Annotated in this window: 113 protein-coding genes, 1 pseudogene and 1 riboswitch (3 of these 115 only partly in view); of the genes and pseudogenes, 57 read left to right on the plus strand and 57 right to left on the minus strand. The window is 73.7% G+C overall.

Annotated features, from left to right (window positions below):
* The 7 genes from SCATT_RS01300 to SCATT_RS01340 all read left to right on the plus strand — a co-directional run.
* Window positions 1-1259, plus strand: partial view of a hypothetical protein gene (locus tag SCATT_RS01300; RefSeq protein WP_239013292.1) — the 3' portion only. Its footprint begins 814 nt before the window's first position; the window shows 1259 of its 2073 coding nt (coding positions 815-2073); its start codon lies off the left edge, out of view; its stop codon occupies window positions 1257-1259.
* Window positions 1260-1273: 14 nt separating this feature from the next.
* Window positions 1274-2476, plus strand: coding sequence for a hypothetical protein (locus SCATT_RS40690; RefSeq protein ID WP_407696643.1), 1203 nt, complete (start codon window positions 1274-1276; stop codon window positions 2474-2476).
* Entirely contained in the window at window positions 2431-4422 is a 1992-nt protein-coding gene (locus tag SCATT_RS01310; RefSeq protein WP_014141063.1) for a DUF6603 domain-containing protein, read from the plus strand. The genes SCATT_RS40690 and SCATT_RS01310 overlap by 46 nt, the downstream gene beginning before the upstream one ends.
* 52 nt (window positions 4423-4474) lie before the next feature.
* Window positions 4475-5017 carry a hypothetical protein gene (locus SCATT_RS01315; RefSeq protein WP_014141064.1) on the plus strand — a complete coding sequence of 181 codons (543 nt, stop codon included), beginning with the start codon at window positions 4475-4477 and terminating at the stop codon, window positions 5015-5017.
* 69 nt (window positions 5018-5086) lie between these two features.
* Window positions 5087-6547, plus strand: a complete 1461-nt coding sequence (locus tag SCATT_RS01320; RefSeq protein ID WP_014141065.1) for a polymer-forming cytoskeletal protein — start codon at window positions 5087-5089, stop codon at window positions 6545-6547.
* A gap of 53 nt (window positions 6548-6600) precedes the next feature.
* Window positions 6601-7929 carry a hypothetical protein gene (locus SCATT_RS01325; protein WP_014141066.1) on the plus strand — a complete coding sequence of 443 codons (1329 nt, stop codon included), beginning with the start codon at window positions 6601-6603 and terminating at the stop codon, window positions 7927-7929.
* A 1011-nt stretch (window positions 7930-8940) separates the two neighbouring features.
* A complete protein-coding gene (locus SCATT_RS01340; RefSeq protein WP_014141068.1) occupies window positions 8941-10125 on the plus strand; it encodes a zinc-dependent alcohol dehydrogenase in 1185 nt (394 codons plus the stop codon).
* Window positions 10126-10140: 15 nt separating this feature from the next.
* Here SCATT_RS01340 and SCATT_RS01345 read toward each other — a convergent pair whose 3' ends face one another.
* Together SCATT_RS01345 and SCATT_RS01350 are read right to left on the minus strand one after the other, a co-directional pair.
* Complete coding sequence (locus tag SCATT_RS01345; protein WP_014141069.1) at window positions 10141-10758, minus strand: TIGR03086 family metal-binding protein; 618 nt, start codon at window positions 10756-10758, stop codon at window positions 10141-10143.
* Between the two features lie 100 nt (window positions 10759-10858).
* Window positions 10859-11875: a M56 family metallopeptidase gene (locus tag SCATT_RS01350; protein WP_014141070.1), complete on the minus strand. Its 1017-nt coding sequence runs from the start codon at window positions 11873-11875 to the stop codon at window positions 10859-10861.
* Between the two features lie 243 nt (window positions 11876-12118).
* Here SCATT_RS01350 and SCATT_RS01355 point away from each other — a divergent pair, with 243 nt between their 5' ends.
* Window positions 12119-13333 (plus strand): cytochrome P450, encoded by a 1215-nt coding sequence (locus SCATT_RS01355; protein WP_014141072.1) that lies wholly within the window; start codon window positions 12119-12121, stop codon window positions 13331-13333.
* Between the two features lie 127 nt (window positions 13334-13460).
* On the opposite strand, the gene SCATT_RS01360 is transcribed toward SCATT_RS01355, so the two are convergent.
* Together SCATT_RS01360 and SCATT_RS01365 are read right to left on the minus strand one after the other, a co-directional pair.
* Complete coding sequence (locus SCATT_RS01360; protein ID WP_014141073.1) at window positions 13461-14267, minus strand: hypothetical protein; 807 nt, start codon at window positions 14265-14267, stop codon at window positions 13461-13463.
* A 196-nt stretch (window positions 14268-14463) separates the two neighbouring features.
* Window positions 14464-15990 carry an LCP family protein gene (locus SCATT_RS01365; protein WP_014141074.1) on the minus strand — a complete coding sequence of 509 codons (1527 nt, stop codon included), beginning with the start codon at window positions 15988-15990 and terminating at the stop codon, window positions 14464-14466.
* 168 nt (window positions 15991-16158) lie between these two features.
* Here SCATT_RS01365 and SCATT_RS01370 point away from each other — a divergent pair, with 168 nt between their 5' ends.
* The 3 genes from SCATT_RS01370 (at window position 16159) to SCATT_RS01380 (ending at window position 19446) form a co-directional block, all read left to right on the plus strand.
* Window positions 16159-16827 carry a response regulator gene (locus tag SCATT_RS01370; protein ID WP_014141075.1) on the plus strand — a complete coding sequence of 223 codons (669 nt, stop codon included), beginning with the start codon at window positions 16159-16161 and terminating at the stop codon, window positions 16825-16827.
* Between the two features lie 223 nt (window positions 16828-17050).
* Window positions 17051-19228 carry a sensor histidine kinase gene (locus tag SCATT_RS01375; RefSeq protein ID WP_014141076.1) on the plus strand — a complete coding sequence of 726 codons (2178 nt, stop codon included), beginning with the start codon at window positions 17051-17053 and terminating at the stop codon, window positions 19226-19228.
* A 17-nt stretch (window positions 19229-19245) separates the two neighbouring features.
* On the plus strand, window positions 19246-19446 hold the full coding sequence (locus SCATT_RS01380) for a hypothetical protein (protein ID WP_014627285.1): 201 nt from the start codon (window positions 19246-19248) through the stop codon (window positions 19444-19446).
* Window positions 19447-19512: 66 nt separating this feature from the next.
* On the opposite strand, the gene SCATT_RS01385 is transcribed toward SCATT_RS01380, so the two are convergent.
* Together SCATT_RS01385 and SCATT_RS01390 are read right to left on the minus strand one after the other, a co-directional pair.
* Complete coding sequence (locus tag SCATT_RS01385) at window positions 19513-21261, minus strand: carbohydrate binding domain-containing protein (RefSeq protein ID WP_014141077.1); 1749 nt, start codon at window positions 21259-21261, stop codon at window positions 19513-19515.
* Window positions 21262-21502: 241 nt separating this feature from the next.
* A complete protein-coding gene (locus SCATT_RS01390; protein ID WP_014141078.1) occupies window positions 21503-21742 on the minus strand; it encodes a chaplin in 240 nt (79 codons plus the stop codon).
* Window positions 21743-22108: 366 nt separating this feature from the next.
* On the opposite strand from SCATT_RS01390, the gene SCATT_RS01395 reads away from it, so the two are divergent.
* From SCATT_RS01395 to SCATT_RS01410, 4 genes are all read left to right on the plus strand, one after another.
* Window positions 22109-22480: a hypothetical protein gene (locus tag SCATT_RS01395; protein WP_014141079.1), complete on the plus strand. Its 372-nt coding sequence runs from the start codon at window positions 22109-22111 to the stop codon at window positions 22478-22480.
* A gap of 336 nt (window positions 22481-22816) precedes the next feature.
* The gene (locus SCATT_RS01400; protein ID WP_014141080.1) at window positions 22817-23743 is read left to right on the plus strand and encodes a trypsin-like serine peptidase; all 927 of its coding nucleotides are present in this window, start codon (window positions 22817-22819) and stop codon (window positions 23741-23743) included.
* A gap of 117 nt (window positions 23744-23860) precedes the next feature.
* Window positions 23861-24550: a hypothetical protein gene (locus SCATT_RS01405; protein WP_014141081.1), complete on the plus strand. Its 690-nt coding sequence runs from the start codon at window positions 23861-23863 to the stop codon at window positions 24548-24550.
* A gap of 181 nt (window positions 24551-24731) precedes the next feature.
* Window positions 24732-27134 (plus strand): phosphoketolase family protein, encoded by a 2403-nt coding sequence (locus SCATT_RS01410; protein ID WP_014141082.1) that lies wholly within the window; start codon window positions 24732-24734, stop codon window positions 27132-27134.
* A gap of 28 nt (window positions 27135-27162) precedes the next feature.
* Here the strand turns inward: SCATT_RS01410 and SCATT_RS01415 are convergent, their stop codons facing one another.
* Both SCATT_RS01415 and SCATT_RS01420 read right to left on the minus strand, forming a co-directional pair.
* Window positions 27163-28374, minus strand: a complete 1212-nt coding sequence (locus tag SCATT_RS01415; protein ID WP_014141083.1) for a cytochrome P450 — start codon at window positions 28372-28374, stop codon at window positions 27163-27165.
* A gap of 51 nt (window positions 28375-28425) precedes the next feature.
* Window positions 28426-28629, minus strand: coding sequence for a ferredoxin (locus SCATT_RS01420; protein ID WP_014141084.1), 204 nt, complete (start codon window positions 28627-28629; stop codon window positions 28426-28428).
* A gap of 240 nt (window positions 28630-28869) precedes the next feature.
* On the opposite strand from SCATT_RS01420, the gene SCATT_RS01425 reads away from it, so the two are divergent.
* The gene (locus tag SCATT_RS01425) at window positions 28870-29337 is read left to right on the plus strand and encodes a MarR family winged helix-turn-helix transcriptional regulator (RefSeq protein ID WP_014141086.1); all 468 of its coding nucleotides are present in this window, start codon (window positions 28870-28872) and stop codon (window positions 29335-29337) included.
* A gap of 194 nt (window positions 29338-29531) precedes the next feature.
* On the opposite strand, the gene SCATT_RS01430 is transcribed toward SCATT_RS01425, so the two are convergent.
* Window positions 29532-30779, minus strand: a complete 1248-nt coding sequence (locus SCATT_RS01430; RefSeq protein ID WP_014627286.1) for a S53 family peptidase — start codon at window positions 30777-30779, stop codon at window positions 29532-29534.
* 466 nt (window positions 30780-31245) lie between these two features.
* Window positions 31246-32487 (minus strand): S53 family peptidase, encoded by a 1242-nt coding sequence (locus SCATT_RS01435; RefSeq protein WP_014141088.1) that lies wholly within the window; start codon window positions 32485-32487, stop codon window positions 31246-31248.
* A 541-nt stretch (window positions 32488-33028) separates the two neighbouring features.
* On the opposite strand from SCATT_RS01435, the gene SCATT_RS01440 reads away from it, so the two are divergent.
* Entirely contained in the window at window positions 33029-34912 is a 1884-nt protein-coding gene (locus SCATT_RS01440; protein WP_014141089.1) for an acyltransferase family protein, read from the plus strand.
* Window positions 34913-34947: 35 nt separating this feature from the next.
* On the opposite strand, the gene SCATT_RS01445 is transcribed toward SCATT_RS01440, so the two are convergent.
* Window positions 34948-35931, minus strand: a complete 984-nt coding sequence (locus SCATT_RS01445; RefSeq protein WP_014141090.1) for a helix-turn-helix domain-containing protein — start codon at window positions 35929-35931, stop codon at window positions 34948-34950.
* Window positions 35932-36210: 279 nt separating this feature from the next.
* Here SCATT_RS01445 and SCATT_RS01450 point away from each other — a divergent pair, with 279 nt between their 5' ends.
* On the plus strand, window positions 36211-36972 hold the full coding sequence (locus SCATT_RS01450) for a G1 family glutamic endopeptidase (RefSeq protein ID WP_014141091.1): 762 nt from the start codon (window positions 36211-36213) through the stop codon (window positions 36970-36972).
* A 67-nt stretch (window positions 36973-37039) separates the two neighbouring features.
* On the opposite strand, the gene SCATT_RS01455 is transcribed toward SCATT_RS01450, so the two are convergent.
* Window positions 37040-37852 carry a DUF1345 domain-containing protein gene (locus SCATT_RS01455; protein ID WP_014141092.1) on the minus strand — a complete coding sequence of 271 codons (813 nt, stop codon included), beginning with the start codon at window positions 37850-37852 and terminating at the stop codon, window positions 37040-37042.
* A 42-nt stretch (window positions 37853-37894) separates the two neighbouring features.
* Window positions 37895-38578, minus strand: a complete 684-nt coding sequence (locus SCATT_RS01460) for a response regulator transcription factor (protein ID WP_014141093.1) — start codon at window positions 38576-38578, stop codon at window positions 37895-37897.
* Window positions 38579-38678: 100 nt separating this feature from the next.
* Between SCATT_RS01460 and SCATT_RS01465 the strand changes: the two genes are divergently transcribed.
* Together SCATT_RS01465 and SCATT_RS01470 are read left to right on the plus strand one after the other, a co-directional pair.
* Window positions 38679-39881 (plus strand): UDP-N-acetylglucosamine--N-acetylmuramyl-(pentapeptide) pyrophosphoryl-undecaprenol N-acetylglucosamine transferase, encoded by a 1203-nt coding sequence (locus SCATT_RS01465; RefSeq protein ID WP_014141094.1) that lies wholly within the window; start codon window positions 38679-38681, stop codon window positions 39879-39881.
* Window positions 39878-40882 (plus strand): SDR family NAD(P)-dependent oxidoreductase, encoded by a 1005-nt coding sequence (locus SCATT_RS01470; RefSeq protein ID WP_014141095.1) that lies wholly within the window; start codon window positions 39878-39880, stop codon window positions 40880-40882. Before SCATT_RS01465 ends, SCATT_RS01470 begins: the two co-directional genes overlap by 4 nt.
* Window positions 40883-40937: 55 nt before the next feature.
* Here the strand turns inward: SCATT_RS01470 and fahA are convergent, their stop codons facing one another.
* The 5 genes from fahA to SCATT_RS01490 all read right to left on the minus strand — a co-directional run bounded on the left by fahA (window position 40938) and on the right by SCATT_RS01490 (window position 45673).
* Complete coding sequence (gene fahA / locus SCATT_RS01475) at window positions 40938-42164, minus strand: fumarylacetoacetase (protein WP_014141096.1); 1227 nt, start codon at window positions 42162-42164, stop codon at window positions 40938-40940.
* A gap of 85 nt (window positions 42165-42249) precedes the next feature.
* Window positions 42250-42402, minus strand: a complete 153-nt coding sequence (locus SCATT_RS38420) for a hypothetical protein (RefSeq protein ID WP_014627290.1) — start codon at window positions 42400-42402, stop codon at window positions 42250-42252.
* A gap of 264 nt (window positions 42403-42666) precedes the next feature.
* Window positions 42667-43197 carry a winged helix-turn-helix domain-containing protein gene (locus SCATT_RS01480; protein WP_014141097.1) on the minus strand — a complete coding sequence of 177 codons (531 nt, stop codon included), beginning with the start codon at window positions 43195-43197 and terminating at the stop codon, window positions 42667-42669.
* A 442-nt stretch (window positions 43198-43639) separates the two neighbouring features.
* Window positions 43640-44281 carry a restriction endonuclease gene (locus SCATT_RS01485; RefSeq protein ID WP_014141098.1) on the minus strand — a complete coding sequence of 214 codons (642 nt, stop codon included), beginning with the start codon at window positions 44279-44281 and terminating at the stop codon, window positions 43640-43642.
* A 138-nt stretch (window positions 44282-44419) separates the two neighbouring features.
* Window positions 44420-45673 (minus strand): acyl-CoA dehydrogenase family protein, encoded by a 1254-nt coding sequence (locus SCATT_RS01490; RefSeq protein ID WP_014141099.1) that lies wholly within the window; start codon window positions 45671-45673, stop codon window positions 44420-44422.
* Between the two features lie 151 nt (window positions 45674-45824).
* Here SCATT_RS01490 and SCATT_RS01495 point away from each other — a divergent pair, with 151 nt between their 5' ends.
* A complete protein-coding gene (locus SCATT_RS01495; protein ID WP_014141100.1) occupies window positions 45825-46472 on the plus strand; it encodes a TetR family transcriptional regulator in 648 nt (215 codons plus the stop codon).
* A gap of 27 nt (window positions 46473-46499) precedes the next feature.
* On the opposite strand, the gene def is transcribed toward SCATT_RS01495, so the two are convergent.
* A complete protein-coding gene (gene def / locus SCATT_RS01500; RefSeq protein ID WP_041824326.1) occupies window positions 46500-47045 on the minus strand; it encodes a peptide deformylase in 546 nt (181 codons plus the stop codon).
* Between the two features lie 273 nt (window positions 47046-47318).
* Between def and SCATT_RS01505 the strand changes: the two genes are divergently transcribed.
* The 5 genes from SCATT_RS01505 to SCATT_RS38860 all read left to right on the plus strand — a co-directional run bounded on the left by SCATT_RS01505 (window position 47319) and on the right by SCATT_RS38860 (window position 51921).
* Window positions 47319-48557, plus strand: coding sequence for a MurT ligase domain-containing protein (locus SCATT_RS01505; protein ID WP_014141102.1), 1239 nt, complete (start codon window positions 47319-47321; stop codon window positions 48555-48557).
* Between the two features lie 64 nt (window positions 48558-48621).
* Window positions 48622-49350: a type 1 glutamine amidotransferase gene (locus tag SCATT_RS01510; RefSeq protein WP_014141103.1), complete on the plus strand. Its 729-nt coding sequence runs from the start codon at window positions 48622-48624 to the stop codon at window positions 49348-49350.
* 156 nt (window positions 49351-49506) lie between these two features.
* Window positions 49507-50532, plus strand: coding sequence for a 6-phosphofructokinase (locus SCATT_RS01515; RefSeq protein ID WP_014141104.1), 1026 nt, complete (start codon window positions 49507-49509; stop codon window positions 50530-50532).
* 132 nt (window positions 50533-50664) lie between these two features.
* Entirely contained in the window at window positions 50665-51660 is a 996-nt protein-coding gene (locus SCATT_RS01520; RefSeq protein WP_014141105.1) for a cytochrome c oxidase assembly protein, read from the plus strand.
* A 90-nt stretch (window positions 51661-51750) separates the two neighbouring features.
* Complete coding sequence (locus SCATT_RS38860; protein WP_014141106.1) at window positions 51751-51921, plus strand: hypothetical protein; 171 nt, start codon at window positions 51751-51753, stop codon at window positions 51919-51921.
* Window positions 51922-51946: 25 nt separating this feature from the next.
* Here SCATT_RS38860 and SCATT_RS01530 read toward each other — a convergent pair whose 3' ends face one another.
* On the minus strand, window positions 51947-52348 hold the full coding sequence (locus SCATT_RS01530; protein ID WP_014141107.1) for an SSI family serine proteinase inhibitor: 402 nt from the start codon (window positions 52346-52348) through the stop codon (window positions 51947-51949).
* Window positions 52349-52561: 213 nt separating this feature from the next.
* Between SCATT_RS01530 and SCATT_RS01535 the strand changes: the two genes are divergently transcribed.
* Entirely contained in the window at window positions 52562-53278 is a 717-nt protein-coding gene (locus SCATT_RS01535) for a lysophospholipid acyltransferase family protein (RefSeq protein ID WP_014141108.1), read from the plus strand.
* On the opposite strand, the gene SCATT_RS01540 is transcribed toward SCATT_RS01535, so the two are convergent.
* From SCATT_RS01540 to SCATT_RS01580, 9 genes are all read right to left on the minus strand, one after another.
* On the minus strand, window positions 53250-53834 hold the full coding sequence (locus SCATT_RS01540) for a DUF1707 SHOCT-like domain-containing protein (RefSeq protein ID WP_014141109.1): 585 nt from the start codon (window positions 53832-53834) through the stop codon (window positions 53250-53252). The genes SCATT_RS01535 and SCATT_RS01540 overlap by 29 nt on opposite strands.
* Before the next feature lie 183 nt (window positions 53835-54017).
* Window positions 54018-55625, minus strand: coding sequence for an alpha/beta hydrolase (locus SCATT_RS01545; RefSeq protein WP_014141110.1), 1608 nt, complete (start codon window positions 55623-55625; stop codon window positions 54018-54020).
* A 213-nt stretch (window positions 55626-55838) separates the two neighbouring features.
* Window positions 55839-56636 (minus strand): urease accessory protein UreD, encoded by a 798-nt coding sequence (locus SCATT_RS01550; RefSeq protein WP_014141111.1) that lies wholly within the window; start codon window positions 56634-56636, stop codon window positions 55839-55841.
* Entirely contained in the window at window positions 56633-57325 is a 693-nt protein-coding gene (gene ureG, locus SCATT_RS01555; RefSeq protein ID WP_014141112.1) for an urease accessory protein UreG, read from the minus strand. Before ureG ends, SCATT_RS01550 begins: the two co-directional genes overlap by 4 nt.
* 48 nt (window positions 57326-57373) lie before the next feature.
* Window positions 57374-58087: an urease accessory protein UreF gene (locus SCATT_RS01560; protein ID WP_014141113.1), complete on the minus strand. Its 714-nt coding sequence runs from the start codon at window positions 58085-58087 to the stop codon at window positions 57374-57376.
* A 67-nt stretch (window positions 58088-58154) separates the two neighbouring features.
* Window positions 58155-59876: an urease subunit alpha gene (locus SCATT_RS01565; RefSeq protein WP_014141114.1), complete on the minus strand. Its 1722-nt coding sequence runs from the start codon at window positions 59874-59876 to the stop codon at window positions 58155-58157.
* A complete protein-coding gene (locus tag SCATT_RS01570; protein ID WP_014141115.1) occupies window positions 59869-60222 on the minus strand; it encodes an urease subunit beta in 354 nt (117 codons plus the stop codon). The genes SCATT_RS01565 and SCATT_RS01570 overlap by 8 nt, the downstream gene beginning before the upstream one ends.
* A 14-nt stretch (window positions 60223-60236) precedes the next feature.
* Window positions 60237-60539 (minus strand): urease subunit gamma, encoded by a 303-nt coding sequence (locus SCATT_RS01575; protein ID WP_014141116.1) that lies wholly within the window; start codon window positions 60537-60539, stop codon window positions 60237-60239.
* Between the two features lie 299 nt (window positions 60540-60838).
* Window positions 60839-61147, minus strand: coding sequence for a type II toxin-antitoxin system Phd/YefM family antitoxin (locus SCATT_RS01580; protein ID WP_041824329.1), 309 nt, complete (start codon window positions 61145-61147; stop codon window positions 60839-60841).
* Window positions 61148-61221: 74 nt separating this feature from the next.
* Between SCATT_RS01580 and SCATT_RS01585 the strand changes: the two genes are divergently transcribed.
* From SCATT_RS01585 to SCATT_RS01595, 3 genes are all read left to right on the plus strand, one after another.
* A complete protein-coding gene (locus tag SCATT_RS01585; RefSeq protein ID WP_014141118.1) occupies window positions 61222-61875 on the plus strand; it encodes an ATP-dependent Clp protease proteolytic subunit in 654 nt (217 codons plus the stop codon).
* 5 nt (window positions 61876-61880) lie between these two features.
* Window positions 61881-62189 (plus strand): hypothetical protein, encoded by a 309-nt coding sequence (locus tag SCATT_RS01590; protein ID WP_014627295.1) that lies wholly within the window; start codon window positions 61881-61883, stop codon window positions 62187-62189.
* Between the two features lie 302 nt (window positions 62190-62491).
* A riboswitch (cyclic di-AMP (ydaO/yuaA leader) is annotated at window positions 62492-62658 on the plus strand.
* A gap of 4 nt (window positions 62659-62662) precedes the next feature.
* Complete coding sequence (locus SCATT_RS01595; RefSeq protein WP_014141120.1) at window positions 62663-63136, plus strand: C40 family peptidase; 474 nt, start codon at window positions 62663-62665, stop codon at window positions 63134-63136.
* Window positions 63137-63173: 37 nt separating this feature from the next.
* On the opposite strand, the gene SCATT_RS01600 is transcribed toward SCATT_RS01595, so the two are convergent.
* Both SCATT_RS01600 and SCATT_RS01605 read right to left on the minus strand, forming a co-directional pair.
* Window positions 63174-63635, minus strand: a complete 462-nt coding sequence (locus SCATT_RS01600) for an ATP-binding protein (RefSeq protein WP_014141121.1) — start codon at window positions 63633-63635, stop codon at window positions 63174-63176.
* Window positions 63636-63832: 197 nt separating this feature from the next.
* Window positions 63833-65053 carry an 8-amino-7-oxononanoate synthase gene (locus SCATT_RS01605; RefSeq protein ID WP_014141122.1) on the minus strand — a complete coding sequence of 407 codons (1221 nt, stop codon included), beginning with the start codon at window positions 65051-65053 and terminating at the stop codon, window positions 63833-63835.
* Window positions 65054-65200: 147 nt separating this feature from the next.
* Here SCATT_RS01605 and bioB point away from each other — a divergent pair, with 147 nt between their 5' ends.
* The 4 genes from bioB (at window position 65201) to SCATT_RS01625 (ending at window position 69548) form a co-directional block, all read left to right on the plus strand.
* Window positions 65201-66361, plus strand: coding sequence for a biotin synthase BioB (gene bioB / locus SCATT_RS01610; RefSeq protein ID WP_014141123.1), 1161 nt, complete (start codon window positions 65201-65203; stop codon window positions 66359-66361).
* Window positions 66354-67658 (plus strand): adenosylmethionine--8-amino-7-oxononanoate transaminase, encoded by a 1305-nt coding sequence (locus tag SCATT_RS01615; RefSeq protein ID WP_014141124.1) that lies wholly within the window; start codon window positions 66354-66356, stop codon window positions 67656-67658. The genes bioB and SCATT_RS01615 overlap by 8 nt, the downstream gene beginning before the upstream one ends.
* A gap of 2 nt (window positions 67659-67660) precedes the next feature.
* Window positions 67661-68407 carry a dethiobiotin synthase gene (bioD, locus tag SCATT_RS01620; protein WP_014141125.1) on the plus strand — a complete coding sequence of 249 codons (747 nt, stop codon included), beginning with the start codon at window positions 67661-67663 and terminating at the stop codon, window positions 68405-68407.
* 487 nt (window positions 68408-68894) lie between these two features.
* Window positions 68895-69548, plus strand: coding sequence for a class I SAM-dependent methyltransferase (locus SCATT_RS01625; protein ID WP_014141126.1), 654 nt, complete (start codon window positions 68895-68897; stop codon window positions 69546-69548).
* Window positions 69549-69561: 13 nt separating this feature from the next.
* Here SCATT_RS01625 and SCATT_RS01630 read toward each other — a convergent pair whose 3' ends face one another.
* A complete protein-coding gene (locus tag SCATT_RS01630; RefSeq protein ID WP_014141127.1) occupies window positions 69562-69942 on the minus strand; it encodes a hypothetical protein in 381 nt (126 codons plus the stop codon).
* On the minus strand, window positions 69939-70226 hold the full coding sequence (locus SCATT_RS01635; protein WP_014141128.1) for a toxin-antitoxin system HicB family antitoxin: 288 nt from the start codon (window positions 70224-70226) through the stop codon (window positions 69939-69941). Before SCATT_RS01635 ends, SCATT_RS01630 begins: the two co-directional genes overlap by 4 nt.
* 173 nt (window positions 70227-70399) lie before the next feature.
* On the opposite strand from SCATT_RS01635, the gene SCATT_RS01640 reads away from it, so the two are divergent.
* The 6 genes from SCATT_RS01640 (at window position 70400) to mug (ending at window position 76231) form a co-directional block, all read left to right on the plus strand.
* On the plus strand, window positions 70400-70849 hold the full coding sequence (locus tag SCATT_RS01640) for a GNAT family N-acetyltransferase (RefSeq protein ID WP_014141129.1): 450 nt from the start codon (window positions 70400-70402) through the stop codon (window positions 70847-70849).
* 62 nt (window positions 70850-70911) lie between these two features.
* Window positions 70912-72261, plus strand: a complete 1350-nt coding sequence (locus SCATT_RS01645; protein ID WP_014141130.1) for a hemolysin family protein — start codon at window positions 70912-70914, stop codon at window positions 72259-72261.
* Window positions 72261-73307 carry a hemolysin family protein gene (locus SCATT_RS01650; RefSeq protein ID WP_014141131.1) on the plus strand — a complete coding sequence of 349 codons (1047 nt, stop codon included), beginning with the start codon at window positions 72261-72263 and terminating at the stop codon, window positions 73305-73307. The genes SCATT_RS01645 and SCATT_RS01650 overlap by 1 nt, the downstream gene beginning before the upstream one ends.
* A gap of 34 nt (window positions 73308-73341) precedes the next feature.
* A complete protein-coding gene (locus tag SCATT_RS01655) occupies window positions 73342-74145 on the plus strand; it encodes an SGNH/GDSL hydrolase family protein (RefSeq protein WP_014141132.1) in 804 nt (267 codons plus the stop codon).
* Window positions 74146-74231: 86 nt separating this feature from the next.
* Entirely contained in the window at window positions 74232-75665 is a 1434-nt protein-coding gene (purB, locus tag SCATT_RS01660; RefSeq protein ID WP_014141133.1) for an adenylosuccinate lyase, read from the plus strand.
* Window positions 75662-76231, plus strand: a complete 570-nt coding sequence (mug, locus tag SCATT_RS01665; protein ID WP_014141134.1) for a G/U mismatch-specific DNA glycosylase — start codon at window positions 75662-75664, stop codon at window positions 76229-76231. Before purB ends, mug begins: the two co-directional genes overlap by 4 nt.
* 35 nt (window positions 76232-76266) lie before the next feature.
* Here the strand turns inward: mug and SCATT_RS01670 are convergent, their stop codons facing one another.
* Window positions 76267-76980 carry a 5-formyltetrahydrofolate cyclo-ligase gene (locus SCATT_RS01670; RefSeq protein WP_014141135.1) on the minus strand — a complete coding sequence of 238 codons (714 nt, stop codon included), beginning with the start codon at window positions 76978-76980 and terminating at the stop codon, window positions 76267-76269.
* A gap of 20 nt (window positions 76981-77000) precedes the next feature.
* Complete coding sequence (locus tag SCATT_RS01675) at window positions 77001-78167, minus strand: helix-turn-helix transcriptional regulator (protein WP_014627301.1); 1167 nt, start codon at window positions 78165-78167, stop codon at window positions 77001-77003.
* Between the two features lie 222 nt (window positions 78168-78389).
* Here SCATT_RS01675 and SCATT_RS01680 point away from each other — a divergent pair, with 222 nt between their 5' ends.
* The 7 genes and pseudogenes from SCATT_RS01680 to SCATT_RS01705 all read left to right on the plus strand — a co-directional run bounded on the left by SCATT_RS01680 (window position 78390) and on the right by SCATT_RS01705 (window position 81907).
* Window positions 78390-78713: a recombinase family protein gene (locus SCATT_RS01680; protein WP_014141138.1), complete on the plus strand. Its 324-nt coding sequence runs from the start codon at window positions 78390-78392 to the stop codon at window positions 78711-78713.
* Window positions 78710-79057: a recombinase family protein gene (locus tag SCATT_RS01685; protein WP_014141139.1), complete on the plus strand. Its 348-nt coding sequence runs from the start codon at window positions 78710-78712 to the stop codon at window positions 79055-79057. Before SCATT_RS01680 ends, SCATT_RS01685 begins: the two co-directional genes overlap by 4 nt.
* Entirely contained in the window at window positions 79054-79644 is a 591-nt protein-coding gene (locus tag SCATT_RS01690) for an ATP-binding protein (protein ID WP_231905017.1), read from the plus strand. Before SCATT_RS01685 ends, SCATT_RS01690 begins: the two co-directional genes overlap by 4 nt.
* A 47-nt stretch (window positions 79645-79691) precedes the next feature.
* Window positions 79692-79937, plus strand: coding sequence for a DUF7848 domain-containing protein (locus tag SCATT_RS01695; RefSeq protein ID WP_014141141.1), 246 nt, complete (start codon window positions 79692-79694; stop codon window positions 79935-79937).
* 87 nt (window positions 79938-80024) lie between these two features.
* Window positions 80025-80225: a hypothetical protein gene (locus tag SCATT_RS01700; RefSeq protein ID WP_014141142.1), complete on the plus strand. Its 201-nt coding sequence runs from the start codon at window positions 80025-80027 to the stop codon at window positions 80223-80225.
* A 274-nt stretch (window positions 80226-80499) separates the two neighbouring features.
* Window positions 80500-80598 (plus strand): annotated as a pseudogene (locus tag SCATT_RS40695) (mismatch-specific DNA-glycosylase); the annotation flags it as partial.
* A 157-nt stretch (window positions 80599-80755) separates the two neighbouring features.
* The gene (locus tag SCATT_RS01705) at window positions 80756-81907 is read left to right on the plus strand and encodes an ROK family transcriptional regulator (RefSeq protein ID WP_014141144.1); all 1152 of its coding nucleotides are present in this window, start codon (window positions 80756-80758) and stop codon (window positions 81905-81907) included.
* 4 nt (window positions 81908-81911) lie between these two features.
* On the opposite strand, the gene SCATT_RS01710 is transcribed toward SCATT_RS01705, so the two are convergent.
* Window positions 81912-82694, minus strand: coding sequence for a GntR family transcriptional regulator (locus SCATT_RS01710; protein WP_014141145.1), 783 nt, complete (start codon window positions 82692-82694; stop codon window positions 81912-81914).
* 311 nt (window positions 82695-83005) lie between these two features.
* Here SCATT_RS01710 and SCATT_RS01715 point away from each other — a divergent pair, with 311 nt between their 5' ends.
* The 6 genes from SCATT_RS01715 (at window position 83006) to SCATT_RS40225 (ending at window position 88589) form a co-directional block, all read left to right on the plus strand.
* The gene (locus SCATT_RS01715; RefSeq protein WP_014141146.1) at window positions 83006-83752 is read left to right on the plus strand and encodes an SDR family oxidoreductase; all 747 of its coding nucleotides are present in this window, start codon (window positions 83006-83008) and stop codon (window positions 83750-83752) included.
* A 33-nt stretch (window positions 83753-83785) separates the two neighbouring features.
* A complete protein-coding gene (locus tag SCATT_RS01720) occupies window positions 83786-84145 on the plus strand; it encodes a hypothetical protein (protein WP_014141147.1) in 360 nt (119 codons plus the stop codon).
* Window positions 84146-84417: 272 nt separating this feature from the next.
* The gene (locus SCATT_RS01725) at window positions 84418-85872 is read left to right on the plus strand and encodes a GNAT family N-acetyltransferase (protein ID WP_014141148.1); all 1455 of its coding nucleotides are present in this window, start codon (window positions 84418-84420) and stop codon (window positions 85870-85872) included.
* Window positions 85873-85987: 115 nt separating this feature from the next.
* Complete coding sequence (locus SCATT_RS01730; RefSeq protein WP_014141149.1) at window positions 85988-87703, plus strand: DUF885 domain-containing protein; 1716 nt, start codon at window positions 85988-85990, stop codon at window positions 87701-87703.
* Complete coding sequence (locus tag SCATT_RS01735; RefSeq protein ID WP_014141150.1) at window positions 87700-88260, plus strand: GNAT family N-acetyltransferase; 561 nt, start codon at window positions 87700-87702, stop codon at window positions 88258-88260. The genes SCATT_RS01730 and SCATT_RS01735 overlap by 4 nt, the downstream gene beginning before the upstream one ends.
* Before the next feature lie 200 nt (window positions 88261-88460).
* On the plus strand, window positions 88461-88589 hold the full coding sequence (locus tag SCATT_RS40225) for a hypothetical protein (RefSeq protein WP_014627304.1): 129 nt from the start codon (window positions 88461-88463) through the stop codon (window positions 88587-88589).
* On the opposite strand, the gene SCATT_RS01740 is transcribed toward SCATT_RS40225, so the two are convergent.
* The 14 genes from SCATT_RS01740 to SCATT_RS01805 form a co-directional block, all read right to left on the minus strand.
* The gene (locus tag SCATT_RS01740) at window positions 88550-91558 is read right to left on the minus strand and encodes an AAA family ATPase (RefSeq protein WP_014141151.1); all 3009 of its coding nucleotides are present in this window, start codon (window positions 91556-91558) and stop codon (window positions 88550-88552) included. The genes SCATT_RS40225 and SCATT_RS01740 overlap by 40 nt on opposite strands.
* Entirely contained in the window at window positions 91555-92721 is a 1167-nt protein-coding gene (locus SCATT_RS01745; RefSeq protein WP_014141152.1) for an exonuclease SbcCD subunit D, read from the minus strand. The genes SCATT_RS01740 and SCATT_RS01745 overlap by 4 nt, the downstream gene beginning before the upstream one ends.
* Window positions 92722-92856: 135 nt before the next feature.
* A complete protein-coding gene (locus SCATT_RS01750) occupies window positions 92857-93483 on the minus strand; it encodes a YigZ family protein (protein WP_014141153.1) in 627 nt (208 codons plus the stop codon).
* Between the two features lie 80 nt (window positions 93484-93563).
* Complete coding sequence (locus SCATT_RS01755) at window positions 93564-94280, minus strand: DsbA family oxidoreductase (protein WP_014141154.1); 717 nt, start codon at window positions 94278-94280, stop codon at window positions 93564-93566.
* On the minus strand, window positions 94277-98089 hold the full coding sequence (locus SCATT_RS01760; protein WP_014141155.1) for a multicopper oxidase domain-containing protein: 3813 nt from the start codon (window positions 98087-98089) through the stop codon (window positions 94277-94279). The genes SCATT_RS01755 and SCATT_RS01760 overlap by 4 nt, the downstream gene beginning before the upstream one ends.
* A 34-nt stretch (window positions 98090-98123) precedes the next feature.
* Window positions 98124-99218, minus strand: coding sequence for a methyltransferase domain-containing protein (locus SCATT_RS01765; RefSeq protein WP_014627306.1), 1095 nt, complete (start codon window positions 99216-99218; stop codon window positions 98124-98126).
* Entirely contained in the window at window positions 99215-99505 is a 291-nt protein-coding gene (locus tag SCATT_RS37645) for a Rieske (2Fe-2S) protein (RefSeq protein ID WP_014141157.1), read from the minus strand. The genes SCATT_RS01765 and SCATT_RS37645 overlap by 4 nt, the downstream gene beginning before the upstream one ends.
* The gene (locus SCATT_RS01775) at window positions 99502-100374 is read right to left on the minus strand and encodes an iron-containing redox enzyme family protein (RefSeq protein ID WP_014627307.1); all 873 of its coding nucleotides are present in this window, start codon (window positions 100372-100374) and stop codon (window positions 99502-99504) included. The genes SCATT_RS37645 and SCATT_RS01775 overlap by 4 nt, the downstream gene beginning before the upstream one ends.
* Window positions 100371-101177, minus strand: a complete 807-nt coding sequence (locus tag SCATT_RS01780; RefSeq protein WP_014141159.1) for a dihydrodipicolinate synthase family protein — start codon at window positions 101175-101177, stop codon at window positions 100371-100373. The genes SCATT_RS01775 and SCATT_RS01780 overlap by 4 nt, the downstream gene beginning before the upstream one ends.
* 43 nt (window positions 101178-101220) lie before the next feature.
* Window positions 101221-101733 carry a DUF6190 family protein gene (locus SCATT_RS01785; protein ID WP_014141160.1) on the minus strand — a complete coding sequence of 171 codons (513 nt, stop codon included), beginning with the start codon at window positions 101731-101733 and terminating at the stop codon, window positions 101221-101223.
* Window positions 101723-102829, minus strand: a complete 1107-nt coding sequence (locus SCATT_RS01790) for an aminotransferase class I/II-fold pyridoxal phosphate-dependent enzyme (protein WP_014627308.1) — start codon at window positions 102827-102829, stop codon at window positions 101723-101725. The genes SCATT_RS01785 and SCATT_RS01790 overlap by 11 nt, the downstream gene beginning before the upstream one ends.
* A gap of 469 nt (window positions 102830-103298) precedes the next feature.
* Complete coding sequence (locus SCATT_RS01795; protein WP_014141162.1) at window positions 103299-103628, minus strand: rhodanese-like domain-containing protein; 330 nt, start codon at window positions 103626-103628, stop codon at window positions 103299-103301.
* 405 nt (window positions 103629-104033) lie between these two features.
* Window positions 104034-104609 carry a YceI family protein gene (locus tag SCATT_RS01800; protein WP_014141164.1) on the minus strand — a complete coding sequence of 192 codons (576 nt, stop codon included), beginning with the start codon at window positions 104607-104609 and terminating at the stop codon, window positions 104034-104036.
* A 42-nt stretch (window positions 104610-104651) separates the two neighbouring features.
* Window positions 104652-104987 (minus strand): rhodanese-like domain-containing protein, encoded by a 336-nt coding sequence (locus SCATT_RS01805; RefSeq protein WP_014141165.1) that lies wholly within the window; start codon window positions 104985-104987, stop codon window positions 104652-104654.
* 91 nt (window positions 104988-105078) lie between these two features.
* On the opposite strand from SCATT_RS01805, the gene SCATT_RS01810 reads away from it, so the two are divergent.
* The 3 genes from SCATT_RS01810 to SCATT_RS01820 all read left to right on the plus strand — a co-directional run bounded on the left by SCATT_RS01810 (window position 105079) and on the right by SCATT_RS01820 (window position 106580).
* Window positions 105079-105543, plus strand: a complete 465-nt coding sequence (locus SCATT_RS01810) for a MarR family winged helix-turn-helix transcriptional regulator (protein ID WP_014141166.1) — start codon at window positions 105079-105081, stop codon at window positions 105541-105543.
* A 106-nt stretch (window positions 105544-105649) separates the two neighbouring features.
* The gene (locus SCATT_RS01815) at window positions 105650-106057 is read left to right on the plus strand and encodes a CoA-binding protein (RefSeq protein WP_014141167.1); all 408 of its coding nucleotides are present in this window, start codon (window positions 105650-105652) and stop codon (window positions 106055-106057) included.
* Window positions 106058-106094: 37 nt separating this feature from the next.
* Window positions 106095-106580: a GNAT family N-acetyltransferase gene (locus tag SCATT_RS01820; protein WP_014141168.1), complete on the plus strand. Its 486-nt coding sequence runs from the start codon at window positions 106095-106097 to the stop codon at window positions 106578-106580.
* Window position 106581: 1 nt separating this feature from the next.
* Here SCATT_RS01820 and SCATT_RS01825 read toward each other — a convergent pair whose 3' ends face one another.
* The 6 genes from SCATT_RS01825 to SCATT_RS01850 form a co-directional block, all read right to left on the minus strand.
* Entirely contained in the window at window positions 106582-107133 is a 552-nt protein-coding gene (locus SCATT_RS01825; protein ID WP_014141169.1) for a YbaK/EbsC family protein, read from the minus strand.
* Window positions 107134-107427: 294 nt separating this feature from the next.
* The gene (locus tag SCATT_RS01830; RefSeq protein WP_042507548.1) at window positions 107428-108165 is read right to left on the minus strand and encodes an acyltransferase; all 738 of its coding nucleotides are present in this window, start codon (window positions 108163-108165) and stop codon (window positions 107428-107430) included.
* A gap of 92 nt (window positions 108166-108257) precedes the next feature.
* Window positions 108258-108623, minus strand: coding sequence for a VOC family protein (locus SCATT_RS01835; RefSeq protein ID WP_014141171.1), 366 nt, complete (start codon window positions 108621-108623; stop codon window positions 108258-108260).
* Window positions 108624-108670: 47 nt separating this feature from the next.
* Window positions 108671-109198 (minus strand): gamma carbonic anhydrase family protein, encoded by a 528-nt coding sequence (locus tag SCATT_RS01840; RefSeq protein ID WP_014141172.1) that lies wholly within the window; start codon window positions 109196-109198, stop codon window positions 108671-108673.
* A gap of 88 nt (window positions 109199-109286) precedes the next feature.
* Window positions 109287-109946 carry a DedA family protein gene (locus SCATT_RS01845; protein ID WP_014141173.1) on the minus strand — a complete coding sequence of 220 codons (660 nt, stop codon included), beginning with the start codon at window positions 109944-109946 and terminating at the stop codon, window positions 109287-109289.
* Window positions 109947-110066: 120 nt separating this feature from the next.
* Window positions 110067-110864 (minus strand): ArsR/SmtB family transcription factor, encoded by a 798-nt coding sequence (locus SCATT_RS01850; RefSeq protein WP_014141174.1) that lies wholly within the window; start codon window positions 110862-110864, stop codon window positions 110067-110069.
* A 109-nt stretch (window positions 110865-110973) separates the two neighbouring features.
* Here SCATT_RS01850 and SCATT_RS01855 point away from each other — a divergent pair, with 109 nt between their 5' ends.
* Window positions 110974-112382, plus strand: the 5' portion of a protein-coding gene (locus tag SCATT_RS01855; RefSeq protein WP_014141175.1) for an MFS transporter. Its footprint extends 22 nt past the window's final position; the window shows 1409 of its 1431 coding nt (coding positions 1-1409); the start codon lies at window positions 110974-110976; its stop codon lies off the right edge, out of view.
* Window positions 112355-112382 carry the 3' end of a serine/threonine-protein kinase gene (locus SCATT_RS01860; RefSeq protein WP_014141176.1) on the minus strand. It continues 1556 nt past the right edge of the window, so the window shows 28 of its 1584 coding nt (coding positions 1557-1584); the start codon falls outside the window, past its right edge; the stop codon is at window positions 112355-112357. The two genes, SCATT_RS01855 and SCATT_RS01860, sit on opposite strands and share 50 nt — an antisense overlap.

Genomic DNA, 112382 nt, shown 5'->3' on the forward strand with positions numbered 1-112382 from the left:
TCGGCGCGGTGGCGGCCGTGGACGCGTTGGTGAACGAGAAGCTCTCCGTCTTCGCCGAGGCCGCCCGCAAGCAGTTCAGCGGCGCCAACGCCAAGAAGGACTTCGCCCAGCAGGTCCAGCGCAAGAACGACAAGGAGAACAACCGCAAGAAGCTGATCGCCCAGGCCCGGGAGGGAACCGAGCCGCCTCCCCCCGCACCCGAGAACTCCAAGATCCCCGGATACCTCCAGCAGGGCGCCGCGCTGGTCTGGAACTTCGCCGCCGACCAGGTGCCGGTCCCGTTGCCCGTGCCGACTCTCCAGCAGCTCCAGGTGGGTGCCAACGCCTCGGCCTCCCGCGGGGAACGCGGCCTTCAGCGAGCAGGTCGAGCGTTACGTCGCCCAGCACCGGGGCTACTACCTGGAACGCAACAAGGCCCTCGCGGAGCGGGTGTCCGGGGGTCCGACGCCGAAGGTGAGCACCGCGCTCGGCCGCAAGGAGACCGCCGTATGAGCCTGTCCACCGCGCGGCTGAAGGAGATGATCGGGGCGGCGGCGGGGGGCTTCGTCCTGTCCGCCGCCGAACTCGCGGTACCCGAGGCCGAGCCCCTGTTCGCGGACTGGCTCGGTGGCGACCTGGTGCTGGAGAACGGCACGGGTGACGCGGAACGGCTGCTGGTGCGCGGCACGCTGGCCGGCGGCGCCGAAGAGCTGTCGGGGCTGCCCGCGTCCGTACGGTTCTCCAGCGCCGAGGACGGTGGCGGTGAGGCGTACGTCACCGGTCTGGAGATCGCGGTCACCTGGCCGGGCTGGGCGGTCGACACACCGTTCCTCCAGCAGGACATGAGCGTGCTGGAGCGAGGCGGGTTCGCCGACCCGCTGGTGGTGCTCTCCGCGCGGCCGGACGGGTACGGCCAGGTGCTGCCGATGGCGCTGCCGGCCGCGGCGCTCGGTATGGAGGGCGCGCCGGGGGTACCGGCGTACGTGAAATTCCTCCCGGTCGCGGAGGACCCCTCGGACGGGGCGCGGGCGCGGCCCCGGCGGGCCACGGCCGTCGGTGAGTTCGGCGACGGCCTCGTCTTCACGTCCACCGAGGGCCTGGCCGCGCTGCCGTTCCTCGCCCCCGGCGCCGTGGACGGTTGGCAGCTCCCGGCCCCGTCGCCGCCGCGCTGTCCTCGCTGCGCGTCACCGACGCCACCGCCGAACTGCACTGGGACGGCGGCGTGTTCGCGCGGGCCGGTGTCGGTGTGGAGCTGGACACGGAGGGCGGCTGGACGCTGATCGACGGCCTGCTGGTGCTGGACGGCTTCTCCGGCTGGCTGACGGCGGAGACCGGGCGGGGCGACGAGCCGCCGCGGGTCTCCGGCGGACTGGCGGCGCTATTGCGGGCGGGGAACTCACTGGAGCTGGAGGCCGGGCTGGCGGTGCCCGGCGGTGCTGTCTCCGGCTCCGTGTACCGGCCCGAGGGCGGACTGGACCTGATCGGCGACGAACTCCCCGACGGGCTGAGCCGGTCGGCGACCGAGCTGGAGTACTGCTACGTCCACTGCGATCCGGCCACCCGCGACTACCTGCTGGCCCTCGGACTGGACCTGGAGTGGGGGTTCATCGACGGGCTGGCGTTGACCGGGCTGATCCTGGAACTGTCCGGAACGGGCGGGGGGACGCCCGCCGCCACCGTGATCGGCACCCTGCGGCTGGGCGGCGCGGACGACCAGATGGTGGTGTGCGGAACCCGGGACGCCGGTGGTGCCTGGTCCGTCTCCGGCACCGTCACCGACATCTCCTTCCGGGGCTTCGCCGACTGGTTCGCGGACACGTTCGGGACCCGGCTTCCCGAGGCCGTCGCCGGACTCGAACTGTCCGAGGTCTCGCTGGCCTTCGACCACACCGGCGGCGGGGAGTTCCGGTGCTCCGGCGCCCTGCCGCTGGGCGAGACCACCCCGGCTGCCGCCTTCGCGCTCCGGGCCGCGGTCGGGCGCGACGGGGGCGGCAAGCGGACCGTGGAGTTCAGCGCCACCCTCGACGTGGCGGTGGACCTCGGTGACGGCGAGCCGTACCCGATGAGCTTCGACGTGGAGCTGGGCACCGGTGGCGACGGCACCCGGCTGACCGCCTCGTGGACGTCCGACGGCGAACCGGTCCCCGTGCTCACGGCGCTGGCCGCACTCGGCCTGGACGGGCTCGGCGAGTTGGAGGACGCGCTGCCGGCCGCGCTCCGCCCCGCGCTTCGCGCGCTCACCCTGGCCTATGACGCCGGCGCCGGGCGGACCGTGGTCACGGCGAGCACCGAGCGGCTGACCTTCACCGTGGCGTCCGTACGGGACGCGCTGGGCAAGCCGCTGTGGGCGCTCCAGGCGGTGGTCGCGGTGGGCCTGGGGCTCTCCCAACTCCCCCTGCTGTCCGGCCTGCTGCCCGCCGGGGCCGAACTGGCCGTGCGCGCGGTGCGCCGGTGGCCTCCTCCGCGCCCGTCCCGGGGCCGCTGCTGGCCGAGCTGAACGAGGCCGCGGGCGGGACGCCGTTCCCCGTGCTGGACAAGGCGGAGGGCGGGCTGCCCGGCGGGGTGTGGCTGGCCCTGGAGTACACGGCGCCGGGGCTGGACGCCGGGCTGCTGAGCCTGCCGGTGGGCGGGAGGAGCCCGTCCGGCGCGACTCCCCCGGCGCTCCCCGCCGCACCGGGCGGAAGACCCGCCACCGTGTCCGGCGCCCCGTCGCAAGGGGACCGGCCCGGCGCGTGGGTGGAGCTGGGCCGCGTCTTCGGCCCGCTGCACGTCCGGCGGATCGGCGCCTCCTACGAGGCCGGGACCGTCTGGCTCATGGTGGACGGGGAGTTCACCGCCTCCGGGATCAGCCTGTCGGTGTCCGGGCTGGCGCTCGGCGCGGACCTGGACGCGGAGGGGTTCCCGGTACGGACCCGACTGGGCGGGCTGGGCGTCGAGTTCGCCAGGCCGCCGCTGCTCGTCTCCGGCGCGCTGGTGAACCGTGTCCCGCCGCCGGAGGGCTACGAGCTGATGGTGGGCGGCATGCTGGTGGTGCAGCTTCCGCAGCTCGGTCTGACCGTGGTCGGCGCGTACCAGCGGCGCCGCGACGGCATGCCCTCGCTGTTCGTCTTCGGCCGGGGCACGATGGCGCTGGGCGGGCCGCCGCCGTTCCGGGTGCGCGGGTTGGCCGCCGGGTTCGGGTTCAACAGCTCCGTCCGCGTCCCCGGCGCCGGGGAGGTCGAGCGGTTCCCCCTGATGTCCGGGCTCGACGGCAACCTGCCCGAGAATCCGATGGAGATGCTGGACCGCCTGTCCGGCGAGTGGGTGAGTTCCGAGCCGGGGCAGCTGTGGCTGGCGGCCGGGATCGACTTCACCTCCTTCGAGTTCATCACCGGGCGGCTGCTGGCGCTCCTGGAGGCGGGCGACACGCTGACGCTGGCCCTGCTCGGCACCGCGCGCGCCGCGTTCCCCAGGAAGGGGCGGGCGTACGCGCAGATCAAGCTGGAACTGCGGATCGTCCACAGTTCCGCGCGCGGCGCCTTCGAGGCCGGTGCCCAGCTGTACGACTCGTACGTCATCGACCCCAACTGCTCACTCACCGGCGGCTTCGCGTACACCATGTGGTTCGGCGACAGCCCGCACGCCGGTGACTTCGCGCTCACCGCGGGCGGCTACCACCCCGGCTACGAGCCGCCCGGACACTACCCACAGGTCCCGCGGTTGGGCTTCTCCTGGTCGCTGGGGCTGCTGGGCCGGCCGCTGGCGCTGGTGCGCGCCCGGGTCCGCATCGACCTGGACGGCCCGGCCCACTACGACCCGGCCTGGCGCAACCTCCTCGACCCGGAGCCGTCCGCGCTCACCACCCACCGCTGGCCGGTCCGGCTCGGCGAGCGGGACGACCTGGGCGACGGGCTCCTGGCCTACGTCCACGAGCGGGACTACGGAACGCTGCACACGGTGCTGGACACCGACGACCTCGCGGATCTGGAGGACCCCGGCGGCTATCTGCGTCCCATCGGGACCGGCACCGGGCTCGCCGTGTCCGCGCGCCCGCCGCACGAGCACACGTCCGGCAGCACGACAGAGCTGACCTTGCTGATGGACCCGTACGGCACCGTGCACGCCACCACCGGCATCCTGCCGACGGCCGCCCTGCTGCTCCCGTCGGGCGCCTTCGAGGAGCCGCTGGCCGCGCTGACCGCCGCGTTCCGGTTCGGCCCGATGCCGGTGCTGCCCAGCCGGGTGGAAGGGGACGCCCGCGGCGACGCGCCGCAACTGGCGCTGCCCGTGCCCTCGGGGCGCCACGGCACCTGGACCTGGGAGCAGCGGACAGCGGACGGCGGCTGGCGCAGCCACCCCACCCGGTCCGCGAGCACGGCGCCCGACCTGCCCGCCCCCCGCCCCGAACTGCGTACCGGCTGGCTCCAGTTGCACCCCGCCGCGCCGCAGGAGGACACCCGATGACCGAGCCCGACCGGTCCCCGGCGATACGCCGCCTGGAAACACGGAGGACGTCATGACCGCCCCGCAGCAGCAGACCGGCGGTGCGGCCACCACCGGTGCCACCCGGCTCGGCTATCTGCACACCACCGTTCCGGAGCAGGTGTACGCGAGCCGCCCCGACGGTGAACTCGCCGTGTGCGACCTGCGGATCACCGTCACCAACCACACCCCCGGCCCCGTCTACTGCCCGCAGCTCACCATCCGCCTGCCGGTCGGTGCCGGCGCCGCCCAGTTCGCGCGGTTCGGCGCGGGCATCACCGCGCAGGCGATCCCCGCCACCTGGACCGTGACCGCCGTGCAGGACGACGTCCTGATCGCCGTGCCGGACAGCGGTGCGGCCCGGTTCGAACCCTCACCCTTCGGTTCGGCCCGGGCCCCGACCCCGAGCCTGGTCGTCGAGTTGCGCGGCATCCGCGTGAACCGCGATCCGGGCACCACCGTCGTGCACGTCGACGAACTCGCGGGCACCGCCCCGGCCGGCCCCTGGAGCGCGGCGTCGCACACCATCTCGATCGTCAAGCGCGCCCCGCACTCCGCCCCCGGCGACGAGAGCTGACCGTCGCCCGCCCAAGCACCGCCCACGCACCGCCCCGACCCGACCGCCCGCACCCGTCACGGAGCCCGCATGACCCGCACCCCACCGGCCGTCCGCACGGACGACGAACTGCCCGTCCCCTCGTACGTCCTCGGCCAGGGCCTGCTCGACTACGCCCTCACCAGCACGCCCTACCCCCTCATGGCCAGCCCCGCCACCGGGGCGCTCACCCGCGCCGACGTGACCCTCGTCGTCTGCGCGGCACCCGGCGAGCAAGTGCTGTGCGGCGAACTGACCGTGGAACTCCCGCTCGGGGACGAAGCGCAAGCGCTGGTGTCGAGCGCGGACGGCATCGAAGCCGTTCCCTCCGACAGCTACTGGACCGTGACGGTGGAGACGGTGACGGGCCGCGTCCGGATCACCCTGACCGCCGCCGGCTCGGGCTATGTCTTCGACGACGGCTTCCTGGTGCGTCTGCGGAACCTGGGCATCGCCCGCGCCGTCGGCGGTACCTGGATCGACGTGGCGGAGAACGCCGTGCCGCTCGGTGGCGCGGCCGGGACGCGGGGCGGGGCGCCGGTCCGGCTGGAGAACGCCAAGGCACCCTTCCGGCCCGCCGTGGAGGCCGGGTCCCCCAACCGCTTCTCCGCCCACCGGTACTCCGGCAGCGGCGCGGACACCGCACCGGCCACCCTCGTCGCGGCGGGTTCGCCGGTCACCTTGCGCTGGCAGGACCGGCAGGGGGTGACCAGGCGCCTGTTCGGGGACTTCCTGCCCGAGGACGCGGGCCCGCACGATCCGCGCGAGGGCCTGGACGTGACCGACCGGGCCCGGCTGGACAGCGCGCCACTGCTCCGCCCGGCCGTCTTCACCCTGCGCACCACGGACACCGCCACGGGAGCGATCAGCGACGAGAGCGTGACGGTGCAGGTGGACTCGCCGACCTGCGACGGACTCACCCTGACCGGCCCGCTCACCCCGCGCGAGGGGAGGGTGGCGTTCGACATCACCGGGTCGTTCTCGGTGAACGGCGCCCTGAGCGTCGAGGGCACGCTCGGCGCGGGCGAACTGCGCGCCACGGGAGAGGCGACCGCGTCCGGCCCCCTCCGGACGTCCGGTGGCGCCACGCTCGACGGCGCCCTCACCACCGGCGGACGCCTGAGGTCGGACGGCGAGGTCGTCGCCGGACACGTCAGCACCGGCGACCTCACCGCGCACGAGCGGGTCCAGATGTTCGGCACCCCCGAAACCGCGACGATCAGCAGCGGCTGGAAGTGCTCGGCCGGGACGGACGGCCTGTACGCCGGACATCTCACGCCCCCCAACCCCTACCTGACGGCTGCCGACCTGGAGGTCGTGGTCAACGGCGTCGGTGGCGAGCGGAAGACCGCAGCCGGCGTCGAAAGGAAGGAGGAGTACGGGGCCCTGTTCCTTCCGTTGCTGCGCGGAGACACGGTGCAGACCGGGGGCGTGGCCAGCACACACGTCGGCTTCCAGCGCGTGTTCTGGATCCCGTTCGGCACGGGCGGCTTCCCAATGACCCCCAGCTGAGCCGCGATCCCCCACATCCGCCAGCCACGCCCCGACACACCGGAAGGTCACCGATGGCTACGCCCGCCGGCACCCTGCTCACGCACACGCTCTACTTCGAACCGGACCCGCCGCAGGCCGGCTCCTCCGACAACGCGGACCCCACGCTCAACCTCCTGGTCACCAACGGCGGTTGGACCATCGTCCGGTGCACGGCCATCGCCCTTCAGATCCCCGCCGGCTCGCGCGCCAAGGACCTGGTCGCCGACGGCTCGGCCGTCGGGGTGGTCTCGGTGCCGGAGGGCTGGAGCGCCCGGGAACCGGTCCACACCAACAAGTTCGCCCGCTTCACCTTCGTGCCCGACCAGGGGTTCGCCGACATCGCGCAGCAGACGCTGCGCTTCGTCCTCGCCCCGGTGCCGCTCAACGACGAGGTGGGCGTGGCCTATCCGCACGTCGTCGAGACCGCCGCACCGCAGGGCCAGGAACCCGCCGAGCGGTCGGTCACCCTCCGGATGCCCAAGTTCCCGGCCGGAGTCCGCACCAGGCCCCAGCCGGGCACCAACCTCGCGGTGTTCGCGCCCGGCCACGAGGAGGGGGACGCGCCGGTCGTGCGCGTCGCACACGGGGCGAGCGTCGAGGTCGCCTTCACCGCCGCACCGGGGCTGGCCCGTACCCTGCACTGGCGGGACAGCGACCGCGGCGACCCGGTGCCGGACGGAGCGGACCGTGTGGTGTGCGGGCCGCTCACCCAGGACACCACGTTCACCCTCCAGACGGTCTCCGAGGCGGGCGGCGAGACCGTGAGCCGCTACGACACGGTGACGGTGGCCGTGGACGTCCCCGGCCACCCCGAGGTGCGCGTCGTGCGGGCCTCCGCGGGACCGCAGGAGATCGCGCTGCCCACTTCGCCGCCCGCCGCGTCGCTGACCCTGGGCGGCGACCTGGACATCGCGGCAGGCCTGGACGTGGTGGGCTCCCTGACCGCCTCGGGGCCGCTGACCGCTTCCGCGCTGAGCGGCGCCTCCCTCGACTACGCCGGCACCGTGACCGCCCCCGCCCCGCTGGACGTCGACGCGCTGGCCGCGGGCACGCTCGCGGCGACCGGGGGCCTCACGGCCACCGGGACCGTGCGGATGATGCGAGCGGGCCGCGAGGAGCTGTCCTCCTCCGGCGGGACCCGCGTCGCGGACACCGACGGGCTGCTCGTCGCCACCGCGCGGGGCACACGCGGGCCCGTCCACCTGGCCGTCACCGGTAAGCCCACCTTCCGCACCACCACCAGGAACGGGGACGGCGCGCTCGTCGCCCCGGTCCACGCCGACACGCGGATGTCCTGGGCGGTGGAAGGCGACGTCGGGGAGGGCGAGGTGCGCTTCTACTGGTTCGCCCTCGGACTGTGACGACCGCACGCCAGGACCGTCCCCCAACCCCCGCCGCCCAGGAGGTCCCTCCCATGTCCCCGCACTCCGGCACCCCGTTCAGCGCCCGCCGCAACGTCCCCGGCGACGCCCGCAGTCTGCCGCCCGCGACCCGGGTCTCCCACGGCGAGTCCGTCGTCCTCTACGGGGACGGTCCGTCCGGCCCCCACACCCTGTTCACCGACCGGGCGCCGCACGGGCAGCCGGTCACCCTCCCGCACACCACCGAACCCCTCACCCGCGACACCGTGTTCACCCTCCGGACCTCGACCGGCGGAGCGACCCAGTACCACACGGTGACCGTCACCGTGGACACCCCCGAACTGCCGGGTCTGAGGACGGACGCGCTCCGGGGCGACCTCAGCCTGTCCGTACCCGCGGCGCTCACCGTCTCCGGGACCGTCGAGGTCTCGGGCGCGGCGAAGGTGGACGGCGCCTGCGTGGCGGGCGCCATCCGGGCCGCCGGACACGTGGAGACCGGGACGGTCACCGTGACCGGCGACGTCACCAGCGGCGACGCGGACTCCCGCCTGGAGATCGCGGACCTGCGGGTGGCGCGGGGGACGGAGACCGCACACGGCCTCTCCATCACCGGCGGCCCGGCCGCCCTCTTCGGCACGCCGCTCACCGGCGCCGCGAACGCCCCGAGGACGGCTTCGTCGTGTCCCTCGGCTCCTACAAGGACATGGAACTCACCGCCACCTCCGCGGACGGCACGTCCACCACGACCCGGGCCAGGGCCGCCGGAAGGTACCCATGGACAGCGGGAGCCCTCCCTCTTCATGTGGGCGACCGCGTGGAGGTCACACCCACCGACGCCCACGTCCACGTCGTCCCCCTCGGCCACGCGGGCACCCACACCGCCCCTGACGCCGCCGTGGCGGAGCCGGACCACACCTGACGACGTCCACCGCCACCCCGCGTCCCGATCGCGGGTTTCCCTCCCCCGGGCCACGGACACCCGGACCGGGGAGAACTGCGAAGGAGGCGACCATGCGGGCTGTGACCTGGCACGGACGGCGGGACGTGCGCGTCGACACGGTGCCCGACCCGAAGATCGAGGAGCCCACCGACGTGATCGTCCGGGTGACGACCACCGGCATCTGCGGCTCCGATCTCCATCTGTACGAGGTGATGGGCCCCTTCATCGACCCCGGGGACATCCTGGGCCACGAGCCGATGGGTATCGTCGAGGAGACCGGCCCCGAGGTCACCGCGGTGCGCCCCGGGGACCGGGTGGTGGTGCCGTTCAACGTCTCGTGCGGCACCTGCTTCATGTGCGAGCGCGGACTGCACTCGCAGTGCGAGACCACCCAGGTGCACGAGCGCGGCACCGGCGCCGCGCTCTTCGGCTACACCAAGCTCTACGGCCAGGTCCCCGGCGGCCAGGCGCAGTACCTGCGGGTGCCGTTTGGCAACACGCTGCCGGTCAAGGTGCCCGAGGGTCCGCCGGACGAGCGGTACGTGTACCTGTCCGACGTGCTGCCCACGGCCTGGCAGGCGGTGGAGTACGCCGCCGTACCGCCCGGCGGGAGCGTGGCGGTGCTGGGGCTCGGCCCGATCGGCGACATGGCGGTGCGGATCGCGCTGCACCGGGGCGCCGGGCGGGTGATCGGGGTGGACCTGGTGCCCGAACGGCTGGCCAGGGCCGCGGAACGCGGGGCGGAGACGGTCGACCTCAACGCCCACGACAAGGACCTCGCCGAGGTCGTCCGGGGGATGACCGACGGACGCGGCCCGGACGCGGTGATCGACGCGGTGGGCATGGAGGCGCACGGCGCGCCGGCCGCCAAGTTCGCCCAGCAGCTCACCGGGCTGATGCCCAGCGCGGTCGCCCGCAAGCTGATGGAGCGCGCCGGGGTGGACCGGCTGCACGCGCTGTACGCCGCCATCGACATCGTCCGGCGCGGCGGCACCGTCTCGCTCAGCGGGGTCTACGGCGGCGCCGCCGATCCGCTGCCGATGCTGACCATGTTCGACAAGCAGATCCAGCTGCGGATGGGCCAGGCCAACGTGCACCGCTGGGTGGACGACATCCTCCCGCTGCTCACCGACGCCGATCCGCTGGGCGTCGAGGGGTTCGCCACCCACACCATGGCGCTGGAGGACGCGCCGCACGGCTACGAGACGTTCCAGGCCAAGCGGGACGGCACGGTGAAGGTGCTGCTCACGCCGTGACGAGGGGCCCGCGGGTCAGCCGACGCGGCGGCCGGTGAACGCGGCCAGCCGGTCGGACGCGGAGGCCCCGGGCGGGGCCGGCTGTTCGGGGCCGAACGCCTTGCCCTCCACCTCGCGGCCGCGGAACTCGTCGCGCAGCGCGGTGCGGGCCCAGCGCAGGGCGGCCTCGGCCACCTCGTCGTCGAGTGGCGCCGTGCCGTCGGTGGCGCGCCTCAAGTCCCAGGCGTGCACGGTGAATTCGGTGATCTGCTGGTCGACCGGGAAGCGGGCGGGGACGGTGCCGACCACCGGGAGCCGGACGGTGCCGGTCAGGTCGCCGGCCGCGCGCCAGGCGGCGAGGAGCCGGGCGGCGCCGGTCCGGAAGACGGGGGCCCGGTCGGGTCCGGTGGCGGGCACCGGGGCGGTCCAGTCGGGGCGCTCGCCCCGGGCGACCGCGGTGAACGGGGCGAGGTCGTGCACCACGTGGTCGGCGAGGGTGCCCACGTCCCAGGTCAGGCACGGGGTGGGCAGCCCGAGCTGGTCGGGGCGTACGCCGTCCAGCACCGCGGCCATCCGGTCCAGCGCCCGGGCCAGCAGTCGCACCGGATCGTCCGTGCCGGTCACCGGGGTGCCGGAGGTGGTCGGGTCGCTCATGGGGCCTCCGTCGGTGGTCCGGCGGCAGCCGGGCCGGGCCAACTGTCCGCCACCGTAAGCGCGGCGCCGGACACCGACAACCCGGGTGGGCCGCCCGGCGTCAGCCGCGCCCGGCCGCCGTGAGCACCGCGTCCAGCCCGGGGGCCAGCGCCACCAGCACCGGCACCAGGGCGATCAGCAGCCCCACGGCGGTGAGGTGGAGCCGCTGCACGGGCCGCAGCCGGGGCGGCCCGGTCAGCAGCCGGTCGACCCGTTCGGCGACCTGCTCGACCGGGGGCGGCGGCGGGGAGCCGGGTGCCCACGCGGCGGGCGGCCTGGGGCGTGGGGGGCCGAACCGGCCGTCGTTGAGGTCGATCAGCGCCAGCGCGGTGGCCAGGCTGCCGTGGCGTTGCGCGGCGGCGTCGTCGGCGGCCAGCTCCACCAGCCGGGCCGAGGTGCGGGCGTAGGCGGTGAAGAGTTCGGCCGAGGGGAACGCGGTGGCCAGCGCGCCCGCGGAACGCAGCAGCAGATGGTGGCGGGCGCGGGCATGGGCGCGTTCGTGGGCGAGCACGGCACGCAGTTGCTCCGGGCCGAGCCGGCGCATCGCCCCGGTGGAGACCACCACGCGCGGCGGACGCAGCGGCATGGTCAGCGACCACGCCTCGGGCCGTGAGCCCTCCAGCACCAGCAGGTCGTCGTCGCCGCGACGGCCGCGCTGCCGGGGCACCGCGCCGGGCGGCAGCGGCGGGGCGGCGGCCCGCAGCGCCTGGTAGCGGCGGCGCCGGCTGATCCGGGCGAGATGCGCCTCGCGGAACAGGTGGAGCACGACGTGGACCGCCGCCGTGATCAGCACCGCGGCCAGCACCCCGCGCCACACCCCGCCGGCGGCCAGCCCGTAGGACTCCTGGACCCCGCGCGGGGCGGACTCGAAGAGCCCGGTGCGCAGCGGCGCCCACAGCGCGGCGCCGGTGACCAGCAGCGACAGCGCGAAGCACAACAGCACGGCGGCGACCACGCACTGCCACACCCACAGCGCGACGACCGGTTCGCGGTCCTGCCAGCTGGCGCGGCCCAGGATCCTCGGCGCCGCGACGGCGAAGGCCACGCCGATCAGCGGGAGCGCGAAGGCCGTTCCCACACCGTCCCCCTCTTCCTGCTCTCGTCGGGTGCTCCCCGCAGCATGCCCGGCCGGGCCCGCCGGTCGCCACGGTCGCGGTCCGCGAAACGTCCCGGGGCCGCGGGTCCGGCGGCGTCCCACGCTAGCCACCCACGGCTCGGAAGGCGCCATGAATGGCTCAACTACCAGTCACGTTTTGCGGAAGGCTTGGTGTGCACTGGCCGGCGGGGACGAGTGTGCGGAACCGACGGAGGTGCATGGATCGTGACCGATGCCCTGACGACCCAGCAGTCGCAGGCGCTTCCTTTCCCACAGGCCCGTACCTGTCCCTACCACCCGCCGGCCGGTTACCGGGACGTGCGGCAGACGGGCCCGGTCGGCCAGGTGCGGCTGTACGACGGCCGGTTGGTGTGGCTGGTGACCGGGCACGCGCAGGCCCGGGCGCTGCTGACCGACCCCAGGCTCTCGGCCGACCGGCAGAATCCGCGCTTCCCGGTGATCGCCCCCCGGCTCGCGGAACTCATCCGCCGGGTGCGCAGCCCGCTGCTCGGGGTCGACGAGCCGGAGCACGGGGTGCAGCGCCGGATGCTGATCCCCAGCTTCACGGTGAAGCGGACGGCCGCCCTGCGCCCGCGGATCCAGCGGGTGGTCGACGAGGCGCTGGACGCGATGGTGGCCCAGGGTCCCCCGGCCGATCTGGTGGCCTCCTTCGCGCTGCCGGTGCCCTCCACGGTGATCTGCCTGCTGCTCGGGGTGCCCTACGCCGACCACGAGTTCTTCGAGGGACGCTCGCGGCAGCTGCTGCGCGGGCCGCGCGCCGAGGACGTGGAGAGCGCCCGCCAGGACCTCAACGGCTACCTGCGCGACCTGGTGCGGGCCAGACGGAGCCGGCCGGGCGACGGCCTCCTCGACGAACTCGTCGCCGAGCAGCTGGAGCCCGGTCACCTCACCGAGGACGAACTGGTCAGCATGGCGCTGCTGTTGCTGGTGGCGGGGCACGAGACCACCGCCAACATGATCTCGCTGGGCACCCTGACGCTGCTGGAGCACCCCGAGCAGCTCGCCGCCGTGCGGACGGACCCGGGCGTGATCCCGGACACCGTCGAGGAGTTGCTGCGGTTCTTGTCGATAGCCGACGGTATGGCCCGGGTCGCCACCGCCGACATCGAGGTGGCCGGGGTGACGATACGCGCCGGGGACGGGGTGTTTCTGGCCACGTCGGAGATCAACCGGGATCCGGGCGCGTTCCCGGAGCCGGACGCGCTCGACGTGCGCCGGGGTGCCCGCCATCACGTGGCGTTCGGCTTCGGGGTCCATCAGTGCCTCGGCCAGAACCTGGCCCGCGCCGAGTTGGAGATCGCGCTCACCACGCTGTTCACCCGGCTCCCCGGGCTGCGGACGACGGTGCCGGCCGAGGAGCTGCCGGTCCGCGCCGGGGACGTCATCCAGGGGCTGGACGTGCTGCCGGTGACCTGGTGACAACAGGCTGAATCCGGCGGCCTGTTGACCTCGGCCGGGCACGAGGGCTCGCCCGGCCACCGGTTCCGGGCGTGCCGCGGCCCCGGGTGACGCGTACCCGGGGCCCGGCGTGCGCGATGTCGTGGCGTCAGACGGAGTCGCCGTCACGGCGGCGCCGGACGACGAGTGCACCGGTACCCGCCGCCGCGGTGGCCAGCAACGCGGTGCCGGCGACGATCTCCGCGGTGTTCACCGTGCTGGCGCCACCGCCACCGGCGTGGACCGGGCCCTTGGGCGGCTTGGCCAGCACCCGGACGGTGCCGTAGAGGACCTTGTCGTGCCAGCGGGTCTCGGGGGCGTTCCAGCCGTGGCCGTCCTCCCGGTCGTCGTCCCGCCCGTGGTCGCGGCCGTGCTCCCGGCCGCCGTGGTCGCGGCCCTCGTCCCGGCCGCCGTCCCACCAGTTGTCCCGGCCGTGCTCCCGGCCGCCGTGCTCCCGGCCCTCGTCCCGGCCCCCGTCCCACCCGTTGTCGCGGCCGTGGTCGTGGTCCCGGCCGTGCTCGCGGCCGTGGTCGTCGCGGTCGTGGCTGCCGCCGTTCCAGCCGTGGTCGTACCCGTGGTCGCGGCCGTGGTCGTAGCCGTGGCCGCCGTCGTGGTGCCGGCCGCACTTGACGACGACCTTGTACTCGCCCGGCTTGACGTCGGCGATCCGGGCCTCACCGCCGAGCCCGTGACGGGCCCGCTCCAGCCGCGCCTCCCCGGTGAACGCCTCCGACCAGGCCGACGCGTACTCGCTGTGGCACCGGTCGCCGTCGTAGACCTGGACGGTCTCGCCCGGCTTGGCCTCGTGCGGCACGACGTGGACGTCCCACCCGTCGTGCGCGGCGGCGACCGGCGCGCCGGCTATGACGGCCGCACCGGCCACGGCAATGGCGGTTACCAGCTTTTTGGCCTGCATGTCTTCCTACCTTCTGTTGAGGCCCGCTTCGTCCTGGATGGCGGAAGTGGGGCGACATTAGGTGGTCAATGCCGCATAAGAAGAACTATGTGATGTATCGGACAGCGGCAACTCGTCGGAGGCCGCCGGGCGACCCCGTCGCGGGCGCCCGGCGTACGCCGTTTGAGTGAGCGTCAGCCGCCACCGCCCCGCCGGGTCAGGGGGCCGACAGCGGTACGCCGCGACTGGCCGCGTACGCCTGAACGGGTGTCATGGCGACGCCGCCCAGCAGGACCGTCGGGAACCGGCTCACCTGGGCGCACTCCCCGCCCTGGTCGGCGCTGCGCGGGTGGGCGTCGGCGAGCGGCGAACCGGCGTCGGGCGAGGCGGAGGCGGAGGAGGCGGGGGAGGCCGACGCGGACGCCGGGGCCGGCACCGAGGACGAGGCGGCGACCGGCGGGGCGGAGGAGGCGGGCGCGACGACACCGGGCCGGAAGACCGGCAGCCCACCGGCGCGCGCGACCGTGGCGGACGGCGTCACGGCGGGCCGGGCAGGCGGCGGGGCCGGACCGGCGGCGGGGCGGGCGGCCCCGGCCGGGGTGAGCGGACGGTCGGCCGCGATCGCCTCGAACAGCTTCCGGGCGGCCGGCGCGACCAGCACCCGGTCGGGGTCTCCGGGGTCCGGGACGCTCTGCATGGTGACGAAGGTGACCCGGGAGGGCGGCACCTTGTCGATGTCGTCGGCGAGCCCGAGCAGCTTGTGCAGGCTGTCCAGGCCGGTGTCGACGGTCAGCGCCCGGGTGGCGGCGTCGGCGAGCGAGTAGACGGTGGCGGGCCTGCTCAGCGTCCCGGCCGCCTTCAAGGTGCGCACCAGCGCCGCCAGATACAGGTGCTGGGCGTAGGTGCGGCCCAGGTCGCTGCCGTCCCCGAAGGCGTGCCGGGACCTGACGAACTGGAGCACCGCCATGCCCTTGAGCACGTGCTCGCCCCGGGTCAGCTTCAGGTGCGAGTAGGGGTCGTAGACATCGTCGCTGACGCAGACCGGCACCCCTCCGGCGACGTCCGACAGCCGCACCACCCCGGCGAAGTCCACCATCAGGAAGTGGTCGATGGGGATGCCGGTGAGCTGGTGGACGGCGGCCACCGTGCACCCGGGGCCGTACTGGAGCGTGGAGTTGAGCTGTCCGTGGTGGGCGGGCACCACGGTGCCGGCGTGCGCGTCCCGGCAGGCCGGCAGGTCGGTGACGGTGTCCCGGGGCACGCTGAGCACGGTGGCGCCGGCGCGGTCGGCGGCGAGGTGGACCACCATCTCGACGTCGGCGTTCTCCCCCGGCCCGCAGTCGCCGCCGATGGCGCAGTCGTCGGCGGTGGCCCGGGTGTCGGAGCCGATCACCAGGACGTTGACCGGGGTGCGCCCGAAGGCGTCGGGCCGCTCCCGGCCGGCGTCCCCGGTGGTGCCGCCGAACAGCGGCAGCCCGCGCAGGTTGCCGCTCAGGTCCTCGTAGACCAGCGCGCCGATGCCGACCACCAACAGGGTGAACAGGCACCCCGCGACGGTGACGGCGCGCAGCACCCGGCGGCGCCGGGCGGGGACGGGGGCGGGGTCGCCGGCCGTGTCGTCGTCGGCGCCGTCGCCCCCCGCCGGGGACGCCGGCGCGGACGCCGGTGGGGGCTTCGCGCCGGGGGCGGGCGGACCGGGGCGTTCCGGGCCGTCTTCCTCGCTGCCGTCGGCTGATTCGCTCAATGCCGCCCCTCGTGCTCGTTGCCCTGGGACCGGTGTGGTGCCGGCCGTCCGCCGCCGCGTGGCCGGGGCCGGCCCGCGGTCACGGGGGCCTGGCCGTCGCGGAAGCACCGGGTCCACCTCGTCCGATCGCGCTCAGTGAGCGCCCTGTCACCATTAGCATGGCTTCCCGTGGGTGGCGAGGAAGCTGCGGCCGTGGTGAAGGTGGTGATCGTCGACGATCACCCGCTGTTCCGTTCGGGTCTGCGGGCGGCGCTGGAGAGCACACCGGACATCCGGGTGGTCGCGGAGGCGGAGACGGCGGGCGCGGTGGCCGACGCGGTCGCCCGGCACGGGCCGGACGTGGTGGTGATGGACCTGACGCTGCCGGACGCCTCCGGCATCGAGGTGACCCGGCGGCTGGTGGCCGCCGACCCGGGGCTGCCGGTGCTGATGCTGACCATGTCCGACGACGACGGCAGCCTGCTGGCAGCGCTCCAGGCGGGCGCCCGCGGCTACCTGGTCAAGGGGGCCGGCCGGGAGGAGGTGCTCTCCGCGGTGCGCACGGTGGCGGCCGGCGGGGCGGTCTTCGGCAAGGGCACCGCCGAGCGGATCGCCGCCCTGCTGGCCGGTGAGCGCCGACGCAGCGCGGAACGGCTCTTCCCGGCGCTCACCGCCCGGGAGAGCGAGGTGCTCGACCTGGTCGCCCGGGGCTACGACAACCGGCGTATCGCGCGCGAGCTGGTCGTCGCCGAGAAGACGGTGCGCAACCACGTCACCCGGATCTTCGAGAAGCTCCACGTGGCGACCCGGGCCGAGGCGGTGGCCCTGGCCCGTGACGTGGGCCTGGGCGACCGCTGACCGGCCCCCGGCCGGGCCGGGACCGGTTGGGGACCGGCGCCCCATGCGCTTGGGACGAGGGGGGCCGGACGATGGCGGAACGGCGCCGCCGAAGTGCGCGGCCCGCGGCGGTCCCGCTCCGGGCGCCCGGGCCGCCGGGACGGCCGGACGCTTACGGGGGGTGTCCGGCCGCCCGTCCGCCCTGTGGTGGCGGCGGGCCACCGGACACGGCGAGGAGGGCCGGATGAGCGCACCCCCGACCAACGCGGAACTGCCGGGCGCCTTCCGCCCGGCCGGACTCGGCGCGGCCTGCGCGGGCTGCGGCGCCGCCCTGCTGGGCGCCTTCGCCTGGGTGGCCACGGTGCTGGTGCGCGCCGGGGCGCCGCGGACGGCCGGGGTGCCGTTCGCCTCGCTGGGGGTGGAGATCCTGCTGGCGGTCGGCTTCGCGCTCTCCGGCACCGTGAGCCTGGCGCACCGGCGGGGCAGCGCGGTGGGGCGGCTGCTGCTCGCCGCGGCCTGCGCCAAGCTGCTGCCGCACGCCGCCGCGGTGCTGGCGACCGCCGCCGGGGCCGGCCCCGGGCTCGACGCGCCGCTGGCGGTGGCCACCGCGGCCGGGGACATCACCATGGTCTTCGCGCTCTTCGCGCTGCCGCTGTGGCTGCCCGGCGGTCGGCTGCCGGGCCGCCGCTGGGGCGTGGCGCTGGCGGTGGCGGTGGCGGCGTGGAGCGTGCTCCAGCAGTTCTACGACGGCGCCACCGAACACGCCTGGTACGGGGTGCCCAACCCGCTGACCCGGGCGCCCTGGGCGGCGCTCGCCGGCACCCTGACGCCGTGGCTGGGGGCCGGCGCGCTGGACGTGGTGCCGCCGCTGGTGGTGGCGGTCACGCTGGGCACCATGGCGGTGCGCTGGCCGCGGTGTCCCAAGGGTGAACGGCCCAAGGGCGCGCTGCTGTTGCCGTATCTGCTGTGGATCGTGGTCATCTTCTTCGGCTTCTACCTCGGGTTGCGCGGCACCCCGGCGCGGGCGCTGTACTACGCGGACGCCGCGGTGTGGCCGCTGGCGCTCGGTTACGCGTTCGCCCGGGACCGTTCGTGGCACCTGAGCCGTTCGGCGCGGCGCGCGCTGTCGGTGATACTGCTGACGACGGCGCTGGTGGCGCTGGGTTCCGCGCTGGCGCTGGCGCTCTCGCTGACGCTGCCGGGGGCGCGCACCCCGGGTGCGCTGGCGCTGGCGTGCGCCGCGCTGCTGATCGGGGTGGCGCTGCGGTCCTCGGCGCGGTGGGCGGCGCGGGTGGTGGACCGTTTCTACTACGGCGAGCGCGCCCACCCGTACCAGGTGGTGCGGGAGCTGGCCGAGCGGCTGGGCCGGGCGGTGAGCCCCCGGGAGGCGCCGGAGTTGCTGTGCGGGACGGTGGTGGGCACGCTGCGGCTGGCCGCCGCCCGGGTGACGGTGGCGACCAGTGAGGGCGCGCGGGTGGCGGCCGGTTCGGGCGGGGCGCCGGCGGCGGGGTGGACGGCGTTCCCGCTGGTCTACGAGGGCGCCGTGATCGGCACGTTGCTGGCCGCGCCCCGCCCCGGCGAGCCGGTGCTGGACGAGCAGGACCGCGACCTGCTGCGGTTCCTGGCCGGTCAGGCGGCGCCGGCGATCGCCTCGCTGCGGCTGTACGAGGAGTTGCAGGCGAGCCGGGAACGGCTGGTGGTGGCCCGGGAGGAGGCGCGGCGGCGGCTGCGTCACGATCTCCACGACGGTCTCGGCCCCGCGCTGTCCGGGCTGCGCCTCCAGGTGGACACCGTGCGTGCCGCGGTCCCGGAAGGCACCGAGGTGGCCGGGGCGCTGGTGGCGGTCTCGGACGGGATCGCCGACGCCGTACGGGAGTTGCGGCGGATCACCGACGGGCTGGCCCCGGGGGCGCTGGACCGCGAGGGGCTCACCGAGGCGTTGCGTCAGGTGGCCCGTGGGTTGTGCGGGGGCGCGCTGCGCACCGGATGCGTCTTCCGCCCCGATCCGCTGCCGCCGCTGCCGCCCGCGGTGGAGGTCGCGGTCTACCGGATCGCCGCCGAGGCGCTGCACAACGTGGTGCGCCACGCCGGGGCCGCCACCGCCCGGCTGACGGTGGCGGTGGCGGGGGCGACGGTGGCGGTGGAGGTCGCCGACGACGGGGACGGGCTGCCGGGGGCGGCCGGACGGGGCCGGGGGCTGGGGCTGCGGTCGATGGCCGAGCGTGCCGAGGAGCTCGGCGGCTCGTTGGAGTTGTCACCGGGGCCGGCCGGCCGGGGCACCACGGTCCGGGCGGTGCTGCCGCTTGCGTCCGGGGGGGGTGAGCCGCACCAAGTTGTGACCGGTGCCCCGTGCCCTTGGGACACGGCCGGCCCGACCATGGTCACGGTCGCGCGCCAGGCGTGGCCGGACCTTCGGACGTGAAGACGTGGAGGACGACGATGGAGCCGACGCAGAGGAAGACGACCGGGCCGGCGGGGACGGCACTGGCCTTCTCGACGGTCGCCGCGGTGCTGGCCATCGCGGCCCCGTGGGCCCGGCGCACGTGGCGCACCCGGGGTGGCGGCGGCCTGGCCGGCGCCGTTCCGGACGGTTGCCACCCGCCCAACTCCTGCCCGCGGCGCCCGCATCCGGACGCCTGAGCCGGGAACGGGCCGGGGCCCGCGGGAGCCCTTCCCCGCGGGCCCCGGCCTTGTGCGTACCACCGGTCAGTTCAGCGACAGGTCGTCGGCGTAGACGTTGCCCTGGCCGTACCAGCCGTGCACGTAGACGGTGACGGTGCCGGAGGAGCCGGTGGTGAAGGGCACGGTCAGCTTCGACCAGCCGGTGGAGGAGGTCCAGGTGCTGGCGGTGGCGCCGCCGCTGACCCCGAGGTAGGCGTAGGCGCCCTGGACCCAGCCGGTGAGGGTGTAGCTGGTGTTGGGCTTGAGGGTGAGCGTCTGGTCGCACTCACCGGTCTGACCGCTGGTGGCCGTGGCCTGGAGGGCGTGGCCGCCGGAGTGCGTGGGGCTGGTGACCACGGTGCCGCCGCTCTGGCAGGACCACGGGGCGAGGGAGCCGGTCTCGAAGTCACCGTTGACCAGCGAGCCGGAGCCGCCGGAGGAGCCGGTGACGGTCAGGGTGTAGGTGGTGGTGTGGCTGCCGGAGGGCGCCGTGCCGGTGACGGTGACCGGGTAGGTGCCGGCCGGCACCGAGGAGGCGACCTTGGCGGTCAGCGTGGCGCTGCCGCCCGCGGTGACCGAGGCGGGGCTGAGGGAGACGGTGACGCCGGAGGGGGCGCCGCTCGCGGTCAGGGCGACGGTCTGCGCGGAGCCCGCGGTCACCGAGGTGGCGATGGCCGCGGTGGCGGTGCCGCCGGGGGCCACCGATCCGGCCGACGGCGCGGCCGACAGCGCGAAGTCGTTGCTGACCGGCCCGCCGCCCCCGGTGAACGGCTCGAAGGTGTGGCTGAACTGCCACTGGCTCTGCGCGACCCCCGAGCAGGTGTCCGAGCCGCCGGTGCCGGGGCAGCCGCCGTTGTCCCGCTGGAGCGCCCAGAACGACAGGGTGTTGATGCCCTTGCCGACGGCCCAGTTGTAGACGGTGGTGGCGTCGGCGGTGGTGAACGTCTCGGCCGCGCCGTAGTCGTCGATGCCGGGCATCTCGGTGACGCCGATCATCCCCCACAACTGGGCGTCGCTGCGGCCCGGGTAGAGGGAGGCGAGCTGGTCGTGGAGCCCGGAGGCGGCGTTCTCGGTGTCGGTGGCCATCTCGTGGGTGGCGCCGTCGTAGTAGTCGAACGTCATGATGTTGACGACGTCGATGCGGGCGCCGTTGGAGACGGCGTTGCGCAGCACGGCGAGTCCGCTGTCGGCGAGGCCGCTGGTGGTGGTCGGCAGGGTGTAGGAGAACTGGACGTTGCGTCCGTTGGCGGCGGCCCAGTCCTCGACCTGCTTGATGGCCTTGTTGCGGCGGTCGATCCCGGCGCTGTTGGTCAGCGAGTTGTCCTCGGTGTCGAGGTCGATGCGGGAGATGTCGTAGGTGGTGATGACCTTCTCGTAGGCGGCGGCTATGGAGGCCACGTCGGTGCAGCTGTCGGCGATCTCGGTGCCGGTGTTGTCCGCGGTGTAGCCGCCGAAGGACGGTATGACGTCACCGCCGGACGCCTTGATGGCGGAGATGTCGCTGCCGAACGAGGAGGAGGCGATGGGTTTTCCGGTGTCGCCGTTCCAGTAGGGGGTGCACGAGCCCTTGCTGGCGGCCTGGATGAAGGCCATGGTCAGGTATTTGGCGCCGGAGGCCGAGGCGAGGGCGGCCGGGCTGTCGCCGTTGTACGCCTCGAAGTAGGGGGCGAAGACATGGGCGGGCAGCGGGGTGGCGGCGTGCGCGGCGCCGCCACCGGTGACCAGCAGGCCCGCCGAGGCGGCGGCCGTGGCCAGGGCGGTCAGTGCGGCACGTACGGGTCTGGCAGGTCTCATGGACGCTCCCGGGCAGGGGGTGGGGGACGCATGGGGGGACCGCGGTGCCGACCATGGTTGGACTAGACCAACTAACTGTCAAGAGTCCTAACAATTCCCGTCCGGAAGCTCCCGCAACGCCGTGAAGGCACCGCTTGGCCCACGCACGACGGCGCCCACCCGCCGCCTGACGACGAGTGGGCGCCGCGGTGTCCGATCCGGTGACACCCCATCACGCACCGGACCGTGCCCGGGTACGGCCTCAGGTGTTGACGCAGGTGTTGCCGAAGGTCGGGTTGAGCAGGCCGATGATGTCGATGCTGTCACCGCACAGGTTGATCGGGACCTGCACCGGGATCTGGACGGTGTTGCCGGAGATGACACCGGGCGAGTTGGCCGCGGCCCCCTTGGCTCCGGCGCTGGCGAAGGCCCCGCCGGCCGAGGCGGAGACTGCGGCACCCGCCGCCGCGGTGACCATGAGGGCCTTGGCGATACGCGACATACTGGGAAGTCCTTTCACACACGAGGAACAGCGACCCCCCGCTCCGGCGCACCGGACGCGAGGACCCTGAACAACGCATCAGCCCGGGGTGGCGTAGCGGGGCGCCCCTCGAACAGGTGAATACCGCACCCGCCCGGCCCAGTGGGGCCGCCCCGCCGACCCCTCCCCCGACACCCGGCGACACGTCAACACCCCGCTCGCGGCACGCCGACACCCGGGCGGCTCAGCGTGCTGCGGCGGACACCTCCCCGATGGAGCAACTTCCGGCCTCCGATGGAGCACCTTGCCGCGAATTGGCGCGACAGACCCCGGCAACCGTCCATAACGTCACCCATGTCCCATTCGCACGGATCGAGGAGATCGATCGTGAAGAAGACTCTTGCCCGAGGCGCCGCTGTCGCCTTCCTGTCGGTTGCCGCCCTCGCGCCGCTGGCCGGCACCGCCCAGGCCCACGACCGCTGCCACCACCACGGGCAGTCCCACCACAACGACAACTGGGGTGGTGACAACTGGGGTAACGACGACTGGGGTCGAGGCTACGACAACTGGGGTAACGACGACTACGGCCGTGGCGAGGGCTACGGCCGTGGCGAGGGCTACAGCCGTGGCGAGGGCTACGGCCGTGACGACGACTACGGCTACGGCCGCCGCGAGTGCCGCCGCGAGCGTGAGTGCCGCGAGCACCACGACCACTTCGGCAGCTTCAACTGGTTCACCGTCATCGACTTCGACGACTGATCCCGCGGGGATCCCCCCGCACCTGACGAAACCGGCCCCCGGCTGACCCCGGGGGCCGTCTTCGTTCCCGCGCGGTCTGACACAACATCAGCCGCGCGGAGCGCCCGTCGGCACACCGGCGCGCGGGCCGGCAGTGGGGGCGCGTCCACCCGGCGCGACGGGCCCGGAGGTGACGTGCGGTCACACCATCCGGGGCGGTTCCGGAGTCTCCCGTTACGACCCGGTATCTTCGTGTGCCGACCACTCGTCACTCACCCGGTGTTGGCCGCACGATGGCACGGTGATGCCGTTCGTCCCCGGTCCCGCGTTTTCCGCCTTCCGGAAAGGCCGACGCCGATGCGCCGATCGACCGTTTCACGTCTGCTGACCGCCGCCCTCCCGGCGGCGCTGCTGACCGTCCTGTCCCTGCTGACCGCTCCCGCGGCCCACGCCGCCGCGCCGCCGGGGGGACGCGCCCGGCAACTGGACGCCTACTGGACGGCCGCCCGCATGGAGGCGGCGCGGCCGGTGCCGGACGACCGCCGCACCGCCGCGGCACCGCACACCGACCCGGTGCCGCCGAGCCACCCGTTCCCCGGACTGCCGCAGGTGGGCACCTTCTTCTGGACCGACGGCCACAACACCGGCCGGTTCTGCGGCGCCACCGTGGTCCGCAGCCCCGGCCGCGACCTGGTGGTCAGCGCCGGCCACTGCCTGCGCAACCCCGACCCCAAACGCGACTTCACCTTCGTGCCCCAGTACCACGACGGGCTCAAGCCGTTCGGGGTCTTCCCGGTCGACGCCATCTACCTCGACCAGCGCTACTACGACCTGGGCACCGGCAAGGGCGCCCGGTGGGACTTCTCCGTCGAGCGGCTGGCGCCCCGGGCCGACGGACGGCAGGTGGAGGAGGTCACCGGCGGCTTCGACCTGCTCCCCTACACCGGCTACAACCACCACGACGTGCGGCTGATCGGCTACCCCGGGTTCAGCGACAGCCACCCGGAACCGCTGGACTGCTCCTCGTCCACCCACAAGTACACCAGCACCGATCCGGGCGCCCCCGGTGACTTCCTGGAGATCGCCTGCGCCGGTTACATCGGGGGCACCTCCGGCGGGCCGTTCCTGGTGCGCGATCCGTTCGGGTACGCGCTGATCGGGGTGATCGGCGGCTACCACACCGGCGGTGACACCCCGGACATCTCCTACAGCCCCTACTTCACCGCCGACATCGTCGCGCTGTACGTGCACGCGCTGCGCGGGGACCCGCCCGCGCACGCCTGACGACGCCGTCGAAGGCGGGCCGTGGTCACGCTCGGCCCACCATGAGTTGCGCACCGCGACCGGCCCTCGGAGTGTGGTGCGGGACACCTCCCGTCACCTCGGAAGGAAGCCACACCCATGCGAATGACCCGGAAGACCGGTGTCCTCCTCTCCACCATCGTGACCGGCGCGGTCGCGGTCGGCGCCTTCGGTACGGCGACCGCGGCCGTCGGCGGTCACCAGACCGCCCGGGTCGTCACACCGGCCCCGGCGGCCGACCCGGTGGCCCAGGTCGGCCAGTTGGAGAACCTCGGCTCGGTCAGCAAGGTCGCCGAGACGCTCAAGGTCGCGCTGACCGGGCGGCCCGACACCGCCAGGCTCAACGCGCTGGCCCAGCAGGCCAAGCGGACGCTGGACAACGTCGCCGGCTCCACCACCACGTCCACCTTCACCACCCGGGTGGCCGCGCCCCCCAACCAACTGGTGATGAAGGCCGCCAACCAGACCAAGAGTTCGCTGGACGCCCTGGTGAAGGCAGCCGCCACCAAGAACACCAAGAAGATCAGCACCGCGGTGCGCTCGGTCATCCAGTCCTCGGTGAACCTCGCCGCCAGCCTGGTGCTCAGCAGCGGGCTGCCGGCGCCGACGCTGCCGGGGCTGCCCAGACTGCCGCAGTCGCCCGGCGGTCCGGGCAACGGCGGCCAGGTCGGCCAGGGCTCCAAGCCCGGCTTTCCCGGCGGGCAGAACCAGCCCGGCGACCAGAGCCAGCAGGGCGGCCAGCAGCCGGGCGACTCCGGCACCGGCCAACTGCCCGGCGCCGACGGCTGACCCGGGCCCCTTTACGTACCGGCCCGCCGGACGCGGGTGCGGGCGCCGTGGCCGCGTCGTACCCCCGCCACCGGCGGTACGCGGCCATCGCGCCCGCACCCGCGCCGTCGTGCGGGAGTAACCCCGCGGCACCGGGTACCCGGGCCCTTTCCGACCAGCGTGACGCGGGAGGCGATACGGCGTGGCCGTCACCGAGGAAGACACCCCGAAGACCCCGGGCGACGCGAGGCGGGCACCGCTGTCCGACGCGGGTCTGGCGACGCTGGACCGCTACTGGCGGGCGGCCAACTACCTCGCGGTGGGCCAGATCTACCTGCTCGACAACCCGCTGCTGCGATCCGGCCTCACCCTCGACCACATCAAGCCGCGACTGCTCGGCCACTGGGGCACCACCCCCGGGCTCAACCTGATCTACGCCCACCTCAACCGGGTGATCTCCACCCGCGACCTGGACATGATCCACATCACCGGCCCCGGTCACGGCGGCCCGGCCACCCTCGCCTGCTGCTGGCTGGACGGGAGTTACTCGGAGGTCTACCCGGACGTGACGCGGGACGCCGACGGCATGCGGCGGCTGTTCCGGCAGTTCTCCTTCCCCGGCGGGGTGCCCAGCCATGTGGCGCCGGAGACCCCGGGGTCCATCCACGAGGGCGGTGAGCTGGGGTACGCGCTCAGCCACGCCTACGGTGCCGCCTTCGACAACCCGTCGCTGGTGGTGGCCGCCATCGTGGGCGACGGGGAGGCCGAGACCGGCCCGCTGGCCACCGGGTGGCACGGCAACAAGTTCCTCGACCCGGTGCACGACGGCGCCGTGCTCCCCATCCTCCACCTCAACGGGTACAAGATCGCCAACCCCACCGTGCTCGCCCGGCTGCCGCACGACGAACTCGACGCGCTGCTGCGTGGTTACGGTCACCGTCCGGTGTACGTCGAGGGGGACGATCCGGCCACCGTGCACCGGGCGCTCGCCGCCGCCCTCGACGACTGCCTGGACGAGATCGCGCGGATCCAGCGGGCGGCCCGCCGGGAGGGGGCCACCGAGCGCCCCCGCTGGCCGATGATCGTGCTGCGCACGCCGAAGGGGTGGACCGGGCCGCATACGGTGGACGGGGTGCCGGTGGAGAACACCTGGCGCGCCCACCAGGTGCCGTTGTCGGGGCTGCGGGAGAACCCGGGACATGTGCGGATGCTCCAGGAGTGGCTGCGTTCCTACCGGCCCGACGAGCTGTTCGACGAGGCGGGCCGCCCCCGGCCGGAGCTGCTGGGTTTCGTCCCCGAGGGCGACCGGCGGCTGGGTTCCAACCCGCACACCAACGGCGGCCGGCTGCTGCGCGGTCTGCCCGTGCCCGACGTGCGCGACTACGCGGTGGAGGTGGCCTCGCCCGGCGCCACCGCCCACGAACCCACCCGGGTCCTCGGCGGGGTGCTGCGTGATGTGATGCGGGCCACCGCCGACCGGCGTGACTTCCGCCTGTTCGGCCCGGACGAGACCGCCTCCAACCGGCTCCAGGACGTCTACCAGGCCACCGGCAAGGGGTGGCAGGAGCGGATGCTGCCGGTGGACGAGCACCTGGCCCGCGACGGCCGGGTGCTGGAGGTGCTCTCCGAACACAACTGCCAGGGGTGGCTGGAGGGTTACCTGCTCACCGGGCGCCACGGCCTGTTCTCGTCCTACGAGGCGTTCATCCACATCGTGACCTCGATGGCCAACCAGCACGCCAAGTGGCTCCAGGTCTCCCGCGACCTGCCGTGGCGGATGCCCATCGCCTCCCTCAACTACCTGCTCACCTCCCATGTCTGGCGCCAGGACCACAACGGCTTCTCGCACCAGGACCCCGGCTTCATCGACCACATCGTCAACAAGGACCCGCGCACCGTGCGGGTGTATCTGCCGCCGGACGCCAACTGCCTGCTCGCGGTGGCCTCCCGGGTCCTCGGCAGCCGGGACCGCATCAACGTGGTGGCCGCCGGCAAGCAGCCGTGCCCGGACTGGCTTGGCATCGACGCCGCCGTCCACCACCTCGACCGCGGGGTGAGCGTGTGGGAGTGGGCGGGCACCGACACCGGACGCGAACCGGACGTGGTGCTGGCCGCCGCCGGTGACGTGCCGACGATGGAGGTGATGGCCGCCGCGTGGCTGCTGCGCCGGCATCTGCCCAAGCTCGCGGTGCGGGTGGTCAACGTCATCGACCTGATGCGGCTGATGCCGGACGGCGACCATCCGCACGGGCTGAACGACCACGGTTTCGACGCGGTGTTCACCGCCGACAAGCCGGTCATCTTCGCCTACCACGGCTATCCGTGGCTGATCCACCGGCTCACCTACCGGCGTCGCGGCCACGACAACATCCACGTACGCGGCTACATGGAACACGGCACCACCACGACCCCGTTCGACATGGTGGTGCTCAACAACATGGACCGCTACCGGCTGGTGATGGACGTCATCGACCGGGTGCCGGGGCTGGCGCTGTCGGCGATCGGGGTGCGCCAGCAGATGAAGGACAAGCGCAACGAGCACCGGGCCTACATCCGGGAGCACGGCGAGGACATGCCGGAGGTGCGGGAGTGGACCTGGTCGTGAGACCGGCCGCCCCCGCACCGCCCTTCGGTCACCAGGCGACGGGCAGCTCGTGCACCCCGTAGATGGCCATGTCGGTGCGGAAGCGCACGTCCTCGAAGGGGATCGCCAGCCGCAGCCCGGGCAGCCGCCGCACCAGCGTGGCCAGCGCCACCTGGAGCTCGACCCGGGCCAGCGGCTGGCCCAGGCACTGGTGGACGCCGAAGCCGAAGGCGAGGTGGCGGCGGGCGTCCTGGGTGATGTCCAGGTCGTCCCCCCAGGGGAACGCCTCCGGGTCGCGGTTGGCGGCGGAGATCATGAACAGCACGCCCTCGCCGGCCCGGACGGTCTCGCCGCCGATCTCCAGGTCGTCCTTGGCGACCCGGGCGACGCCCGACTGGACGATGGTCAGGTAGCGCAGCAGCTCCTCGACGGCGCTGGGGGCCAGGGCCGGATCGTCGCGCAGCGCGGCCAGTTGGCCGGGGTTGCGCAGCAGGGCGAGGGTGCCCAGCGCCGTCATGTTGGCGGTGGTCTCGTGGCCGGCGATGAGCAGCAGCAGCCCCATGCTGGCCACTTCGTCGTGGCTCAGTTCCGGGCGGGCGGCCAGCTTGCCGATGATGGAGTCGTCGGGGCGGGCGCGCTTGGCGGCGGCCAGGTCGCCGAGGTAGTCCAGCAGGTCGTCGCGGGCCTCGGCGACCTGCTCGGGGGTGGTGTTGTTGTGCAGCATGATCCTGCTGCGTTCCTGGAAGAACTCGTGGTCGGCGTAGTCGACACCGAGCAGCAGGCAGATCACCAGGGACGGGATGGGCAGCGCGAAGTCGGCGACCAGGTCGGCCGGTGCCCCCTTGGCGATCATCCGGTCCAGGAAGTCGTCGACGATCTCCTGGATCCTCGGGCGGAGCGTCTCGGTCTTCTTGATCATGAAGTCCGGGGTGAGCATCTTGCGCAGCCGGGCGTGTTCCGGGTCGTCCATCCGGATGAAGCTGGTGTTGCCGCGCCGGTCGGAGGCGAGGGCACGGCGGTTGGGGGTGATGAACGGGAAGCCGGGGCGGTCGGCCTCGGAGCTGAGCCGCCGGTCGCGCAGCGCCTCGCGGATGTCCTGGTGGCGGGTGACCAGCCAGCACTGCGAGCCGTCCCACAAGGTGACGCGGGTGACCGGCTGTTCGTCGCGGGCGCGCTGGTAGGCGGGGGGCGGGTCGAAGGGGCAGCCGCCGCTCTTGGCGGCCGGGACGGAGAACGTGCTGCCGGGGTGGGTGATGGTCATCGCGGGCGTCTCCTCGGGGTTGCCGTGCCGGTTGTGGCGTGCCGCGGTGGGTCAGGCGTCGTGCACGGTGATGGCGCCGGCCGGGCAGAAGCTCGCCGCCTGGTGGAGCTGGGGGCCGAGCTCCACGGCGGGTTCCTCGGTGAGCAGTTCCACCAGCCCGTCCTCCTCGCTCTGGTCGAAGACCTGCGGTACGGCCAGTACGCACTGGCCCGCACCGCAGCAGCGGTCCCGGTCGACGCTTACGCGCACGGTCATCACTTCTCCCTGATGTGCCCAATCAGCTGACGGGGGAGCTCAATTACCTAACAAAGGCAATTAATGCTGTGGTCACGTTAACTCCGCCGCGACGGAGCTGGACAGGGCCCGGCACGGCCCGATGCAACTTGGCCGGTTCCAGATGGTGACAGGACCGTTCGTCAGTGAACTGCGGTACATTACGCGGCCGTTCGGTCGCGGCCAGTGCCCGTTCCCACACCGGGTCGCTACAGTTCCGGCATGTCTGATGCCGCCGCCCAGCCCGACACGGCCGATCTCGAACGCGTCCTGTTGGCGCTGTCGTACCTGCTCACCCGGGCGCAGGAACACATACGCACGGTGGCCAAGGCGGACGTGAAGATCGGCCGCTCGGACGTGCACCTGCTGATGGCCCTGGAGGAGGGCGGCGGAAGCTGCCGCGTCGGCGACCTGGCGGCACGGCTACTGGTGGAGGCGTCCCACGTGACCCGCCAAGTGGCCCAACTCCAGGCCCAGGGCCTCGTCGAGCGGACCCCCGACCCGCAGGACCGGCGTGCCCGCAACCTCACCATCACGCCATCCGGCAGCGCCCTCCTCACCCGCCTCCGCCGCGCCCGCCAGGACTCCCTCCGCGAGGCCCTGGACGGCGTGAGCGCCTCCGACATCGACGCCACGGTACGGGTGCTCAGCCGCCTGATCGACAGCGTCGCCCGCCGCACGACGGAGTGAGCGGGGCCGGGAATGCCCGGCGGCCCCGAGAGTTACCCTCCCCGGCAGGCGCGGGGACGACACTTGCCGACCTGCGGCGTTGCCACGCGGACGCAGACTCCCCTCACCCTATGTCCGGACCGGCAGGTCGCACCGGCAACGGCACCAGGCCCGGCACCGAGAACGGGGCCGGGCCTGGTGGTTGGCGATGTGGGTCAGTGATGGCGGGAGGCGGCGGCCAGGGCGGGGACGAAGCGGGCGGCGTCCACGGTGCCGACGCCGGTGGCCATGTCGTAGCCGCGCACGGCGGTGTAGCCGGTGACGCCGGCGTAGCTGTTGTTGGTGCCGTCCTTGACGTCGACGATGCCGGTGTAGGGGTTCTTGGCGGACTTGGCGTTCAGCGCGTACAGCGCGGCGTTGATGTCACCGACGCGGTGGCCGGCGTACTGGTCGGCCAGGGCGATGACGCCGGAGAAGAGCGGGCTGGCCTCGCTGGTGCCGCCGGAGACGCCCCAGCCGGTCGCCTTGGGGTCGTAGCTGGAGTAGACCCAGGCACCGCCGTTGACCGCGGCGGCCATCGACACGTCCGGGGTGCCGCGGCGGGCGCCGACCACGGACCGGACGCCGTTCTGGAAGGCGGGGCGGGTGAAGACGTGCGACTGGCCGCCGCCGCCCGCGCCGTTGTCGTTGTAGACGCTCTCCGGCTTGACGCGGTTGCCCTTGTCGTCCAGGTGGAGCTGGGTGCCGCCGATGGAGGTCACCAGCGGGTCGGAGGACGGCCAGGAGTTGACGCGGTACTTGTAGTAGCCCTTGCCGTCGGCGGTGCTGTCGGTGGCGCCGCCGTCACCGGAGGAGCCGAGCACGGTGACGTTGTGCTTGGCGGCGTCCTTGAAGGCGTACCGCAGCTTCTCGATGCTGGAGAAGTCGCCCTTGTCGAAGCCGGGGAAGGTGTTCTCGGTGGCGCCGAAGCTCTGCGTGATGACGTCGCCTATGCCGTGGTCTATCAGGTACTTCTCGGCCGACATCATCTCCGGCAGGCCGGTGACGCCCTCGGTCTCCGCGACCGCGGTCTCCACCAGCACGATCTTGGCGCCGGGGGCGACCGCGTGCGCCATCTCCACGTCCAGCGCGGTCTCCCCGGCCCAGCCGGTCATGTCGGAGTTGTTGGGGTCGAAGGGCGGCACCTTGCCCCACTTGACGACCTGCACCTTGGTGCTGGGCAGGCCGAACTGCTTGCTGTAGACGTCCAGGTCGTGCTGGACGGTGGGCGAGCCGAAGGAGTCGACGATGACGATCGTGCGGCCCTTGCCGGTGACGCCCTTCTTGTACAGCGAGTTGAGGCCGTACGCCTGCCGGTACTGCAACGGCGAGTAGCAGGCGATCTTCCACTTGGCCTGGCACTGCTCGGTCGACAGCGGCGTCGGGACGGCCCGGACCAGACCGTGGCCGGCGATCGCGGGCACCGCCGTGGTGTGGGTGGCGGCCGGGGCGGCGACGGCCGATCCCCCCGTCTGGGCGGCGAGCGCGGCGGCGGCTGCGAGGGCGACGGCCCCGCCGTGGCGGTCACGGCACGGGTCCGGGGACGAGCTGGGCGCATGTGTTCTCCCTGTGTGGAGTGGAGCCGCGACGACTGAGCGGAGCGGTTCCCGCGATCCCATCTGGCCGATCATGAACCGGACAAGACTGTTGGCCCGTTGCTGTCGAATGCTTTACCCGAGCGGTCTTTTCTTTACCTGTACATGGCCAGCCCATGGGTACCATCCGCGCACGAAATCGGGCATACCTCCCGACCGCCGCCATCGGGCCGGGTGACACCCGAAAACCGGGTGACAGGCTGTCGTCGTGCGGGAGTTGGGCCGGTCGCGGGCACACACCGGGCCCCGGCCGCCTGAGGCGGCCGGGGCCCGGGTCACTCACCGAGGCAGGGCGTCAGCCCTTGAACGCCTCGGTGCCGTTGGGCGTACCGAGCCCGGTCGGGCCGTCGTACCCGGGGCCCGCGGTGCACATGCTGGTGCCGCCGCAGTCACCGTTGGAGCCCTGGGTCACATCGTTCAGCGCCGAGGTGTGCTGGTACGGGAAGGAGGCCGGGTTGCTGCCGGCGGACGGGGCGCCGGCCAGCGCGTAGACCGAGGCGATGATCGGGGCGGAGGCGCTGGTGCCGCCGACCACCTGCCAGCCGCCGGACTGGTAGCTGTCGTAGACCGCCACACCGGTGGCCGGGTCGGCGACCGCGGAGACGTCGGCCACGCTGCGCTTGGCGCAGTCGCCGCCCTTCTGCCAGCTCGGCTTGGCCTCGGTGGTCGAGCAGCCGGAGCCGGTGCCCTCACCGCCCGCGCTGGAACCCCACACCTTCTCGCTCCAGCCTCGGGAGCTGGAGTCCTTGGTGAGCGAGGTGCCGCCCACCGCGGTGACGCCCGGCGAGGCGGCCGGGTACTCCACCCCGTAGCCGGAGTCGCCCGCCGAGGCGGTGATGACCACGCCCGGGTGGTTGAAGTACTGGCTGTCCGCCTTGGCGTCGGAGGCGTCCTCGCCGCCGCCGTAGCTGTTGGAGACGAACTTGGCGCCCTTGCCGACCGCCTGGTTCACCGCGGCGCCGAGGTCGTCCATGCTCGCCGAGTTGGCCTCGACCAGCAGGATGTGGGCCTTGGGCGCGATCGCCGAGACCATGTCGAGGTCGAGGGAGATCTCCCCGGCCCAACCGGCGTCGGCGCTCGGGTAGTTGTGGCCGCCGTTCTGGTCGATCTTGGAGAAGCAGCCGTTGCCGCTGGTGCAGTCGGGCAGCCCGTACTGCTTGCGGTAGGCGGCCAGGTCCTTCTCGGCGTTGGGGTCGTCCTGGGCGTCGACGATGGCGATGGTGGCACCCTCGCCGCCGTCCGCCGGCAGCTTGTAGGCGCTGCGCAGGTCGTCCGGGCCGAAGCCCTGCGGGGCGTCGTGCGGGCCGATGGCGTGCTTGGCCATGACGTCGGTGCGCACCAGCGCGTTGCACGCCATGTAACCCGGCTTGCTGGGCTCCGCGCACAGCCGCTTGACGTGGGGTCCGGCGGCGGCCGGAGCCGCCCCGGCCGGAGCGGTGATCATGTACGAGCCGGCGACCAGCAGGGTCAGCGCACCTGCGGCGACGGCGGTCCTACCACCGACGCGGCGGCGCTTGGCGTGGGTCGGTATGTGCAAGGAACGGCCCTCCCTGGGGGGATGGGGACGGCGTTCGGCGGGCGCCCGTGGGGGCCGGCACCGTACGCGGTCCCGGGAACTGTCCACTGCGGCGGCACCGCACCCCGTCGACGGCCTCGGCGACGGGGGTGGGGGCGATGCGAGGGCGGCGCGGTACCCGCGTCGACCGCCATGAAGCGTACAGGCATGCACATGACAGACCAGCGGTTCCAACTGCCACCCCGCCGAGTGGTGGTCCCAGGAAGCTAGCGGACGGATCACCTCCGCCACAAGGGCCGTCGACACACCCCGGCCGCCCCCGCCCGGCCGGACGGCACGCCGGTGCGCACGGTACGTGACGGCGGCCGGACCGGCGCAGCGCGGACACCGTGGCCGCCTCCACCACGGCTCACTCGAACGAGTGGAATCGTCATATCACCATAACAACCGGCAAAACCCACGGTCGACGCGGTGGTCGGACACCCGCCGGACGGCTCGTACGGTCGGCAACCGGACCCGCCCCGGGCTGCCCGCGACCCCGGACAACCGTGACGCTCGGTCAATGAACATCGATCAGCGGCCGGCCCCGGCGGCACCCGGAACCGCGCGGGTCGCCGGACTCGACGGACTGCGCGCCGTCGCCGTCGCCGCCGTGGTGGCCTACCACGTGCACCCCTCCTGGCTGCCCGGCGGCTTCCTCGGGGTCGACCTGTTCTTCGTCATCAGCGGCTATCTGATCACCAGTTGGCTGATGGCCGAACGGGTGCGTACCGGACGGTTCCAGCTGCGCGCGTTCTGGGTGCGACGCGCCCGGCGGCTGCTGCCCGCGCTGTGGGCCATGCTGCTCGTCACCGCCTGCGCGGCCACGCTGACCGGCGGGGACTGCTGGGCCGGGCTGCGCGGCAACCTGCTGGCCGCGCTGACCTACAGCAGCAACTGGTGGCAGATCAGCCGCCACGACACCTACTTCGCCGGGGTCGGCGTCAAACCGGTGCTCCAGCACCTGTGGTCGCTCTCGGTGGAGGAGCAGTTCTATCTGCTGTGTCCGCTGCTGCTGTTCGCGGTCACCACGGTGCTGCGCCGGCGCCGCCTCCAGGTGGCGCTGCTGCTGGCGCTGGCGGTGCTGTCGTTCACCGCGATGGCCCTGGTCTTCTCCCCCGACACCGACACCTCGCGGGTGTACTACGGCACCGACACGCACGGCGGCGGGCTGCTGCTGGGCGCGGCGGCGGCGTTCGCGGTGCCGCTGGCCCGGGCGGTGGCGGCGCGTTCCCCCGGACGGATCACGTCCGCCGACGCGCTCGGCGCCGCCGGGTTCACGGTGCTGGCCGCCGCCGCGTTGCTGCTGGACGGCACCGGGGCCGGGGTCTACCGGGGCGGGCTCGCCGTCGCCACCGCCGCCGCGGTCGCCGTGGTGGTGGCCGCCGCGGTGCCGGGACGGATCGGACGCGCGCTCTCCCGGCCTCCGCTGGTGTGGGTGGGGCGCCGCAGCTACGGCATCTACCTGTGGCACTGGCCGGTGATCGCGGTGTGCGCCGCGCTCGACCCGGGCGCGCCGGCCTCACCGCTGTGGCAGCCGGTCGCGCTGGTGGCCCCGGTGCTGCTCGCGGCGGCCTCGTACCGGCTGGTGGAGGAGCCGGTCATCCGGCTGGGGGTACGCGGCTACGCGCGGGAGCTGACCGCTCGTCACCGCGCCCGGGCCGCGGTCCGGCCGCGGCAGGCCCTGGCGGTGCTGGTGTCCGCCGCCGCCGTGGTGACGGTGGCCGGCGCCGGGATCGTCCGCGCCCCGTCCAGCACCGGGCTGGAGGCGCAGATCAGCGCGGGTGAACGGCTCGCCGCCGCCCGTCCGCCGGATGCCGCCCGCCCCGTCCACCGCACCGACGACACCGCGGCCGACGACCCCGACGACCCCACCGACCCCGACCAGGCACCGCTGGACGAGGAGGAGGCGCCGGCCAGGATCACCGGCGCCGACGTCACCGCGGTCGGCGACTCGGTGATGCTCGCCGCCGCCCGGGACCTTCAGCGCAAGCTGCCCGGGATCGTGGTGGAGGCCAAGGTGGGCCGTCAGATGGACGCCGCCCCCGAGCTGCTGCGCCGGCTCGCCGGCGCCGGCCGGCTGCGCAAGGTCGTGGTGGTGGGCCTCGGCACCAACGGCGGGTTCCCCAAGGAGACCGCCGAGAGGCTGCTGGCCGTCACCGGGCCCGCCCGCCGCGTCCTGTTCGTCACCGTCCATGCCCCCCGGACCTGGCAGCCCGCCGTCAACGCGACGCTGGCCGACACCGTGCGCGCGCATCCGTCGACGACGCGGCTCGTGGACTGGGACACCGCCATCTCCCGTCACCCGGAACAGTTGTGGGCCGATCGCATCCACCCCCGTCCGTCCGCCGGCACCGAGACCTACGCCGCGCTGATCGCCTCCGCCGTGCAGCGCCTCGGCCCCTGACCGCTCCGCGGGCCTCCGGACCGCCCGCCCGCCGGTCACAACAGCCCGGCGCGGGCGGCCTGGATGCCGGCCTGGAACCGGGTGCGCGCGCCGAGGGAGTCCATCACCTCCCGCACCCACCGCTGGACGGTACGCGGCGACACCCCGAGCTGGCGGGCGATGCTGTCGTCGGTGAACCCGGCGGAGAGCAGGGTGAGCAGCTCCATCCGGCGTTCCGCGGCCGGGTCGGCGGGGGACCAGGTGTCGGCCACCCGCACCCCCCGGTGCCAGTAGGCGGCGAACATCGCGCCGAGCGCGTCGAGCAGCGTGGAGGCGCGGACCAGCACGGCACCGGTGAGTTCGGCGCCGGTGGTGGCCGGCAGCAGCGCCCAGCGGTCGTCGACGAGCGCGAGTTTGCAGGGGAGTTCGGGGAGCATCCGGGCCTGTTCGCCGGCGGCCACGGCGTCCCGGATCTCGGCGAGCCGCCCCGGCGCGTTGACCGAGCCGGCCTCGTACACCACGCGGATGCGCACCCCCCGGTCGAGGAGTTCGCGTTCCACGGCGGTGTCGGCGCGCACGATGTGCGGGGGTTTGTCGAACATCAGCAGGTTGTGACGGGCGGCCTCCTGGAGCCGGCGCCACAGTCCGGCGATGGCATCCTGGCCGGTGACCACGTCGACCAGGTCGGCGGCGTGCGGTTCGTGGCCCCGCCGGTAGGCGCGCATCAGCTCGGCGACCCGGCCGCGGGTGCGCAGCAGTTCGGCCTCGCGGCGCAGCAGCAGCGCCTCCACGGCGACGTCGGGGGCGGCGGCGGACCAGTCGCCCGGCGGGTCGTCGTGCCGGTGGACCAGACCGTGGCCGTGCAGGGCGGCCAGCAGCCGGGCGGCCCGTTCCTCGCCGACGCCGAGATCGGCGGCGAGACCTGCCACCGTGGTGCGGGAGAGCGCCAGCATGCGCCGGTAGGCGGCCTGTTCCGGCTCGGGGATGCCGAGTCCGTCCAGCAGACCGCCCGCTGCCGGGCGCGATACGTCCGGTATCAACCTGACCGCCCTTCGGACACGGACGGATACGCCCCCCGCGGCCGGCTCCGGGCCCGGTCCCGCCCGCCCCCGGGCATCATGTCATGTTCTGGCCATGACGGGTTCCCGCTGATCCCGGCGTCTTGAGGCGGTCCGGCACCGGACCCACCATGAACCGCGGCCGGACGAAGGCCGCCTCGTTCCTCGTCGCGGCGGGTCGCACGCCACCGTTCCCGGGCCCGCGCCGACCCCCGTCCGGCCCTTCCCCAACTCGTCCTCCCCCCACAGGAGACCGGTCACATGGGCACGCACTCAGGCACCAGACGGAACACCGCCGCCATCACCCGCGCGACCGCCGCCGCCGCGCTGCTGGCCGCCGCGCTGGTCCCGGCCGGGACCGCCCCCGCCGCCGGCTTCGGCCCGCACGCCCAGCGCTACCAGGACAGCAACTGGGGCGGCTACGTCGCCCACGGCACCTTCCGCAGCGTCAGCGGTTCCTGGACCGAGCCGCACGTCACCTGCCAGACCGCCGACGACCTGTTCGCCCCCTGGGTCGGCATCGACGGCGACGGCTCGCAGACCGTGGAGCAGACCGGGGTGCAGACCGACTGCTCCAGCGGCTCCCCGCAGCTGTCCGCCTGGTACGAGATGTACCCGGCGGCCCCGGTCTACTGGAACGACCCGGTCGACGAGGGCGACCACATCACCGCCTCGGTCACCGCGGGCAGCGGCGGCCGGTACACCATCACGCTCTCCGACACCACCAAGGGGTGGACCGAGCACACCACGCAGTACCTGAGCGCCGGCAACGCCAGCGCCGAGGCGGTCATCGAATCGCCCACCCAGAGCTACCCCGCCTTCGACCAGCTGGACTTCTCCGGTGTGACCGCCGACGGCCAGCCGCTCGACGCCTACTCCCCCGAGGCGCTGACCAGCGGCGGCTACTCCCCCGGCCCGCTGAACAACGGGTCGTTCTCCATGACGCCCGGCGGCTACGCCAACCGCGCCCCACACGCGGTCCGGCCGCACGGGCACCACCGGCCCGCCACGATCCACTACTGACCGGCCGGCCGGGGACGACGGTCCGGCGCCCACCCTGCCCCGGCGGCCGGACCGTCGTCCGCGCACCTCACTTGAGGATGTTGACCGCCCGCGCGATCACCAGGGCCACGGTGATCAGGGAGACCGCGGACTGGGCGAGCATCAGCATCTTGGCCCAGCGGGACAGGGGCATGACATCGGTGGGGCTGAACGCGGTGGCGTTGGTGAAGGAGAGGTAGAAGTAGTCGAGGAAACCCGGCTCCCACCCCGGCGGGGCGAGCGCGCTCTCCTGCATCTGCGGGAAGAGGAAGTCGGGGTACTGACGGGTGCCGGCGGCACGGTGCACCGGACCACCGCGGTCCCATTCCCAGTACCACAGCGCGAAGACGATGACGTTGGTCAGCCAGATGCCGGCCCCGGTCATCAGCAACGGCCCGGCGTCCTCGCCCTCGCGCCCCAGCACCAGCCCGCGGACCAGCGCGGCGGCCGACCAGCCGTTGGCGACGCTCACCAGCGCGGCGAGCGCCAGGCTCGCGGAACGCATCAACGGTGAACGCCGCCTTATCCGGCGGGGGTTTGCGGCGAAGAGACCGATCAGCAGCACGACCTCCAGCAGTGGCAGCAGCCAGTGCGGCCGGAAGCTCAGCCGCGGTGGCAGCGACCACTGCACGGCCGCCGCGAGGAGCACCGCGGCGGTCACGGCCCAGCGCTGCTCGCCCTCGGTCTCCCGCCGCCAGGCCGGCTGCTCGGCCGGTGGCCCGTGGCGCGACGGCCGGGCGCCGGGGGCGGTCGTACCGCCGGTCAGCAACTGCTCGATCCGGTCCAGCCGCCGGTGCAGGTCACCGGCGAGCCGCCGCGGGTCCGCCGGCTCGCCGCCCTGGTCACTGTCTGTTGCGTCCATGGGCCCATTGTGCGGGGCGCCACCGACAGCCTTCCCGGCGGCTCACCCGCCCAGCCGGTACCCCACCCCGTGCACGGTGTGCACGATGCGCGGCTCGCCGCCCGCTTCGAGCTTGCGGCGCAGGTAACCGACGTACACGGCAAGGGAGTTGGAGTGCGGGCCGAAGTCCGCGCCCCACACCCGTGCCATGATCACCTCACGGGGCAGCACCTGTCCCGGGTGCTCCATGAGGACTTCGAGCAGGGCGAACTCGGTACGGGTGAACTCCAGCGGCCGGCCGCCGCGGGCCCCGGTGCGGCTCGCCGGATCGGCCACCAGGTCGCCGTACCGGTACACACCCTCCTCCGGGGCGGGGGCGGCGCGGCGCAGCAGGGCGCGCAGCCGGGCCGCCAGCTCGTCCAGGGCGAACGGCTTGACCAGGTAGTCGTCGGCACCGGCGTCCAGCCCGTCCACCCGGTCGTGCACCGAGTCGCGGGCGGTGAGGATCAGGATCGGGGTGCGGTCGCCCAGCGCGCGCAGCCGGCGGCAGACCGCGAGGCCGTCCAGCACCGGCATCATCACGTCCAGCACGACGGCGTCCGGCTGCCAGGCGGCCAGCTCGCTGAGGCCGGCCAGCCCGTCGCCGGCGCCGCGCACCGCGTACCCGGCCACCGCCAGCCCGTCCTCGACGGCCGCCCGCACCTCCGGGTCGTCGTCGACGACCAGCACCTTCGCCCCGTCGTTCATGTCCGCACCCGCGCCGTGCCGCTCATGACGCCCAGCATGGCAGACCGGGCGGAGCGCGCTGTTATGACCTTCTTAGAACGGTTCACCAAGGTGACCGGTCATGCGGACACAACACAACGGCCCGCCCGGGGCCGGCGGCCGTCGCAGGCTGTCGGTGGTCATCGGCGCGGGCGGCACCGGCGGACACATCTATCCCGGCCTCGCGCTCGCCGAGGCGCTGCGCCGGGCCGAGCCGGACGCGGAGGTCTCCTTCGTGGGCACCGAACGCGGCCTGGAGACCCGGCTGATACCACAGGCCGGTTACCGGCTGCACACAGTCGACATGATCCCGTTCGACGCGTCGCTGGGGCTGCGCCGGTACGCGCTGCCCGCGGCGCTGCTGCGGTCGGCCCGGGCCTGCGTGCGGATCCTGCGCGAGCAGGGCGCCTCGGCGGCGGTCGGGATGGGCGGCTACCCCAGTGCCCCGGTGGTGCTGGGGGCCTGGATGGCCGGGCTGCCGTGCGTGGTCCACGAGTCCAACGCGGTGCCGGGCCGGGCCAACCGGTTCGCCGCCCGGCTCACCCCGCACGTGGCGCTCGCCTTCGACCGCACCCGCGACCACCTGCCGCCCGGGATCCGCCCGGAGACGGTCGGCATGCCGCTGACCGAGCAGGTGACGGCGAACGTCACCGGTGCGGCGCGGGCCGCGCTGCGCGCCGAGGCACGGGCCCGCCTCGGGGTGCCGGACGGCGCCCGGCTGGTGCTGGTCAACGGCGGCAGCCTGGGGGCGGCGCGGCTGACCGAGGCCGCCGTGGGGCTCGCCGCGCGCTGGCGGGACCGGCCGGACGTGCGGCTGCTGGTCAAGACCGGTCCGGCGGCGCTGCCGGTGACCGCGGCCCGGCTCGCCGGCCACCCCGGGGCCCGGGCGGTCGCCTATCTGGACCGGATGGACCACGCCTACGCCGCCGCCGACCTGGTGGTCTGCCGGGCCGGCTCGGCGACCGTGGCGGAGCTGGCCACCGTCGGCCTGCCGGCGGTGCTGGTGCCGTATCCGCACGCGCCGCACGACCACCAGACGCACAACGCCCGGGTGCTCACCGACGCCGGTGCCGGGCTGCTGCTGCCGGACGGCGAGTGCGTCGCGCACCGGCTGGCCGCGCTGGTCGAGCCGCTGCTGGCCGATCCGCGGCGGCTGGCCGCGATGGGGCGGGCGGCCGGCCCCGGTGACCACGCCCGCGCCGCCGACCTGCTCGCCGCCAAGGTGCTGCGGGCCGCCGGCCACCCCACCGCCACCCCCCACAACCACCCGAGGAGCACCGCATGACCGACACCGTCCACCCCGCCGACTGGGCCGGCCGCACCGTACTCGTCACCGGCGCCGAGGGCTTCATCGGCAGCGCCCTGATCGACCTGCTGGTCCAACGCGGCGCCAAGGTACGGGCGTTGGTGCACTACAAGCCGTACGCGGAACGCGGCCACCTGGCCGGCCACCTCGCCTCCGGTGCGATCGAGACGGTCGCCGGGGACGTGCGCGACGCCGGCCTGGTGCTGGACGCGGTGGCCGGCTGCGACACCGTCCTCCACCTCGCCGCGCTGATCGGCATCCCGTACAGCTACCGGTCCCCGGAGGCGTACGTGCAGACCAACGTGGCCGGCACCCAGCACGTGGCGGCGGCCTGCCTGCGCCACGGCGCCCGGCTGGTGCACACCTCGACCAGCGAGGTGTACGGCACCGCGCTCACCGCGCCGATCGGCGAGGACCATCCGCTCCAGCCGCAGTCGCCGTACTCGGCCTCCAAGATCGGCGCCGACATGATGGCGCTCTCCTACGCGCACGCCTTCGAGCTGCCGGTGACGGTGGTGCGTCCGTTCAACACCTACGGCCCGCGGCAGTCGGCGCGGGCGGTGATCCCGGCGATCCTGGCCCAGCTCCACTCCGGGGCGCGGCGGATCAGGCTCGGCTCGCTCACCCCCACCCGTGACTTCACCTACGTCACCGACACCGCCGAGGGCTTCCTCGCCGCGGCGGTCGCCGAACGGGCCGTCGGCGAGGTGGTCAACCTCGGTACCGGCAGCGAGATCTCCATCGGCGACCTGGCCGCCGAGCTGATCGCGGTCTCCGGGCGGGACGCCGAGATCACGGTGGCCCCGCAGCGGCTGCGCCCGGCCGGCAGCGAGGTGGAACGGCTGCTGTCGGACAACGCCAAGGCCCGCGAGCTGACCGGCTGGCGCCCCCGGGTCACGCTCACCGAGGGGCTGCGCCGCACCTCGCGCTGGGTCGCCGACAACCTCGACGCGTTCGCCCCGCACCGCTACCAGGTCTGACCCGTGCGGCCCGCGCGGCGCCCGCAGGTGCGCGGACGCCGCGCGGGATCACGGCTCACCTGGCCGGCAACACGCGTCCGGTGACCTCGCCGAAGCCGACGCGGGTGCCGTCCCGGCCGGGGGCCCAGGCGGTGATGGAGACCTCGTCGCCGTCGGCGAGGAAGCCGCGTTCGGTGCCGTCCGGCAGGCGCAGCGGTGTCCGGCCGCCGCGGGTCAGCTCCAGCAGGCAGCCCAGTTCGTCCGGGCGGGGGCCGCTGACCGTGCCGGAGGCGTACAGGTCGCCGGTGCGCAGGCTCGCGCCGCCCACCGTCATGTGGGCGAGCATCTGGGCGCCGGTCCAGTACATCGTGGCGAACGGCGGCCGGGAGACCACGTGTCCGTTGATCCGGATCTCCAGCCGCAGGTCGAGCCCCCACGGCTGCTCGTCGGCGTCGTCGAGGTACGGCAGCAGCGGGGTGTCGCGCGCCGGCGGGGCGACCCGTGCGGCGTCGAGGGCGTCCAGCGGCACCACCCACGGCGAGACGGAGGTGGCGAAGGACTTGCCGAGGAAGGGGCCGAGCGGCTGGTACTCCCACGCCTGGATGTCCCGCGCCGACCAGTCGTTGACCAGGCAGACGCCGAAGACATGGTCGGCGAAGGCACCCTGCGCCACCGGCTCCCCCCACACCGAGGGCGCCCCGACGACGAACCCGACCTCGGCCTCGAAGTCGAGCCGGGCGGAGGAGGCGAAGACAGGTGACGCATCGTCAGGAAGCTTGCGCTGACCGCTCGGACGCGTCACATCGGTGCCGGAGACCACGACGGTCCCGGCCCGGCCGTGGTAACCGATGGGCAGGTGCTTCCAGTTGGGCGGCAGCGCCTCGCCGTCCGGCCGGAACAGGCGGCCGGCGTTGGTGGCGTGGTGTTCGCTGGCGTAGAAGTCGACGTAGTCGGCGACCTCGATGGGCAGCCGCAAGGTCACCTCGGACAGCGGGTGCAGATGCGGGGCGACCGCGTCGCGGTGGGCCGCCCCGGTGAGCCAGTCGGCGACCGCGGCGCGGACCCGCCGCCACGCCGGACGCCCGGCCGCCAGCAGCGGGCCCAGCGTCGGGTGGCCGAGCAGTCCGGCGTCGGGCGAGCCGACGGCACGTGCCGCCGCCCCGGCGTCGAGCACCTGGTCGCCGATGCGGACGCCGATCCGGCCGCGCCCGGGGTCGTCCGCGGTGGCGAACACCCCGTAGGGCAGGTTGTGCGGTCCGAAGAGCCCGGCCGCCCCGGCATCCAGCGGGCTGACATCTGGCATGGTGTGCCTCGCCTTCCACGTCTCGCTTGCCACGTCGGGTCGACGCGCGACGATCAGGCTACGGGGTGCGGGCGGCGCCCCGTGATCACCAGCGGCGCAGGGCCATCAGCCGGCGGCGGACGTCGGTGCGCTGGCGCGGCAGGCGGGGTGTCCGGGCGGCGCCCGGCGCGGCCTCGTCGGCCGTACGGGCGGTGTGCTCTCCCGGAACGGGACATTGCTGGTGCGGTGCGGTGTTCATGGCTGGCGTTCCCTCACGGTCGCTCCGGTGCGGCTGCGGACGCCGGTGGTCCGGCGGTGCGCTTCCAGGTGGAATACCGGACGCCCGGCGTGGCCCCGGCGGTTCCCCGCGGTCCGTAAACGCCTCGGCCGCCGCCGTGGTAACGCCGGCCCGGCGGGGGACCTGGATGGTAGGGCCATGGATACGCCTGCCCGGTGCCGCCGGTTCGATGCCCGGCGCACCGCGCGAACGGGTGCGCCGGGAGCGGGAACGACCGTCGCGCCGTCAGCCCGCCGTGCCGGGTACGTACTTGTAGCCGACCCGGCGCACGGTCACGATGCCGGAGCGGTGGCGCGGGCCGAGCTTGCGGCGCAGCCGGGCGACGTGCACGTCCACGGTGCGTCCGTCGCCCACGTGGCCGTACCCCCAGACGGTGGTGACCAGTTGGTCGCGGGTGTGGACCCGGTGCGGGTGGGCCACCAGGTGGGCCAGCAGCTCGAACTCCAGGTAGGTCAGGTCGAGCGGGCGGCCGTCGACGGTGACGGTGCGCCGCTCGCCGTCGATCCGGATGGGGTCACCGGGCGGCGCGGGGGCGGGCTGCTCCGCGGCGGGCGCCACCTGGTCGGCGGGGACGAGGACGAGGTAGCCGACCATCGGCGGCTGCCCGGGGAGCACGGGCAGGCTGTGGCCGGGGGCGGGCATCCAGGTCGCCCCGGGAGGCAGGAAGTCCGGTACCGGTACGACCTCGTCCGGACGGACGGCGCGCAGCCGCTGTCGGGGCGGGACCGGGGTGGGCAGGGACTGGGTGTTCGACATGGGTCTCGGCTCTTTCGCGCGAAGGGGCGTCGGTGGACGTCTGCGCGGTGCCGGGCGCCGTGGCGGGCCCTCGTCCCGTGACGGGACGCCGGGGCCGGATCAGCCGTGGGCGCGCGACCGCGCGGGGATCGCGCGGCAACACTCACGGTCGAAGTGGTGTGCTTGCCGGGACGGCCAGAACGGCTCGAGGTCACTGCGACCTGTCGCGGTGTCAATCAAGCTGGCCATGGCTGTATTGAACCAGAAAGCGGGCCCGGGCCGACATGGCGGGTGGCGAAAACGCCGTTTCCCGCCACCGTCCCCGCCCGGGGGCCCGACGACGACCGCCCCCTCCCGGCACGGGGAGGGGGCGGTACACGTCAAGCCGGACGCCGCACGGGGGAAGCGGCGCCCGACACCTCAAGGATAGCAAACGGCTGCCCCATACAACCAATCCGTCCGCTCAGCGGACCATCCACGGCGCGGGCCCGCTCCCCGAGGCCCAGCCGGCCAGCCATTCCCGGTCGTAGCAGTGGATCCGCTGGCTCACGGCGTACTGCGCGGCCTGCCGGGTGAACGAGGACGTGGTCACCACCGCGGCGATCTCGGCGTGGTGCACCGTCCAGCACGTACCGCCGAAGCGCTGCAGGTCCGGCGAGCCGACCTTGTTCGTCGGCGAGTACCGCTTGCACTGGATCACCAGGCGGTGCCCCTGCGGAGTCGTCGCGACGACATCGGCCCCCAGGTCCCCCGCCCCGCCGACCACCCGCACGTCCCGGCACCCGTCCCGCCGGCACAGATGGGCCACGGCCTCCTCGAACTCCCGTGGCGTCATCGTCAGATACGTCGCGATCTCCCGGGCCCGCAGCTCCCGTATCCGCTGCCGCTCCCGCGCGAACGCCGCCTGCCGCCGCCGGTTCCTGACCACCCCCACCACCACGGCCGCCACGATCATCCAGATCACCACGCCGAGCGGGTCGAACGAGGCGATCCACGCCCCCACCACCGTCACCCCCACGAACAGCGCGAGGTCCTTCGCCTGCTCCGGATGGGCCTCGAAGTGGCGACGTATCTTCCCCGGTCGACGGTCAGCCGGAACGGTCACTGGTCCTCCGCGTGATCGAGCGTGAGGGGAGGGTAACGGCTGGGTGGGGGTGGGGGGTTGGGGTCATCTGGCAACCCGAACGCGACAGGCCCTCCCGGAGCGCCCGGGAGGGCCCGCGCCGCGAGGCGGTCTCGTCGGTCAGCGGATCGGCATGCCGGAGAGCGCCCGGGCGATGACCAGGCGCTGGATCTCGCTGGTGCCCTCGAAGATCGTATAAATAGCAGCATCCCGGTGCATGCGTTCCACCGGGTACTCGCGGGTGAAGCCGTTGCCGCCGAGGATCTGCATGGCCTGGGCGGTGACCTTCTTGGCGACCTCGCCGGCGTAGAGCTTGGACATCGAGCCCTCGGCGGCGGTGAAGGGCTTGCCGGTGGTGGCCATCCAGGAGGCCCGCCAGACCAGCAGGCGGGCGGCGTCGATCTGGGTGCGCATGTCGGCCAGTTGGAAGGCGACGCCCTGGTTGTCGATGATCGGGCGGCCGAACTGGACGCGGGTCTTGGCGTAGTCGAGGGCGACCTCGTAGGCGGCGCGGGCGATGCCGACCGCCTGGGCGCCGACCGCGGGGCGGGACGCCTCGAAGGTGGCCATGGCGGCGTTCTTCACCCGCCCCCACTGCTCCGCGTGGGAGGTACCCCCTCCGCCCGCCTTGGCCCGCTCGCGGGCGCGGGCCAGCCGCTCGTCCAGCTTGTCCTTGCCGCCCAACAGGCACGAGCCGGGGACGCGGACGTCCTCCAGGACCACTTCGGCGGTGTGGGAGGCGCGGATGCCGTGCTTCTTGAACTTCTGGCCCTGGCTGAGCCCCGGGGTGTTGGGCGGGACGATGAAGGAGGCGTGGCCCTTGGACCCCAGTTCGGGGTCGACGACGGAGACCACGACGTGGACGTTGGCGATGCCGCCGTTGGTGGCCCAGGTCTTGGTGCCGTTGAGCACCCATTCGTCCTTGGCCTCGTCGTAGACGGCACGGGTGCGCATCGCCGAGACGTCGGAGCCGGCGTCCGGTTCGGAGGAGCAGAAGGCGGCCACCTTCACATCGGTGGCGTCGCCGTACATCTGCGGGATCCAGGTGCCCACCTGCTCCTCGGTGCCGTTGGCCAGCACGCCGACCGCGGCCAGGCCGGTGCCCACGATGGACAGGCCGATCCCCGCGTCGCCCCAGAACAGCTCCTCCATGGTCATCGGGATGCCGAGGCCGGTGGGGTCGAAGAACTGCTGGGCGTAGAAGTCCAGCGAGTACAGTCCGATCTTGGCGGCCTCCTGGATGACCGGCCAGGGGGTCTCCTCACGCTCGTCCCATTCGGCGGCGGCCGGGCGCATGACGTCGGCGGCGAAACCGTGGATCCAGTCCCGTACGCCCTTCTGGTCATCGTTGAGTTCGAGCGTGAAGTCGCTCATCGTTCCCCTCCACCTGCTTGTTACTAGCGGTAACATGAAGTGTGTTACCGGCCGGTAAGCCCTGTCAACTCATCCCCGAGTGCGCGGGACCGGCTGGTACGGGTGTTACGTTGCGCAGAGCGCAAGAAATCGAACGGGCGGGGAGGCTCGGGTGCACACCAGCCAACGACGTGACCAGCAGCAGGCGGCGGAACGCCGCCGCAGGGAACTGCTGGAGGCCGCGGACCGGGTGGTGCTGCGCGACGGGCCGGAGGCGTCGATGAACGCGATCGCCGCCGAGGCGGGGATCACCAAGCCGATCCTGTACCGGCACTTCGGCGACAAGAGCGGCCTGTACCGGGCGCTCGCCAAGCGCCACACCGACGGGCTCCTCACCCAGCTGCGGGCCGCGCTGGACTCCCCCGGCGCCCGCCGCGACCGGGTGGAGGCGACGCTGGACGCCTACCTGTCGGCGATCGAGTCCCGTCCGCAGGTCTACCGCTTCCTGATGCACCCCACCGAGGAGGAGACCGCCGACGCCGAGAAGGGCTTCGACGTCGGCCGCCACTCCGCCCCGCTGCTGCGCCGGCTCGGCGAGGAACTCGCCGGGATCATCGCCGAACGCCTCGACCTCGGCCCCAACAGCGCCGAACTCGCCCGGGTCTGGGGCCACGGCATCGTCGGCATGATGCACGCGGCCGGCGACTGGTGGCTCGGCGAACGCCCTTGCCCCCGCGAGCAGTTGGTGCGCCACCTGGCCGACCTGCTGTGGGGCCGGCTCGCCGCGGCCGGCGACCTGCCGGGCGGCCCGGGGCTCTGACCGCCCGCTCCCCGGCCGGCCCCGGTCTCAGCGCACCTGGGACCAGGGCGCCCTGCGCGCGGCACGCAGGGCGCGCCGCTTGCGCAGGCCGGTCAGGCGGTCGGTGAACAGGCCGCCGTCGAGGTGGACGCACTCGTGCTGGAGGCAGCGGGCGAAGAAGCCGGTGCCGGCCACCCGCACCGGGTGGCCGTGGACGTCCACGCCCTCGACCACGGTCTCGTCGAAGCGCGGGGTGGCCGCGTCGATGCCGGGCAGCGACAGGCAGCCCTCGGAGCCGGTGACGGTGACCCCGCCGGCCTCCACCAGCCGGGGGTTGACCACGTGTCCGAGGTGCCGGAGTTCCTCGTCGTCCGGGCAGTCGTAGACGAACACCCGCAGCGCCGTCCCGATCTGCGGCGCGGCCAGCCCGACCCCGTCCGCCGCGTACATGGTGGCGAACATGTCCTCCACCAGCCGGGCCAGCCCGGCATCGAATACGGTGACCTCCGCCGCGGGCTCGCGCAGGACCGGATCGCCCCACAGCCGCACGGGCCGTACGGTGCCGGAACTGCCGGGGATGGAACGGGCTGACATGGCGCCAAGAGTACGGTCCCGGCGACCGGCCGCGGCCCGCCGGGCGAGGGCGCGCACCGCCCCCGCACACCCCGGCGGCGGCCACGCGGTGCGGGGCCGGGGCCGGGACTCGATAGGCTGATCCGTGACCGAAGCCCCTCCGCCCGGCGGACCGGCACGGCGCGTGCCCCTATCCGGGCGGCTCCGTACCCGGCCGGGCGCGCCCCGTCGCCCCCCTGGGACGGCGGTGCCTGGAACGGGCCCGGTGCCGGACGCGAGGAGGATCAAAGGACGATGGCAGGCAACTCGGAGCCGCTGTCGGCGCGGGCGAAGCTGGCCGTCACCGCGGGCAAGGCCGCGGCGGCGGTGTCACGGGCCGCGGGCCGCGGCAGCGGATCGGTGATCGGCGGCCGGGTCGCGCTCAAGCTCGACCCCGACCTGCTGGCCCGGCTCGCCGGCCATCTGGACGTGGTGCTGGTGTCGGCGACCAACGGCAAGACGACCACCACGCGGCTGATCGCCGAGGCGCTGCGGGCGGCGGGCCCGGTGGTCTCCAACGCGCTCGGCGCCAACATGCCGGCCGGCATCACCTCCGCCCTGGCCGGCGGCTCCGACGCCCGCTACGGCGTCATCGAGGTCGACGAGAAGTACCTGGCCGGGGTGGCCCGCGACGTCCACCCCAAGGCCATCGCGCTGCTCAACCTCTCCCGCGACCAGCTCGACCGCGCCGCCGAGACCCGGATGCTCGCCGAGAAGTGGCGCGAGGGGCTCTCCGGCACCGACGCGGTGGTGGTGGCCAACGCCGACGACCCGCTGGTGGCCTGGGCCGCCTCGTCCTGCCCCACCGTGGTCTGGGTCGCCGCCGGCCAGGAGTGGAAGGACGACGCCTGGTCCTGCCCGGCCTGCGGCGGCGTGCTCCAGCGCCCCGGCGACGACTGGGGCTGCGGCGACTGCGGTTTCCGCCGGCCGCCGACCACCTGGGCGCTCAAGGGCGACTACGTGCTCGCCCCGGACGGGGTGGCCTGGCCGATCCAGCTCCAGCTGCCGGGGCGGGCCAACAAGGCCAACGCGGCCACCTCGGCCGCCGTCGCCGCGATCTTCGGCGTCCACCCGCAGACCGCGCTGGAGCGGATGTACGCGGTGCAGGCGGTGGCCGGCCGCTACGACGTGGTGCAGTACCTCGGCCGGGACCTGCGGCTGCTGCTGGCGAAGAACCCGGCCGGCTGGCTGGAGACGTTCTCGCTGATCGACGGTCCGCCCACCCCGGTGCTGCTGTCGGTCAACGCCCGCGGCGCCGACGGCACCGACACCTCCTGGCTGTGGGACGTGGACTACACCCGGCTGGCCGGCCACCCGATCTGCGTGATCGGCGACCGCAAGCTGGACCTGGCGGTGCGGCTGGAGGTCGCCGGACTCGACTTCCGGGTGTGCGAGGACGTGGACGAGGCGGTGAACTCGGCGCCCGCCGGCAAGATCGAGGTGATCGCCAACTACACCGCGTTCCAGGACCTCCGCCGCCGGATCGGCAACTGAACCCGCGAGCCGACCGCCCCCGCCGCCGCAGCGGCGGCCGACCTTCCCGGAAGGACGACCGAGCATGAGCGACACCAGCCTGCGCCTGGTGTGGGTCTACCCCGACCTGTTGAGCACCTACGGCGACCAGGGCAACGCCCTGGTCGTGGAGCGCCGCGCACGGCAGCGCGGGGTGCCGGTGACCCGCATCGACGTACGCTCCGACCAGCCCATCCCCACCTCCGGCGACATCTACCTGCTGGGCGGCGGCGAGGACCGTCCGCAGCGGCTCGCCGCGGAACGGCTGCGCCGGGACGGCGGCCTCAACCGGGCGGTGGCCAACGGCGCCATCGTCTTCTCGGTCTGCGCCGGCTACCAGATCCTGGGCACCGAGTTCGTCAACGACCTCGGCCGCCCCGAGCCGGGCCTGGGCATCCTGGACGTGCGCAGCATCCGCAACGAGGGCGCGCGGCACGTCGGGGACATCCTGGGCGACATCGACCCGCGGCTGGGCCTGCCGCCGCTGAGCGGCTTCGAGAACCACCAGGGCAATACGGTGATCGGCCCCGGCGCCCAGCCCTTCGCCCACCTGCGGTACGGCAACGGCAACGGCACCGGGGACGGCACCGAGGGCGCCTGGTGCGACACCGTCTTCGGCACCTACGCGCACGGCCCGGTGATGGCGCGCAACCCGCAGATCGCCGACATGCTGCTGAAGCTGGCGCTCGACGTGCACGCCCTGCCGCCGGTGGACGAGCAGTGGTACGACGCGCTGCGCGCCGAGCGGATCGCCGCCGCCTCCGAGCCCGCGTGAGGCCGTCGGGGCAGCGTGCTCTTCCCTGATCCGTCACGCCGCCGGCATCGGCAGGACGGACCGTCTTTCCCCCCGTCCCGATAGGGTGATGGGGTCCATCCGGACGACGGGGTCCGGTCGACCGGTCGACTTGGTTGTGCAGGAGTAGCGAGAGCAATGCGTATTGGTGTGCTGACCAGCGGCGGCGACTGCCCCGGACTGAACGCCGTCATCCGGTCGGTGGTGCACCGCGCCGTGGCCGACCACGGTGACGAGGTGATCGGCTTCCACGACGGCTGGAAGGGCCTGCTGGAGTGCGACTACCGCAAGCTGGACCTGGACGCCGTCAGCGGCATCCTGGCCCGCGGCGGCACCATCCTGGGCTCCTCCCGGGTGCAGCCGGCCCACCTGCGGGACGGCGTGGAGCGGGCCCGGGGGCACGTCGACGAGCTGGGCCTGGACGCCATCATCCCGATCGGCGGCGAGGGCACGCTCAAGGCGGCCCGGCTGCTGTCCGACGCGGGGCTGCCGATCGTCGGGGTGCCCAAGACCATCGACAACGACATCGCCTCCACCGATGTCACCTTCGGCTTCGACACCGCGGTGATGGTGGCCACCGAGGCGCTGGACCGGCTGAAGACCACCGCCGAGTCCCACCAGCGGGTGCTCATCGTCGAGGTGATGGGGCGCCACACCGGGTGGATCGCGCTGCACGCCGGGATGGCGGCGGGCGCCCACGCCATCGTGGTCCCGGAGCGGCCGTTCGACATCACCGAGCTGACCGAGGTGGTCCGCAAGCGGTTCGAGGCGGGCAAGAAGTTCGCCATCGTGGTGGTCTCCGAGGGCGCCAAGCCGCGTGAGGGCACGATGGAGTTCGAGAGCGGCCGTACCGACGTCTACGGCCACGAGCGGTTCGCCGGGGTGGCCCGGCAGCTCTCGGTGGAGCTGGAGGACCGCCTGGGCAAGGAGGCCCGGCCGGTGATCCTCGGCCATGTGCAGCGTGGCGGCACCCCGACCGCGTACGACAGGGTGCTGGCCACCCGGTTCGGCTGGCACGCGGTGGAGGCGGCGCACAACGGCGACTTCGGCATGATGACCGCGCTGCGCGGCACCGACATCACCCTGGTGCCGCTGGCCGAGGCGGTGGAGCACCTCAAGACGGTCCCGGTGGAGCGGTACATCGAGGCCGAATGCGTGCTGTGATCCGCGCCGCGGCGTGACCTGCCCGCCCCGCCCGCACCGCCGGGCGGGGCGGCTCTACGCTGGAGCGGGCGCACCGGCCGCAAACGGTCGCAATCGGGCGCCTCGCGCAGGGTGCGATCAGGAGAGTTGCGGATGGATCACGGCGGGCACGGTACGGGCGGCATGACGGGCATGGACATGGGCCACGGCATGGACATGAGCCACATGGACTTGCCGCCGTTCACCCTGGGGCGGGGTCTGGAGTGGAGCGCGGACCCCTTCTTCCTGGTCGGCTGCGTCCTGGCGCTGGCCCTGTACGGCTGGGCGGTGACGCGGCTGCGCCGCCGCGGCGACCGGTGGCCGGCCGGGCGGACCGTCGCCTGGACGGTGGGCGTGCTCACCGTGGGCCTGGTGATGTGCACCAAGCTCAACGACTACGGCATGGTGCTCTTCAGCGTGCACATGGTCCAGCACATGGTGATCAGCATGCTCTCGCCGATCCTGCTGCTGCTCGGCGGCCCGGTGACGCTGATGCTGCGGGCGCTGCCCACCGCCGGACGGGGGCGCACCGGCCCGCGTGAGCTGCTGGTACGCCTGCTGCACAGCCACTACCTGCGGGTGATCACGCATCCGGCGTTCACCATCCCGCTGTTCATCGCCAGCCTGTACGCGCTCTACTTCACCCCGCTGTTCGACTTCCTGATGGGCAGCCGGGCCGGTCACATCGCGATGATGGTGCACTTCCTCGCCGTGGGCCTGGTCTTCTTCTGGCCGATCATGGGCGTGGACCCCGGTCCGCACCGCCCGGGGTACGTGATGCGGATCCTGGAGCTGTTCATGGGGATGCCGTTCCATGCCTTCTTCGGCATCGCGCTGATGATGGCGTCGCAGACCATGGTGACCACCTTCCAGCACCCGCCGGCCTCGCTCGGGGTGGACCCGCTCGCCGACCAGCACGCGGCGGGCGGCATCGCGTGGGCGTTCAGCGAGATCCCGTCGGTGCTGGTGCTGATCGCCCTGGTCTTCCAGTGGTACGTCTCCGAGCAGCGCCATTCCCGGCGCAAGGACCGGGCCGCGGACCGGGACGGCGACCAGGAGCTGGTGGCCTACAACGCCTACCTGGCCTCGCTCCAGGGCCGGGGGCGCTGACCGTCCGGCCGGCCCCGCCCCCTTCTCCCGTCGCCCCGTAGCGGTTCCGGCCGCCGCGGGGCGACGATGGTTCTCGGGAGGTGGGCGGGGATGACGGGTTCGGTGCGGGTGATGGCGGTGTGCACCGTGGTCGTGCTGGTGCTGATCACGGCGTACAGCACGGTGCTGGACGCGGGCGTCGGGTGGCTGTGGTTCTGCTGGGTGGTGCTGGCGCTGCTGAGTGTGGGCACCTGGGCGGTGCGGGACCGGCGCCGGGGGTGATCCGGGCGCGGTCCGGCGCGGGAGGTCAGAAGCGGAAGACGGAGCCGGTGCGGGCGTCCAGGACGCAGGAGTTGGAGAACGTCCGCTCCCAGGAGACCGGGCGGCCGTGCCAGGTGCCGGTGGCGGTGGCGATCACCGGGGCGTAGACCATGGGGCACATGTGGCGGTCCGGGGCGAGGGCGTCGAGCTTGCCGTGGGCGCCCTCCAGCGCCTTGCAGGCGAGCTGGGCGTGCGGGTGGAAGCCACTGGGCGGGTCGCAGTAGAGGCTGACCCCGCGCACCCAGGTGTCGTCCGAGCCGGAGACGCTGAGGAACAGATGCGAATGGCGGGGCGGCGGCCCGGCGGGGGCGGCGGTGGCCGGGCCGGCGGTGGCGGCGAGCGCCAGGAGCGCGGCGGCCGCGGCCGACGCTCGGCGGGGAACGGTCAACGGTGCCTCCGAAGGGTGCGGGGTGAGCTGTGCGGGGCATGCCACCGCGTTCCCCGCCCCCGGGCAAGCGGCCACGCCGCCGGCTCACCCGCCCGGCCGCCCGCCTGCGTCCGCCCGCCGTACCGACGGGGCGCGGACGGACCGGGAACGCGCCACGAACGAGGGACGCGCGGGGCCCTGTCCTCGGCGGCCGTTCGGAGGTAAGCCAGGAGTGTGTTCTACCGCATCCTGAAACACCTGCTGCTGGGGCCATGGCTGAGGCTGCTCTTCCGGCCCCGGGTGGAAGGGCTGGAGCACGTGCCCGACGCGGGGCCGGCCATCGTCGCCGGCAACCATCTGTCGTTCTCCGACCACTTCCTGATGCCGGCCATCCTCCGGCGCCGGATCACCTTCCTGGCCAAACAGGAGTACTTCACCGGGCCGGGGCTGAAGGGCGCCGTGGTGGCCGCGTTCTTCCGCGCCGCCGGGCAGATACCGGTGGACCGCACCGGTGGCGCCGCGGCCCGCTCCGCGGTGCGCGAGGGGCTGGCGGTGCTGGAACGGGGCGAGCTGCTGGGGATCTACCCGGAGGGGACGCGTTCGCCGGACGGGCGGCTGTACAAGGGGCGCACCGGGGTCGCCGTGCTGGCGATCGCGTCGGGGGCGCCGGTGGTGCCGTGCGCCATGGTGGGCACCTTCGAGGTGCAGCCGCCGGGCCGGCTCCTGCCCCGGATCCGCCGGGTGACCGTCCGTTTCGGGGAGCCGCTGGACTTCTCCCGGTTCGCCGGCCACGAGGGCGAACGGGCGGTGCTGCGCTCGGTCACCGACGAGATCATGTACGCCGTCCTGAAGCTCTCCGGCCAGGAGTACGTGGACCGGTACGCCGCCGAGGTGAAGGCGGAGTCGGCGGCGGGCGGCGGGGTCAACTCCAGTCGCGCCAGGGGTACTTGAAGCCGCCGCGCATCACCCGGACGTGGCCGAGCACCGAGCGTCCGGTGATGCGCACCACCGGGCCGCCCTCCCCCACCGGGCCGTCGCCGCCGGGCTGCGAGCGCTTGCCGAACAGCGCCGTGCCGGTGTCGTAGACCTGGGCGTCCTCCGGCACCAGGATCTCGATCTTGCCGCAGAACGAGCCGGCGTCGATGACGACCTCGCGGCGGGTGAAGACGGCGTGCCGCAGGTCGATGACGACGGCGCCGAACCGGGAACGCACCACGGTCAGCGGCGGCACCGGCCACTGGCCGCCGCGGCGGATCTTGCTGAAGAGCGCCTGGACGGGGCCGGTGTCGAGGTGGCCGGTGAGGTCGGCGCCGGCGGCCGGTTCGGGCAGGTCGGCGGTGACCGGGGCGAGCTGGCCGCGGGTGCGGGCGGCGTAGACGGCCTCCAGGCGTTCGGCGTGCTCGGCCGGGTCGAGGAGTCCGCCCGCGAGGGCGTCGGCGAGTACGGCGGCGACCCGGTCGCGTTCGGCGTCGGAGGCGCGCAGATCAAGTTCGGGGCGGGCGGCCATGGCGGAGTCCTCGGCTGGGTGCGGCGGATGGTCCGGTCCCCCGGACGTCGGACACGTTATATCGCGTTATTGCGCGCGGGGGCAAGCCGGTGGGAGACCGCGGAACGCGGACGGGCGGCGCGCCCCGAGGAGTCCGGGTGCGCGCCGCCCGTACGGCGTGGCGCTATGCGCTCGGTGGCGCGGTCAGGCGGCGGTCCTCGTCTTCGCCGCGCTCTTGGCCGGGGTGGGCTCGGGGGTGGCGTGCGGCCCGCACACCACGTCCTGGCCGTCGAGCCTGCCGTTGACGAGGTAGTTGGTGACCCGGTCGTTGATGCACGGGTTGACCAGGCCGGTGACGCCGTGCGAACCGGCGTCCTTCTCGGTGATCAGCTCCGAGCCGCGCAGCCTGCGGTGGAGTTCCAGGGCGCCCGCGTACGGGGTGGCCGCGTCACGGGTGCTCTGCACGATCAGCACGCTGGGCAGCCCGGGGTAGGAGTGCACGTCCACCGGGCGCAGCTGCGGCACGCCCCAGGTGGCGCACGGCAGGTTCATCCAGGCGTTGGCCCAGGTCATGAAGGGGTACTTGCGGTTGAGCAGCGTGTTGTCGCGGTCCCAGCGGCGCCAGTCGGTGGGCCACTTGGCGTCGGTGCACTCCACGGCGGTGTAGACCGCGGTGCCGTTCTCCGCCGCGGCGTTGGCGGCGGTGTTCTTCAGGTCCGGTCCGGCGGCGGCGATCAGCGGCTTGGCGTCACCGGCGGCGTACTTGCTGAAGGCGTCGGCCACGATGGTCCAGTACGCGTCGTAGTAGGGCGCGTTCTGGAAGAAGCTGATCAGTTCGGCCGGGCCGACCACACCGCCGAGCGGGTGCTTCTTGGCGGCGGCGCGCAGCTTGAGCCACTGCCGCTCGACCTTGTCGGCGGTGTTGCCCAGGTGGTAGACGGCGTTGTGCTTGGCGACCCAGTTCTCCCAGTCCTTCCAGCGGCCCTGGAAGGCGATGTCCTGGTCGAGGTTGTCGCGGTACCAGATGTGGTCGGGCGCCGGGTCGACGACGCTGTCCACGATCAGCCGGCGCACATGGGTCGGGAAGAGCGTGGCGTAGACCGCGCCGAGGTAGGTGCCGTAGGAGACGCCCAGGTAGTTCAGCTTCCGCTCACCGAGGGCGGCCCGGATGACGTCCATGTCGCGCGCGGTGTCCAGCGTGGTCATGTGGGCCAGCAGCCGGCCGGAGCGCTTGAGGCAGCCGTCCGCGTACGCCTTGGCGATCTTGCGCTGGACCAGCTTCTCCGCCTCGTTGGCGGGCACCGGGTCGGGCTTGGGCGCCTTGACGTACTCCTTCGGGTCCTCGCAGGAGATCGGGGCGGAGTGGCCCACCCCGCGCGGGTCGAAGCCGACGAAGTCGTATGCCTTGGCGGTCTGCGTCCACAGCGCGCTCTTGGTGGTGACCCGGCGCGGGAACTTCAGCCCGGAGCCGCCGGGGCCGCCGGGGTTGTACAGCAGCGCGCCCTGCCGCTCGGCCCGGGTGCCGGTGCTGCGGATCCGGTCCACCGCGAGCCGGATGGTGGGCCCGTACGGCCTGGCGTAGTCGACCGGCACGGTCACGTAGCCGCACTGGATGGGGGCCTCCAGGCCCCAGTCCTTGGGACAGGCGGTCCACCGGACGCCGGTGTCCGCGGCGTGCTGGGCGGCGATGGCGGTACCCACCGCCTCGGCCCGGCCGCCCGGCACCGGGTCGGTGGTCGCCGCCGCGGGCGTGACGGCGACGGTGCCCGCGATCAGGGCGCCGATCGCTCCTAGCACGGCGATACGTCTCAAGGAAGCCCCTCCTCCTGCTGGTCCACCGCTCGTGGCGGCGGAGGTCACACAGCTACGGCAGGATCCTCGCGTCCCGGGACCGGGCGTGGACAGATCGCACAGGTTTTTCTTCATCATTTCGTAAGCTTCGCCGGGGAGTTGTCCGCGCCGCCAACGGGGCACGTCCGCCCGGGGGACGCCCGCGGCCGATCTACCGCCGGTGGCCCAGCGCGCTCACCGGGCCAGCCGCGCCCACCCCTGGTCGAGCAGCCGGCGCAGCCGCAGCGCGTCCGGGGCCACCGCGGTCACCAGCACGGCCGGACCGGCCAGCGGCGTCACCACCGCCTCGCCCTCCCCCGCGGCGGCGGGCAGCGAGTACGCCTCCCCGGCGCCGTCGGCGAACTCCGGCCCGGCGAGCAGGAGTTGGCCCACCGCGGCGTACCCGGCGAGCACCGCGGGCCCGGACCAGCCGGGGACCCCGGGGCCGAAGGCCAGCTCCTGGTCGAGGAGGGGACGGCCGCGCCGGCGCACCGACAGCCGGGTGACCAGCCGGCCCGGGGCCTCCCCGGCGCGGCCCAGCACCTGTTCCTCGCGGAGCACCAGCCGGGCGTCGGCGGCCAGCTCGGCCTCGGTGGTGAGCACCAGGTCGCTGCCGGCCGCGGCGATCAACGGTTCCGGCAGCCAGCGCAGTTCCGCCCCGGGGCCGACCGTGAGCCGCACGTCGTAACCGGCCGGGGCGCCGGTGACGCCGGGCAGCGACACGGTGGCCGCCGCCGCGTCGACGTCGAGCCGGGCCCCGGCGCGTACCTCGGTCTCCACCCGCAGCCGGTCGCCGCCGAGCGGTGCGGTCATCGCGCCGACCATGGTGACCCGCGCCCCGGGGCCGGACGGCCGGGTGCGGCGCGGCGCCAGCGGCCCCTCGCCGTCGAGCACCGGCAGCCGGGTGCCGCCGTGCCCGTCGGCCTCGGCGACGATCCGCGCGGTGGCGCGTACCCCGGCCGGGTGCGGCGGCTGCTCCAGGACGGCGGTCACGCCGCGCCCGCGGACCAGGCGGCGAGCTGCTCGCGGACCCAGTGCGCCACCGGGGCGACGCCGTTCTCGGCGGTCAGCGCGGTGAGGGCGACCGGCAGGTCACCGCGTTGCGCCTTGGCGTCCTGGGCCATCCGCTCCAGGTCGGAGCCGACGTAGGGGGCGAGGTCGGTCTTGTTGATCACCAGCAGGTCGGCGGTGGAGACGCCGGGGCCGCCCTTGCGCGGGATGTCGTCGCCGCCGGCCACGTCGATCACGAAGATCTGCGCATCGACCAGGCCCTTGGAGAAGGTGGCGGTCAGGTTGTCGCCGCCGGACTCGACGAGCACCAGGTCGAGCGGGCCGACCCGCTCCTCCAGTTCCTCGACGGCCTCCAGATTGGCCGAGATGTCGTCCCGGATGGCGGTGTGCGGGCAGGCGCCGGTCTCCACCGCGCTGATCCGCTCGGGCGGCAGGACCGCGTTGCGCAGCAGGAACTCGGCGTCCTCGCGGGTGTAGATGTCGTTGGTGACCACGGCCAGCGACAGCTCGTCGCGCAGCTCGCGGCAGAGGGCGGCCACGGTGGCCGTCTTCCCGGAGCCGACCGGTCCGCCCAGCCCGATCCGCAGCGCGCGGCGGGTGCCGTCGGTGCGGTGGGCGGGGGCGCTGTGGGCGTGGCGCTGCGGGTAGGTCTCGGGGTGGTCCAGGTGCATGGTCGGCTCCGGTGACGGGGGTACGGCGGGGGGCCGGGGCGGGCCCGGCTACGAGGCGAACAGGCGCACCGGCCAGGCGGCGTGCGCCTCGGCGGTGATGTCGAGCAGGGGCGCGGAGGCGGCCGGCAGGGCGGCCACCCCCTGGTCGGCGGCGCGCCGGGCGGCGGCCACCGCCTGCCGCGCCACCTGATCGAGTTCGGGGGCGAGGCGGGCGAGGACCGCGGTGGCCTGGAACGGGTCGAGGCTCAGCAGCCGCACGGCGGCGGTCGCCGGTCCGCCGACCGACTCGTAGGCCGCCGCCTCGGCCGCGTCGTACGGCCCGAGTCCGGCCGCCGCGGCGGCCAACCCCAGCACCACCGGCTGGTGGGCGCCGCGCGGCCGGTGCTCGGCGAGCGCGGCCAGCGCCTGCGACGGCCAGGTGGCGCGGGCCGCCCGCATCATCTGCCGGCCCAGCTTGCGGGCGACCGCCCGCAACGCGGGCGAGGGGGTACGGGTGTCGGCGGCCTCGTCGAGCAGCAGCGGATCGACGCCGTCGGCAGCCGCGGCGGCGAGGGCGGCGGCGACCAGCCCGGCGGTGTGCAGCCGTCCCCGGCAGAACGCCTCCAGGCTCGCCGCGTCCCGCAGCCGTCCGGCCTTGACCGCGGCCTCCGCGCCACCGGAGTGGGCGTGGCCGCCGGCCGGGAACCGCCCGTCGGCGAGCACGAGCAGCGCGGCCCGGGCGGCCGGGTGCGACGGGGCCTGGGGTGCGGGGGCAGCGGTCATGGCGGGGGCTTTCCACGAAGGAGGGGACGGGGCGGGCCGGCGCCCGCCCACCGGATGCGGCAAGGCGTCAGAACAGGAAGTACCGCTGGGCCATGGGGAGTTTCTCGGCCGGCCGCGCCTCCACCACCTGGCCGTCGATGCGTACGGTGAAGGTGTCGGGGTCGACCACCACGTCCGGCATGGCGTCGTTCTCCCGCATGTCGGCCTTGGTGACACCGCGGGTGCTGCGGATGGCGCGGAACTCCTTGCGCAGGCCCAGCCGTTCGGACAGGCCGGCGTCGAGTGCGGTGGGGGTGACGAAGTTGAACGAGCCGGAGGCGGCGGCGCGTCCGGTGGCGCCGAACATCGGCCGTGGCAGGACCGGCTGCGGGGTCGGGATGGAGGCGTTGGCGTCGCCCATCTGCGCGTAGGCGATCTGGCCGCCCTTGACGACGAGTTGGGGCTTGACGCCGAAGAACGCCGGGTCCCACAGCACGAGGTCGGCGAGTTTGCCCGGCTCCACCGAGCCGATCTCGTCGTCCAGGCCCTGGGCGATCGCCGGGTTGATGGTGTACTTGGCGACGTAGCGACGGGCCCGGTGGTTGTCGGCGGCGCCGTCGCCGGGCAGGGCGCCGCGGCGTTCCTTCATCACGTGCGCGGTCTGCCAGGTGCGCAGCACCACTTCGCCGATGCGGCCCATCGCCTGCGAGTCGGAGGAGATGATGGAGATCGCCCCGAGGTCGTGCAACACGTCCTCGGCCGCGATGGTGGACGGCCGGATGCGGGACTCGGCGAACGCCAGGTCCTCCGGGACGGCCGGGTTGAGGTGGTGGCAGACCATCAGCATGTCGAGGTGTTCCTCGACGGTGTTGGCGGTGTGCGGGCGGGTGGGGTTGGTGGACGAGGGCAGCACGTTGGGCCGGGAGACCACGGTGATGATGTCGGGTGCGTGGCCGCCGCCGGCGCCTTCGGTGTGGTAGGCGTGGATGCCCCGGCCGGCGATGGCGGCGAGGGTGTCCTCCACGAACCCGGCCTCGTTGAGGGTGTCGGTGTGGATGGCGACCTGGGCGCCGGTGGCGTCGCAGACGGTCAGGCAGGCGTCGATGACCGCCGGGGTGGCCCCCCAGTCCTCGTGGATCTTGAAGCCCACGGCCCCGGCCCGCAGTTGGTCGTACATCGACTCGCTGCTGACGGTGTTGCCCTTGCCCAGCAGACCGACGTTGACCGGGAGGTCCTCCATCGCCTCGAACATCCGGGCCAGATGCCAGGCGCCCGGGGTGATGGTGGTGGCCTTGCTGCCCTCGGCGGGGCCGGTGCCGCCGCCCACCAGCGTGGTGACCCCGGCCGCCAGCGCCTCGTCGACCAGTTGCGGGCAGATGAAGTGGACGTGGGCGTCGATGGCGCCGGCCGTGAGGATCCGGCCGTTGCCGGCGATGATCTCCGTCTCCGGGCCGATCACCAGCGCGGGGTGGACCCCGTCCATGGTCTCGGGGTTGCCGGCCTTGCCCAGGGCGGTGATCCGGCCGTCGCGGATGCCCACGTCGGCCTTGACCACGCCCCAGTGGTCGAGCACGATCGCGCCGGTGATCACGGTGTCCGGGGCGCCCTGGGCCCGGGTGAGGCGGGACTGGCCCATGGATTCGCGGATCACCTTGCCGCCGCCGAAGACCGCTTCGTCGCCGGAGGCGCCGGGGCCGCCGGAGAGATCACGTTCGATCTCCACGAACAGGGCCGTGTCGGCGAGGCGGACGCGGTCGCCGGTGGTGGGGCCGAACAGGTCGGCGTAGGCGGGGCGGCTCAGTTCACGCATCGCGGTTCCCTCCGGCCGTCGGCGCGTCGGTGGCGTCCGGGTCGAGGGGGCCGGCGGTCTCGCCGCGCAGTCCGGCGACGATCCGGGCTCCGCTGATCGGCAGCAGTTCGACCTCGACCGGGATGCCCGGCTCGAAGCGGACGGCGGTGCCGGCCGGTACGGCCAGGCGCAGTCCGCGGGCGGCGGCGCGGTCGAAGTCGAGTCCGGGGTTGGCCTCGGCGAAGTGGTAATGGGAGCCGACCTGTACGGGGCGGTCGGCGCGGTTGAGCACGGTCAACCGGGTCACGGGCTTGCCGGCGCCCAGCATCACGGGCTCGTCGGCGAAGTGGATCTCTCCGGGGATCATCGGACGACGTCCTGTCAGGCGATCGGCTGGTGCACGGTGACGAGCTTGGTGCCGTCCGGAAAGGTGGCCTCCACCTGGACGTCCTTGAGCATCTCGGGGATGCCCTCCATGACCTCGTCGCGGGTGAGCACCTTGCGTCCGGAGGACATCAGCTCGGCGACGGTGTGGCCGTCGCGGGCGCCTTCGAGGATGTGGGAGGTGATCAGGGCCACCGCCTCGGGGTGGTTGAGCCTCAGTCCGCGGGCCCGGCGCTTTTCGGCCACGTCGGCTGCCACGTGGATCAGAAGGCGTTCCTGTTCATGCGGCGTCAGTTGCACGCTTCACCACCTCACACGTCATCCCCGACGTGCGGCCCGGCGCGGCCGGGAAGCACGCCCGTTTGATCGATCATCGCGCACCGGTGGTCAGAGTGACACGCCTTTGACCAGCCACTATCCAGGATTTTGCAGGGCGATTACATGTCTGGTTCGGCGTCATTTCGCGGGCGTTAACGAACCGTTCGGCCGGAACGGGCCGGGCGGAAGCGTTTCTTCCGCCCGGCGCCAAGGGGTGTGGCGCGGCCCGGCGGAACCGTTTCCTCCGGCGGACCGCCACGCGGCGAACCGTTCCGCCGCACTCAGGGGCCCGGGTGGCGCCCCGTACCGCCGGACGGGTCGATGTGTTCGGCCGCGATGCCGAAGCGCCCGCGTTCGCCGGTGGCGGACGCGACCGCGCCCAGCCGGGAGACGGTGGTGATCACCGGCTCCTCCACGGGCTCCGCGGCCTCCTCCGCTTCCTCGAGTCGTCGCAGGTCGGCGGCGGACACCAGGGCGACCAGCGGCCTGCCGTGCCGGGTGACGACGACTCTCTCCCCGCCGTAGACGACGCGGTTGATCAACTCCGCCAGTTCCGCGCGGGCTTGTGTCACCGGGACTTCATGGGCCATGCTCCCATGATAACCAAATGTACGTCCTGTACATTCTGCACAGGCGCCGGATCCGGCGCCCCGGAGGAGTCGTGATGCGCCAGCCGTCCGCAGTCCCGCCCGCGCCGACCGCCCGTTACGTGCTGCCGGAGTTCACCGAACGCACCAGCCAGGGCCTGCTGGCCATGAACCCCTACGGCAAGCTGCTCTCCGAGCGGGTGATCTTCCTCGGCACCCCGGTCGACGACACCGCGGCCAACGACGTGATGGCCCAGCTGGTGCACCTCGAATACGCCTCGCCCGACCAGGACATCCAGCTCTACATCAACTCGCCCGGCGGCTCGTTCACGGCGATGACGGCGGTCTACGACACCATGCGGTACATCAGCTGCGACATCCAGACGGTCTGCCTCGGCCAGGCCGTCGCCGCGGCGGCGCTGCTGCTGGCGGCGGGCACCCCGGGCAAGCGGCTCGCCCTGCCCGGCGCCCGGATCGTGCTGGAGCAGCCGGCCATCCCCGAGCCCGTCCAGGGCACCACCGCCGACCTGGAGATCCAGGCCGCCGAGATGGAACGCCGGCGCACCCGCACCGCCGAGCTGCTGGCCGAGCACACCGGCCGGCCGATCGAGCGGATCCAGGCCGACATCGAGCGCGCCACCGTCCTCGACGGCCCCGGGGCCCGCGCGTACGGCCTGGTCGACCACCTCACCCGCAGCCGCAAGGCCCCCGCCGCACCCGGCCCGAGGTGAGCGAGGTGGTCCCCGAACTGCCGCCGCTGCCCGCCCTCACCCGGGCCGAGGGCGAGGTCATCGACCGCTATCTGGAAGCCGCCGACCTGCTCGGGAAGATCAACCCGGCGCGCACCACGCAGACGTACTCCGCGCTGCGCGCCGCCCAGGCGCTGGTGGCCCGGGCCACGGAACTGCGGGCCGCGCTCGAGCTGATGTACGAGCGCGGCGAACACGAGCTGCACACCAGGGTGCTGGCGGAGGCCATGCGCGTCCTCGACGGCGAACGGCGCGCGGGAAGGCCCGCGATCCCTCCGGAGCAGCCGCCGCGGTGAGGCGCCGGCCCGCGGGAAGGCCCGGGGCGTACGCCATCGGGGCGAGGGTGATCCGCCCGGGCGGAGTCGATTTCCACCGTACGGCGGATTCGCCACTCCCGTGGTGCATCCTTCCTTGACGTTTTCTCAGCCCCGCAACACGCGTGTGACCAGCGGTAGTTACCGGCCGGGATCGGCGACACGGGTGGTTCGGCACGATCGGCGACACTGGCATCGGTGCGCCATCATCCGTGGTGACGACAAGCCCCCGCCGCGGTGGCGGGGCGGTCCGGGCGCACGCCGAGTCCTGCCGGCGCCCGGACGCCAGGTCGACACCACAGCTTGGCAGGAGCGGAGGACCCGATCATGACGGGGCCGTCCGGGCGCACCGGTAGCGGCCCCTTGGGGTGAAGCCGCGCGAGAGCGGCCGGGCATCTTCGCCTGCCCGAACCCGACAGGCCATCCTTCGCAGGCGCTAGGACGAAGGGGTGCGCATGTCTGCACCGTCTGGCTCTCCCGCCCTGTTCGGCCGAGCCGCGACCACATCGCTCCTGACCACCGCCGCCCTCGCCGCCGGGGCCCTCGTCCCCGGCCTGCCCGCGCCCGCCCGCGGCGCCACCGTGGCCGGCCGGGTGCTGGAGGTGGTCGCCGCCAAGCAGGGCTCACCGTACGAGTACGGGGCGACCGGCCCGTCCCGGTTCGACTGCTCGGGGCTGACGCTCTACGCCTTCCGCGCGGTGGGCCGTTCGCTGCCGCGCACCGCGGCCGACCAGTACCAGCGGACCCGGCACGTGGCCGCCGCCGCCCGGGCCCCCGGTGACCTCGTCTTCTTCCACCACGGCGACGGCGTCTACCACGTCGGCGTCTACGCCGGCCACAACCGGATGTGGCACGCCCCGAAGAGCGGCGCCCGGGTGCGGCTGGAGCGGATCTGGACGCCGGACGTCTGGTACGGCCGGGTGAGGTGAGCCGCCGCGCCGTTCCGTGCGGGCAGCGGCGGCCGGGTCACCGCGCGCCCGCCTCGCCGGCGGGTTCCGGCCCGGCCGCCGCAGTCCGCCAGGGCAGCGCGATCCACACCGTCTTGCCGCCCTCCGCGGTCGGCTCGACCGTCACGCAACCGCCGGCTTCGGCCGCGAGGTGGGCGACGATGAGCAGCCCGCGGCCGTTGTCCCGGTCCGGGGCGGGGGGCAGCCGCCGGGGGCGGCGGGGGTGGCCGTCGGTGATCCCGAGGCGCAGCCACTCGTGCTCGTCGAGGCGGAGGCCGACGGTGAAGTCGGGCGAGCGTCCGCCGGTGTGGCGGATGGCGTTGGTGGCGAGTTCGGAGACGATGAGCCGGACGGCGTCGGCCGCCGGGGCGTCCTTCGGCAGCCCCCAGTCGGCGAGGACCCCGGTGACGTAGCCGCGCGCGACGGAGACCGAGGCGGGCTCGCTCGGCAGCGTGACGGAAGCTTCCTGATGGTCTGCCATCGCGTCGTCGTCCCTTGTCCACCGGCTCGCCAAGCTACGGCGGCCGGGAGGACCGGCCGCCGGAGCCCCCATGCTGCCGCCGCGGCCCGCGCGGGCGCCAACGAATGCATATGCCTGTCCCTCGAAGCGGTGAACTCTGCCTGGGCGGGCGGCATTTGGGGGCGCGGACGGCATATCGGCGAGCCGGGGCGCGGTCGTCAACCCGCCTTGGACGCAAGGGCCTTGGCGCCCTCCGGTGCCGCACCGGCGATGACGTCGACGGCCCGTGCCACCTCACGGTCGGTCAGGTCCGCGCGCGCCGACAGCCTCAGCCGGGAGATGCCGTCGGGGACGGACGGCGGCCGGAAGCAGCCGACGGCGACCCCGGCGACCCGGCAGTCGGCGGCCCAGCGCACCGCCGACTCCGGGCACGGCGCCCGTACCGACAGCACGCAGGCGTCCGGCCGCGCGGAGACCAGTCCGGCGGCGGTCACCCCGTGGTGGAGCAGTGACGCGACCTGGCGTGCCCGTTCCGCCCGTTCCGGCTCGCGGCGCAGCAGCCGCAGCGCGGCCAGCGCGCCGCCGACCGCGGCCGGGGCGAGTCCGGTGTCGAAGATGAACGTCCGGGCGGAGTTGACCAGGTGCTCGATGACCGGCGCCGGGCCGAGCACCGCGCCGCCCTGGGCGCCGAGCGCCTTGGAGAGGGTGACGGTGGCCACCACCCCGGGGGCGCCGGCGAGCCCGACGGAGGCCGGCAGTCCGCGCCCGCCCGCGCCGAGGACGCCGAGTCCGTGCGCGTCGTCCACCAGCAGCGCGGCCCCGGCCGTCCGGCACACCTCGGCGAGGCCGGCCAGCGGTGCCGCGTCCCCGTCCACCGAGAAGACCGAGTCGGTGACGACCAGGGCGCTGCCGGGGTGGCCGTCGAGCGCCTTGCCGACCGCTTCGGGGTCGCGGTGCGGGACGACGAGGCGCCGGGCGCGGGCCAGCCGGCAGCCGTCGATGAGCGAGGCGTGGTTGGCCTCGTCGGAGACGATCAGCGCGTCGGGCCCGGAGAGCGCGGTGACGGCGGCCAGGTTGGCGGCGTAGCCGGTGGCGAAGACCAGGGCCGCCTCGAAGCCGCAGAACTCGGCGAGTTCGGCCTCCAGCCGGGCGTGCAGTTCGGTGGAGCCGGTGACCAGCCGGGACCCGGTGGAGCCGGCGCCCCAGCGCAGCGCGGCGTCGGCGGCGGCCCGGGTCACCTCCGGGTGGCGGGCGAGCCCGAGGTAGTCGTTGCCGGCCAGGTCGAGGTGGGCGCTGTCGGCCGCGCGGGGCCGCAGCACCCGGACGAGCCCGGCCCGGCGCCGTACCTCCGCCCGGGCCGTGAGCCAGCCGAACGGGTCGGCCGGGGCGGCCCCGGTACGGGCACCGGAGGCGGAGCGGTGATCAGCGGCAGGCGTCATGACGGTCCCGGGTGGTCGGTTGGTTTGCAGGCAACCTAACCCGGCGCGGGGCGGTCGGCCGATGTGGTGATCCACACACGCCGACTGCCGTGACTTGTGTCATCCCGCACTGGTCCGAGCCCTTCCGCTCGGCCAGGATCTAACCCCATGGACCTGCTGAAGACGCTGGTGGACAAGGGACTGCGGGGCGAGTCGCCGACCCGCGAGGAGGCGCTGGCGGTGCTGGCCACCTCCGACGACGAACTGCTGGACGTGGTAGCCGCGGCCGGCCGGGTGCGCCGCAGGTGGTTCGGGCGGCGGGTGAAGCTCAACTATCTGGTCAACCTCAAGTCGGGGCTGTGTCCGGAGGATTGCTCGTACTGCTCGCAGCGGCTCGGCTCGGGTGCCGACATCCTCAAGTACACCTGGCTGGGGCCCAAGGAGGCGTCCGAGGCGGCGGCGGCCGGGGTGGCCGGCGGCGCCAAGCGGGTCTGCCTGGTGGCCAGCGGACGCGGCCCCACCGACCGGGACGTCGACCGGGTGGCGAAGACCATCGAGGCCATCAAGGAGCACAACGAGGACGTGGAGGTCTGCGCCTGCCTCGGCCTGCTCTCCGACGGCCAGGCCGAACGGCTGCGGGCGGCCGGCGCCGATGCCTACAACCACAACCTCAACACCTCCGAGAACACCTACGGCGACATCTGCACCACGCATGACTTCGCCGACCGGGTGGCCACCGTCAAGCAGGCCCAGGGCGCCGGGATGTCGGCGTGCTCCGGGCTGATCGCGGGGATGGGCGAGAGCGACGAGGACCTGGTGGACGTGGTCTTCGCGCTGCGCGGACTCGACCCGGACTCGGTGCCGGTCAACTTCCTGATCCCGTTCGAGGGCACCCCGCTGGCCAAGGAGTGGACGCTGACGCCGCAGCGGTGCCTGCGGATCCTGGCGATGGTGCGGTTCGTCTGCCCGGACGTGGAGGTGCGGCTGGCCGGCGGGCGCGAGATCCATCTGCGGACCCTCCAGCCGCTCGCCCTGCACCTGGTCAACTCCGTCTTCCTGGGCGACTACCTGACCAGCGAGGGCCAGGCGGGCAAGGCCGACCTGGAGATGATCGCCGACGCCGGCTTCGAGGTGGAGGGCGCGGGGACGGCCACGCTGCCGGAGCACCGGCGGGGCGCGGCGGGCGGCTGCGGTCACGCCGAGGGCTCCTGCGCGCCGCGGCCGGACACGGCGCAGGAGGACGCGTCCGCCGTGCCCGCCGCCGCGCGCACCGACCTGGTCGCCGTGCGCCGCCGTGGCGCCGGTACCGACCTGCCGCCCAATGCGTGAGGCGGACGGCGTCCGCGAGCTGCTGCGGCTCGACCGGGCGCACGTGTGGCATCCGTACGGCCCGATGCCCGGCCGGGAGGAGCCGCTGGTGGTGGAGTCGGCCGCCGGGGTCCGGCTGCGGGTGGCGGCGCTGGACGGCGGACGAACCGAGCTGGTGGACGGCATGTCGTCGTGGTGGTCGGCGATCCACGGCTACAACCACCCGGTGCTCAACGAGGCGGCCCGCGGCCAGTTGGAGCGGATGAGCCATGTGATGTTCGGCGGGCTCACCCATGAGCCGGCCGTCCGGCTCGCCACCCGGCTGGTGGAGATCACCCCGGAGCCGTTGCGCCATGTCTTCCTGGCCGACTCCGGGTCGGTCTCGGTCGAGGTGGCGGTCAAGATGTGCCTGCAGTACTGGCGTTCCGTGGGGCGTCCGGCCAAGCGGCGGCTGCTGACCTGGCGCGGCGGCTACCACGGGGACACCTGGCAGCCGATGTCGGTGTGCGATCCGGACGGCGGCATGCACCACCTGTGGTCCGGGCTGCTGCCGGCGCAGGTCTTCGCGGACGCCCCACCGGGCGGCTTCGCCGACGAGCCCGACCCCGGATACCGCGACCACCTGCGGGACCTGATCGCCCGGGACGCCGACGAGCTGGCCGCGGTGGTCGTGGAGCCGGTGGTGCAGGGCGCGGGCGGGATGCGCTTCCACTCCCCCGGTTACCTGCGGGTGCTGCGGGAGGCCTGCGACGAGCACGACGTCCTGCTGGTGCTGGACGAGATCGCCACCGGTTTCGGCCGCACCGGTGCCCTGTTCGCGGCCGGGCACGCCGGGGTGGCCCCCGATGTGATGTGCGTGGGCAAGGCGCTGACCGGCGGTTACCTGACGCTGGCGGCCACGTTGTGCACGTCCCGGGTGGCCGAGGGGATCTCCGGCGGCGCGGTGCCGGTGCTGGCGCACGGGCCGACGTTCATGGGCAACCCGCTGGCCGCCGCGGTGGCCGGTGCCTCCATCGACCTGCTGCTCGGCCAGGACTGGGCCGGCGAGGTCCGGCGGATCGAGTCGGGGCTGCGCGCCGGGCTGGCCCCCGCCGCCGCGCTGCCCGGGGTGCGGGACGTCCGCGTGCTGGGCGCGATCGGGGTGGTGCAGCTCGACCACGACGTGGACGTGGCCGCCGCCACCCGGGCCGCGGTGCGCGCCGGGGTGTGGCTGCGTCCGTTCCGCGACCTGATCTACACCATGCCGCCGTACGTCACCGGGGACGACGACGTGGCACGTATCTGCGCGGCGGTGCTGGCCGCGGCGAGGGAGGGCTGACGATGGCCGTGATGTTCGTGACGGGGACCGGCACCGAGATCGGCAAGACGGTGACCACGGCGGCGGTGGCCGCGGCGGCGGTGGCGGCCGGGCGGACGGTGGCGGTGCTCAAGCCGGCCCAGACCGGGGTGGGCCCGGACGAGCCGGGGGACGCGGCCACGGTGGTACGGCTGGCGGGGGCGGTCACCACGGCCGAACTCGCCCGGTTCCCCGAGCCGTTGGCGCCGGCGACCGCGGCCCGCCGGTCGGGGCGGCCGGCGGTGCGCCCGCACCAGGTCGCCGAGGCGGCCGGCCGGCTCGCCGCCGGGCACGACCTGGTGCTGGTGGAGGGGGCCGGCGGGCTGCTGGTCCGGTTCGACGACGACGCGACGCTGGCCGACGCCGCCGCGCTGCTCGACGCGCCGGTGCTGGTGGTCGCACAGGCCGGGCTCGGCACGCTCAACGCCACCGAACTGACCGTCCGCGAACTGCGCCGCCGCGGCCTGTCCTGCCCCGGCGTCGTCATCGGCGCCTGGCCGACCCACCCCGGCCTCGCCGCCCGCTGCAACGTCGCCGACCTCCCCGAGGTCACCGGCGTCCCCCTGCTCGGCGCCATCCCCGAAGCCAGCGGCACCCTCCCCCCGGACACCTTCCGCCGTACGGCCCCCGACTGGCTCGCCCCCGAACTGGGCGGCACCTGGGACGCGTCGGCGTTCGCGACCCGGGTGGCATCGGCAACCCGCCCTCCGGCGGAGTCGGTCGCGCGGTAGCGGCTGCGGCGCCCTCCGGGAGGGGCGCGGTCGTGCGGGCCCCTCGGTGGGGGCTGCGCGACAGGGCCCGCGGTCGGCAACTCCCGGTTGCCCGCGCCCGTGCCGGGCATCGTCACGGGGTGGGCGCCGCGGCCCGCGTTGGCGCGCTCCCCCCGGCGTAGGCAGCCGCGCGACAGAGCCTGCGGCGGACAACTGCCGTCCGACCGGGGCGCGTTCGCGTGGCCTCTCTCAGCGGAGGCGACTGCACGGTAGAGCCTGCGGCAGACGAGCCGCTGAGCGCCCGCACCCGTACCGGACGCGTCACCGGGCCGGCGCCACGGCCCCTGCGAGGGCGCGTTCGCGGGGTGGGCGCCGGGAGGGGACGCCGACGGCAGGCGGCGTGAACCCACCCTCCCCGGGGGGCGCGTTCGCGGGGGCCGCACGCGGTCTCCCCTCGCGGGGGCGGAACCGGCAGAATGGGGGCGTTCCGCGGGAAAGGGGGCCTCGGATGGGGACGGTGACCGGGCGGCCGGGGAGGGAGCCGGTGCGTCATCCGCTCTTCGCCCGGTGGTACGCGCGGTGCGCGCCGGGGCTGGACCGCCGGGCGGGGATGCCGCGCTACCGGGAGGAGTCGCTGGCCGGGCTCTCCGGGCGGGTGCTGGAGATCGGGGCCGGTTCCGGGCTCAACTTCCGGCACTATCCGCGGGAGGTGAGCGAGGTGGTGGCGGTGGAGCCGGAACGGCGGCTGCGCGGCGCGGCGATCCGGGAGGGGCTGCGGCTGGGGATCCCGGTGGACGTGGTGCCCGGGGTCGCCGAGGCGCTGCCGGTCAAGTCGGAGGCGTTCGACGCCGCCGTCGCCACGCTGGTGTTGTGTTCGGTGCGCGACCAGCGGCGCGCGTTGCTGGAGTTGCACCGGGTGCTGCGGCCCGGCGGCCAGTTGCGGTTGCTGGAGCACGTACGGGCGCGCGGCCGGGCCGGGGTCGCGGCGCAGTGGGCGCTGGACCACACGGTGTGGCCGTTGCTCTTCGGCGGGTGCCGTACCGCGCGGGACACGCTGGCGCAGGTGGCCGCGGCCGGGTTCGAGGTGGGCGAGGTGCGCCGGCCGCGGCTGCGTGGCGGGGCGTCGATGCCGGTGGTGCTGGCGACGGCGTACCGGCGGTGAGGGCGGCCGGGGTTCAGTGCGGTTCGGCGGTCCAGCCGCGCAGTTCCCGGGCGATGCGTTCGACGTCCGCGGTGCCGTCCTTGACCAGCCGGGCCAGGTCCCGTACCTGTTCCGGTGAGGTGACCACCTTCAGGCCGCTGGCCACCAGGTAGGCGTAGGCGACGGCGGAGGCGAACAGGACGTTGGAGCGCTCCAACGCGGGGACGTGGACGAGGAGTTGGAGCATCGCGGCGGCGCGTTGCTCGGGTTCGGGGTAGATGGGGGTACCGAATATCTCGGCCTGGTGGCGGGCGAGCGCGGCGAGCAGCGCCCCCCAGTCGGTCACCTGCGGATCACCGGGGGTGTTGTGCTCGGCGACCATCAGCAGCCAGGAGAGGTCGACACGCAGGCTCACGCGGTGGCCGGGCCCGCGGTGTGCGGCGGCAACGGCTCCCCGGCGGGGTCGAGCGGGTCGATGCGGCCCTCCCGGTCGCGGCCGAACTCTTCGGCGAAGACGGTCTCGTACTGCTTCATGAAGTCGGCCGCCGCCTCGACGAACGTCCTGCCGTTCTCCGCCTGGTCGCCGCGGACCAGTTCCTCGATGTAGCGGTTCACGCTGATGCCACGTTGCGAGGCGCGCGCCCGGGCGGCCTCGGCGGTGGTCTCGTCCACCCGCACGTTCAGCTGTGTCTTGGCCATACCCGTCACGCTAGCGCCGATCCGCTAGCAGCGGCAAGCGAGGTCCGGGGGCAACCGGGGAGCACGGGCGCACCCGGGGCGCACGCCCGCACGGCAGCCGGTGGTGAACGGCGGTGTTCCCCACGGTGGAATCGGTTTTCCCGGGTGGTGTCCGCGGTGGTTGGGTAGGCGCCATGGATGATCTTCGGATACGCACCGCGCGCCCCGGTGACGTGGACGCCCTGCTGGCGTTCTGGCGGATCGCGGCGGAGGGGACGAGCATCAGTGACGACCGGGCGGGGGTCTCCCGGTTGATCGCGCACGACCCGGAGGCGGTGCTGCTGGCCGAGCGCGACGGCGACCTGGTGGGCACCGTGATCGCCGGGTTCGACGGCTGGCGCTGCCATCTGTACCGGCTCGCGGTCCACCCCGGCGCGCGCCGGCGCGGGATCGCCGGGCGGCTGCTCGCCGCCGCGGAGGAACGGTTCACCCGGCTGGGCGGGCGGCGCGGGGACGCGATGGTGCTCGACCGCAACGAGACGGCCCACCCCGCGTGGCGTGCGGCGGGGTACGCCCCCGAGCCGCGGTGGAGCCGCTGGACCAAGCCGCTGACCGGGCGGACGACCGGGCGGGCCACCGGCTGAACGGCCGATCCGCGTCGCGCGCCCCGCCGCCGTCCGGCCGAGCATGAAGGGGAGGTGTCCCGATGACCGACGTGCTCCTGCTGCTGCTCGCCCTGGTACTCGCGCTGGCCTGCGGTGTCTTCGTGGCCGCCGAGTTCTCGCTGACCACCGTGGAGCGCTCGGAGCTGGAAGTGGCGGCACGGGAGGGCAGACGCGGGGCGGCCGGCGCGCTGACCGCGGTACGCGGGCTGTCGTACCAGCTCTCCGGGGCGCAGCTCGGCATCACGGTGACCGGGCTGGTGATCGGCATGATCGCCGAACCGTCGGTGGCGCGTCTGCTGACCGGGCCGCTGCGGGCGATCGGGCTGGGCGCGGCCACGACGACGGTGGCGCTGGTGATCGGCACCGTGGTCTCCACCGTGGTGCTGATGGTCGTCGGCGAGCTGGTGCCGAAGAACTGGGCGATCTCCCGCCCGCTGACCGTGGCCTGCGCGGTGGCCGGCTGGCAGCGGGTCTTCAGCGCCCTCTTCAGGCCGGTGATCTCGCACCTGGACAACACCGCCAACCGGGTGCTGCGCCGGCTCGGCCTGGAGCCGGCGGCGGAACTGGCCTCGGCCCGCGGGCGCCAGGAACTGGAGGCGCTGGCCCGCCACTCGGCGCGGGAGGGGGCGCTGGAGGCGGACACCGCGCGGCTGTTCATCCGCACCCTGAGCCTGGCCGACCTGACCGCGCAGAACGTGATGACGCCGCGTGTGCAGGTCACCGCGCTGGACGAGCGGGCCACCGCGGCCGACGTCGCCGACGCCACCCGGGCCACCGGCCTCTCCCGGTTCCCGGTGCACCGGGGCAGCCTCGACACGGTGACCGGCGTCGTCCACATCAAGGACGTGCTCGCGGTGCCGGTGGAGGAGCGGCCCCGCCGGCCGGTCACCTCGCTGATGCGCGAGCCGCTGCTGGTGCCGGAGTCGCTCACCGTCGACCGGCTGCTGGACCGGCTGGCCGGTGACCGGAGCATGGCCGTGGTGATCGACGAGTACGGCGGCACCGCGGGGGTGGCCACCTTGGAGGACATCGTGGAGGAGGTGGTCGGCGAGGTCCGCGACGAGCACGACCCGCACGAGACGGCCGACCTGGTGCTGCTGCGGGTGACGGGCGGCGGCGCCCGGGTGTACGACGCGGACGGGGCGGCCCGCACCGACCAGTTGGAGGAGATCGGGCTGCGGGTGCCGCCGGGTCCTTACGAGACGCTGGCCGGACTGGTGGCGCAGCGGCTCGGGCGGATCCCGGAACACGGTGACCGGGTCGAGGTCGCCGGATGGCTGCTGGAGGTCACCGAGGCCGCGGGACACCGGGCGGCCCGGCTGCGGGTCACCTCGCCGCCGGGCGGGCCGCGCGGCCACCGCGGACCGGCGCCGGGGGGTGGTGGCCGGTGATGACCGTCGTGCGGCTGGTGGTGGCGGTGCTGACGCTGGTGGCCAACGCCTTCTTCGTGGGCGGCGAGTTCGCCCTGGTGTCGGTGCGCCGCAGTCAGGTCGATCCGCTGGCGGAGGAGGGTGACCGGCGGGCGCGCCGGGTGGTGTGGGCGCTGGAGCACGTCTCGGCGCTGATGGCGACGGCGCAGCTGGGGATCACGGTGTGCACGCTGGTGCTGGGCGCGGTCGCGGAACCGGCCATCGGGCGTCTGCTGGAGCCGGTGTTCCGGGCCGCCTCGGTGCCCGGTTCGGTGGTGACCACGGTCTCCTTCGTGATCGCGCTGGCGGTCGCCACCTATCTGCACATGCTCTTCGGGGAGATGGTGCCGAAGAACGTGGCGCTGGCGGATCCGGTGCGCACCGCGCTGGTGCTCGGCCCGCCGCTGGTGGGGCTCACCCGGGCGCTGCGCCCGCTGGTGCGGGTGGTCAACGGGCTGGCCGGGGCGGGGCTGCGGCTGCTGCGGGTGGAGACCCGGGAGGAGGTGGCCGCCGCGTTCTCCGACGCGGAGCTGGCCCGGATGGTGACCGACGCCGGCCAGGCCGGGCTGCTGGACGAGCGGGCGGCCACCAGGTTGCAGGACGCGCTGGAGCTGGGGCGCCGTCCGGTGCGCGAGGTGGTGCTCCCGGCCGACCGGGTGGTGTACGCCTGGCCGGGCATCACCCCGGCCGAGCTGGAGGTGCTGGCCGCCCGCTCCGGTTACTCGCGGTTCCCGGTGACCGACCGGGGCGGCCGGGTCCTGGGGTACCTGCACGTCAAGGACGCGCTCGACGCGGAGCCGCGGGACGCCCCGTTCGGCGCCGCCGCTCTGCGGCCGATGCCCCGGATCCGGGGGGCCGCGCCGCTGGACGACGCGCTCACCGCGATGCGGGCCCGCCGCGCGCACCTGGCCGCGGTGCTCGATCCGCACGGTCGCGCGGTGGGCCTGGTGACCATGGAGGACGTGCTGCGTGAGCTGGTCGGTCCGGCCCCGCGGCCGGACCCCGGCGACCGGGACACCCGCCCCTGACCGTCGCGGGGGCGCGGGATACCATCACCGGGCCATGCCTGACGATCAGTACACCACCGTCCCGCGCCCCTCGGCCGGTCCGGTGATCACCAGCTTCGCCGCGGTCGGGGACTCGTTCACCGAGGGGATGTCCGATCTGCTGCCGGACGGCGGTTACCGGGGGTGGGCCGATCTGCTGGCGGCCCGGCTGGCGGCCCGCACGCCGGGCTTCCGGTACGCCAACCTGGCGGTGCGCGGCAAGCTGATCGGGCAGATCGCGGCCGAGCAGACCGCCCCTGCGGCGGCGATGGGCGCCGATCTGGTGACGCTGGTCGGCGGCCTCAACGACGTGCTGCGCCCCAAGTGCGACGTGGAGCTGGTGTGCGCCCGGCTGGCCGAGGCGGCCGGGCGGCTGGCGCCGAGTTGCCGGCAACTGGTGCTGATGCGCAGCCCGGGGCGACGCGGACCGGTGCTGGAACGGTTCCGGCCGCGCATGGAGCGGCTGTTCGCGTTCATCGACGAACTGGCGGCCGAGCACGGCGCGATCGTGGTCGACCTGTTCTCCGCCGAGGCGCTGGCCGACCCGAGGATGTGGGCCGACGACCGGCTGCATCTGAACGCCGAGGGCCACCGCCGGGTGGCCGAGGCGGTGTGGCAGGCACTGGGCCTGCCACCCGAGTGCGACTGGCGGGCCCCGCTGCCGACCGCGGTGCCCCCGGGATGGCTCACCCGGCGCACCGCCGACCTGCGGTTCGCCCGCGTCCACCTGCTGCCGTGGATAGGCCGCCGGCTGTCCGGCCGCTCCTCCGGCGACGGCCGGCCGCCCAAGCGCGGCGAGCTGCTGCCGTACGAGGTGTGAGCCGCCGCGGCCACCCCGTACTCGTAGCAACCTCCAACCCCGGCCACTGTCCGGACCTGCGCGAACCGCCAGTAGACTCTGGTCACGTGACCGTGAAGCCCCGCATTCCGAACGTCCTGGCCAATCGCTACGCGTCGGCCGAACTCGCCACCTTGTGGTCGCCCGAGCAGAAGGTGGTCCTCGAGCGCCGGCTGTGGCTCGCCGTGCTGCGGGCCCAGCGGGATCTCGGCATCGAGGTGCCGGAAGGAGCCCTGGCCGACTACGAGCGGGTGCTCGACCAGGTGGACCTGGCCTCCATCGCCGAGCGTGAGAAGGTCACCCGGCACGATGTGAAGGCCCGTATCGAGGAGTTCAACGCGCTCGCCGGGCACGAGCAGATCCACAAGGGGATGACCTCGCGGGATCTGACCGAGAACGTCGAGCAGTTGCAGATCCGGCTCTCCCTGGAACTGGTCCGGGACCGCACCGTCGCCGTGCTGGCGCGGCTGGCGCGGCTGGCGGCGGAACACGGTGAGCTGGTGATGGCCGGCCGCTCGCACAACGTCGCCGCGCAGGCCACCACGCTGGGCAAGCGCTTCGCCACCGCCGCCGACGAGCTGCTGGTGGCCTTCGAGCGCGTCGAGGAGTTGCTGCGCCGCTATCCGCTGCGGGGCGTCAAGGGTCCGGTGGGCACCGCGCAGGACATGCTCGACCTGCTCGGCGGGGACGCCGGCAAGCTGGCCGAGCTGGAGCGGCGGATCGCCGGCCACCTGGGCTTCGACCACGTCTTCGACTCGGTCGGCCAGGTCTACCCGCGCTCGCTGGACTACGAGGTGGTCACCGCGCTGGTGCAGCTGGCCGCGGCGCCCTCCTCGCTGGCGAAGACGGTCCGGCTGATGGCCGGCCACGAGCTGGTGACCGAGGGGTTCAAGCCCGGACAGGTGGGTTCGTCCGCCATGCCGCACAAGATGAACACCCGCTCCTGCGAGCGGGTCAACGGGCTGGCGGTCGTGCTGCGCGGTTACGCCTCGATGGCCGGTGAGCTCGCCGGCGACCAGTGGAACGAGGGCGACGTCTCCTGCTCGGTGGTGCGCCGGGTCGCGCTGCCGGACGCCTTCTTCGCCTTCGACGGCCTGCTGGAGACGTTCCTGACGGTGCTGGACGAGTTCGGCGCCTTCCCGGCCGTCGTCACCCGGGAACTCGACCGTTACCTGCCGTTCCTGGCCACCACCAAGGTGCTGATGGGGGCGGTACGGGCCGGGGTGGGCCGCGAGGTGGCGCACGAGGCGATCAAGGAGAACGCGGTGGCCACCGCGCTGGAGATGCGGGAGAAGGGCGCGGAACGCAACGCGTTGCTGGACCGGCTCGCCGCCGACGAGCGGATCCCGCTGGACCGGGCGGCGCTGGAGGCGCTGATGGCCGACCGGCTGTCGTTCACCGGTGCCGCGGCCGACCAGGTCGCGGCGGTGGTCCGCCGGGTCGAGGAGGTGGCCGCGCGCCATCCGCAGGCCGCCGGTTACGCCCCCGGGGCCATTCTTTGACCCCCGAGGAGTTGGAGGCCGCCCGCGACCGCACCGTTCCGGATGTGATCGCGGACGGCCTCCGCGTTCTGTTCTGTGGCATAAATCCCGGTCTGCTCTCGGCGGCCACCGGGCACCACTTCGCCCGGCCCGGCAACCGGTTCTGGCCGGCGCTCCATCTGTCCGGTTTCACCCCGCGGCGGCTGGCCCCGGCCGAGCAGCACCTGCTGCTGGAGCACGGGCTCGGCATCACCAACGTGGCGGCCCGCGCGACCGCCCGGGCCGACGAGCTGACCGTCGAGGAGTTGCGGACCGGCGGCGAGATCCTGGTCCGTACCGTGCTGCGGCACCGGCCGCGCTGGCTGGCGGTCGCGGGCATCACCGCGTACCGCACCGCCTTCGGCGAACCGGGCGCGCGGATCGGGCCGCAGGAGCGGACGATCGGTGCCACCCGGATCTGGGCGCTGCCCAACCCCAGTGGGCTCAATGCGCTGTGGACTACACCCAAGCTGACGGATGCGTTTCGTGCGTTTCGGCTGGTCACGGGGCTACCCGACGCGTCTTGTGCGAGTGGGCCTGGTGACTAGTCCAGCCGTCTAGTCACCCCCAGGGACGGCTACGGCTACCCCTGTCCGGCCCGTGCTGCCAGCGCCGGAATCGCCGCGATCTTCTCCGGGCTAAGGTCGGCCCAAACAAGGCCGCTGGGGCGTCGCCGGTTAGTGCAGGGGATCACCTCGTCAGGAGTGACGATGTAGTCCACCGAGAAATCGTGCTCTGTCTCGGGGATGTCTTCCTCGACCACCTGGAGCGCGTGAACGGGCGCGACGATCATCGTCTCATCCGTCACCAAGCCCGCCTCGATCAAGAGGGCAACCTCAAGGTCGGAGTACCCGGCCCCCTTCCCGATGCGAGCGCCCGACCGGTTCACGGCCACCGATCCGCACACCACCACGTCGATAGGACGCATGGCTTCTACGCCCACTCGCCGGCCGAGTTGGGTGGCAGCCTTCTTCTCGGCAGCATCCGCCGGTGAGTCGAGGTCAGTCGGGTCAAGCTCGATAAACGGCTCAAGGCTCGCCATCTTCGGTACCGCCATGTAGAGGAGCTTGCCCTCTACAAGCGCCAGGCGGCGCACTGGAAGTTGCGCCCAATCCGGGTTGCTCTTCACGACTCGGGCTCGCTGCCACCCCGGGATATCGCTCAGACGCTCCGCTGTGGCCTCCGCGCCGTAGAAGCCGGGGATCTTGCCGTACGAGTCCTCGGGAGCGCCCCCGCCCTCGATGAGCTGTTTCCACACCTTCTCACGCATGGCCTGCTTGGCCTGGTCGATCTCCACCCATGCTCCTCGTCGGCGTCCTAGACGGCGGCCATCAGCGCTAGGAGTCGGTCGTTGATGTCCTGCACCCACGGTTCCGCTCGCCACTCATGCAGCTCCCTGCCTGCTTGGAAGGCCAGGTTAAGCCCACCACCGCCACGGGTGAGCTCGACGGCATCAATCGTCCGATGCAGGGTTGCTGCTGCTTCGTCGCACTTGCGCTGCCGGATGAGACTCAGGCTCAGGTTGCCAAGGGCGATGGCCTGGCTCTTCCTCTTGTCCGCGAGCGAAGCCGTGGTCGCCCGGAGGATCGGCTCCGCCCTTCCGGGCAGACCGAGGAACAAGTAACAGGAGCCAGCGAGTCGGTCGAACTCGTTTGGCGAGTAGTACGGAGCGGCCACGTCATCCGGGGTCACAAGGTCGAACTGAGCTTCTGCCTTCTTGAGCGCTGCTTCACACTCCTTGAGGTCGCCCGTCATGGCGTACCCCTCGGCGACGTGAAGGAGGCTGAGGCCAACGAGTGAGGGGCTGGCGAGCTGAGCCACGTCGGCAGCCTGCTGGGCAAGTTCACGTCCCTTGATGGCATTCTTCTCGCCATAGAGAGCGATGAAGCTCTTCCGAAGCACGGCGTAGGACTCGACACCAGCGTCACGGACGTGCCGTGCTGCGTTCACTGCTTCATCGAGGTAGCCAAGGGGCGCATGGTGGTCGCGCCGCTGGCTGACGTCCCAGACCAGTTGACTCATGAAGGTTGCCGAATCGGCTTCGACTTCGTAGAGCGCCCGACGAACGCGGGGGTTCGTGGCGTTCTCCCGGAGGAACGTCACTTGCCCGTATACCTGTCCAGCTGGGCCGAGCAGGCTGGTTGACGACGCCTGGTCGTAGGACTCATCGAGTTGCCGCAGCCGCTCATGCAGGTAGGCGACGGCCACCAGGTCGACCGCGTCAGGGTGTTGAAGCACGTAGTTCAGGCGTTCGCTGGGCTCCGCTTGAACGACCGTTACATCGTCGAGGAGCGCTTGCAGCTCGTCATCCGTTACCTTGAGGGCACGGGCGAGCTTTGGACGCAGCCAAGCTTGCGGCTCGGTCTCGGCAGTCTCCCAACGGCCAACCGTGGAGCGCTCCACACCGAGATGATTTGCTAGTTTTTCCTGGCTGAATCCCGCTGACTTGCGTACCCTCGCCAGGCGCACACGCTTCGCCGCCATCGGTATCCCTTCCGGGGGTAGGGGCGAGCACTCACCATAACCGCCCCGCTCCCGTCTGTGCAGGCAAACCCCCACGATGCCGCACCTTTGCGGCATCCGCGCGGCCCCTCTGCTGTGGTGTTTCCCCAGCTCAGAGGGCTTCTCTGGGTCGTAGCCGGACCGGCGGTGCCCGGACGAGTGAGCCCGCCACCGATCCGGCCTCCACCCCCCCCAGGAGGACGGATGCGACCTCAGATGTACGGCTACATGCGGATGGCTGCCACTGTCGAAGATGACGAGGAAATGGAGTCCGTCCGGCGCGCGATGCGGACGTACGCCGAGCGCGAGGGATTCACTCTCGGCCATGTGTTCACCGAGAACGCGACGACCTCCGAGTCGGCGTTCTTCACCTTGCTCGACGCGATCAAGCGCACCGAGGTGAAGAACGTGATCGTGCCGTCTCTCTGGCACTTCGCGCGGCTGCCTGGTCTCCAGACTGCCATGCAGCAGCACATTGAACAGGAGACGGGCGCACATCTCTGGGTGATCCAGGGGCAGCAGCGATGAACCACAAGACGTCGGTGGCCTACGGCTACATGCGCGTGTTCTGTGATGTGACGAGTCAGCAGGTGCTCGCCATGGAAGCGCGCATCCACCGGTTCGCCCAGGTTGAGCGGCTTCAACTCGTCAGCATCTACAACGAGTTCGTGAACGGTGATCAGAGCGTGTTCAACGACCTGGTGACCGAGGTGAAGCGCGCGAGTGCGGAGGTCGTGATCGTGCCGTCCCTACGTCACTTCTCGCGTAACGGCCTCCTCCAGTCCTTGATGCTCTCGCGTCTGGAGGACGCTGCCGGGGTCGAAGTCCTCACGCTCAAAGAGGACGGTGCAGACAGGGAGGTACCCCAGTGATTACCGCTGCCCGCCCGCTGAGTGAGACCGACACATCCACCCTGAAGCTTCCTCCCCTGGCGCTCTCTCTCGACCTGGCCGCCGTGCCAACGGCCGTGAGCTGTGCGCGCATGTTCATCCGGCACACGCTGACATGTTGGAAGCTGTCCCGGCTCACCGAGACCGCCGAGCTGATCGCCTCGGAGCTGGTCACCAACGCCGTGAAGGCGACCGGGATAACGACGCCGCAACCGTCCTGGGGTGAGCTGGAAGGCTTGCAGCTTCTTCGGGTGCGCATCCATGCCAGCAAGGACAGCATCGTCATCCAGGTGTGGGATGCGGACGGTGAACCGCTCGATCTACCCACGGCCGGCGCCGACGAGGAGCCCGAAAGCGGGCGCGGCCTGTTCATCGTGAAGAGCGTCGCGCGTCAGGTCGGCCGCTTCTACCCGAGGAGCGGCGGCAAGGTCGTCTGGGCGGAGCTGACGCTTGAACCGACCGTTCCACCGCTCCCGCGGCGGGCGGCCAAGAAGCCCGCGTCCATCTACCTTCCGAAGCCTGATCCCGACTTGCTGCGCGCCGTCCTCACCGGGCTGCGATCCCTGTAGCGCGACGTCGCCCAGAAGAACCCCACGACCAACGTAGAGAGCGAGCGATGGGCACCACCAAGACGTTCCGGTTCCGGAACTACGACATCCACCCCGACACAACGGCAGAGACGACCTACGCGGCCGAATGCGTCACGGGGGAGGAAGCGGATTGCGGGGCGCAGTCGGGGGAAGAAGTCGAGGCCGCCAAGGTTGACCGCTGGATCGCTGAGCATGTACGCAACACCGGACACCAGCGGTTCCGAAGGACGGTAGCAAGTTTCGTCACGGCAGAGCCGGGAGCGTGGCAATGATGACCAGCACCAACCGTTCAAGCCCGCTACCGTAGTTGGTCAGGCTCATCGACTTCTGGGCCGGCAAGCGCGAAGGAACGGGCGATCATGGCTGAGCAGACACTGACATGCCCCGACTGCGGCAAGGTGGGCACGGTGACCCATGAGTGGGTCAAGCCTGGCGTCGCCAGTGGGACGATCATGACGGGCCTCGACCCCGACAACTGCGAGGGATGTCGAGAGACGCTCAACAAGCACGGGTACGCCGTTGTGCGGCAGAACCCAGACGGGACGATAGAAGCGGAGTAGCCCGCAACCTCCGCAATACGTAGAACATCCCGTACGCGTGACAGTACGCCCTGATGACTCGTTCAAGGTCGGAGGGCTGACGAAATATACGGTCGAGATCCAAACCGGCGATGCCATCATTCCTGCTGGCGGTGAAGTCTTGAAGCCAGTTCAAACCCTTCGTCGTGGATGACCTCTGGCTTACTCATCCATATCTGAGATACGGGCCACGGGGGCTCACGAGGGCCACGTCCACTTTCACGCGCTATACCCTGATTACACCATGTTAGGCACAGTTCTCAGAGCTTCGAGCGGCCTCAACGCCCATTGGACGCTGGAGAAGATGGCCGAGGAGTTCGCCCGGCTGCGGGCGGCGGCCGACGCCGCCGAGTGACCCCGCCGCCCTCCCCTCCCCCGGTCGGCCGCGAAATGGCACGTCAGAGCTGGTCCGGACCAAGCCGCGGACACTCGCCGCGCCGGGCCCGGGCGGGTACGATCCCGCCACACGAGCGCGGCGGCGCACCACCGCGCACCGGCAGGAAGGGCGGACGTTGGCTCGGCTCACCGGCGGGGACCCGTCCCTGCTGCGCAGGATCAACTCGGCGGCGGTACTGCACGCCCTGCGGGGCGCCCAGACCCCCACGCTCACCGAACTGGTGCGCACCACCGGCCTGTCCCGGCCGACCGTCGAGGGGGTCGTCGAGGGGCTGATGGAGTCCGGCCTGGTGGTCGAGGTTCCGGCGGCCCCCGGTGACGTCCGCAAACAGGGGCGTCCGGCACGCCGGTTCCGGTTCCGGGCCGAGGCCGGCCATCTGCTCGGCATGGAGATCGGCGCGCACCGGATACGGGTGCTGCTGGCCGATCTGTCCGGGCGGGTGCTGGACCGGCACGCGGTCGCGGTGGACGAGGCGATGGCCGCCGACGACCGGCTGGAACGGGCCCGGGTCACCGTGGCCGACCTGTTGCGCAGGACCGGGGTGGCGCGCAGCACGCTGTGGGCGGTGGGCGTGGGCAGCCCCGGGATCGTGGAGCACGACGGGACGGTGCGGCTGGGCACCGCGCTGCCGGGGTGGACCGGGCTGCCGCTGGGGCTGCGGCTGCGGCGTTCGTTCCGCTGCCCGGTGCTGGTGGAGAACGACGCCAACGCGGCGGTGCTGGCCGAGCACTGGACCGGCGCGGCGATCGGCAGCGACGACGTGGTCTACGTGATGGCGGGGCTGAGTCCGGGGGCCGGGTCGCTGATCGGCGGGCGGCTGCACCGCGGATTCGGCGGGGCGGCCGGGGAGATCGGCGCGCTCCATCTGCTCGGCCGGGAGGCGGCGCCGGAGATCCTGCTGTCGACCACCGGCACCCCGCTGCCCCCGTTGGACGAGCCGGCGATGTCGGAGGTGTTCGCGCTGGCCGCGCGGGGGGACGCGGAGGCGTCGGCGGCGGTGCGCAGGTTCGTCCGCCGGCTGGTGCACGACGTGGCGGCGCTGGCGTTGGCGCTCGACCCGGAGCTGGTGGTGCTGGGCGGCTGGTCGCCCTCGTTCGAGGTGGTGCTGGAGCCGCTGCGCGAGGAGTTGGCCCGGTACTGCCTGCGTCCGCCGAAGGTCGCGATGTCGGCGCTGGGCGCGGAAGCGGTGGCCACCGGGGCGCTGCGGCTGGCGCTCGACCACGTCGAGGAGCGGCTGTACGCGGTGGAGGAGACCGCCGCGCAGTGAGCGCTCAGGAGGCCTGGGCCCGATCGTCCTCGCCGGAGGCGGTGTCGTGGTGGGTGATCTCCATGGCGCCGCTGTCGCCGAAGGTCAGCCGGCAGGTGTCGGCGCGGTAGGTGGCGACCGAGACCGCGGCCACCCGGCCGCCGGAGTGGTAGCGGGTGGTGAGCACCAGGACGGGGGCGCCGGGGAGCCGTTCGAGCTGCTTGGCGTCCTCGGCGCGGGCCGAGCCGAGTTCGACCGCGCGGTCCTCGTTCTCCAACTCCAGCCGGTGGAGTTCACGCAGCACGGCGAGCGGGTGGGCGGCCGGGGTGAGCAGTTGGGAGAGGGCGGGCACCGAGGCGCGCGGCACGTAGAGCAGGTCGGTGGCGACCGGCTGGGCGTCGCTGGTGCGGACCCGGCGGATGGTGTGGACGGACCGCCCGGCGTCGTACCCGGGGCCGAAGAGGCGGGCGACGGCGGCCGGGGCGGGGGCCTCGACGCAGCCGACGGCGTGCCAGGCGTCGTCGCCCTCGCCGGGCCAACTCCCTTGCGAGGGGCCGACGGAGACGCCGATGCGCGGCGGCGCGACGGTGGTGCCGACGCCGCGGCGGCGCTGCAACCGGCCTTCCAGCTCCAGCTGTTCGAGCGCCTGCCGGAGCGTGGCGCGGGCGACGCCGAAGCGCGCCGCCAGCTCACGTTCGTTGGGCAGCACCTCGCCCACCGCGAACTCCGAGTCCAGCGCGTCACCCAGGACGGTCTTCAAGTGCCAGTACTTCGGCTCCTGCGCCGCCTCGACCTGCGTGGTCCCCACCCTGTCCTCCGCGAATCGGCGTGTGCCACCGGGGGCGTCGCCACTCGTCGGCGTGGCCCCCGTCTTTATCCACCCTTGTTTATTAAGGGTTGTTTCACTACTAGGCGACCATAGGGCGGGGCCCACCCTTGGTCAAGACCAATACTGTCGTTCTCACCGCCCGCATGCGACAGGTTACGGCGAGCGTTCACGCACTGTTCGTGAAAGGTGGGAAATCAGGCCATGCCCGCCTCGCGGGGCCGCTGCGCTAGCGTTCTCGATCATCCGGGCGGCCCACCGCCCGTTCCCCCGGCCCGAGGAGCGCCACGTCCATGAACCCCGTCACGGTCGTCACCGGCGGCAGCCGCGGCATCGGCGCGGCGGTCGCGCTGCGGCTGGCGGCGCGGGGCCACCGCGTCGCCATCGGCTACGAACGCGCGACGGACGCGGCCACGGAGGTGGCGGAGCGGATCCGCGAGGCGGGCGGGGGGTGCGTCGCGGTGCGGGCCGACACCTCCGTGGAGGCCGACGTCGACCGGCTCTTCGAGGCCGCCGCCGAGGCGCTGGGGCCGGTGACCGGGCTGGTGAACAACGCCGGGATCACCGGACCGCTGGGCGCCTTCACCGAGACCCCGACCTCGGTGATGCGGCGCGTGATGGAGGTCAACGTGGTCGGCGTGCTGCTGTGCGCCAGGCGGGCCGCGCTGGCGATGTCCACCCGGCACGGTGGACAGGGCGGCGCGATCGTCAACATCTCCTCGGCCGGCGCGACGCTGGGCAGCCCCGGCGAGTACGTGCACTACGCGGCGAGCAAGGCGGCGGTGGACGCGTTCACCGTGGGGCTGGCCAAGGAACTCGCCCCGCAGGGGGTGCGGGTCAACTCGGTGCAGCCGGGGATGGTGGTCACCGGGATCCACGCGGCGATGGGCGACCCGGAGCGGCCGTGGCGGAACCCCGAGCGGGTGCCGATGCGCCGTCCGGGGCAGCCGGAGGAGATCGCCGGGGCGGTGGCGTGGCTGCTGTCGCCGGACGCCTCGTACACCACGGGGGCGGTGCTGCGGGTGGCCGGAGGGCTGTGACAGCGCGTCAGCCGGCGGCGTACCCTGCCGACCATGCGGATCACAGCGGGCAGGAGCAAGGTGGACGCCGCCGACGACGTCGGCCTGGACGACGAGATCCCCGAGCTGTCCCCCGGGGCGCCGCTGCGCGACGCGGTGGCCCGACTGCGGGCGCAGTCGTTCCCGCCGCCGGTCGACGGCGGACGGGCGGCGTGGGTGCTGCGGGCCGGCGGCCCGGACGGCAGGCCGCTGGCGGTGGTGGCGCAGCAGTGGTACGAGCCGCGCTACCTGGTGGACGCCGACGGGCCGGTGGGTGACCTGGCGGCGCCGGCCGACGGCGGCCCGGTGCTCTTCTTCGAGTACCGCCACGGGTCGGACCCGGCCGAGGTGCACGCCGAACTGACCGGTCCCTGACCGGCGGGCCCCGGCCGGGGGGCTGGCCGGGCCGGTGCCGCGCGCCGGCCCGTACCCTGCCAACTCCCCACGGCCGCCGGGGGTTCCCGGGGCCGCGGGAAAAGACGGCCGCTCGCCCGGAAGCCGTCCGAAAACGGCTGGAAAACGCCACGGACTCCGGCAAACCGGCCTGTCGGTAGTAAATCCGGCAATCACCGCAGACCCGGCACACTTAACCCATCGGTCATGAATCGTTCGTGGTCATGCAACACACCTTCGGCAGGGTGGGGCCCATGGACCCGACGCATGGCACCCACGACCCGCACCCGGCGCCCGCCGACGCCTCCCCCGCGACCCCGCGGCGACGCCCCGGCGCGGCCTGGCGGGCCCGGCACCACTGGCGGCGCGACGCCGTGGAACTCGCCGCCGTCTTCGTCGCGGTGGCCGTCGCCGACCTGGCCGCCAACGTCGTCGGGCACGGCCCCGACGGCCCGCTGACGCTCGCGGTCTCGGCCGCCGTACTGCTGGCCACCGCCGGGTTCCACTTCTGGTGGTCCCGGCACCACGGCCACGCGCCGCCGGCCGGCACCGCTCCGGCCCCCGCCGCGCCGGCCGCCGTCACCCGTGAGCCGGGCGCCGCCGAGCCGGCCACCGCGCTGTGGCGGCTGCGCACCACCGTGCGCGACACCCCCGGCAGCCTGGCCGAGGTGTGCGGAGCCCTCGCCGCGCTGCGCGTCGACATCCTCACCCTGCAGACCCACCCGCTGTCCGCCGGCACCGTGGACGAGTTCCTGGTCCGCGCCCCCGGCGAGCTGTCGGCGCAGGACGTGGCCCGGGCGGTGGGCGCCGCCGGGGGCCGCGAGACCTGGCTGGAACGGGCCGACGCGCACGACCTGGTGGACACCCCGGCCCGGGTGCTGACCCTGGCCACCCGGACCGCGTTGGACCCGGCCGAACTGCCGCTGGCGCTGCGTCAGTTGCTGGGCCGCTGCACGATCCGCTCGACGCCCGCCGGCGCCGGTGAACTTCCGCCGCCGGAGGGCGTCCTGGAGGAGCACGTGCTGCGGCTGCGCGAGCCGTCGGGCGGCACCCTGATCGTCGAGCGCCCGTATCTGCCGTTCACCCCGACCGAGTTCGCCCGCGCCCGGGCCCTGGTGGAGCTGGACGCCCGGCTCGGCCCCCGGATGCCCCGCCACCGGGACGTGATGACGCTGCCCGAGGGCAACGCGATCTCGGTGCGCCGGGCGGGCCCGGCCGACCTGGCCGCCGCCCGCGCCATGCACGACCGCTGCACGCCGGCCACGCTGCGCGGCCGTTACCACGGTCCGGTGCCGGACGCCGAGCGCTACCTCGCCCACCTGCTCAGCCCCCGGCACGGCCGCACCCTCGCCGTGGAGACCGCCTCCGGGCGCCTGGTCGCCCTCGGCCATCTGCTGTGGGACGGCGACGAGACCGAGGTGGCGCTGCTGGTGGAGGACGACTGGCAGCGGCGTGGCATCGGCGGCCTGCTGCTGCGCCGGCTCGTCGCCCTCGCCGAGGAGGCCGGCTGCGGCGCCGTCTACGCGGTCACCCGTTCCTCCAACACCGCCATGGTCGCCGCCATGCGCGGCCTCGGGCTGCCGCTGGACTACCAGGTGGAGGACGGCACCCTGGTGATCACCGCCGCGCTGCGTCCCGTTCCGCCGCCCGCCCGCGGCGCGGCCGGCACCCTGCGCACCGGTGCCGAGGGCGGCGCCGGCGGGCGCTGACCCCCGTGGCGTGCGGGACGCGACCGGTTCCGCACGCCACCGGCCTGCCCGGGGCCGTGTTCCCGCGCGGCGAAAACCGTCGACGCGGGGCGGGCCCGGGCTCCAGGATGGACGCATGTCCGAAACACCTGTTGCCTCAGCCGCCGATCAGCCCGCCCTGCCCCGCGCGATCGCCGACGCGTACGTCGACGCCCTGGCCGATCTCGACCCGATCACCGGTCAGTACCTGGGGATCAGCCCCGGTGACGACCGGCTCCCGGACTTCTCGCCGGCCGGCCTCGAAGCCCTCGCCGACCTCTCCCGGCGCACCCTGGAGCGGCTGGACGCCGCCGAGGCCGCGCACCCGGCGCTGGACGAGGCCGAGCGGCGCTGCGCCAAGCTGCTGCGGGAACGGCTGACCTCGGGCCTCGCCGTGCACGAGGCCGGCGAGGGGCTGCGCGCGGTGAGCAACCTCAACTCGCCGGTGCACTCGGTGCGCAGTGTCTTCGTCATGATGCCGACCGCCACCGACGAGGACTGGGCGGCGATCGAGGGGCGGCTGCGCAACGTCCCGGCGGCGCTGGCCGGTTACCGCGAATCGCTCCAGGCCGGGCTGGACCGGGGGCTGCCGGCCGGGCCCCGCCAGGTCGCCGCGGTCGTCGGGCAGCTGGGCGAGTGGGTGGACGGCGACCGCAGCTGGTTCGCCGAGTTCGTCTCCGCCGGGCCGCAGGAGCGGGCCGGCCGCCTCACCGAGGCTGCCGGGGTGGCCGCCAAGGCCGTCGCCGGACTGCGCGACTGGCTGCGCGACGACTACGCCCCCGCCATCGCCGGAACCCCGGACCCGGTCGGCCGCGAGCGGTACGCGCTGTGGGCCCGCCAGTGGAACGGCGCCGACCTCGACCTGGACGAGGCGTACGCCTGGGGCTGGCAGGAGTTCCTGCGCATCGAGGCCGAGATGCGCGCCGAGGCCGGCAAGGTGCTGCCGGGCGCCACCCCGCGCGAGGCGATGGCCCATCTGGAGCGCGAGGGCCAGGCGATCGAGGGCGTCGAGGAGGTCCGGGCCTGGTTGCAGACTCTGATGGACGAGGCGATCGACGCCCTGGACGGCACCCACTTCGACCTGTCGGAGCCGGTGCGCAAGGTGGAGGCGATGATCGCCCCGCCGGGCAGCGCCGCCGCGCCCTACTACACCGGCCCCTCGCTGGACTTCTCCCGCCCCGGCCGCACCTGGCTGCCCACCATGGGCGAGACCCGGTTCCCGGTCTACGACCTGGTGAGCACCTGGTACCACGAGGGCGTGCCCGGCCACCATCTGCAACTGGCCCAGTGGGTCCACGTGGCCGACCGGCTCTCCCGCTACCAGGCCACCATCGGGCTGGTCAGCGCCAACGTCGAGGGGTGGGCGCTCTACGCGGAGCGGCTCATGGACGAGCTGGGGTTCCTCACCGACCCGGGGCGCCGGCTGGGTTACCTGGACGCGCAGCAGATGCGCGCGGTGCGGGTGATCATCGACATCGGCATGCACCTGGGCCTGCCGGTGCCGGACGACGCCGGGGAGCGGATCGGCTGGGACCACGGCGGGGAGACCTGGACGCCGGAGCTGGCCCGGGAGTTCTTCGGGCGGCACAGCGGCCGGCCGACGGAGTTCCTGGACAGCGAACTCATCCGCTACCTGGGCATGCCCGGCCAGGCGATCGGCTACAAGCTGGGCGAGCGCGCCTGGCTGGCCGGGCGCGAGGCGGCCCGCCGGGCGCACGGCGCCGACTTCGACCCCAAGGCGTGGCACATGGCCGCCCTCTCGCTGGGCTCGCTGGGCCTCGACGACCTGCTGGACGAGTTGTCGAAGCTGTGAGCGGCGACCTGACGATACTGCCGCGCCGGGTCGGCGGCCGGCTGGAGCTGCGGGCCACGGACCCGGCGCCGGACGGCCCCGGCCGGGTCCGGCTGCTGGAGCAGGGCGCCGACGCCGCCGCCGAACTGGCCGCCGGGCGCGGCGGCGGGCTGCGGTGGCTGGACGGCGGCCCGGGCGAGGGCACCATGGCCGCCGCCGCGATGACGGTGAAGGCCGCCGACGCCGGTGCCTACCAGGCGGGTTGGGGGCTCTTCGCCATCCTGCGCGCCGCCGACGGGGTGGCCCTCGGCGGCATCGGCTTCCACGGCCCGCCCCGGGACGGCTCCGTCGAGGTCGGCTACGACCTGACCCCGTCGGCCCGCGGCGCCGGGTGGGCCACCGACGCGCTGCGCCTGCTGACCGGCTGGGCGCTCTCCCGGTCCGGGGTGGACACCGTGCTGGCCGCCACGGAACCCGGGAACGCGCCCTCCCAACGGGTCCTGGCCCGCGTCGGCTTCACCCGCGCCGAGGACGCCGACGGCCTGCGCATGTTCGTGCTCCGCGCGCCGGAACGCTGATCAGCGGCCGCAGGACGCGCCGGACATCGGGGCGGTGGAGACGGTCGGCGGGGAGCTTCGACCCCGTCGGCCGTCTCCACCGCGAACCCCTCGCGCATCCCGTACCCGATGCCGCCCAGCACCTCCTCGACCCGGTAGCCCGCCGAGGCCAGGGCGTACGCGGTCTTGGTGGCCCGGCGGCCTCCTCGGGGATGCGCGCGGTGGGCAGGTGGACGGCGCCCTCGATGGGCCGTCCGGAACAGGTCGGCGGCCGGGTCTCCGGACCGGGCCCGGTGACCACCGGCGTCGTCTACTCCTCCCCGCTGGAGCGGCGTCCGCTGTCGGCGTGACCCGCCGCGGTGCGGTGGCGCACCGTGGAGCCGTCGCGGCCCTTGACGACCTGGAGCTGGGCCGGGATGCGGTGGCGCAGGTCGGCGACGTGGCTGACGATGCCGACGGTGCGGTCGCGTTCGCGCAGGCCGTCGAGGACGTCGAGGACCTCGTCGAGGGTCTGCTCGTCGAGGCTGCCGAACCCCTCGTCGATGAAGAGGGTGTCGAGTCTGCTGTGACCGCCGGCCTCGGCGGTGACGACGTCGGCCAGGCCGAGGGCGAGGGCGAGGGAGGCGGAGAAGGTCTCGCCGCCGGAGAGGGTGGCGGTGTCCCGCGCGGTGCCGGTCCAGGCGTCGATCACCTGGAGGCCGAGCCCGGACCGGCCGCGGCCGGAGCGCCGGGCGTCGGTGTGCTCCAAGGTGTAGCGCCCGCCGGACATGCGGTGCAGCCGCAGGCTGGCGGCGGCGGCCACCTGTTCCAGCCGGGCGGCGAGCACGTAGGACTCCAGGGTCATCCGCAGTTCGTTCTCGGCGGACTGGCCGGTGGCCAGCAGGGCCAGGCGGCGCAGCCGGGTGTGTTCGGCGCGCAGCGGGGCGAGTTCGGCGGCGTGCCGGGTGGCCTGGGCGCCGAGCCGGTCGAGGTCGGCGCAGCGGGTGCGGGCGGTCTGGTCGGCGGCGTAGGCGGTGCGCAGCCGGGTCGCGGCGGCCTCCAGCGCGCGGCGGCACGCCTCGGGGTCGGCGGCGGGACGGTCGGCCGCGGAACGCACCTGGGGGTCGGCGAGTTCGGCGGTGGCGGCGGCCGTGGCGGCGTGGTGTTCCTCGACGCGCCGGCGCAGGCGGTGGCGGGTGGCCGGGTCGAGGACGGCGGCGGCGGCCTCGTCGGGTCCGGTGAACCCGGCCCGGCGGGCGGCTTCGGCGAGCCGGCCTTCGGCCTCGGCGCGGCGGTGGCCGGCCGCCGCCGTGTCCCGGGCGGCGGTGGCGGCCTCGGCGAGCGCGCGGGCGTGGGCGGCGAGCCGGTCGGCCTCCCCGGGGTCCGTCAACTCGGCGCGCAGTGCGGCCAGTTCGCGTTCGAGGGCTTCGCGGCGTGAGGTGCGGGCGGCGGTGCGGGAGCGGGCCTGCTGCTGGAGGGCGAGGCGTTCGGCGTGTTCGCGCTCGGCGCGGGTGAGTTCCTCGCGGGCGGCGTGCAGGTCGGCGGCGGCGCGGCGGGCCTCGGTGTGGGCGGCGGCCAGCTCGTCGGCCTCGGCGGCGAGGCGGGCGGCCGGGTCGTCGCCGGCCTCGGTGAGCGCGGCGGCGAGCCGTTCGCCGAGGGTGTGGCACTGGGCCTCGGCCCGGGCGCGTTCCTCCTCGGCGCGCCGGTACGCGGTGTGCGCGGCCTCCTCGGCGGCCCGGTCGACGTGGCCGGCGCCGGCGGTGGCCGGGGCGGGGTGATCCGCGGCGCCGCACACCGGGCAGGGGGCGCCGGGCGCGAGCGCGGCGGCGAGTTCGGCGGCGATGCCGCGCAGCCGGCGTTCCTTGAGGTCGAGCCAGCGTTCCTGGGCGGTGGCGGCCTCCTCGCGGGCGCGCAGCAGCCGGGCCTCGGCGTCCCGGGCGGCCTGCCGCGACTCGTCGCGGCGGCGGGCGGCGTCGAGGCGGCGGTGGGCGCCGTCGAGGCGGGCGGCGAGCTGTTCGGCGCGGGCGGCGGCCTCGTGGGCGGCGTCGATGCGGCGGGCGAGCCGGTCGCGGACCGGCGGCCAGCCGGACAGCCAGGCGGTGGCCTCGCGGTCCAGTTCCTCGTCGGCGGCGGCGTCGCGGTCGAGCCGGTCGCGTTCGGCGGTGAGCGCGGCGGCGCGTTCGGCGGCCCGGCGGGCGGCGTCGAGGGTGCCGAGCCGGCGGCGGGCCTGGTGTTCCTTGGCGGTGAGCCGTTCGGGGTCGGCGGTGGCGAGGCCGTCCGGGAGCCGGTCGCGGGCGGCGGCCTCGGTGGCCTGGGCCCGCTGGTGTTCGCGGACGGCGGCGGCGTGCGCGTCGAGCAGCGGGGTGACCGCGTCCGCGGCGGCGGCCCGGTCGAGCCGGGTGCGGGCCTGCTCGGTCTCGTCCCGCAGGGCGTCGAGTGCGGCGAGCCGGGTCCGGGCGGCGTGGTGGCGGGCCTGGAGGTGGGCGGTCTCGCGGGCCTCGTCGAGGGCGGCCTGGGCGGCGACGTGGGCGCCCTCGGCAGCCTGGAGGGCGAGGGCGGCGGCCTGACGGTGTTCCCGGGCGGTGACGCGGGCGGCGGCGGCCCAGGCCAGGACGGTCTCGGCGGTGCCGGGTTCGCCGGGCGCCAGGTCGGGCAACGGGGTCTCGGCGGCGGGCCCGGCGGCCTGGCCGATGCGTTCGGCGAGCGCGAGGAGGCGTTCGTCGTGGGCGCGCACCCGCTGCTCGGCCGCGCGGCGGCGGTCGGCGAGCCAGGATTCGGCGGCGCCGAAGCGGCCGGTGTCGAAGAGCCTGCCGAGCAGCCTCTCGCGGTCGTCGGCGTCGGCGCGCAGGAACCTCGCGAAGTCGCCCTGCGGCAGGAGCACGACCTGGCAGAACTGCTCGCGGCTCATCCCGAGCAGCCCCGTGATCTCCTCGCCGATCTCCTGGTGGGAGCGGCTGAGCGCCTTCCACTCGCCGCTGGGCAGCCGTTCCCGCAGCCGGCTGACGGCCTTCTCCGCGGTGGTCCCGGCGCCGCGCTTCTTGGGGCGCGGCTGTTCGGGGCGGCGGGTCAGCTCCAACCGGCGGTCGCCGACGGTGAGTTCGAGGACGACCTCGGTGGGGGTGTTGGGGTCGGCGTGGTCGCTGCGCAGCCGGGTGACCTGCCGGGTGCCGGGCACGCCGCCGTACAGGGCGTAGCAGACGGCGTCGAGCACCGAGGTCTTGCCGGCCCCGGTGGCGCCGTGCAGCAGGAACAGGCCTGCGGCCGAGAGCCGGTCGAAGTCGATCTCGCAGGTACCGCGGTACGGCCCGAACGCGGTGACCGTCATCCGGTGCAGCCTCACCGGCCCGCCTCCCGTGCCAGGCCCTCGTGGAGCCGGGCGGCGTCCAACGCCTCGCGCAGTACGGCGCGTTCGGCGTCGTCGGGGCCGCTGCCGCGGACGTGGGAGACGAAGTCCTCGGCGATCTGCTGGTCGGTGCGGCCGTGCAGCAGGCGGGCGTAGGAGACCCCGTCGCGGTCCTGCGCGCCCTCCGGTTCGAAGGCGAGCGCCAGGATGTGCGGGAAGCGTTCGGCGAGCCGGGCCATCGGCTCGTGGGGGCGGTGCCGGTCGGTGAGGGTCGCCTCCACCCAGGCGTCCTCGTGGCGGTCGAGCGCCGGGTCGGCCAGCAGGTCCTCCAGCGGGCCGCGGATCCGGGCCAGCGGCCGGGGCACCGGGCAGTCGACGCGTTCGGCGGTGATCTCGCCGCGCGCGCCCAGGTCCACCAGCCACACGCTCTTGCGGTGGGCGGCCTCGGAGAACGAGTAGGCCAGCGGTGAGCCGGAGTAGCGGACGCGTTCGGTGAGCGTCTGGCAGCCGTGCAGATGGCCGAGGGCGACGTAGTCCACGCCGTGGAAGGTGTCGGCGGGGACCGCGGCGACCCCGCCGACGGTGATGTCGCGTTCGCTGTCGCAGGGGGCGCCGCCGGTGACGAAGGCGTGGGCGAGGACGACGGAGCGGGTGCCGGCGGGGCGGGCGGCCAGGTCGGCGCGGACGCGTTCCATGGCGGCGCCCAGGACGGCTGCGTGGTCGCCCCGGGCGGCGCCGAGGGCGTCGCGCACCAGGGCCGGCTCCAGGTACGGCAGCCCGTACACCGCCACCTCGCCGTGGGCGTCGCGCAGCACGACGGGGGTGGCGCACGCCTCGGGGTCGGTACGCAGATGGATCCCGGCGGGCGCCATCAGCCGGGCGCCCACCCCGAGCCGCCGGGCCGAGTCGTGGTTGCCGGAGATCATCACGGTGGGCACGCCCAGCTCGGCGAGGCGGTGCAGCGCGTCGTCGAAGAGCTCCACGGCGGGCAGCGGCGGCACGGCCCGGTCGTAGACGTCCCCGGCGACCAGGACGGCGTCCACCCGCTCGGTGCGCGCCACGGTGACGAGGTGGTCGAGGAAGGCCCGTTGCGCGGAGAGCATGTTCACCCGGTGGAAGGAACGTCCCAGGTGCCAGTCGGAGGTGTGCAGGAACCTCACGAGACCGCTCCGGCCAGCATCGTCCTCGTCCTCCCCGGTTGAGATCGGCGCCGGTGCCCGGATCGGCCGGCCGCCACGCCAGACCCTAGCGTCCGCCTGCCCCGGATACCGCACGGACCTCGGTTTTCCCCCGGCTCACACGGTGCCGTAGGTCTCCCCGCCCAGCGTCAGGGCGGCGGTGCCGGAGCTGGCGTCGGCCAGCCAGCCGCGGAACGGCTCGACGTCGGCCTCGGGGAGTGCGACCTCGATGGTGACGGCCTCGGCGTAGTCCACCTCGCGCACCAGGCGTCCGGTGGCCCGCAGGTCGTTCTCCAGCTTGCCCGCCCGCTGGTGGTCGACGGTCACGGTGGCCAGCCGGAAGCGGTGCCGGGTGACGGTGCCCAGCGTGTCGAGCGCCTCGCCGACCACTCCCCCGTAGGCCCGGATCAGCCCGCCGGCGCCCAGCTTGACGCCGCCGTAGTAGCGGGTGACGACGGCCGCGACGTAGCGCACCTCGCGGCGGACCAGCATCTGGAGCATCGGCACCCCGGCGGTGCCGCCGGGTTCGCCGTCGTCGCTCGCCTTCTGCGCCGAGCCGTCGGCGCCGATCACGTACGCGTAGCAGTTGTGGGTGGCCGTCGGGTGTTCCGCGCGGACGCGCCGTACGAACGCCTGCGCCTCCGCCTCGTCGGCCACCGGGGCCAGCGAGCAGATGAACCGTGATCTGCTGATCTCGACCTCGTGCACGCCGGGCCGTGCGACGGTCAGGTACCGCTCCTGCATCACGTCAGCCTAGCCGCACCCGGCGGCGCGGCCGTCCCGCCGCCGGGTGCGGTGGGACGGCCGGTGTGGTGGTGCCCGGGTCACAGGCCGGCGAGGGCGGCGGCCTTGGTGAGGAGGTCTTCGTAGACCTCGGGGTGGTCGGCGTCGATGACCGGGTAGCCGACGCCGAAGTCGCCGTTGACCCAGCGGGCGGTGATACCGGGGTTGGCGCTGTCGGTGCCGTCGTGCAGGAAGATGTGCGGGCTGCAGACGACCTTGCCGTGCCGGGCGGCGCGGAACTGGGCCATGACGTCGGCGCGGGCGGAGCCGGAGTCGAGGGCGGCGGCGAGCGCGGCCACGTCCACCGCGCCGGTCGCCCCGGCCACCTCCAGGATGACGTGGCGCAGCGAGATGCACCGGTTCTCGGCCCAGAAGGCGCGGCGCAGCGCCCGGTCGAGCTGCTCGCTGGCGTGCCAGCCCTGTGCCTTGGCGGCGTGCACGGCCTCCAGCGCGGGCAGCGTGGTGACCGGATAGGCCCAGTCGGGGCCCTGCCACAGCCGCCAGCCGGCCTCGGGTTCGAGGGCGCCGAGGACCGCGATCTCGGAATCGACGCCGGGGCGGGCGTTGACCTCCTCGTTGAACAGTTCCAGTGGAAAGGCGCGGAAGTCGAACCACAGACGTCCTTCGAGGCCGAGCCGGCGGCGGGTGACGTGCAGCCGGTGGACGGCGACGTGGGCGAAGGAGCAGTTGAGGTCGGTGTGGACGGCGATGGTGTCGGGGCCGGCGGGCAGCCTGGGGTCGCTCGGGGTAGGGGTCACGACCTCTCCGATACCCGGATCAGACCCCACCAGCCCTCGCTGACCCCCCAGTGGAGGTTGCCGGTGCGGTAGAGGAGGTCGCCGGGGTGGTCGGCGCGGAAGCGGACGGTGCGGGTGGCGCCGGAGCCGAGGGCGCCGATGGTGGAGACGTGGCGGCCCAGGCCGGTCTCGGAGGCGTCCCAGACCTGGCCGTGGACGGTGAAGCACTGGTTGCGGCTGCGGGAGGCGCCGATCGCCAGGTGGATGGCGACCTCGTCACCGGCCCGGCAGTGCAGCAGCGGGGTGGGCGGGTGCGGGTCGGAGAGCACCGGGTGCAGCGGGTGCAGGGCGGCGGTGCGGTAGTTGTACGCCTTCTGCCCGGCGTCGTCGGGGCTGTCCGAGAACAGGTCGGTGACCGGCTGGGTGAGGTCGCCGTCGTGGTAGAGGCGCAGGCCGTCCTGGGTGATCAGCACCAGTTCGTGGAGGGCGGAGCGGCCGGGGCGGTGGACCACGGCCTGTTCGCCGGTCCAGCGTTCGCGTCCGGTGCGCGGGTCGCGCGGGGTGGCGTCGGCGTCCTCGACGACGAGCGCGCCGACCAGGCCGCGGCGCATGTGGCTGACGACGTCGGCGGTGTCGCGCAGCAGGCTGACGCCGGGGGTGTCGGCGTACCAGTGGTAGGTGCGGGCGCCGCCGGGTTTGACGGTGCTGTCCTCGTTGTGGCCGGCGTGGGTGCCGTCGTCGAGGCGGACGTCGTACCGCAGCAGTGTCGGATGGAGCGACACCCGGCCGGAGACGGTGCGGCTGCCCGGGTCGTCCTCGGCCATCAGTCCGGGGTCGAGGGGGCTGGCGGGCGGCGGGCCGTCGAGTTCGTTGACGAGGGTGACCTCGACCCATTCCCCGGCCCGGCAGCGCAGCACCAGCGGGCCGTCGTCCTCGGGCGCGCCGTCGACGGTGTAGACCAGGCCGTAGGGGTCGTTGCGCTGGTCGTTGTAGGTGACGGTACGGGCGCGGGCGCGGACGGTGAAGCGGCGAACGGCCTGCCGGGGCGGCAGCGGCTGGCGGCCGAGGTCGGCGGTGGGCAGCGGCGGCAGGTCGGCGGCGGGCGCGTCGTGCAGGCGCAGCAGCCCCCAGCAGCCCAGCCACAGGTCGTCGCTGGCGCAGAAGGCCCACAGGTGGTCGCCGGGGCCGAGGCCGTCGGCGACCCGTAGTTCGGCGACGTTGGAGATGCCGATGCTCAGCTCGTCGCGCCAGGCGGTGTCGGAGCGGCCGGGCCATTCGCGCCACCGTCCGCCGTGCAGGGTGAAGCTGTGCTGGAGGTCGTGGGAGCCCTGGAGGACGTGGAGCCGGACGTCCTCGCCGGGGTAGGCGCGCAGCAGCGGGGTGCCGGGGTCGCCGTGGACGTCGCTGGAGAACCAGTCGGCGGGGTCGCCGCCGCGTTCGGACAGCGGCTCGCAGCGGTAGTTGACGCCGACCACGCCCTGGTCGTCGGGGCTGCCGGGGTAGGGCGGCGGGTTGATGGGTCCCATGCCGCTCATGCCGTCGGCGGGGGCGGCCGTGGCGGGGGCGGCGTGGCCGTCGCCGTGCTGGAGGTGCTTGACCATCGGGATGAAGTCGGCGACGGCGAGGACGGCTTCGCGGTGCGCGCTGCCGTCGGGGAGCTGGATCACGGCCTGGGTGCCGCGGCGCAGTTCCCTGGTGTGGTCGTCGGGGGCCACCCAGCGGGCGCCCTCGGGTTCGGCGATCAGGGCGCCGAACAGGCCATGCCGCTGGCGGTGGTTGGCGAGCAGGTGGTCGTGGAAGAAGACGGTGCCGAAGTCCTCGTCGAGGTACCAGCGGTAGGTCCACGAGTTGTACCGGGCGAACGCCTCCTCGCCCTGGTCGGCGGTGGCGGTGCCGGACAGGTAGTTCCAGCCGATGGCGGAGCCGTCGGAGATCAGCGGGTCGTACTTGACCAGGTGGGTGTGGAGGCCGCATTCGGGCTGGAAGGGCAGCGCGGGGTCGAACGCGGTGGCCGGCTGGGGGCCGTGCGGGAGCATGTTGGTGACGGTGAACTCCAGCACCTCGCCCTTGCGGGCCCGGATGACCAGCGGCTCCAACCGGCTTTCCCCGCTCTCCAGTTGGCGCTGGAAGGCGGCGAGGCCGCCCGCCTCCTCGATCTCCTCGGCCAGCGCGAAGAAGTGGCCGCCGTGGTCGTGCCAGGTCATGGCGCCTTCACGGGTGGGGTCGCCGTGGTAGTACAGGGTGCCGGTGGCGACGACGAGGTGGAAGCGGCGTACCGGGGCGCCGGGCGGGCCGATCTTGGTGAACGCCTCGCCGGGCTGCGGGTCCGGACAGAAGGCGGCCTCCTCCAGCGGCGTCGGCGGGCGGCCCATGCCCTCGGGCTGGTGCGGGGTGCGCGGCGGGCGCGGGTTCTTCTGCGGGTAGCTGGCGGCCTGCGCCATGAAGCCGGGGAAGCCGGGGTGTTCCGGGGTGGGCCGCGGCGGCGGCGCGCGGTGCGGCAACGGGGCGAGGGCGGTGATGGGACGCCCGTCGGGGTAGCTGCCGGAGCCGTCCTGGAGGGTGTCGAAGAGCCGGAACATGCCCCACATGCCCATGTCGAAGTGGACGTACATGTGGCAGTGCCAGATGGAGTCGCCCACCGCGTGCTGGCGGGAGCCGAGGCCGCCGATCAGGTCGAGGGTCAGCCCCTCCTGCGGGCTGATGCTGACCGAGTCGACGATCGGCGAGGCCGGGTCGGCGGGGTCGGTGTGCCACTGGTGGAGGTGGGTGTGGAAGACATGGGTGTCGCGCATGCCGCCGTGCACCAGGCGGATCACCGCCGGGTCGCCGGAGTAGCCGCGCAGCACCGGGGTGGAGGGGTCGCCGAACATCCAGGAGCTGTGGTGCATCTCCTCGCCGGTCTGGGCGTCGCGCACCGGGTCGAGCTGCCCTTGCGCCAGCATCTGCTGGTACCGGTACATCCGCCATTCCATCGGCTCGATGCGGAGGTTGACCGGCAGCATGGCGTTGTTGGGCGGGGTGAGGTCGGCGAGGCTGTCGGAGCCCGGTATGCCGGGGACCCGGGACGGCCGTCCGGTGGCCGCCGCGGTCTGGGCCGGGTCGTGCGCGGCGGCGCCGGACGGCATGGACATCGGCGCGGCCATGGGCATCGGCATGCCCATCGGCGGCGGGGTCGCCGGGTTGTCGTTGCTCGGGTACTCCATCATGAAGACGACGAACTCGCGGAAGCTGCGGTCCGGCAGGTGGACGTCGGCGTAGAGGCCGGAGGCGAGCGGGTACCCGGTCTCCGGGTCGGTCCAGGTGGCCTCGGGCGCCTCGACGACCAGGCAGCCGATGAGGCCGTGGCTCTGGGTGCCCTCGCCGCGCGGGTCGGCCATGTTGCCGAAGTGGAAGACGCCCTCGTGTTCGCAGACCCACTCGTAGGTGCGGGTGCCGCCGGGCGGGACGCTGGTGTCCGGGTTGGCGCCGGCCGCCAGCCCGTCCATGGTCCTGGGGTCGTAGCGGACGCCCTGCATGGTGATGCCGACGGGGTGCGGCAGTTCGTTGGCGAGCCGGACCCGCAGGTGTTCGCCGCGGCGGGCGCGCAGCACCAGCGGCCGGGCCAGCGGGTGGGGCTGGGGCACCTGGTCGGGGTCGGTGAGGTAGTTCGGGAACGGGTTCGGCCAGGTGGCGGCGACGGCGCGCAGTTGCTCGGCGTCCTGGGCGAGGGTGTACAGGGCGCCGTCGCGGTCGTGGTCGCCGAAGGTGTTGTAGGCGATGGGCACGTGCAGCGCGACGACGTCGTAGGTGCGGGTGTGCTGCCGGGCCGGGGCCGGTGTGTCGGTGTTCACTGTGGGTGGTTCCCCCGTGTTCGGTTGCGGTGGTTCAGTTGGTGATGGGGTCGAGGTGGCGGCCGGTGCCGTGGGCGAACCGGGCCACGGTGCCGTCCTCGCCGAGGACCTGTCCGGACCAGCGGTAGGACTGCTCGAAGGTGGTGTCCGCGCCGGCCGGGCGGGAGCGGCTGAAGGAGAGCACGATCCGGTCGCCGCGGCGCACCGGCACCGGTTCGGCGATCGGCAGGTAGCAGTGCTTCCAGCTGTCGGAGGCGGTGCGCGCCGCGATGTCGTCGCCGGAGATGTCCAGGGCGACGGTGTCGGAGAGCGTCGCCACGAAGTAGCCCTTGAAGCCGGTGAGCACCCCGTCCCGGCGGGCGGTGTAGGCCAGCGCCACCTGGTAGGAGGTGCGCGGTGCGCCGTCCGGGGACTGGAGGTCGTACTGGCGCACGATCCGCGGCGCCGCCAGGTGGCGGGCGAGCGGGATCACCACGTCGTAGTAGAGGTCGAACGGGTCACGGGCGCCGCGGCGGCGCAGCAGTTCGGTGAAGCGCCGGCGGTCCGGGAGGTCCTGCGGGGCGCCGCCGCGCAGTTGGGCGTGGGCGCGTTCGGCCGCGACCGGCACCAGGTAGCTCTCCACGCGCCGGGGCAGCATGGTGCCGCCGGGGGCGAGGAAGCGGCGGTGCGCGTCGTGCAGGATCGCGGCGGCGTTCTCGTTGTCGGCGAGGTTGCCGATGGTTTCGGAGACCACGACGTCGACGCGTTCGGGGAGTTCGGTGTCGAAGGAGAGTCCGTGCACCGGTATGAAGCGGGTGGCGTCGTAGCCGGCCGCGGCCAGGCGCCGGGTGGCGGTGCGCAGTACGTCTTCGCCGAGGTCGAGGCCGTAGACCCGGGCGGCGCCGGCCTCCAGCGCCCAGCGGGCCAGGATGCCGGTGCCGGTGCCCAGGTCGAGCACCCGGTCGCCGGGGCGGACGGTCTCGGTGATCGCGGTCCGGAAGGCGTTCATGCGCAGCGTGTCGCCGAGCATCAGGTCGTGGAAGCCCTCGTCCCAGGCGAGGAGCCCTTCGGAGGCGGGCAGCCAGACCTGTTCGGGGTGGTGGCCGGCGGGTGCGGTGCCGCCGGTGCTCGTTCCGGCCGGGGTGGTCAACGCGCTTCTCCTTCCGGGGTCGCGGGCGCCGGGGCGCCGTCGGGGGCGTCGTCGCACCGCCCAACGGCCAGCGGCTCGGTGGCCGGGCCGGTCACCGGGCGGCCGGTGGCCAGCTCGAAGGAGCTGTGGTGGAGCGGGCAGGTGATGCGCAGCGACCGGGCGTTGACGTAGCCGTGCACCAGGCGGCCCTTGCGGTGCGGGCAGGCGGCGTCGATCAGGAAGCGGCATCCGGCGACGGTCACCTCGACCTGCCGGCCGTCGGCGGTCTCCCGCAGTTCGGCGTTCACCGCGTCACCTCCGCCCGGGCGCGGGTGACGGCGGTGTCGAAGGCGGTGCCGATCAGGTCGGACAGCAGCAGGGCGCCGATCCACACCTTGGTGGCGTCCAGGCCGTGCGCCGCATCGTACTCGCGGATGGCGAGCTGCATCTCCTGGCGGTGGAAGGTGTCGATGTGCAGGTGCTCGGTGTAGTAGCGGCTGTTGGTGACGCCGAGGCGCCGGCACGCCTCGGCCTGGACGGTGAACGCCTGCGGGATGGACGCCTCCAGGTAGGCGAGGGCGCCGAGGAAGTACTCGACGGTGGGGGCGCGTTGGGTGAGCCAGTAGAAGACGTCGAGGAAGGCGTAGGTCTCCTCGGTGGTGGTGTCGATGAAGGCGTCCAGGTGCTGCGGGAGTCCGAGTTCACCGAGCAGGTCGAGGTAGAGCCTGGAGTGGGCCTGCTGGAGGTTGCCGCAGCCGAACTCGTCGATCAGGACGCGCATCACGGCCATCTGCGCCCTGATCGGCAGCCGGGGCACGGCCGGGAAGAAGTTCTGCGCCTCGGTCAGCCCGTCGAGGGCGAACTGCCGTACCACGGAGGTGAATTCCGCGCGGCTCGCCTTCTCGGCCAGGTAGCGTCCGGTCCCGGTGCCCTTGGCCTCCTCGGCGAGCAGGGCGTCGAGCGCCTCGATCCAGTCGGCGCGGGAGGAAAGGGCCGGGGTGCGGGCGGTCAGGTCGGCCACCTTGGGCCGTATCCATCCGTCCTCCAGCTCCTCGATGGCGCGGACGGTACGGGCGGTGGGCAGTGAACGGTTGTGCAGGAAGAGGCGTTTGAGGGGGGCGTTTGCCGGCCCGTGGCCGGCCGGGCGGTCCGCCGGTGGGGTGGTCGCCGTGGTCATACGGGCGTTCCTTCCGGGCATCCGGGGTCGACGGTGGCGTCGCTGGTCAGGATCGAGCGGCGGCGCAGTTCGGACTTGACCGCCCGGTACCAGTCGGGGCGGTCCAGGCCGTGGCGGGCGCAGGCGGCGGCGAGTTCGGCGGCCCGCTCGGCGCAGGGCGCCCGGTACATCGCGGCGCACAGCCCGGGTTCGAGGTTGGCCAGCGCCATGACGTACCCGTCGACGCCGGGTGTGCTCGTCACCAGGTGTTCCAGTCCTTGGAGTACGCCGACGCCGGGCCGGGCCGCGATGAGCCGGCGGGTGGCGAGCGGGTCGCCGGCCGAGTCCTTGACGGCCACCACGGACGGCAGCCGGCAGATGCGCAGCAGGGTGTCGAAGGCGATGGTGTTCCGCGAGATCTCCGACTCGTGGTAGACGACCACCGGCAGCCCCGAGGCGTCGGCGATCCGCGCGTAGTGGCGGTACATCTCGTCCTGGGAGACGTCCGCCCCGTAGGGGGTGGTCGCCGCCACGGCGCGGGCGCCGAGCCGGGCGGCGGCGCGGGCCCGGCGGACGGTCCCGTGCGTGGTGGCCACCTCGATCCCGGCGAGCACCGGCAGCCCGTCGGCGCAGCCCACCGTGGCCTCCACCATGTCGTGCCACTGCCGGTCCGACAGCGCCCACCCCTCGCCGGTGCTGAGCGCCGGCAGCAGGGCGTCCACATGGGGGCGCACCGATGCCACCAGCCGTGCGACGTCCCGGCGGCCGACCTCACCGGCGCCGGTGAGCGGTGTCACCAGGGCGACGGTCACTCCGTGGAACACCGCTGCCCCCTCCCCCAGGTGCCGGGGCCGGCCGCCGGCGCGGTCACAGCTGGGCCGCCGTGACGCGCAGCGCGAGTGAGACCTGGTAGAGCCGTTCCAGCGGTTCCGGGAACGACGGTTCGTACGCGGGCCGGGCGGGCGCGACCACGGGCAGCCCGGGGTGGGCGAGCAGCCGGGGGCTGACGGTGTGCAGCACGCCTTGGCGGTGGCCGACCATGGCGATCAGCAGCCGTTCGTGGCCGGGCAGTTCGGCCGGTTCCGGGGCGCCGTCCAGGGCGTGCCGCACGTCCGCGAGGTCGTAGCCGCAGCGGTCGACGCGCATGTCGGTGTGGAGGTTGTCCATGAACGGGTAGTAGGCGTCCTGGACATGGCGGGGAAAGCCCCACACCAGGTCGTCGCAGCGGCCCACCTGTTCCAGGCTCATGGCCACCCGGTCGTGCAGGCGCCCGACGAAGAACGCCTTGCAGGCGATGCGCACGGCGTCGTCCGTGCTGTGCATCCCCATGAACAGCGCGGCGTCGACGAAGGCCCGCGGCCCTTCGCGGTCAGCGGCCATGGCGGTCGAGCACCTGCCGGGTGAGCGCCATGGCGTCGGCGAACATCTCCGGTTCGCGGGCGAGCGCCATCCGGACGTAGGCGTCGCCCTTGCTCGGCTCGCTCCAGTAGAAGTAGCGGCCGGGCAGGACGTAGACGCCGTCCGCGCTGAGCAGGCGGTGCACGTCGGTGGCGGTCAGCTCGGGGTGGTCGACGCGGAACCAGGCGACGCTGACCTTCACCACCGGTTCCTGGTATTCCAGGATCGAGCCGTCCAGCGTCTTGCGCGCGCACTCGCGGTTGCGGGTGAGCACCTCGCGCACCGAGGCCAGGCGGTCGGCCGCGGAGTCCCGCACGTACTGGGTCAGCATGTTGAGGACGAACGGCGAGACGTTGAGCAGCACGCTGGTGTGGAGGTTGTAGACGGTCTCCCAGATGTCGTCGCTCGCGGTGATCAGGGCGCACTTGGCGTCCTGCACGGGCCAGGTCTTGCCGGTGTCCTCGATGGCCAGGTACCGCACGCCGGAGTTCTCCAGCAGCTCGTACATGTCGAACCTGGCGAGTTCCGGTTCGAAGAGCGTGAAGGAGGCGAAGCAGAAGTCGATCAGGAGGAGCTTGTCGTGGTCCTTGCAGAACCGGACGACTTCCTCGAACCCCTTGCGGCCGTGGCGCAGCAGGCTGAAACCGGTCGGGTTGTTGGGGTCCACCAGGAACAACGCGTCGGTGCGGACCCGTCGTTCCAGTTCCGGGTAGATGCGGTCGACGTCGTAGAACACCGATTCGTCGATCGGATACAGCGGGACGTCCATGTTGGCGAGGACGTCGTACAGATTGTCGAAGCACGGTTCGATCAAGGTGACCGCCAGGCGTTCCTTCTTGAGGAACATTCCGGCGACCATGGTGGAGATCGACGCGGCGTACGACAGCATGGTCTTGTTCTTGACCAGCGCGGTGGGTTGCCGGTGGAGCTGGAAGAACGCCTCGGTGAAGCGTTTTTCGTAGGTGGCCTGAAGACCTTCTTCCGCTTCGTACCACAATTGCGGAAGGCGGGAGACGATGGACTGCTGGCTGGCCGACTGGCGCTGGTGGGTGTGGGCGTCGGCGAGGTTGTACTTCATGGTCAGCGCCTGGATCTCGTGCTGCGTCAGGTCGAGCAGCGGTGCGCCGGGGCCGGGGTCGCTTGCGGGTGCATGGGTTCCTCCGGTCGTGCGGGTCGTTGGCTTCGGGTCGCCTGCTGGTCGCGGACGGCGGGAGGGTCCGGGCAGCGGGGCGCGGGCGTGGCTGTGGCAGGACGTGGCGGACCGGCGCGCGGGCGGGCGGCGTCCCCGAGGGCGTGCGGGAGGACGCCGTTCACCTGGCGCGCGACGGGTGACGGGAATCGGGCGGCGCGGTGGCCGCCGCCCGCCGGCCGGCGGTGCGGGCCGGCGGACGGACGTGCCGGTGCGCGGCCTGGGCGGGCCGGGGCCGTGGGCGCGGGCCGGGGCGCCGAGCGGCGTCGCGGGCCTCAGCGGCGCGCCGGGACGCGGCCGACGGCGCGGGCGGCTCGCGGTCCGGCCGCGTGGCGCGGCCGGCCGCCGGCCTCTCGGATCAGGTGGAAGCCTCCACCGGGAGGCCGGCGGCCACCCAGTCCTGAATGCCTTCGCGGTATTTCAGCACGTTGGTGTATCCGAGCGCGGTGAGCTTGTTGGCGACCGCCTGGCTGGTGCCGCAGGCGGCGTTGGTGCAATAGACCACGATGATCGCGGAGATGTCCGGAAGCAATTCCGCCGCTTTCTCCGTGACGTCGTCGTACGTCAGGTTGAGGGCGCCGGGCAGGTGCTGTTGCGCGTAGTAGGCGGGCGGCAGGGTGTCCACCACGGTGACTTTCCCCGCGTTGATCGCTTCATCCAGATCAGCACGGCTGATCGGTGCAGTCATGAGGTCCTCCCCCGTATACGGACCCTGTTTCCTCGACGGACTATAGCCATCGCCCGGACGGCGGGCAAGGAGCAAAATTACGTGCCGTCAGCACCGTTCACGATGCTCTCGGCATATGCACAGCCGGAGTCGTGGTCGCCGTTTGTGAATCACGGGGCGGCGTCGTGCCGGTCGCGCGCATCACGCGTGCGGAGTTCGACCGGGCGGTATTCCGCATTTCCGGTGGTGGGGCCGTCCAACGCCCATTGCCGGACCGGCCCGTGGGGTTTCACCCGCGGGACGGCCCGGTGGCGGACGCGGCGAAGAGTGCCCCGGCGCGGCGGCACCGGGGCACTTGGTGATGTGAAGACAGCTTCACCCGCGCCGCCGGGGCCTGGCGGAACCGTGAGCGACGCGCGGGTTGCCTCAGCTTTGCCGGATGGTTTCCAGATCCAGGGTCAGCTCGATCTCCTTGGAGACCAGGATGCCCCCGGCCTCCAGCGCCATGTTCCAGGTAAGACCCCAGTCCTCCCGGTTGATCTTGCCGTGGGCGGAGAAGACGGCACGGTCGTTGTCCCACGGGTCCCGGGCGTAGCCGAGGTAGTCCACGGCAAGAGTCACCGAGCGGGTGACGTCCTTGATCGTGAGGTCCCCGACCAGCGTGCCACTGGTGCCGTCCCAGGTCACCGAGGTCGAGGCGAAGGTGGCACGCGGGTATTTGGCCACGTCGAAGAAGTCGGCGGAGCGCAGGTGGTCGTCGCGGGTGCCGTCCCCGCTGTCCACGCTGGCCATGTCGATGACGGCGGTCACCCGGCTGTCCTCGGGGCGCTCGCCGATCTCCACGGCGGCGTCCACCCCCGTGAACCGGCCGCGCACCTTGGTCAGCATGAAGTGGCGGCCGACGAAGCCGACTTCGGTGTGACCGGCGTCCACCTTCCACGTACCGGCGGCGGGCAGATCGACTCCGCCGATGGTGCGGGTGGGTGCGATGTCACTGCTCATGTGGTCCCCCTCGGGTGATCCCGTTTCGTGGTTCCGCCGGTCTCAGGCGCCGGCGCCGGACTCGGTCGGCAGGCCGGCGCCGATCCAGTCGTCCTTGCCCTCGTCGTACTCGTAGACGTTGGTGTAACCCAGCTCGTCCAGGCGGCGGGCGGCGATGCCCGAGTTCTGGCAGGGCGAGTTGGCGCAGTAGACGATGACCTCGGCGGCCTTGTCCGGGATCAGCTCGGGCGCCAGCTTGTCCACCTCGTCGTGCGGCAGGTTGAGCGCGCCCGGCAGGTGGGCCTGCTCGTAGTAGGAGGCCGGCAGCGCCTCGACCACGGTGACCTTGCCACCGTCGATCTTCCGCTTGACCTCGTCACGGGTGATGCGACGAACCATGTCGGTGTGCCCTTCCTCAATGCGGTGTGTGCGTCTGCACACACTTTAATAGATGCGTGCGGACGCACACAAGTGCACGTACACTTCCCCTGTGAGCAGCCATGATGGGGACGAGGTCCGACTGCAAGCCTGGCGAGCGCTGCTGCTCGCCCACAACGCGGCCGTCCGCGCGATCGAGAACGACGTGCAGCGCGAGGGGCGCATCCCGCTGACGTGGTACGACGTCCTGCTCGAACTCGACGGGGCGGGCCTGCGGGGTCTGCGCATGCAGGAGCTGGCCCAGCGGGTGGTGCTCAGCCGCACCCGGGTGAGCCGGCTGGTCGACGAGATGGTGCGGGCCGGGCTGGTCGCCAAGAAGCCCGACGCCACGGACAAGCGGGTGGTGTGGGCGGTCGTCACCGACGACGGCCGCAAGGCGCTGCGCGACACCGCGCCCGCCTATCTGCGCGGCATCCACCGCCACTTCGGCTCCCACCTCACCGAGGACGAATGCGCGGTGCTGGCCGAAGCGCTGCTCAAGGTGGCCCACGGCGGCGAACGGCTCGACTGGCGCTGACGGCGCCACGACCGGCCGCCCCGCCACGGAATCTTTCCCGCGGTCCACGGGTTCCCGGCAAGGACGGCCCATCCACACACGGCCCATCCACTCAAGGAGCGATCACATGTACGGCGATCCGGCGACCATCCGCGAGATCCTCACCGAGCTGGGCGACACCTGGGCGGTCGTGGGGCTCTCCGCCAACCGCGACCGGGCCGCCTACGGCGTCGCCGAGGTGCTGCGACGCCACGGCAAGCGCGTCGTGCCGGTGCACCCCAGGGCGGAGACGGTCCACGGCGAGCAGGGATACCCCTCGCTGGCCGCGATCCCGTTCCCGGTCGACGTGGTGGACGTCTTCGTCAACAGCCGCCTGGCCGGCCCGGTCGCCGACGAGGCGGTGGCCATCGGCGCCAAGGCCGTCTGGTTCCAGCTCGGCGTGGTCGACGAGGCGGCGTACCACCGCACCCGTGACGCCGGGCTGGCGATGGTCATGGACCGCTGCCCCGCCATCGAACTGCCGCGGCTGGGGTGACCGCGGCGGCGCCGTGGCGGTGCGTTAGCGTCCCGGCATGATCGTTGTACGGAAGGCGGGCCCGCGGGACGCCGCCGAACTGGTGCGGCTGCGCCGCCTGATGTTTCAGGCCATGAGGGGCGAGGACCGGCCGGGCGACTGGGAGGAGACCGCCCGGGAGCTGACGATACGTCAGCTTTCCGCGTCCTCCCCGAGGTTGGGGGCGTTCGTGGTCGACGGCGACGGGCCGGGCGGCCGGCTGGCGGCGTGCGCGGTGGGGACGGTGGAGCAGCGCCTGCCGGCCCCGGGGCATCCGACCGGACGGTTCGGCTTCGTCTTCAACGTCTGCACGGATCACGGGTACCGGGGCCGTGGCTACGCGCGGGCGGTCACCGAGGCGTTGCTCGACTGGTTCGCCGGACAGGGGGTGACGCGGGTCGATCTGCACGCCACCACGGACGCCGAACACCTCTACCGCGCGCTGGGGTTCGCCGAGCACTCCATGGCGCTCTCGCTCGACGTGTCGGGCCGGACGGCCGGCTGAGTCAGCCGCCGAGCCCGTCCAGCACCACCGCCCCCGGCAACGTGGCCAGCGCCTTCCCCGGCACCAGCAGCTTGCCGCGCCGCCGGCCGCTGCCGATCACCACGTAGGGGGTGTCCACCACGGCCGCGTCCACCAGGAGCGGCCACCCCTCGGGCAGCCCGATCGGGGAGATGCCGCCGTATTCCATGCCGGTGCGCTCGACCGCGGTCTCCATCGGGGCGAACGATGCCTTGCGGGCGCCGAGCCGGCGGCGCACCACCCCGTTGACGTCGGCCCGGGTGTGGGCGAGGACGACGCAGGCGGCGAGGGTGACCTCCTGGCCGCGCTTGCCGGCCACCACCACGCAGTTGGCCGAGTTCTCCGGGGGCACCCCGTAGACCTCGCCGAAGACCGCGGTGTCGGCGTGGTCCGGATCGGTGTCCACGTGGAGCAACTGCTCGATGGGGACCGGCCCGGACCAGGCGCGCAGCGCGGCGGCGACCGGAGGGGCGAGCAGATCGAGGTGGCCGACGGCAGGTGGTGCCGCGTCGAAGCGGCCGATCGGTGCACTCATGGCCGCGAGCCTAGCGCCGCGTCGGCCAGGGTCCGCCCGTCAAGGAGCGGCGTCCGGTGCGGTGCGTCGCAAGGCGCCGGACCGGCCTCGCTCCCCCTGCGCGGTCGGCCCGGCAACGCCGCGAGGCGCCGTACCGGGCGTCGCGAGGGGGCGAACCCGGCTGACGCGGCACGGCACCTCATGGCATCGCCGGACCGACCGCGCGGGGGCGGCTCGGCGGCCGACCCGCTGCCTTGCGACGCACCGCACCGGCCCGCCGGGCGCCCCGCCCGACCACCGCGTCCACCGGACGCGTCACGCCTCCGGGCCGGCCTGCCGCAGCTCGTCGCGGACCGGCTCGGCGAGCGCGGCCGGGGGCACCGGGGCCGCGTCACGCAGCGGCGGCTGCCAGCCGAGTTCGGGGTCGAGCCGCCGGACGATGCGGGCCGGGGCTCCCGCCACCACCGCGTGGTCGGGGACCTCGCCGCGGACCACCGAGCCGGCCGCGACGACCACGTTGCGGCCGAGCCGGGCGCCGGGAAGGATCACCGCGCCGGTGCCCAGCCAGCTTCCCGAGCCGATGGCGACCGGGGCGCTGCGCGGCCACTGCTTGCCTATCGGCTGGTGCGGGTCGTCGTAGGAGTGGTTGTCGGTGGTGACGTAGACGTTGGGGCCGCAGTAGACCTCGTCCCCGAAGACCACCGGCTGGGAGGCGATGACGTGGCTGCCGCGGCCGAGGACGACGCCGTTGCCGAGCCGGATCACCGGATCCGGGCCGAACTCCTGCCCGGGCATCAGGCCCACCGTCATCGTCACCTGCTGGGCGATGATGCAGCAGTCCCCGAGGTGGATCCAGCGCTCGCCGAAGATGGTGCCCTGCGGGTAGGCCAGCCGGGTGCCCGCACCGATCCTGCCGAACCGGTACGGACCGGGGCATTCGGCGCTGACCGCGCCCGCCTCGCGTATCCAGCGGGCGCCCCGGTGGACCAGGTGCGACACGGCGCGTCGCCGCACCGCCGCGAGGGATGAGAACACGTTTCTGTTCTTCGGCACCCGCACACCGTACCGACGCCCCGGCCCCCCGGTCGGCCCGCGCCGGTGTGATCCTCGCCGCGACGGCGCCCCGGCGCGCCCCGGGGGGTACGTCAGGCGGACGCCTGGCGGACCAGGCAGAAGGGGTGGCCGGCCGGGTCGGCGTAGACCCGCCAGCCACGGCCCGGGGGGCCGGGGTCGAGGAGGCGGGCGCCGGCGGCCAGGGCGTCGCGTTCGGCCGCGTCGAGGTCGGGGACGCCGAGGTCGAGGTGGAGCTGCTGCGGGTGGTCCGGGTCGGGCCAGCGCGGCGGACGGTGGTCGGCCGCGCGCTGGAAGGCGAGCACCGGTCCGCCCGGCGGGTGGAGCGTCATCCAGTCCGCGTCGAGCGTCCAGCGGTCGGGGCGGTTGATCTCCCCGCCGAGCAGCGCCTGGTAGAAGCGGGCGAGGGCGGCCGGGTCGGGCAGTCGAGGGCGACGCACTGCACCTGGGCGATCATGTCGGCTCCTTGGGGTCGGCGTGGATGGTCTCAGTCGTGCAGCGCGGCGCGGTGGGCCTTGGCCAGTTCCCGGTACATCGCCGCGTTGACCTTGATGCCTTCGCGTTCCTCCTCGGTCAGTTCCCGCTTGACCTTGGCCGGGACGCCGGCGACCAGGGAGCCCGGCGGCACCCGCATGCCCTGCGGCACCAGCGCCTGGGCGGCGACCAGCGAACCCGCCCCGATGTGGGCGCCGTTGAGCACGGTGGCGCCCATGCCGATCAGCACGTCGTCCTCGACGGTGCAGCCGTGCAGCACGGCGTTGTGGCCGACCGAGACCCGCTCCCCCACGGTGACCGGGAACCCGGGGTCGACGTGGACGGTGCAGTTGTCCTGGACGTTGCTGTCGGCGCCGAGGACGATCGGGCCGCAGTCGGCGCGCAGCACGGTGTGGTACCAGACGCTCGCGCCCGCGGCCAGGGTGACGTCGCCGAGCACCACGCTGGTGGGCGCGGTGAACGCGGCCGGGTCGACGGACGGGGTGGCCCCGGCCACCCCGGCGATCAGCGGTCGGGTCATGTCGGTTCCTGCCCCTTCTCCCCGCGGCGCCGGGCGGGCGCCGCTCCCGGCCGCCGGCGGGCGCCGGCGGTCACGTCCGGACCCGCGCTCAGCCGCCGATCGGCGCCCGGGGCTCCCCGCCGGCCGGCTGCTCCGCCTCGGCCCGGCGCTGCTTGGCCTTGGCGCGGCGGCGCAGCACCAGGAAGGCGACGACCGCGAGGACCACGACGCCGGCCAGGGCCACGTACGAGACGTTCTTCAGCCACTTCTCGGCGACCATGCCGACGTAGTAGACGGCGGCCGTGGTGCCGCCGGCCCAGGTGACGCCGCCGAGGACGTTGGCGATGAGGAACTTCCAGTACGGCATGCGCAGCACACCGGCGAGCGGGCCGGCGAAGATCCGCAGGAAGGCGATGAACCGGCCGAAGAAGACCGCCCACATCCCCCAGCGCCGGAACGACGACTCCGCCTTCTCGATGTGTTCCGGCCCGAAGTGCTTGGGGAATCTCCGTCCCAGCCGGGCGAAGAGCGACTTGCCGTACCGGCGGCCGATGGAGTAGCCGATCGAGTCGCCGATCACCGCGCCGACCACCGCGCACGCGCCGACCAGCACCGGGTCCACCACGTGCTGGGAAGCCAGCAGCGCCGCGCTGACCAGGACGATCTCGCCGGGCAGCGGGATGCCCAGGCTCTCCACCCCGATCACGGCGCCCACCAGCAGGTAGACGGTGATCGGCGGGATGTGCTGGAGCCATTCCTGGATGTGCACAGCGGCTTCCTCCCCTGGGCGCGCACGGCCGTCGTGCCGGTTGCGGATCACGGGAAGCCTAAGCGACCGGCACCGCGTTGACGAAAAGCCCGGCGCCCGCGCACCCCCGGCGGCGGGCGGTCAGCGGCCCGCGTTGTCCCAGTCCTCCGGTACGCCGAAGGTGCCGGCGAGACCGGCCCGTCCAGCGTCGGTGACCCGCACCACACGGCGGGTCTCGGCACGGCGGATCCAGCCGAGGGCGAAGAACCGGTCGGTGAGCGCCGCGCCGAGGGCGCCGGAGAGGTGGTGGCGCTGTTCGCTCCAGTCGACGCAGTAGCGGACGGCCGGGCGGCGCCGGGGCAGCCCGGCCGGGTCGATCCCGAAGTCGGCCAGGAAGCGTGCGCCGTACTCGGTGACGCGGTAGGCGGCGTCCCGACCGGGGGCGGAGGGACGGTCCAGGCCGGTGTCGTCCGACCGGTACCGGCCGTCACCGCCGGCGAGCACCCCGCGACCGAGCAGCGCGTCCATCAGCGCCACGCCGAGCCGGCCGGCGAGGTGGTCGTAGCAGGTGCGGCAGCGGCGCAGCTGCTGGGCGCGGGTGCCGTCGCGCAGCGATCGCACCGGTTTGTCCGGCGCCACCCGGGCCAGCGCCTCCAGCACGTCGGAGACCTCGGGGCCGCTGAGCCGGTAGTAGCAGTGGCGGCCGTGCGTGCGGGCGACCACCAGTCCGGCCTGGAGCAGCCGGGCCAGGTGGGCGCTGACCGTGGACGGGCTCACCCCGGCCTCCGCCGCCAGCACGCTGGCCGGCAGCTCGCGCCCGTCGCCGAGCGCCAGCAGCACCCGCACCCGCGACGCGTCCCCGAAGACGGCCGCCGCCCGCGCGACGTCCGCCTCCCGTTCGACGCGCGGCGCCGCCGAGGTGTCGATGTAGGTGGCCATGTGCCCAGCGTAGGCGCCGGACGTTTCGCCGGGGGACGAAACGTCGCCGCGGCCCCGCGCCGGTGACGCTTCGCCCGCGGCCGAAGGGTCCCGGCGGAAGGCTGGAGGCATGGAGCGGATCAAGGACGCGGGTACGGAGCGGACGGTGGCGGCCGTGGCGGGCGGTGGGCGGTCGTGGGCGCCGTTGCTCGCCGTGTCATCGGGATTCTTCATGGTGATCCTCGACGTCACGGTGGTCACGGTGGCGGCGCCGGTGCTGGGGGCGGATCTGCGGGCGGGCGCGGCCGGGCTGCAGTGGGTGGTGGACGGGTACACGCTGGTGTTCGCGGCGGCGATGCTGCTGGGCGGGGCGCTCGGGGACCGGTTCGGGCACCGGCGGGTGTTCCTGACCGGGCTGGTGGTCTTCACGGTGGCGTCGGCCGGGTGCGGGGCGGCGCCGGGGACGGGGGCGCTGGTCGCGGCGCGGCTGGCGCAGGGGGCGGGGGCGGCGCTGCTCGTCCCGGCGTCGCTGGCGCTGCTGAACGCGGCCTATCCGCAACGGGCCGCGCGGGCGCGGGCGTTCGGGGTGTGGGGCGCGGTCTCCGGGCTGGGCGCGGCGGCCGGTCCGCTCGTCGGCGGCCTGGCGGTGTGGGGGCTGAGCTGGCGCGCGGTGTTCTGGGTGAACCTGCCGTTCGGCGTGGTGGCGGTGTGGCTCACGCTGCGGCACGTGCCGGCGCCGCCGCCGCGTCCGGCGGCCCGGATCCGGCCGGGGAGGCAGGCCGCCTGCCTGGTGGCGGTGGCGGCGTCGACCGCGGCGCTCAACGAGGGCGGCACGCTGGGGTGGACGGATCCGTGGGTGCTGGGTGCGGTGGCCGTGGCGGTGGTGGCCGCCGGGGGCTGCGCGGTGGCGGCCCGGCGGGCGCTGCGGTCGGTGCCCCGCGGGCTGGCCGGCGGTGCCGTGGTGGGCCTGTTGCTCAACTTCGGGTTCTACGGGGTGCTCTTCCTGGCCACGTTGTACTTCCAGCGGCAGCGCGGGTACGGGGCGCTGGCGGCGGGGCTGGCGCTGCTGCCGATGTTCGTGGTGATGGCGGGGTCCTCGTTCGCGTCGGGCCGGCTCACCGCGCGCGGCGGGCCGGGGCGGACGATGGTGGCCGGGCTGCTGACCGGTGCCGTGGGGTTCGCGGGGTGGCTGCTGGCGGGGGCGGACACCTCGTACGCGGTGCTGGTGGCGCCGATGGTGCTGGCGGGGGCGGGGACGTCGTTCGCGATGCCGGCGGCGACGGTGGCGGTGATGGAGTCGGCGCCGGGGGAACGCGGGGGTTCGGCCGCCGCGTTGCTGAACGCGGCCCGGCAGCTGGGCAGCGCACTGGGGGTGGCGCTCTTCGGCAGCCTGGCCGCCCGCCACCTGGTGGCCGGGGTGCATTCCTCGGCGGTGCTGGCGGCGGTGGCCTTCGTGGCGGCGGCGCTGGTGGCGGCGGTGACGGCGCCGGGCGGGGCGCGCCGTGGCGCGGTCAGCACACCGGCAGCCCCGGCACCGGC

This window comes from Streptantibioticus cattleyicolor NRRL 8057 = DSM 46488, from assembly GCF_000240165.1.
GTDB classification, from domain to species: Bacteria; Actinomycetota; Actinomycetes; order Streptomycetales; family Streptomycetaceae; genus Streptantibioticus; species Streptantibioticus cattleyicolor.

Bases quoted from the DNA above. Each gene is read 5' to 3' on its own strand.
- SCATT_RS01315 (WP_014141064.1), top strand. From the start codon at position 4,475: ATGACCGCCCCGCAGCAGCAGACCGGCGGTGCGGCCACCACCGGTGCC.
- SCATT_RS01320 (WP_014141065.1), top strand. From the start codon at position 5,087: ATGACCCGCACCCCACCGGCCGTCCGCACGGACGACGAACTGCCCGTC.
- SCATT_RS01325 (WP_014141066.1), top strand. From the start codon at position 6,601: ATGGCTACGCCCGCCGGCACCCTGCTCACGCACACGCTCTACTTCGAA.
- SCATT_RS01340 (WP_014141068.1), top strand. From the start codon at position 8,941: ATGCGGGCTGTGACCTGGCACGGACGGCGGGACGTGCGCGTCGACACG.
- SCATT_RS01345 (WP_014141069.1), bottom strand. From the start codon at position 10,758: ATGAGCGACCCGACCACCTCCGGCACCCCGGTGACCGGCACGGACGAT.
- SCATT_RS01360 (WP_014141073.1), bottom strand. From the start codon at position 14,267: ATGCAGGCCAAAAAGCTGGTAACCGCCATTGCCGTGGCCGGTGCGGCC.
- SCATT_RS01375 (WP_014141076.1), top strand. From the start codon at position 17,051: ATGAGCGCACCCCCGACCAACGCGGAACTGCCGGGCGCCTTCCGCCCG.
- SCATT_RS01380 (WP_014627285.1), top strand. From the start codon at position 19,246: ATGGAGCCGACGCAGAGGAAGACGACCGGGCCGGCGGGGACGGCACTG.
- SCATT_RS01385 (WP_014141077.1), bottom strand. From the start codon at position 21,261: ATGAGACCTGCCAGACCCGTACGTGCCGCACTGACCGCCCTGGCCACG.
- SCATT_RS01390 (WP_014141078.1), bottom strand. From the start codon at position 21,742: ATGTCGCGTATCGCCAAGGCCCTCATGGTCACCGCGGCGGCGGGTGCC.
- SCATT_RS01400 (WP_014141080.1), top strand. From the start codon at position 22,817: ATGCGCCGATCGACCGTTTCACGTCTGCTGACCGCCGCCCTCCCGGCG.
- SCATT_RS01405 (WP_014141081.1), top strand. From the start codon at position 23,861: ATGCGAATGACCCGGAAGACCGGTGTCCTCCTCTCCACCATCGTGACC.
- SCATT_RS01415 (WP_014141083.1), bottom strand. From the start codon at position 28,374: ATGACCATCACCCACCCCGGCAGCACGTTCTCCGTCCCGGCCGCCAAG.
- SCATT_RS01420 (WP_014141084.1), bottom strand. From the start codon at position 28,629: ATGACCGTGCGCGTAAGCGTCGACCGGGACCGCTGCTGCGGTGCGGGC.
- SCATT_RS01425 (WP_014141086.1), top strand. From the start codon at position 28,870: ATGTCTGATGCCGCCGCCCAGCCCGACACGGCCGATCTCGAACGCGTC.
- SCATT_RS01440 (WP_014141089.1), top strand. From the start codon at position 33,029: ATGAACATCGATCAGCGGCCGGCCCCGGCGGCACCCGGAACCGCGCGG.
- SCATT_RS01450 (WP_014141091.1), top strand. From the start codon at position 36,211: ATGGGCACGCACTCAGGCACCAGACGGAACACCGCCGCCATCACCCGC.
- SCATT_RS01455 (WP_014141092.1), bottom strand. From the start codon at position 37,852: ATGGACGCAACAGACAGTGACCAGGGCGGCGAGCCGGCGGACCCGCGG.
- SCATT_RS01460 (WP_014141093.1), bottom strand. From the start codon at position 38,578: ATGAACGACGGGGCGAAGGTGCTGGTCGTCGACGACGACCCGGAGGTG.
- SCATT_RS01465 (WP_014141094.1), top strand. From the start codon at position 38,679: ATGCGGACACAACACAACGGCCCGCCCGGGGCCGGCGGCCGTCGCAGG.
- SCATT_RS01470 (WP_014141095.1), top strand. From the start codon at position 39,878: ATGACCGACACCGTCCACCCCGCCGACTGGGCCGGCCGCACCGTACTC.
- fahA (WP_014141096.1), bottom strand. From the start codon at position 42,164: ATGCCAGATGTCAGCCCGCTGGATGCCGGGGCGGCCGGGCTCTTCGGA.
- SCATT_RS38420 (WP_014627290.1), bottom strand. From the start codon at position 42,402: ATGAACACCGCACCGCACCAGCAATGTCCCGTTCCGGGAGAGCACACC.
- SCATT_RS01480 (WP_014141097.1), bottom strand. From the start codon at position 43,197: ATGTCGAACACCCAGTCCCTGCCCACCCCGGTCCCGCCCCGACAGCGG.
- SCATT_RS01490 (WP_014141099.1), bottom strand. From the start codon at position 45,673: ATGAGCGACTTCACGCTCGAACTCAACGATGACCAGAAGGGCGTACGG.
- def (WP_041824326.1), bottom strand. From the start codon at position 47,045: ATGTCAGCCCGTTCCATCCCCGGCAGTTCCGGCACCGTACGGCCCGTG.
- SCATT_RS01505 (WP_014141102.1), top strand. From the start codon at position 47,319: ATGGCAGGCAACTCGGAGCCGCTGTCGGCGCGGGCGAAGCTGGCCGTC.
- SCATT_RS01510 (WP_014141103.1), top strand. From the start codon at position 48,622: ATGAGCGACACCAGCCTGCGCCTGGTGTGGGTCTACCCCGACCTGTTG.
- SCATT_RS01515 (WP_014141104.1), top strand. From the start codon at position 49,507: ATGCGTATTGGTGTGCTGACCAGCGGCGGCGACTGCCCCGGACTGAAC.
- SCATT_RS01520 (WP_014141105.1), top strand. From the start codon at position 50,665: ATGGATCACGGCGGGCACGGTACGGGCGGCATGACGGGCATGGACATG.
- SCATT_RS38860 (WP_014141106.1), top strand. From the start codon at position 51,751: ATGACGGGTTCGGTGCGGGTGATGGCGGTGTGCACCGTGGTCGTGCTG.
- SCATT_RS01540 (WP_014141109.1), bottom strand. From the start codon at position 53,834: ATGGCCGCCCGCCCCGAACTTGATCTGCGCGCCTCCGACGCCGAACGC.
- ureG (WP_014141112.1), bottom strand. From the start codon at position 57,325: ATGCACCTGGACCACCCCGAGACCTACCCGCAGCGCCACGCCCACAGC.
- SCATT_RS01560 (WP_014141113.1), bottom strand. From the start codon at position 58,087: ATGACCGCTGCCCCCGCACCCCAGGCCCCGTCGCACCCGGCCGCCCGG.
- SCATT_RS01565 (WP_014141114.1), bottom strand. From the start codon at position 59,876: ATGCGTGAACTGAGCCGCCCCGCCTACGCCGACCTGTTCGGCCCCACC.
- SCATT_RS01570 (WP_014141115.1), bottom strand. From the start codon at position 60,222: ATGATCCCCGGAGAGATCCACTTCGCCGACGAGCCCGTGATGCTGGGC.
- SCATT_RS01580 (WP_041824329.1), bottom strand. From the start codon at position 61,147: ATGGCCCATGAAGTCCCGGTGACACAAGCCCGCGCGGAACTGGCGGAG.
- SCATT_RS01585 (WP_014141118.1), top strand. From the start codon at position 61,222: ATGCGCCAGCCGTCCGCAGTCCCGCCCGCGCCGACCGCCCGTTACGTG.
- SCATT_RS01595 (WP_014141120.1), top strand. From the start codon at position 62,663: ATGTCTGCACCGTCTGGCTCTCCCGCCCTGTTCGGCCGAGCCGCGACC.
- SCATT_RS01600 (WP_014141121.1), bottom strand. From the start codon at position 63,635: ATGGCAGACCATCAGGAAGCTTCCGTCACGCTGCCGAGCGAGCCCGCC.
- SCATT_RS01605 (WP_014141122.1), bottom strand. From the start codon at position 65,053: ATGACGCCTGCCGCTGATCACCGCTCCGCCTCCGGTGCCCGTACCGGG.
- bioB (WP_014141123.1), top strand. From the start codon at position 65,201: ATGGACCTGCTGAAGACGCTGGTGGACAAGGGACTGCGGGGCGAGTCG.
- SCATT_RS01615 (WP_014141124.1), top strand. From the start codon at position 66,354: ATGCGTGAGGCGGACGGCGTCCGCGAGCTGCTGCGGCTCGACCGGGCG.
- bioD (WP_014141125.1), top strand. From the start codon at position 67,661: ATGGCCGTGATGTTCGTGACGGGGACCGGCACCGAGATCGGCAAGACG.
- SCATT_RS01625 (WP_014141126.1), top strand. From the start codon at position 68,895: ATGGGGACGGTGACCGGGCGGCCGGGGAGGGAGCCGGTGCGTCATCCG.
- SCATT_RS01635 (WP_014141128.1), bottom strand. From the start codon at position 70,226: ATGGCCAAGACACAGCTGAACGTGCGGGTGGACGAGACCACCGCCGAG.
- SCATT_RS01640 (WP_014141129.1), top strand. From the start codon at position 70,400: ATGGATGATCTTCGGATACGCACCGCGCGCCCCGGTGACGTGGACGCC.
- SCATT_RS01645 (WP_014141130.1), top strand. From the start codon at position 70,912: ATGACCGACGTGCTCCTGCTGCTGCTCGCCCTGGTACTCGCGCTGGCC.
- SCATT_RS01650 (WP_014141131.1), top strand. From the start codon at position 72,261: ATGACCGTCGTGCGGCTGGTGGTGGCGGTGCTGACGCTGGTGGCCAAC.
- SCATT_RS01655 (WP_014141132.1), top strand. From the start codon at position 73,342: ATGCCTGACGATCAGTACACCACCGTCCCGCGCCCCTCGGCCGGTCCG.
- SCATT_RS01675 (WP_014627301.1), bottom strand. From the start codon at position 78,167: ATGGCGGCGAAGCGTGTGCGCCTGGCGAGGGTACGCAAGTCAGCGGGA.
- SCATT_RS01680 (WP_014141138.1), top strand. From the start codon at position 78,390: ATGCGACCTCAGATGTACGGCTACATGCGGATGGCTGCCACTGTCGAA.
- SCATT_RS01685 (WP_014141139.1), top strand. From the start codon at position 78,710: ATGAACCACAAGACGTCGGTGGCCTACGGCTACATGCGCGTGTTCTGT.
- SCATT_RS01695 (WP_014141141.1), top strand. From the start codon at position 79,692: ATGGGCACCACCAAGACGTTCCGGTTCCGGAACTACGACATCCACCCC.
- SCATT_RS01700 (WP_014141142.1), top strand. From the start codon at position 80,025: ATGGCTGAGCAGACACTGACATGCCCCGACTGCGGCAAGGTGGGCACG.
- SCATT_RS01715 (WP_014141146.1), top strand. From the start codon at position 83,006: ATGAACCCCGTCACGGTCGTCACCGGCGGCAGCCGCGGCATCGGCGCG.
- SCATT_RS01720 (WP_014141147.1), top strand. From the start codon at position 83,786: ATGCGGATCACAGCGGGCAGGAGCAAGGTGGACGCCGCCGACGACGTC.
- SCATT_RS01725 (WP_014141148.1), top strand. From the start codon at position 84,418: ATGGACCCGACGCATGGCACCCACGACCCGCACCCGGCGCCCGCCGAC.
- SCATT_RS01730 (WP_014141149.1), top strand. From the start codon at position 85,988: ATGTCCGAAACACCTGTTGCCTCAGCCGCCGATCAGCCCGCCCTGCCC.
- SCATT_RS01750 (WP_014141153.1), bottom strand. From the start codon at position 93,483: ATGCAGGAGCGGTACCTGACCGTCGCACGGCCCGGCGTGCACGAGGTC.
- SCATT_RS01775 (WP_014627307.1), bottom strand. From the start codon at position 100,374: ATGACCACGGCGACCACCCCACCGGCGGACCGCCCGGCCGGCCACGGG.
- SCATT_RS01785 (WP_014141160.1), bottom strand. From the start codon at position 101,733: ATGGCCGCTGACCGCGAAGGGCCGCGGGCCTTCGTCGACGCCGCGCTG.
- SCATT_RS01790 (WP_014627308.1), bottom strand. From the start codon at position 102,829: ATGAAGTACAACCTCGCCGACGCCCACACCCACCAGCGCCAGTCGGCC.
- SCATT_RS01795 (WP_014141162.1), bottom strand. From the start codon at position 103,628: ATGACTGCACCGATCAGCCGTGCTGATCTGGATGAAGCGATCAACGCG.
- SCATT_RS01800 (WP_014141164.1), bottom strand. From the start codon at position 104,609: ATGAGCAGTGACATCGCACCCACCCGCACCATCGGCGGAGTCGATCTG.
- SCATT_RS01805 (WP_014141165.1), bottom strand. From the start codon at position 104,987: ATGGTTCGTCGCATCACCCGTGACGAGGTCAAGCGGAAGATCGACGGT.
- SCATT_RS01815 (WP_014141167.1), top strand. From the start codon at position 105,650: ATGTACGGCGATCCGGCGACCATCCGCGAGATCCTCACCGAGCTGGGC.
- SCATT_RS01820 (WP_014141168.1), top strand. From the start codon at position 106,095: ATGATCGTTGTACGGAAGGCGGGCCCGCGGGACGCCGCCGAACTGGTG.
- SCATT_RS01825 (WP_014141169.1), bottom strand. From the start codon at position 107,133: ATGAGTGCACCGATCGGCCGCTTCGACGCGGCACCACCTGCCGTCGGC.
- SCATT_RS01840 (WP_014141172.1), bottom strand. From the start codon at position 109,198: ATGACCCGACCGCTGATCGCCGGGGTGGCCGGGGCCACCCCGTCCGTC.
- SCATT_RS01850 (WP_014141174.1), bottom strand. From the start codon at position 110,864: ATGGCCACCTACATCGACACCTCGGCGGCGCCGCGCGTCGAACGGGAG.